General features: G+C 60.0%; 93 protein-coding genes and 3 pseudogenes (1 of these 96 running past the window's edge). 32 read left to right on the forward strand and 64 right to left on the reverse strand.

Features of this window, described 5'->3' with window-relative positions; translation table 11 throughout:
• Positions 1–54 precede the first annotated feature (54 nt).
• The 7 genes from BOP96_RS15680 to BOP96_RS15710 all read right to left on the reverse strand — a co-directional run bounded on the left by BOP96_RS15680 (position 55) and on the right by BOP96_RS15710 (position 7,517).
• Positions 55–1,695 (reverse strand): BatD family protein, encoded by a 1,641-nt coding sequence (locus BOP96_RS15680; protein ID WP_038450009.1) that lies wholly within the window; start codon positions 1,693–1,695, stop codon positions 55–57.
• The gene (locus BOP96_RS15685; protein WP_058410354.1) at positions 1,692–3,431 is read right to left on the reverse strand and encodes a tetratricopeptide repeat protein; all 1,740 of its coding nucleotides are present in this window, start codon (positions 3,429–3,431) and stop codon (positions 1,692–1,694) included. Before BOP96_RS15685 ends, BOP96_RS15680 begins: the two co-directional genes overlap by 4 nt.
• Positions 3,428–4,516, reverse strand: a complete 1,089-nt coding sequence (locus tag BOP96_RS15690) for a vWA domain-containing protein (RefSeq protein ID WP_073453265.1) — start codon at positions 4,514–4,516, stop codon at positions 3,428–3,430. The genes BOP96_RS15685 and BOP96_RS15690 overlap by 4 nt, the downstream gene beginning before the upstream one ends.
• The gene (locus BOP96_RS15695; protein ID WP_003190798.1) at positions 4,509–5,003 is read right to left on the reverse strand and encodes a DUF4381 domain-containing protein; all 495 of its coding nucleotides are present in this window, start codon (positions 5,001–5,003) and stop codon (positions 4,509–4,511) included. Before BOP96_RS15695 ends, BOP96_RS15690 begins: the two co-directional genes overlap by 8 nt.
• The gene (locus tag BOP96_RS15700; protein ID WP_014718313.1) at positions 5,000–5,932 is read right to left on the reverse strand and encodes a DUF58 domain-containing protein; all 933 of its coding nucleotides are present in this window, start codon (positions 5,930–5,932) and stop codon (positions 5,000–5,002) included. Before BOP96_RS15700 ends, BOP96_RS15695 begins: the two co-directional genes overlap by 4 nt.
• 5 nt (positions 5,933–5,937) lie before the next feature.
• Positions 5,938–6,897, reverse strand: coding sequence for an AAA family ATPase (locus tag BOP96_RS15705; RefSeq protein ID WP_020301524.1), 960 nt, complete (start codon positions 6,895–6,897; stop codon positions 5,938–5,940).
• Positions 6,898–7,163: 266 nt separating this feature from the next.
• Entirely contained in the window at positions 7,164–7,517 is a 354-nt protein-coding gene (locus BOP96_RS15710) for a hypothetical protein (RefSeq protein WP_003190803.1), read from the reverse strand.
• Between the two features lie 482 nt (positions 7,518–7,999).
• Between BOP96_RS15710 and BOP96_RS15715 the strand changes: the two genes are divergently transcribed.
• Positions 8,000–12,868 (forward strand): NAD-glutamate dehydrogenase, encoded by a 4,869-nt coding sequence (locus tag BOP96_RS15715; RefSeq protein WP_073453267.1) that lies wholly within the window; start codon positions 8,000–8,002, stop codon positions 12,866–12,868.
• A 184-nt stretch (positions 12,869–13,052) separates the two neighbouring features.
• Here the strand turns inward: BOP96_RS15715 and BOP96_RS15720 are convergent, their stop codons facing one another.
• The 3 genes from BOP96_RS15720 to BOP96_RS15730 all read right to left on the reverse strand — a co-directional run bounded on the left by BOP96_RS15720 (position 13,053) and on the right by BOP96_RS15730 (position 15,941).
• The gene (locus BOP96_RS15720; protein WP_014718316.1) at positions 13,053–13,739 is read right to left on the reverse strand and encodes a GntR family transcriptional regulator; all 687 of its coding nucleotides are present in this window, start codon (positions 13,737–13,739) and stop codon (positions 13,053–13,055) included.
• A gap of 16 nt (positions 13,740–13,755) precedes the next feature.
• Positions 13,756–14,457: a FadR/GntR family transcriptional regulator gene (locus tag BOP96_RS15725; RefSeq protein ID WP_014718317.1), complete on the reverse strand. Its 702-nt coding sequence runs from the start codon at positions 14,455–14,457 to the stop codon at positions 13,756–13,758.
• Between the two features lie 158 nt (positions 14,458–14,615).
• Positions 14,616–15,941, reverse strand: coding sequence for a C4-dicarboxylate transporter DctA (locus tag BOP96_RS15730; protein WP_172832684.1), 1,326 nt, complete (start codon positions 15,939–15,941; stop codon positions 14,616–14,618).
• A 215-nt stretch (positions 15,942–16,156) separates the two neighbouring features.
• Between BOP96_RS15730 and BOP96_RS15735 the strand changes: the two genes are divergently transcribed.
• Complete coding sequence (locus BOP96_RS15735; protein ID WP_073453269.1) at positions 16,157–16,786, forward strand: DNA-3-methyladenine glycosylase I; 630 nt, start codon at positions 16,157–16,159, stop codon at positions 16,784–16,786.
• A 127-nt stretch (positions 16,787–16,913) separates the two neighbouring features.
• Here the strand turns inward: BOP96_RS15735 and BOP96_RS15740 are convergent, their stop codons facing one another.
• Complete coding sequence (locus tag BOP96_RS15740; protein ID WP_019820196.1) at positions 16,914–17,315, reverse strand: cupin domain-containing protein; 402 nt, start codon at positions 17,313–17,315, stop codon at positions 16,914–16,916.
• Positions 17,316–17,399: 84 nt separating this feature from the next.
• Positions 17,400–18,833 carry a MocR-like pyridoxine biosynthesis transcription factor PdxR gene (pdxR, locus tag BOP96_RS15745; RefSeq protein WP_073453271.1) on the reverse strand — a complete coding sequence of 478 codons (1,434 nt, stop codon included), beginning with the start codon at positions 18,831–18,833 and terminating at the stop codon, positions 17,400–17,402.
• 161 nt (positions 18,834–18,994) lie between these two features.
• Here pdxR and BOP96_RS15750 point away from each other — a divergent pair, with 161 nt between their 5' ends.
• Positions 18,995–22,363 carry a calcium-binding protein gene (locus BOP96_RS15750; RefSeq protein WP_073453273.1) on the forward strand — a complete coding sequence of 1,123 codons (3,369 nt, stop codon included), beginning with the start codon at positions 18,995–18,997 and terminating at the stop codon, positions 22,361–22,363.
• A gap of 24 nt (positions 22,364–22,387) precedes the next feature.
• A complete protein-coding gene (locus BOP96_RS15760) occupies positions 22,388–24,118 on the forward strand; it encodes a hypothetical protein (RefSeq protein ID WP_175562990.1) in 1,731 nt (576 codons plus the stop codon).
• A gap of 51 nt (positions 24,119–24,169) precedes the next feature.
• Here the strand turns inward: BOP96_RS15760 and BOP96_RS15765 are convergent, their stop codons facing one another.
• The 5 genes from BOP96_RS15765 to BOP96_RS15785 form a co-directional block, all read right to left on the reverse strand.
• A complete protein-coding gene (locus BOP96_RS15765; RefSeq protein ID WP_014718324.1) occupies positions 24,170–24,937 on the reverse strand; it encodes an SDR family oxidoreductase in 768 nt (255 codons plus the stop codon).
• Positions 24,938–24,958: 21 nt separating this feature from the next.
• Positions 24,959–26,026: a phosphotransferase family protein gene (locus BOP96_RS15770; protein WP_020301516.1), complete on the reverse strand. Its 1,068-nt coding sequence runs from the start codon at positions 26,024–26,026 to the stop codon at positions 24,959–24,961.
• Between the two features lie 129 nt (positions 26,027–26,155).
• A complete protein-coding gene (locus BOP96_RS15775; protein ID WP_058410358.1) occupies positions 26,156–27,109 on the reverse strand; it encodes a 2-hydroxyacid dehydrogenase in 954 nt (317 codons plus the stop codon).
• A 148-nt stretch (positions 27,110–27,257) separates the two neighbouring features.
• Positions 27,258–27,671 (reverse strand): hypothetical protein, encoded by a 414-nt coding sequence (locus BOP96_RS15780; protein ID WP_020301515.1) that lies wholly within the window; start codon positions 27,669–27,671, stop codon positions 27,258–27,260.
• Between the two features lie 90 nt (positions 27,672–27,761).
• Positions 27,762–28,256 carry a DUF4822 domain-containing protein gene (locus tag BOP96_RS15785; RefSeq protein ID WP_014718328.1) on the reverse strand — a complete coding sequence of 165 codons (495 nt, stop codon included), beginning with the start codon at positions 28,254–28,256 and terminating at the stop codon, positions 27,762–27,764.
• 415 nt (positions 28,257–28,671) lie between these two features.
• Here BOP96_RS15785 and BOP96_RS15790 point away from each other — a divergent pair, with 415 nt between their 5' ends.
• Entirely contained in the window at positions 28,672–29,949 is a 1,278-nt protein-coding gene (locus BOP96_RS15790) for a serine/threonine transporter (RefSeq protein WP_014718329.1), read from the forward strand.
• 52 nt (positions 29,950–30,001) lie between these two features.
• Here the strand turns inward: BOP96_RS15790 and BOP96_RS15795 are convergent, their stop codons facing one another.
• The 5 genes from BOP96_RS15795 to acnB all read right to left on the reverse strand — a co-directional run bounded on the left by BOP96_RS15795 (position 30,002) and on the right by acnB (position 36,616).
• Positions 30,002–30,580: an acyl-homoserine-lactone synthase gene (locus BOP96_RS15795; protein WP_014718330.1), complete on the reverse strand. Its 579-nt coding sequence runs from the start codon at positions 30,578–30,580 to the stop codon at positions 30,002–30,004.
• 28 nt (positions 30,581–30,608) lie between these two features.
• Positions 30,609–31,334, reverse strand: coding sequence for an autoinducer binding domain-containing protein (locus BOP96_RS15800; protein WP_073453277.1), 726 nt, complete (start codon positions 31,332–31,334; stop codon positions 30,609–30,611).
• A gap of 117 nt (positions 31,335–31,451) precedes the next feature.
• Positions 31,452–32,723: a glycosyltransferase gene (locus BOP96_RS15805; RefSeq protein WP_073453279.1), complete on the reverse strand. Its 1,272-nt coding sequence runs from the start codon at positions 32,721–32,723 to the stop codon at positions 31,452–31,454.
• 25 nt (positions 32,724–32,748) lie between these two features.
• Positions 32,749–33,642: an alpha/beta fold hydrolase gene (locus BOP96_RS15810; protein WP_073453281.1), complete on the reverse strand. Its 894-nt coding sequence runs from the start codon at positions 33,640–33,642 to the stop codon at positions 32,749–32,751.
• A gap of 364 nt (positions 33,643–34,006) precedes the next feature.
• Positions 34,007–36,616, reverse strand: coding sequence for a bifunctional aconitate hydratase 2/2-methylisocitrate dehydratase (acnB, locus tag BOP96_RS15815; RefSeq protein ID WP_003190828.1), 2,610 nt, complete (start codon positions 36,614–36,616; stop codon positions 34,007–34,009).
• Positions 36,617–37,011: 395 nt separating this feature from the next.
• On the opposite strand from acnB, the gene BOP96_RS15820 reads away from it, so the two are divergent.
• Complete coding sequence (locus tag BOP96_RS15820; RefSeq protein ID WP_003190830.1) at positions 37,012–37,479, forward strand: DUF1289 domain-containing protein; 468 nt, start codon at positions 37,012–37,014, stop codon at positions 37,477–37,479.
• A gap of 134 nt (positions 37,480–37,613) precedes the next feature.
• Here the strand turns inward: BOP96_RS15820 and BOP96_RS15825 are convergent, their stop codons facing one another.
• Complete coding sequence (locus tag BOP96_RS15825; RefSeq protein WP_014718336.1) at positions 37,614–38,477, reverse strand: universal stress protein; 864 nt, start codon at positions 38,475–38,477, stop codon at positions 37,614–37,616.
• A gap of 149 nt (positions 38,478–38,626) precedes the next feature.
• Between BOP96_RS15825 and BOP96_RS15830 the strand changes: the two genes are divergently transcribed.
• A complete protein-coding gene (locus BOP96_RS15830) occupies positions 38,627–39,229 on the forward strand; it encodes a tRNA-(ms[2]io[6]A)-hydroxylase (RefSeq protein ID WP_014718337.1) in 603 nt (200 codons plus the stop codon).
• Here BOP96_RS15830 and BOP96_RS15835 read toward each other — a convergent pair.
• Positions 39,185–40,384, reverse strand: a complete 1,200-nt coding sequence (locus tag BOP96_RS15835; RefSeq protein ID WP_019820166.1) for an MFS transporter — start codon at positions 40,382–40,384, stop codon at positions 39,185–39,187. The two genes, BOP96_RS15830 and BOP96_RS15835, sit on opposite strands and share 45 nt — an antisense overlap.
• 157 nt (positions 40,385–40,541) lie before the next feature.
• Between BOP96_RS15835 and BOP96_RS15840 the strand changes: the two genes are divergently transcribed.
• A complete protein-coding gene (locus BOP96_RS15840) occupies positions 40,542–41,249 on the forward strand; it encodes a response regulator (protein WP_014718339.1) in 708 nt (235 codons plus the stop codon).
• Positions 41,250–42,527 (forward strand): ATP-binding protein, encoded by a 1,278-nt coding sequence (locus tag BOP96_RS15845; protein WP_014718340.1) that lies wholly within the window; start codon positions 41,250–41,252, stop codon positions 42,525–42,527.
• 137 nt (positions 42,528–42,664) lie between these two features.
• Here the strand turns inward: BOP96_RS15845 and BOP96_RS15850 are convergent, their stop codons facing one another.
• The 3 genes from BOP96_RS15850 to BOP96_RS15860 form a co-directional block, all read right to left on the reverse strand.
• Entirely contained in the window at positions 42,665–43,456 is a 792-nt protein-coding gene (locus tag BOP96_RS15850) for a MipA/OmpV family protein (RefSeq protein ID WP_032902151.1), read from the reverse strand.
• 16 nt (positions 43,457–43,472) lie between these two features.
• Complete coding sequence (locus tag BOP96_RS15855; RefSeq protein WP_073453283.1) at positions 43,473–45,296, reverse strand: serine hydrolase domain-containing protein; 1,824 nt, start codon at positions 45,294–45,296, stop codon at positions 43,473–43,475.
• A gap of 116 nt (positions 45,297–45,412) precedes the next feature.
• Positions 45,413–46,312: a LysR family transcriptional regulator gene (locus BOP96_RS15860; RefSeq protein WP_014718343.1), complete on the reverse strand. Its 900-nt coding sequence runs from the start codon at positions 46,310–46,312 to the stop codon at positions 45,413–45,415.
• A 273-nt stretch (positions 46,313–46,585) separates the two neighbouring features.
• Here BOP96_RS15860 and BOP96_RS15865 point away from each other — a divergent pair, with 273 nt between their 5' ends.
• The 8 genes from BOP96_RS15865 (at position 46,586) to dctM (ending at position 55,304) form a co-directional block, all read left to right on the forward strand.
• Positions 46,586–47,404: an FAS1-like dehydratase domain-containing protein gene (locus tag BOP96_RS15865; RefSeq protein ID WP_020301505.1), complete on the forward strand. Its 819-nt coding sequence runs from the start codon at positions 46,586–46,588 to the stop codon at positions 47,402–47,404.
• Positions 47,405–47,432: 28 nt separating this feature from the next.
• Complete coding sequence (locus BOP96_RS15870; protein WP_060767458.1) at positions 47,433–48,596, forward strand: acyl-CoA dehydrogenase family protein; 1,164 nt, start codon at positions 47,433–47,435, stop codon at positions 48,594–48,596.
• Between the two features lie 10 nt (positions 48,597–48,606).
• Positions 48,607–49,956 carry an MmgE/PrpD family protein gene (locus BOP96_RS15875; protein ID WP_019820158.1) on the forward strand — a complete coding sequence of 450 codons (1,350 nt, stop codon included), beginning with the start codon at positions 48,607–48,609 and terminating at the stop codon, positions 49,954–49,956.
• 10 nt (positions 49,957–49,966) lie between these two features.
• Positions 49,967–51,160, forward strand: a complete 1,194-nt coding sequence (locus tag BOP96_RS15880; protein WP_073453285.1) for a CaiB/BaiF CoA transferase family protein — start codon at positions 49,967–49,969, stop codon at positions 51,158–51,160.
• 14 nt (positions 51,161–51,174) lie between these two features.
• Complete coding sequence (locus BOP96_RS15885; protein WP_073453287.1) at positions 51,175–51,990, forward strand: HpcH/HpaI aldolase/citrate lyase family protein; 816 nt, start codon at positions 51,175–51,177, stop codon at positions 51,988–51,990.
• A 218-nt stretch (positions 51,991–52,208) separates the two neighbouring features.
• On the forward strand, positions 52,209–53,192 hold the full coding sequence (gene dctP, locus BOP96_RS15890) for a C4-dicarboxylate TRAP substrate-binding protein DctP (protein ID WP_014718349.1): 984 nt from the start codon (positions 52,209–52,211) through the stop codon (positions 53,190–53,192).
• 199 nt (positions 53,193–53,391) lie between these two features.
• Positions 53,392–54,024: a TRAP transporter small permease gene (locus BOP96_RS15895; RefSeq protein WP_019820154.1), complete on the forward strand. Its 633-nt coding sequence runs from the start codon at positions 53,392–53,394 to the stop codon at positions 54,022–54,024.
• Positions 54,024–55,304, forward strand: a complete 1,281-nt coding sequence (gene dctM / locus BOP96_RS15900; RefSeq protein WP_014718351.1) for a C4-dicarboxylate TRAP transporter large permease protein DctM — start codon at positions 54,024–54,026, stop codon at positions 55,302–55,304. Before BOP96_RS15895 ends, dctM begins: the two co-directional genes overlap by 1 nt.
• Before the next feature lie 47 nt (positions 55,305–55,351).
• Here the strand turns inward: dctM and BOP96_RS15905 are convergent, their stop codons facing one another.
• Positions 55,352–56,986: a methyl-accepting chemotaxis protein gene (locus BOP96_RS15905; RefSeq protein ID WP_019820153.1), complete on the reverse strand. Its 1,635-nt coding sequence runs from the start codon at positions 56,984–56,986 to the stop codon at positions 55,352–55,354.
• Positions 56,987–57,212: 226 nt separating this feature from the next.
• Here BOP96_RS15905 and BOP96_RS15910 point away from each other — a divergent pair, with 226 nt between their 5' ends.
• Together BOP96_RS15910 and BOP96_RS15915 are read left to right on the forward strand one after the other, a co-directional pair.
• Positions 57,213–58,043 (forward strand): undecaprenyl-diphosphate phosphatase, encoded by an 831-nt coding sequence (locus tag BOP96_RS15910; protein WP_073453289.1) that lies wholly within the window; start codon positions 57,213–57,215, stop codon positions 58,041–58,043.
• Positions 58,040–58,423 (forward strand): DUF1294 domain-containing protein, encoded by a 384-nt coding sequence (locus BOP96_RS15915; RefSeq protein WP_060767460.1) that lies wholly within the window; start codon positions 58,040–58,042, stop codon positions 58,421–58,423. Before BOP96_RS15910 ends, BOP96_RS15915 begins: the two co-directional genes overlap by 4 nt.
• On the opposite strand, the gene BOP96_RS15920 is transcribed toward BOP96_RS15915, so the two are convergent.
• Positions 58,412–58,768 carry an MmcQ/YjbR family DNA-binding protein gene (locus tag BOP96_RS15920; RefSeq protein ID WP_073453291.1) on the reverse strand — a complete coding sequence of 119 codons (357 nt, stop codon included), beginning with the start codon at positions 58,766–58,768 and terminating at the stop codon, positions 58,412–58,414. The genes BOP96_RS15915 and BOP96_RS15920 overlap by 12 nt on opposite strands.
• Positions 58,765–59,673, reverse strand: coding sequence for a LysR substrate-binding domain-containing protein (locus BOP96_RS15925; RefSeq protein WP_014718355.1), 909 nt, complete (start codon positions 59,671–59,673; stop codon positions 58,765–58,767). Before BOP96_RS15925 ends, BOP96_RS15920 begins: the two co-directional genes overlap by 4 nt.
• A 125-nt stretch (positions 59,674–59,798) precedes the next feature.
• Between BOP96_RS15925 and BOP96_RS15930 the strand changes: the two genes are divergently transcribed.
• Together BOP96_RS15930 and BOP96_RS15935 are read left to right on the forward strand one after the other, a co-directional pair.
• Positions 59,799–60,410, forward strand: coding sequence for an FMN-dependent NADH-azoreductase (locus tag BOP96_RS15930; protein WP_003191051.1), 612 nt, complete (start codon positions 59,799–59,801; stop codon positions 60,408–60,410).
• A gap of 191 nt (positions 60,411–60,601) precedes the next feature.
• Entirely contained in the window at positions 60,602–61,639 is a 1,038-nt protein-coding gene (locus BOP96_RS15935; protein WP_032874017.1) for an alpha/beta hydrolase family protein, read from the forward strand.
• Here the strand turns inward: BOP96_RS15935 and BOP96_RS15940 are convergent.
• From BOP96_RS15940 to BOP96_RS15955, 4 genes are all read right to left on the reverse strand, one after another.
• On the reverse strand, positions 61,633–62,805 hold the full coding sequence (locus BOP96_RS15940) for an MFS transporter (RefSeq protein WP_019820141.1): 1,173 nt from the start codon (positions 62,803–62,805) through the stop codon (positions 61,633–61,635). The two genes, BOP96_RS15935 and BOP96_RS15940, sit on opposite strands and share 7 nt — an antisense overlap.
• A 419-nt stretch (positions 62,806–63,224) precedes the next feature.
• Positions 63,225–64,811, reverse strand: a complete 1,587-nt coding sequence (locus tag BOP96_RS15945) for an ABC-F family ATPase (RefSeq protein WP_003191057.1) — start codon at positions 64,809–64,811, stop codon at positions 63,225–63,227.
• Between the two features lie 142 nt (positions 64,812–64,953).
• Positions 64,954–66,192 carry an MFS transporter gene (locus tag BOP96_RS15950; protein WP_014718358.1) on the reverse strand — a complete coding sequence of 413 codons (1,239 nt, stop codon included), beginning with the start codon at positions 66,190–66,192 and terminating at the stop codon, positions 64,954–64,956.
• Positions 66,193–66,482: 290 nt separating this feature from the next.
• Positions 66,483–66,869 (reverse strand): TIGR03067 domain-containing protein, encoded by a 387-nt coding sequence (locus BOP96_RS15955; RefSeq protein ID WP_019820134.1) that lies wholly within the window; start codon positions 66,867–66,869, stop codon positions 66,483–66,485.
• 340 nt (positions 66,870–67,209) lie between these two features.
• Here BOP96_RS15955 and BOP96_RS15960 point away from each other — a divergent pair, with 340 nt between their 5' ends.
• Together BOP96_RS15960 and lpxO are read left to right on the forward strand one after the other, a co-directional pair.
• Positions 67,210–68,535: a Wzz/FepE/Etk N-terminal domain-containing protein gene (locus BOP96_RS15960; protein ID WP_014718361.1), complete on the forward strand. Its 1,326-nt coding sequence runs from the start codon at positions 67,210–67,212 to the stop codon at positions 68,533–68,535.
• Positions 68,536–68,798: 263 nt separating this feature from the next.
• Positions 68,799–69,698 carry a lipid A hydroxylase LpxO gene (gene lpxO, locus BOP96_RS15965; protein WP_073453293.1) on the forward strand — a complete coding sequence of 300 codons (900 nt, stop codon included), beginning with the start codon at positions 68,799–68,801 and terminating at the stop codon, positions 69,696–69,698.
• 18 nt (positions 69,699–69,716) lie between these two features.
• Here the strand turns inward: lpxO and ligD are convergent, their stop codons facing one another.
• Complete coding sequence (gene ligD, locus BOP96_RS15970; protein ID WP_073453295.1) at positions 69,717–72,242, reverse strand: DNA ligase D; 2,526 nt, start codon at positions 72,240–72,242, stop codon at positions 69,717–69,719.
• A gap of 24 nt (positions 72,243–72,266) precedes the next feature.
• On the reverse strand, positions 72,267–73,106 hold the full coding sequence (gene ku / locus BOP96_RS15975; protein WP_014718364.1) for a non-homologous end joining protein Ku: 840 nt from the start codon (positions 73,104–73,106) through the stop codon (positions 72,267–72,269).
• 185 nt (positions 73,107–73,291) lie between these two features.
• Here ku and BOP96_RS15980 point away from each other — a divergent pair, with 185 nt between their 5' ends.
• Together BOP96_RS15980 and BOP96_RS15985 are read left to right on the forward strand one after the other, a co-directional pair.
• Entirely contained in the window at positions 73,292–73,600 is a 309-nt protein-coding gene (locus BOP96_RS15980) for a hypothetical protein (RefSeq protein WP_014718365.1), read from the forward strand.
• 12 nt (positions 73,601–73,612) lie between these two features.
• Positions 73,613–74,770: a PQQ-dependent sugar dehydrogenase gene (locus BOP96_RS15985; RefSeq protein ID WP_073453297.1), complete on the forward strand. Its 1,158-nt coding sequence runs from the start codon at positions 73,613–73,615 to the stop codon at positions 74,768–74,770.
• 176 nt (positions 74,771–74,946) lie between these two features.
• Here the strand turns inward: BOP96_RS15985 and BOP96_RS15990 are convergent, their stop codons facing one another.
• Both BOP96_RS15990 and BOP96_RS15995 read right to left on the reverse strand, forming a co-directional pair.
• Positions 74,947–75,426, reverse strand: a complete 480-nt coding sequence (locus BOP96_RS15990; protein ID WP_019820128.1) for a nuclear transport factor 2 family protein — start codon at positions 75,424–75,426, stop codon at positions 74,947–74,949.
• A 54-nt stretch (positions 75,427–75,480) separates the two neighbouring features.
• Complete coding sequence (locus tag BOP96_RS15995; RefSeq protein ID WP_014718368.1) at positions 75,481–76,044, reverse strand: TetR/AcrR family transcriptional regulator; 564 nt, start codon at positions 76,042–76,044, stop codon at positions 75,481–75,483.
• Positions 76,045–76,167: 123 nt separating this feature from the next.
• On the opposite strand from BOP96_RS15995, the gene pssA reads away from it, so the two are divergent.
• Positions 76,168–77,511, forward strand: a complete 1,344-nt coding sequence (gene pssA / locus BOP96_RS16000) for a CDP-diacylglycerol--serine O-phosphatidyltransferase (RefSeq protein WP_073453299.1) — start codon at positions 76,168–76,170, stop codon at positions 77,509–77,511.
• 71 nt (positions 77,512–77,582) lie between these two features.
• Here the strand turns inward: pssA and efeO (BOP96_RS16005) are convergent, their stop codons facing one another.
• From efeO (BOP96_RS16005) to efeU, 4 genes are read right to left on the reverse strand one after another with little or no spacing between them, the layout of a single operon-like run.
• Positions 77,583–78,398 (reverse strand): iron uptake system protein EfeO, encoded by an 816-nt coding sequence (gene efeO, locus BOP96_RS16005; protein ID WP_073453301.1) that lies wholly within the window; start codon positions 78,396–78,398, stop codon positions 77,583–77,585.
• Between the two features lie 25 nt (positions 78,399–78,423).
• A complete protein-coding gene (gene efeB / locus BOP96_RS16010; protein ID WP_073453335.1) occupies positions 78,424–79,728 on the reverse strand; it encodes an iron uptake transporter deferrochelatase/peroxidase subunit in 1,305 nt (434 codons plus the stop codon).
• Positions 79,729–79,742: 14 nt separating this feature from the next.
• Entirely contained in the window at positions 79,743–80,945 is a 1,203-nt protein-coding gene (gene efeO, locus BOP96_RS16015; RefSeq protein WP_073453303.1) for an iron uptake system protein EfeO, read from the reverse strand.
• A 10-nt stretch (positions 80,946–80,955) separates the two neighbouring features.
• A complete protein-coding gene (gene efeU / locus BOP96_RS16020) occupies positions 80,956–81,801 on the reverse strand; it encodes an iron uptake transporter permease EfeU (protein WP_073453305.1) in 846 nt (281 codons plus the stop codon).
• A 168-nt stretch (positions 81,802–81,969) separates the two neighbouring features.
• Here efeU and BOP96_RS16025 point away from each other — a divergent pair, with 168 nt between their 5' ends.
• Complete coding sequence (locus BOP96_RS16025) at positions 81,970–82,986, forward strand: AraC family transcriptional regulator (protein WP_014718374.1); 1,017 nt, start codon at positions 81,970–81,972, stop codon at positions 82,984–82,986.
• An 86-nt stretch (positions 82,987–83,072) separates the two neighbouring features.
• Here the strand turns inward: BOP96_RS16025 and BOP96_RS16030 are convergent, their stop codons facing one another.
• From BOP96_RS16030 to mexE, 3 genes are read right to left on the reverse strand one after another with little or no spacing between them, the layout of a single operon-like run.
• A complete protein-coding gene (locus BOP96_RS16030) occupies positions 83,073–84,488 on the reverse strand; it encodes an efflux transporter outer membrane subunit (RefSeq protein WP_014718375.1) in 1,416 nt (471 codons plus the stop codon).
• Positions 84,485–87,664 (reverse strand): efflux RND transporter permease subunit, encoded by a 3,180-nt coding sequence (locus tag BOP96_RS16035; protein WP_003191086.1) that lies wholly within the window; start codon positions 87,662–87,664, stop codon positions 84,485–84,487. The genes BOP96_RS16030 and BOP96_RS16035 overlap by 4 nt, the downstream gene beginning before the upstream one ends.
• 15 nt (positions 87,665–87,679) lie before the next feature.
• The gene (mexE, locus tag BOP96_RS16040; RefSeq protein WP_019820113.1) at positions 87,680–88,921 is read right to left on the reverse strand and encodes a multidrug efflux RND transporter periplasmic adaptor subunit MexE; all 1,242 of its coding nucleotides are present in this window, start codon (positions 88,919–88,921) and stop codon (positions 87,680–87,682) included.
• A gap of 388 nt (positions 88,922–89,309) precedes the next feature.
• Here mexE and BOP96_RS16045 point away from each other — a divergent pair, with 388 nt between their 5' ends.
• A complete protein-coding gene (locus BOP96_RS16045; protein ID WP_019820112.1) occupies positions 89,310–89,765 on the forward strand; it encodes a hypothetical protein in 456 nt (151 codons plus the stop codon).
• Between the two features lie 2 nt (positions 89,766–89,767).
• On the opposite strand, the gene BOP96_RS16050 is transcribed toward BOP96_RS16045, so the two are convergent.
• The 14 genes and pseudogenes from BOP96_RS16050 to BOP96_RS30555 form a co-directional block, all read right to left on the reverse strand.
• Positions 89,768–90,664 carry a LysR substrate-binding domain-containing protein gene (locus BOP96_RS16050; protein ID WP_073453307.1) on the reverse strand — a complete coding sequence of 299 codons (897 nt, stop codon included), beginning with the start codon at positions 90,662–90,664 and terminating at the stop codon, positions 89,768–89,770.
• A gap of 87 nt (positions 90,665–90,751) precedes the next feature.
• A complete protein-coding gene (locus tag BOP96_RS16055) occupies positions 90,752–92,095 on the reverse strand; it encodes a TolC family outer membrane protein (protein ID WP_014718378.1) in 1,344 nt (447 codons plus the stop codon).
• Between the two features lie 22 nt (positions 92,096–92,117).
• The gene (locus BOP96_RS16060) at positions 92,118–93,635 is read right to left on the reverse strand and encodes a DHA2 family efflux MFS transporter permease subunit (RefSeq protein WP_014718379.1); all 1,518 of its coding nucleotides are present in this window, start codon (positions 93,633–93,635) and stop codon (positions 92,118–92,120) included.
• Positions 93,632–94,699, reverse strand: a complete 1,068-nt coding sequence (locus tag BOP96_RS16065) for an HlyD family secretion protein (RefSeq protein WP_014718380.1) — start codon at positions 94,697–94,699, stop codon at positions 93,632–93,634. The genes BOP96_RS16060 and BOP96_RS16065 overlap by 4 nt, the downstream gene beginning before the upstream one ends.
• Before the next feature lie 29 nt (positions 94,700–94,728).
• Complete coding sequence (locus BOP96_RS16070; RefSeq protein ID WP_073453309.1) at positions 94,729–95,544, reverse strand: DUF3050 domain-containing protein; 816 nt, start codon at positions 95,542–95,544, stop codon at positions 94,729–94,731.
• 46 nt (positions 95,545–95,590) lie between these two features.
• Positions 95,591–96,550: a fatty acid desaturase family protein gene (locus BOP96_RS16075; protein WP_073453311.1), complete on the reverse strand. Its 960-nt coding sequence runs from the start codon at positions 96,548–96,550 to the stop codon at positions 95,591–95,593.
• A gap of 10 nt (positions 96,551–96,560) precedes the next feature.
• Positions 96,561–97,388 (reverse strand): SDR family NAD(P)-dependent oxidoreductase, encoded by an 828-nt coding sequence (locus BOP96_RS16080; protein ID WP_073453313.1) that lies wholly within the window; start codon positions 97,386–97,388, stop codon positions 96,561–96,563.
• Positions 97,385–98,527 (reverse strand): acyl-CoA/acyl-ACP dehydrogenase, encoded by a 1,143-nt coding sequence (locus BOP96_RS16085; protein ID WP_083609841.1) that lies wholly within the window; start codon positions 98,525–98,527, stop codon positions 97,385–97,387. Before BOP96_RS16085 ends, BOP96_RS16080 begins: the two co-directional genes overlap by 4 nt.
• A 3-nt stretch (positions 98,528–98,530) precedes the next feature.
• Positions 98,531–98,974 carry a type II toxin-antitoxin system RatA family toxin gene (locus BOP96_RS16090; protein ID WP_019820107.1) on the reverse strand — a complete coding sequence of 148 codons (444 nt, stop codon included), beginning with the start codon at positions 98,972–98,974 and terminating at the stop codon, positions 98,531–98,533.
• A 15-nt stretch (positions 98,975–98,989) separates the two neighbouring features.
• Positions 98,990–100,249: an aspartate aminotransferase family protein gene (locus BOP96_RS16095; protein ID WP_014718386.1), complete on the reverse strand. Its 1,260-nt coding sequence runs from the start codon at positions 100,247–100,249 to the stop codon at positions 98,990–98,992.
• A complete protein-coding gene (locus BOP96_RS16100; RefSeq protein WP_238346847.1) occupies positions 100,246–101,088 on the reverse strand; it encodes an SDR family oxidoreductase in 843 nt (280 codons plus the stop codon). The genes BOP96_RS16095 and BOP96_RS16100 overlap by 4 nt, the downstream gene beginning before the upstream one ends.
• 12 nt (positions 101,089–101,100) lie before the next feature.
• On the reverse strand, positions 101,101–101,262 hold the full coding sequence (locus BOP96_RS30550; protein WP_238346848.1) for a hypothetical protein: 162 nt from the start codon (positions 101,260–101,262) through the stop codon (positions 101,101–101,103).
• Positions 101,263–101,492: 230 nt separating this feature from the next.
• Positions 101,493–102,221, reverse strand: coding sequence for an AraC family transcriptional regulator (locus BOP96_RS16105; protein ID WP_073453315.1), 729 nt, complete (start codon positions 102,219–102,221; stop codon positions 101,493–101,495).
• Between the two features lie 613 nt (positions 102,222–102,834).
• Positions 102,835–103,072 (reverse strand): annotated as a pseudogene (locus BOP96_RS30555) (integrase); the annotation flags it as partial.
• Positions 103,073–103,418: 346 nt separating this feature from the next.
• Between BOP96_RS30555 and BOP96_RS29685 the strand changes: the two are divergent.
• Positions 103,419–103,574, forward strand: a pseudogene (locus BOP96_RS29685) (IS5/IS1182 family transposase); the annotation flags it as partial.
• 281 nt (positions 103,575–103,855) lie between these two features.
• Here the strand turns inward: BOP96_RS29685 and BOP96_RS16120 are convergent.
• Both BOP96_RS16120 and BOP96_RS16125 read right to left on the reverse strand, forming a co-directional pair.
• On the reverse strand, positions 103,856–106,261 hold the full coding sequence (locus tag BOP96_RS16120) for a DUF262 domain-containing protein (protein WP_073453317.1): 2,406 nt from the start codon (positions 106,259–106,261) through the stop codon (positions 103,856–103,858).
• Positions 106,258–108,054: a DUF262 domain-containing protein gene (locus tag BOP96_RS16125; protein ID WP_073453319.1), complete on the reverse strand. Its 1,797-nt coding sequence runs from the start codon at positions 108,052–108,054 to the stop codon at positions 106,258–106,260. Before BOP96_RS16125 ends, BOP96_RS16120 begins: the two co-directional genes overlap by 4 nt.
• A gap of 389 nt (positions 108,055–108,443) precedes the next feature.
• Here BOP96_RS16125 and BOP96_RS16130 point away from each other — a divergent pair, with 389 nt between their 5' ends.
• From BOP96_RS16130 to BOP96_RS16140, 3 genes are all read left to right on the forward strand, one after another.
• A complete protein-coding gene (locus BOP96_RS16130) occupies positions 108,444–109,793 on the forward strand; it encodes a hypothetical protein (protein ID WP_138726224.1) in 1,350 nt (449 codons plus the stop codon).
• A 98-nt stretch (positions 109,794–109,891) separates the two neighbouring features.
• Positions 109,892–110,170 carry a hypothetical protein gene (locus tag BOP96_RS30890; protein WP_175562989.1) on the forward strand — a complete coding sequence of 93 codons (279 nt, stop codon included), beginning with the start codon at positions 109,892–109,894 and terminating at the stop codon, positions 110,168–110,170.
• A gap of 184 nt (positions 110,171–110,354) precedes the next feature.
• Positions 110,355–112,931 carry an AAA family ATPase gene (locus tag BOP96_RS16140; protein WP_073453323.1) on the forward strand — a complete coding sequence of 859 codons (2,577 nt, stop codon included), beginning with the start codon at positions 110,355–110,357 and terminating at the stop codon, positions 112,929–112,931.
• A 250-nt stretch (positions 112,932–113,181) separates the two neighbouring features.
• Here the strand turns inward: BOP96_RS16140 and BOP96_RS16145 are convergent, their stop codons facing one another.
• The 3 genes and pseudogenes from BOP96_RS16145 to BOP96_RS16155 all read right to left on the reverse strand — a co-directional run.
• Positions 113,182–113,589, reverse strand: a complete 408-nt coding sequence (locus BOP96_RS16145; protein WP_073453325.1) for a GNAT family N-acetyltransferase — start codon at positions 113,587–113,589, stop codon at positions 113,182–113,184.
• Positions 113,565–113,711, reverse strand: a pseudogene (locus BOP96_RS16150) (IS481 family transposase); the annotation flags it as partial. The gene BOP96_RS16145 and the pseudogene BOP96_RS16150, both read right to left, overlap by 25 nt.
• A 337-nt stretch (positions 113,712–114,048) precedes the next feature.
• Positions 114,049–115,343 carry the 3' portion of a hypothetical protein gene (locus BOP96_RS16155; protein WP_073453329.1) on the reverse strand. The gene runs 2,518 nt beyond the window's last position, so only the last 1,295 of its 3,813 coding nucleotides appear in the window; its start codon lies off the right edge, out of view; its stop codon occupies positions 114,049–114,051.

Raw genomic sequence — 115,343 nt, forward strand, 5'->3', positions numbered from 1 at the left:
GAGCGTCCGGGGCGGCATTCCCACGCAGAGCGTGGGAACGAGCAGGCTCGGGGGTTACTTGGGGTAGAGCGGCGGCAAGCTGGTGGTGTCGGTGGCCGGGTCTTGCTCGCGTTCGGCCACGGGGATGGCTTTGATCGCTCGCCACAGGTCATCACCCAACCAGTATTGACCGCTTTCGCTGTACAGCGCGCCATTCAGGCCATCCAGGGCATCTGACAGCGGCACAAACCGTGCGGCCATGTCGGCCAGGGTTTCGGGTTGTTGCCGCGCCCAGGCGTCGAGGGCCTGGCGGGTGGCGTGGGGGTCGTTGGCCTGGGTGGCGCGCTTGAGGTCGTCGAGCAGGGTGCGTGGGCTGGGACCGGTTTGCGCGGCGCGTTGTACCGCCGGTTGCCGGCGTGCGCGCCACCACAGGCCAAAGCCCAGCAGGGTGGTGCAGGCCAGTATCAGTGTGCTCAGTTGCCACAGCCACAGGCGGTCATCGTCGGGGGCGGTGATGATCGTCGGTGTCGCCGGTGTGTCCACCACCAGGCTGGGGTTCACCGCCACGTGCACGGTGCGCGCCGGCAGGCTGGTGCGTTCCAGATGATCTTCGTGAGTGTTCCACCACACCACTTCCACGGCGGGCAGTTCCAGTTCGCCGGCGCGGGTCGGCACCAGGGCTTCGCGGTCTTCACGGCTGCCGGTCAGGCCGCGGTCGCTGGTACGGTTAGCCATCACTGGTTGGTCGGGGTAGCGGCGCAGGCCGTTGACCTCGGTGCCGGGCAGCGCCGGCAGTTGTGCGCTGGACAGGCCTTCGACCTCCACGGTAAGGCTGCGGGTCAGAGAGTCGCCGACTTGCACGTGGTCCGGCGTGGGGTTCCAGCCTTCGCTCAAGGTCAGGCTGCGCGCGGGCAACCAGGGGGTGTCGGCGGGGTAGGCGTCCGGTTTGGGTTTGACCGTCAAGGGCAGGGGCGCTGAGCTAACGTGAATCATCTTGCCCGGCTTGGTGCCCTGCAGGGTGTTTTCCTGGGGCGGTCGCGATTCCACCAGGGTAGCGCTGAAGGTCTGCGCCGGAATCACCACAGCGCCGCTGTGTTGCGGGTAGAGGGCGTAGCGGGTTTCGATCACGCCATGGCGAATGCTGTTGATGACCTTTTCATAGGTGCGTGATTCGCCCAGTTGTTCGACACGTGCATCCGGTATCTGCAAGGGCGTGAGGCTGCTGTCGTCATACAGCGACACCGAGTGGTAGACGCGCACGGTCAACAGGGCCTGGGCCTGCACGTACACGCTGGTCTGGTCGAGGCTGGCTTCGATGAACACCGGGGCCAGTTCGGCGCTGGTGTTCTGGCTGGCGCTTTCCACCACTTGCAGGGTGATCGGCTGGGTCTTGAGTGCGCCCACCTGCAGCGGCGGGATCACCACGTTGCCGTTTACCTTGGGCAACAGGGTGATGATCCAGCGGGTGGTGGCGTGGTTGTCGCCGTCCAGCGTGGTGAGTTGGTTGATCTGGCGGGTGCCGCTGACTTCGAACTGCGCGTCCAGGGGCGACAGGTCCGGTTTGCCAAACTGGGTTACATCACTGGATTGCACCGTCAGCTCCACCGTTTCCCCGGAGTTGAGGCGGCTGCGGTCTACGCTGGCGACCAGGTCCGCCGCCTGGGCGTGGCCTGCCGACAACGCGAGCAGGAGCAAAAGGGTAGTGCGGCGGCTCATCGAGTGGTGTCCTGATGTTGTTGCTGTTCGTACCAGAATTTGCGGCGCAACAGCTCGCCGGGGTTGTCCGGGATTTCCTGCAACCATTGCTCCAGCGCTTGGCGGCGCTCGCCTTCCAGGCGCGTGTCGGCAGGGCGTAGTGGCGGCGTGGTGGTTTGCTCGTCACCCAGTTCGCTGCCTGGCACTTCATTGCCACCGGCCTGTGGCGGGGCGTTGGCCTGGGTCTCACCCGTGCCGGCTTCGCCCTGGCCGTGGGACGATTGCTCGCCGCCCTGGGCCGTTTGCGCGCTGGTGCCCGGTTGCGCAGTTTGGCCGGGTTGGGCGGTTTCGTCATCTGCGTTTTTTGCGGGCGGGTCCGGCTCGGGCTGCGCTTGCTCCTGCATCAGCGCTTCAACCAGGGCTTTGTTTTTCAGCGCGGGCTGCAAATCGGGCTGGGCTTCCAGGGCTTGTTCATACGCATCAAGGGCCGCCTCAAGTTCACCGGCCTTGGCCAGGGCATTGCCGCGGTTGTAGTGAGAATAGGCGTCGCTGCCTTGGGCAAACCGCTTGATGGCCTCGGCGTAATTGCCGGCTTCATACAACGCAACGCCTTGCCATTGCGGGTCCTGGAAGTGTTCGGCGGCTTCGGCTGGGCGTTTGTGCTTGAGCAGGTACTGGCCTTGTTGGTCGGGGCGCAGCCACAGGTCCTGCAGCCCAAAGGCGTAGCTGGGTTGCGGCGCGCCCATCAGCAACAAGGGCAGGCAGAACAGCCAGCCGCGACGCCCGGCGCACGCGGCCAGCAGCAACAACGGCAAGAGCAGCCAGTAACCCTGGTCGGCCCAGCTGTCCAGGCGCAGCCGTTGGCCGTCGTCGCGCAGGGCTTGAGCGCTGTCGAGCATGCCGAGTTGGCGCAGGTCCTTGTCATCCAGGCGTGCCGCACGGTAGCGGCCGCCCATTTCGCTGGCGAACGCCTTGAGGGTCGGGCTGTCGAGACGCGGCACCAGGATCGCGCCCTGGTCGTCCTTGAGGAATTCGCCGCTCTCCTGCGTCACCGGCGTGCCTTCGCGACTGCCGATGCCGAGGATCGACAACGTTGGAGCCTGGGCACTTTGCAGTTGCAGGCGGATGCCTTGGCGCTCTTGTTTGGACAGTGAGGAACCGACCAGCAGTAGGCGCCCCTGGCCGAGACCGCCTTGCTTGAGCAGGCCCAGGGCTTTTTCCACGGCCAGATCGGCACGATGGCCGGGCTCGGGCATGATCGATGGGCGCAGGGCTTCCAACAGGTTGCGGCTGGTAGCCAGGTCATCGGACAGCGGTACCAAAGTATGGGCGCTGCCGGCATACACGATGATGGCTGTTTGCGCATCGGTGCGTGCTTGCAGCAAGTCATACAGCTTGCGCCGCGCCTGTTCCAGGCGGTTGGGCGGGCTGTCGGTGGCGAGCATTTCCGGGGTCAGTTCCAGCAGCACCACCAGGGGGTCGGAAGGTTTCTGGCTGGCCTGTTCAACCCGTTGCCAACTGGGGCCCAGCAACGCGAGCACGGCCAACAGCCAGGCGATGCCGAGCACCACCCATGGCGATTTACTCTCGCGGCCATTGCCACCACTGAGCAACTCGGCATGGAACGCCGGCGGCAGAATCATCTGCCAGCGCCCGGCGCGCTTTTGCCGATGCCATAGCTGCCACAGCAACCAGCCAAGCAGGGGCAGCAGCAATAGCCACCAGGGGCGCAACCAGTGCGGCCACAGCGCGATCATCGACGCCTCCGCAAGCGCAGGCGCTGTAGGCGCTGGCGCCATTCAGGGTGTTGCTGCAAAAAGATGCCCCTGCTCGATAGCCTATTGAAGGCTCGTTGCAAAGCGTTGTTCGGCCAGCGTTCCTGGATCACCAGCAACAGGCTCAACACCAACGCCAAGGCCAATGGGCCGCTGTATAGCGCCTGAGCCGGGCGGGCCTGGGTGGGTTGTTGCTCCACGGGTTCAAGGGTGTCGAGGGTGTCCTTGATCTTCAGCAGTTCCTCGCCGTCCCGGGCGCGGAAATACTGGCCGCCGGTGGCCTCGGCCAGTGCCTTGAGCGCCGGTTCGTCGAGGTCCAGGCTCGGGTTTACGCCAAGGATGCCCAGGGAGCCGGTTTGCTCGGGGTCGGCACCGATGCCGATGGGGTAGATTTTTACGCTTTCCTCGGCCGCCAGGCGCGCGGCGGTCAACGGGTCGATCTGCCCGGCGTTGTTGGCGCCGTCGGTGACCAGGATCAGCACACGGCTTTGCGCCGGGCGTTGGCGCAGACGCTTGAGGGCCAGGCCGATGGCGTCGCCGATGGCGGTGTTCTTGCCGGCAATGCCGATGCGCGCTTCATCCAGCCAGGTGCGCACGGTGCGGCGGTCAAAGGTCAGGGGCGCTTGCAGGTAGGCTTGGCTGCCGAACAGGATCAGGCCCACGCGGTCACCTTCACGCTCCTCCAGAAAGTCTCCCAGCAGGTGCTTGACCAGGGCCAGGCGGCTGACGTCTTCGTCCTGCCAATGCATGTCGGGAAAGTCCATGGAGCCGGAGACATCCACCGCCACCAGCAAATCCCGGCCGCTGGCAGCAATCGGCAAGGGTTCGCCCAGCCATTGCGGGCGGGCGGCGGCGGTCAACAGCAGCAGCCACAGCACCACGAATGGGGCTTGCTGGCGCCAGCCGGGCAGGTTGACCCGGGCACGACGGCGGGCCAAGCCTTCCAGGTCACTGAGGTAACTGACTTTGAGCGCCGGTTCGCCGCTGTCGGCCACGGGCAGCACCAGGCGCATGATCCAGGGCAGTGGCAACAGGACGAAGATCCACGGCCAGGCGAACTCAAACATGTTTGCGAATCCAGGTGTCGACGGCTTGGGTGAGACCGGCGATGGCTTTGTCGTCGAGCTTGCATTCGGGCTTGTAGGCGCCTTCCACCAACACCATCCAGCGCGTCAGGCCGGCGGCGGGGCAGCGGTTATCCAGGAAGGCCAGCCATTTGCGCCCGTTGAGGGTGTGGCTCTGGCTATAAGGGTAGTCATTACGGCAAAGGCGCTTGAGCAGGCCGTTGAGTTGCTGCAACCAGGCGCCCGCTGGCGCTCCGTCGTAGGGCTTGGGCATCAACGCCAACTCGGCCAGGGCGGCGATACGCAACGGGTCCAGCGGTTGTTCGGCACGGGCCACGGGGCGGCGGGCCGGCAGGAAACGACGCAGCCACCACAAGCCCCAACCGAGCAGTGGGATCACCAGCAGCAACAGCCACCAGCCCGGCGCAGGTGGCCAGAAGCCAATGGCGGGCGGGGCAATCAGCGGTTGCAGTTGGTCCAGGCTGCTCATGGTTTTTTAACCGGGCGTTGCGGGTTGAGGTATTCGCGCAGTTGCTCGACCATTTCACTCTGGGTGCTCAAGGGCATCAACAACAGCCGCAGTTTCTGCGCGAGCAGTTCCCAGCGGGCGATACGCGCTTCGGCTTGGGCCTTGTAGGCCTGGCGCAGGTCGATGTTCAGTGTGTCCAGTTCCAGTTGCGCACCTCTTTGTGCGAAACGCAGCAGCCCGGCGGCGGGCAGGGCGTGGTCCAACGGGTCGGAGATTGGCAACAACAGCAGGTCGCAATGGCGCGCCAGCAGGCTCAGCTGTTGCTCGGCGCCTTCGGTGAGGGCGCGTTCATCACAGATCACCACCACCAGGCTGCCCGGGCGCAGTACCTCGCGGCCACGGCGCAAGGCCATGCCCAGGGCATCCGCTTCCGGCTGACGCTCGGTATCCAGGCTCTGGTTGACCCGCACCAGCCGGTTAAGCAGTTGCAATAGGCTTTGCTTGCTGCGCCGTGGCTTGATCTCGTAGTGCTCATTGTCGCCGAACACCAGCCCGCCCACCCGGTCGTTATGGCCTAGGGCGGCCCAGCCGATCAGGCTGGCGGCCTGGGCGGCGAGCACCGACTTGAACATTTGCCCCGAGCCGAAAAACAGCCGGCAACTTTGCTCGACCATGATGAAAATCGGCCGTTCGCGCTCTTCGTGGAACAGCTTGGTGTGCGGCTCCTGGGTACGCGCCGTCACGCGCCAGTCGATGGTGCGCACGTCGTCGCCGGCCTGGTACACGCGCACCTGGTCGAAATCGACGCCACGCCCGCGCAGCTTGGAGTGATGCAGGCCCACCAGCGGGCTACGCTGGCCAGGCGTGGAGAACAACTGCACTTCACGCACGCGGTGGCGCATCTCAATCAATTCACTGAGGGTTACGCGGATGCCATCGCTTGCGTTCATCGACTTCAAGCGACGGCAACGACGTCGAGAATGCGTTGCACCACGCGGTCCTGGTCGACACCGGCGGCTTCGGCCTCGAACGACAGGATGATGCGGTGACGCAGCACGTCGAACAGCACCGCCTGGATATCTTCCGGGCTGACAAAATCGCGACCGGCCAACCAGGCATGGGCTCGGGCACAACGGTCCAGGGCGATGGAACCACGGGGGCTGGCGCCATAGGCGATCCACTCGGCCATTTCCGGGTCGAACTTGGCAGGGGTGCGCGTGGCCATCACCAGTTGCACCAGGTATTCCTCCACGGCATCGGCCATGTACAGGCCGAGGATTTCCTTACGCGCAGCAAAGATGGCCTGCTGACTGACCCGGCGCTCGGGCTTGGTTTCGCCATTGAGTGCTTCGCCGCGGGCTTGCTGCAGGATGCGGCGCTCGACAGCGGCGTCCGGGAAGCCGATCTTGACGTGCATCAGGAACCGGTCGAGCTGCGCTTCGGGCAGCGGGTAGGTGCCTTCCTGTTCGATGGGGTTCTGCGTGGCCATCACCAAAAACAGCGGCGACAGCTCATAGGTGCTGCGGCCTACGCTGACCTGACGCTCAGCCATCGCTTCAAGCAAGGCCGACTGGACCTTGGCCGGGGCACGGTTGATTTCGTCGGCCAGTACCAGATTGTGGAAGATCGGCCCCTGCTGGAACACGAAACTGCCGGTTTCCGGGCGATAGATCTCAGTGCCGGTGATGTCGGCGGGCAGCAGGTCGGGGGTGAACTGAATACGATGGAACTGCGCTTCGATCCCTTCGGCCAACTCCTTGATCGCCTTGGTCTTGGCCAGCCCCGGTGCGCCTTCGACCAGCATATGGCCGTCGGCGAGCAGGGCGATCAGCAGGCGATCGATGAGTTTTTCCTGGCCGAGAATCTGCGTAGAAAGAAAGGTTCGCAGCGCAAGCAGCGCTTCACGATGTTCCATCGATGACGGTTCCTGGAAAGATGAGCCTGGGTGTTGTGACAGAACACCGGGCCTGGGGCGTTTACTTTAATGCATCGCGGGGTGCGGCGACTAACGGCTTGATGGGTATTTTTAGCAAAACCCATGGGATAGCAAGCGTCTGGGCTGGTAAAGCACGGTCACTGTGGGAGCTGGCTTGCCTGCGATGGCCTCAACTCGGTCTGGCTGAAAGACCCCACCGCCTGCATTGCAGGCAAGCCAGCTCCCACATGGGGTCTTCGGTGCATTCAGATCCGAATGAAAGTGCCGGTGCCTGTGAGGATGTTCTGCAGCGTTTCCTGCACTTCGGCCATGTCTGCCGCAGCGGTGCTGTGGGTGATCTCCAACTGGTCCTTGCCGCCCAAGGCATCTGCATCGCCGGCCGCCAGTTCGATCAATAAGGTGGTGTCGCCCAGCGTCACTTTCAGCCCATCGAGGGTCGAAGGCTCGTAATCCCAGGTCAGCTCCACTTCGTCTTCATCCGGGTAACGGGTGAGCATGAACATTTCGCCGTTCTTGCCGTGACAGCAAAGCATGGCCATGTTGTCTTCTTCGTCGTCGCACGGAGTGGCCATCAGGGCGTCGGTTTTCAGCTGCAGCATGGGGCAATCCTGTGTTGGGGAGGGCAATTGTGCCACTGCGGCGAATTTTGTGCTTCATCCTGTGTCGGAACTTGTGCATGACCTGACGGGCCGGATCGGTCATTTCTGGTACTGATGGTGTGCAAAGTAGCAAGATTTTCTACCGAAAATCCTAGGTTGCCCAAGTTGCAACCGACACCCTGCTTACCGATGACCGAATATGTCGCAGCGTCGCAAGCAGCGTTCTTCCTACACTCGTTAAGCTGCGCAACGGATGTGCCCTGTGCCAGGCGCCTGACCTGCCCGTCGTATCGTCATCTGGCCAATGGCATGCCGTATGGAAGTTGTATGTGACCTGACTGTCCTGTCCAGCTTCACCCACCTGTCACCCTGATTCGTTTAAGGTGCTTGTCAGCACACCAGCGAACAGAGCTGACGGTCTCCCCGCAAGGGGATAACACGCGACGCTTTCATCAATAACAAGCCCAAGCGGAGTACCACAGATGGCGTTCTTCACCGCAGCCAGCAAGGCCGACTTCCAGCACCAACTGCAAGCGGCACTGGCGCAGCACATCAGCGAACAGGCACTGCCACAAGTGGCGCTGTTCGCTGAGCAATTCTTCGGCATCATTTCTCTGGACGAACTGACCCAGCGTCGCCTTTCCGACCTGGCCGGTTGCACCCTGTCTGCCTGGCGCCTGCTTGAGCGCTTTGATCACACCCAACCGCAAGTGCGGGTCTACAACCCCGATTATGAGCGTCATGGCTGGCAATCGACTCATACTGCGGTCGAAGTGCTGCACCATGACCTGCCCTTTCTGGTCGACTCGGTACGCACCGAGCTGAATCGCCGTGGCTACAGCATCCATACCTTGCAAACCACCGTGCTCAGCGTGCGTCGTGGCAACAAGGGCGAGCTGCTGGAAATCCTGCCCAAGGGCACCCAGGGCGACGGCATCCTGCAAGAATCGCTGATGTACCTGGAGATCGACCGCTGCGCCAACGCCGCCGAACTGAACGTGCTGAGCAAAGAGCTTGAGCAGGTACTGGGCGAAGTGCGCGTAGCCGTGGCCGATTTCGAACCGATGAAAGCCAAGGTTCAGGACCTGCTCGCCGGTATCGACGCCAGCGCGTTCGCCATTGACGGCGAAGAAAAAGCCGAGATCAAGAACTTCCTCGAATGGCTGGTGGGCAACCACTTCACCTTCCTGGGCTACGAAGAGTTCGTGGTACGTGACGAGGCGGACGGCGGTCATATCGAATATGACGCCAGCTCCTTCCTCGGTCTGACCAAGCTGCTGCGCGCCGGCCTCACCGCCGAAGACCTGCGCATCGAGGACTACGCGGTGGCCTACCTGCGCGAGCCGACCGTACTGTCGTTCGCCAAGGCCGCCCACCCAAGCCGCGTGCACCGTCCGGCCTACCCGGACTACGTGTCGATCCGCGAGATCAGCGCCGACGGCAAGGTCATCAAGGAACACCGTTTCATGGGCCTGTACACCTCCTCGGTGTACGGCGAAAGCGTGCGGGTGATCCCTTACATCCGCCGCAAGGTCGCGGAAATCGAACGTCGTTCGGGCTTCCAGGCCAAGGCGCACCTGGGTAAAGAACTTGCCCAGGTGGTGGAAGTATTGCCCCGTGACGACCTGTTCCAGACTCCAGTCGACGAGCTGTTCAGCACCGTGATGTCAATCGTGCAGATCCAGGAGCGCAACAAGATCCGCGTGTTCCTGCGCAAAGACCCCTACGGTCGTTTCTGCTACTGCCTGGCGTACGTGCCACGCGACATCTACTCCACCGAAGTGCGCCAGAAGATCCAGCAAGTGCTGATGGACCGTCTGAAAGCCTCGGACTGCGAGTTCTGGACCTTCTTCTCCGAGTCCGTCCTTGCCCGTGTGCAACTGATTCTGCGAGTTGACCCGAAGAACCGCCTGGACATCGACCCGCTGCAACTGGAAAAAGAAGTGGTGCAGGCCTGCCGCAGCTGGCAGGACGACTACGCCAGTCTGGTCGTGGAAAGCTTCGGCGAAGCCCAGGGCACCAACGTGCTGGCGGATTTCCCTAAGGGCTTCCCGGCCGGCTACCGCGAGCGTTTCGCTGCGCATTCGGCTGTGGTCGACATGCAGCACCTCAACAGCCTGACCGAAGCCAACCCGCTGGTGATGAGCTTCTATCAGCCGCTGGGCCAGGTCTCCGGTCAGCGTGAGCTGCATTGCAAGCTCTACCACGCTGACACCCCGCTGGCGCTGTCCGACGTACTGCCGATCCTGGAAAACCTCGGCCTGCGCGTGCTGGGCGAGTTTCCGTATCGCCTGCGCCATGCCAATGGCCGTGAGTTCTGGATTCATGATTTTGCGTTCATCGCCGCCGAAGGCGTGAACCTGGATATCCAGCAGCTCAACGACACCCTGCAGGATGCGTTCGTGCACATCGTGCATGGCGATGCCGAGAACGATGCGTTCAACCGCCTGGTCCTCACCGCCGGCCTGCCATGGCGCGACGTGGCGCTGCTGCGTGCCTATGCCCGTTACCTGAAGCAGATTCGCCTGGGCTTCGACCTGGGTTACATCGCCAGCACCCTGAACAACCACACCGACATCGCCCGCGAGTTGACCCGGCTGTTCAAGACCCGCTTCTACCTGGCGCGCAAGCTCACTGCCGACGACCTGGAAGACAAGCAGCAACGCCTGGAACAAGCGATTCTCACGGCTCTGGACGACGTTCAGGTGCTCAACGAAGACCGCATCCTGCGTCGCTACCTGGACCTGATCAAGGCCACCCTGCGCACCAACTTCTACCAGACCGATGCCAACGGCCAGAACAAGTCGTACTTCAGCTTCAAGTTCGACCCGCGTGCCATCCCCGAGCTGCCCAAGCCAGTGCCGAAGTTTGAAATCTTCGTGTACTCGCCACGGGTCGAGGGCGTGCACCTGCGCTTCGGCAACGTCGCTCGTGGCGGCCTGCGCTGGTCTGACCGTGAAGAAGACTTCCGCACCGAAGTGCTTGGCCTGGTAAAAGCCCAGCAAGTGAAGAACTCGGTAATCGTGCCGGTGGGCGCCAAGGGCGGCTTCCTGCCGCGTCGCCTGCCATTGGGCGGCAGCCGGGACGAGATCGCGGCCGAAGGCATCGCCTGCTACCGCATCTTCATCTCCGGCCTGTTGGACATCACCGACAACCTGAAAGACGGCGCCCTGGTGCCGCCGGCCAACGTCGTGCGTCATGACGACGATGACCCGTACCTGGTGGTAGCGGCGGACAAGGGCACTGCAACCTTCTCCGACATCGCCAACGGCATTGCCATCGACTACGGCTTCTGGCTGGGCGATGCGTTCGCCTCCGGTGGTTCGGCTGGTTACGACCACAAGAAAATGGGCATCACCGCCAAGGGCGCATGGGTAGGTGTACAGCGTCACTTCCGTGAGCGCGGCATCAACGTGCAGGAAGACAGCATCACTGTGGTAGGCGTCGGCGATATGGCCGGTGACGTGTTCGGTAACGGCTTGTTGATGTCGGACAAACTGCAACTGGTCGCAGCCTTCAACCATCTGCATATCTTCGTCGACCCGAACCCGAACCCGGCCACCAGCTTCGTCGAGCGCAAGCGTTTGTTCGAACTGCCGCGTTCGGCCTGGACCGACTACGACACCAGCATCATGTCCGAAGGTGGCGGTATCTTCTCGCGCAGCGCGAAAAGCATTGCCATCTCGCCACAGATGAAAGAACGCTTCGACATCCAGGCCGATAAGCTGACCCCGACCGAACTGCTCAACGCCTTGCTCAAGGCGCCGGTGGACCTGTTGTGGAACGGCGGTATCGGTACCTACGTCAAGGCCAGCACCGAAAGCCATGCCGACGTGGGCGACAAGGCCAACGACGCGCTGCGCGTGAACGGCAACGAACTGCGCTGCAAGGTGGTGGGCGAGGGCGGCAACCTGGGCATGACCCAACTGGGCCGTGTGGAATTCGGTCTCAATGGCGGCGGTTCCAACACCGACTTCATCGACAACGCCGGTGGCGTGGATTGCTCCGACCACGAAGTGAACATCAAGATCCTGCTCAACGAAGTGGTGCAGGCCGGTGACATGACCGACAAGCAGCGCAACCAGTTGCTGGCGAGCATGACCGACGAAGTTGGCAACCTGGTGTTGGGCAACAACTACAAGCAGACCCAGGCCCTGTCCCTGGCTGCGCGCAAGGCTTACGAGCGTGCTGCCGAGTACAAGCGCCTGATGAGCGACCTGGAAGGCCGTGGCAAGCTGGACCGTGCCATCGAGTACCTGCCGACCGAGGAACAGCTTACTGAACGCGCCTCTTCCGGCAAGGGGCTGACCCGTCCGGAGCTGTCGGTGCTGATCTCGTACAGCAAGATCGACCTCAAGGAAGCGTTGCTCAAGTCGCTGGTACCGGATGACGAGTACCTGACCCGTGACATGGAGACCGCGTTCCCACCGAGCCTGGTGGCCAAGTTCGGCGAAGCCATGCGTCGCCATCGTCTGAAGCGCGAGATCGTCAGCACCCAGATCGCCAACGACCTGGTCAACCACATGGGCATCACCTTCGTGCAGCGACTCAAAGAGTCGACCGGTATGAGCCCAGCGAACGTGGCGGGCGCGTATGTGATCGTGCGGGACATCTTCCATCTCCCGCACTGGTTCCGTCAGATTGAAGCCCTGGACCACCAGGTTTCCGCTGACGTGCAACTGGAGCTCATGGATGAACTGATGCGCCTGGGCCGTCGTGCTACGCGCTGGTTCTTGCGCAGCCGTCGCAACGAGCAAGACGCCGGGCGCGACACCGCGCACTTCGGTCCGCACCTGGCGGCGCTGGGCCTCAAGCTCGACGAACTGCTGGAAGGCCCGACCCGCGAAGGCTGGCAGAACCGCTACCAGGCCTACACCCAGGCCGGCGTACCAGAGTTGTTGGCGCGCATGGTTGCAGGCACTACCCACCTGTACACCTTGCTGCCGATCATCGAAGCCGCCGACGTGACCGGGCATGACGCCGCCGAAGTGGCCAAGGCCTACTTCGCCGTCGGCAGCGCCCTGGACCTGCCTTGGTACCTGCAGCAGATCAGCGATCTGCCAGTGGCCAACAACTGGCAAGCCCAGGCCCGCGAAGCCTTCCGCGACGACGTGGACTGGCAGCAACGGGCGATCACCATTTCGGTCCTGCAAATGGCCGATGCGCCACAAGACATGGAAGCCCGCGTGGCCCTGTGGCTTGAGCAGCATCAGGACATGGCGGATCGCTGGCGTGCCATGATGGTGGAAATTCGTGCCGCAGTGGGCACGGACTACGCCATGTACGCGGTGGCCAACCGTGAGTTGCTGGACCTGGCGTTGAGCGGTCAGTCGGTGGTGCAACCGGCTTGATGCCTCGCTAAACCAAAAGCCCCCGCATCCTGAGATGCGGGGGCTTTTTTATTTGATCTGGAATGCGATCAATGTGGGAGCTGGCTTGCCTGCGATAGCGGCGGGTCAGTTAATAATTTGGTCACTGATACACCGCTATCGCAGGCAAGCCAGCTCCCACAGTTTTAACTTTACTCACTTGGCGTCAGTGGTGTTTGAGTAGTCGGGTTTCCAGGTGATCCAGGTGCTGGGTCATCAGGGCGACGGCCGTGTGAGCGTCGCGCTGTTCCACGGCATCCACAATCGCCACATGCTCCTGCCACGCGCAATAGGTGCAGGCTTTTACTTCAAATTGCGCAATGATCAACGACGTCAACGGCACCAGGCTGTTGAGAAACTGCGCCAACGGCGCATTGCCTGCCATGTGCGCCAGTTGCAGATGAAACTCTCCCGAAAACCGGATCGCCGGCCCCCGTTGGTCACGCTCAATGGCGTCGCGCTCCTGTGCAATCAGCTCGCGCAGTTGGCGAATCTGCATCGCTGTGGCCTGAGCGCAGGCCAGTTGCACCACGGTCATTTCGGTGAGGCGCCGTGCTTCCAGAATCTGCCGTGTGTGCTGGGCATCCGGCGCGGCGACCTGGGCGCGCTGGTTGGGGCGCAGGATGACCACTTGCTGATGGGACAGCTTGGCGAGCACTCGGCGAATCACGCTGCGGCTCACGCCAAAGAGTTCGCCCAGGCCTTCTTCGGTGAAGCGGCTGGCGGGCGCAATGCGTTGCTCAAGGATGGCGTCGAACAAGCGTGGGTAGATATCGTCCACCGAGGGCTTTTTTTCGGGCGTCCAGCGTAGGGACGTGAGGGTGGAGTCGCGTTGCAGGGCGTGAGCGTTCATGGCCGGTCTCCGAAAATCAACTGCCCAGATGGTCGTCCGGGATATTCAAGCGAATGCCCATGCGCAGGCCTTCCTGCAGGATATGCCGACGCATTTCGGCACTGGCCAGGGCGCTGTTCTTGTTGCGGATGGCGCGTACCACGGCCTCGTTCTCTTGCAGGCGTTCGGCCAGGTGTTCAGGCGAGTTGCGCAGTACCTGGGCGCTTTGTTTGAGCGCGGTGCTGGTTTGCTGCACCACGTTCTGGAAGATCGGGTTGGAGGTCAGGGCGAACAATTCTTCATGGAAGTCGATATAGGCGTTCATGCCGGCTTCGGCATCGCCGGCATCGAGGGCCTCGCGCATGTCCATCAGGGTCAGGCGCAGTTGGCCGATTTCCTTGCTGCTGATGGACTGGGCCACCAGGCCGACGATGAAGGGTTCGAGGGTGTAGCGCAGTTGCAGGATGTCCTCGAGGCTGGCATCGGCCACGGCGTCGCTCGATTGCGGCTCGCTGACGCTGGTTTCCAGCACGACTACGCCTTTGCCGGGCATGGAGCGCACCAGGCCGAGGGTCTCCAGCACGATTACCGCTTCGCGCAGGCTCGGGCGGCTGATGCCCAGCTGTTCGGCCAGTTCGCGTTGACCGGGCAGCATTTCACCGCGGCGCCACTGGCCTCGCGCCAAGGCGGCGCGCAGTTTTTCTACCACTGAATTGACGACGGTTGAAGTGCTGATCACGTCGAAGGCTCCTTGATGTTGCTCATACAGTATTCAGTCTGGCGAAGGTCCAAAGTGGGAGCTGGCTTGCCTGCGATGACTGAGTGTCAGGCACTACAGTTGACGCTGACCCACCGCTATCGCAGGCAAGCCAGCTCCCACATTGGATGGGTGTTGTCCTAGAACTCCTGATGCGCCGGCAGTACCGGCTTCTTGGCCTGGAAGGCATAGCCTTGCTGGCCGTCGAGCACCTTGTTGGCGCGCTGGATATCAATGTCTTTTTCCCAGCGTGCAATCGCCACGGTGGCCACGCAGTTGCCGATCAGGTTGGTCAGCGCACGGCCGATGCCCATGAACCAGTCCACGGCCAGCACCAACACCAGGCCGACCACCGGAATCGCCGGAATCGCTGTGAGCGTTGCCGCCAGAATCACCAATGCCGAGCCTGGAATGCCATGGGCGCCCTTGGAGGTGATCAACGATACCAGGAGGATGGTCAGCAAGTCGGTCATCGACAGCGGTGTGCCGGTGGCGTTGGCGATAAACACGATAGCCAGGGTCAGGTAGATGGAAAAACCGTCGAGGTTGAACGAATAGCCGGTGGGAATCACCAGGCCCACGGTGGAGCTGCCGATGCCCAGGTGTTCCAGTTTACGCATGATCTGCGGCAACACCGCGTCGGACGACGCGGTGCCCATCACGATCAGCAGTTCTTCGCGCAGGTACTTGAGCAGCGGCAACATGCGCAGGCCCGACAGGCGCATCACCAGCCCGAGGATCACCGCCACAAAGGCAAAACAGGTCAGGTAGAAAAGCCCCACCAGGCTGCCCAGGTGTTGCAGTGAATCGAGGCCATAGGTGCTGGTGGTGAACGCGATGGCACCGAATACGCCAATCGGCGCCAGGCGCACGATCATGCCCATGATGCGGAAGATCACATGGCTCAATTCGTTGATCAGTCGCGAAATCCCGCTGGCCGCTTCGCCCACCAGGTTCAGCGCGCTGCCGAACAACACCGAAAACAACAGCACTTGCAGCACGTTATTATCGGCAAAGGCGCCGACTACCGAGTTGGGGATCAACTCCATCAGAAACTGGCTGGTGCCGCGGATGTGCTGGCCCTTGTCCGCCAGTTCATTCAAACCGGCGGAAGAGAGTTGCTCCAGGTGAATATTGGCGCCGCTGCCGATGCCGGTGCTGAAGGCCATGATCAGGCCGAGCACCAGGGCGACGGTGGTCAGCATCTCAAAATAGATCACCGACTTGAGGCCGATGCGTCCGACCTTCTTCAAGTCGCCCGCGCCGGAAATACCGCTGACCACTACGCAGAACACGATCAGGCCGATCAGCATTTTGATCAGCTTGATAAAGCCGTCACCCAAAGGTTTGAGTTGCGAGGAGAATTCGGGAAGGGCCAGGCCGCAGACGATGCCGAGTATCAGGCCAATCACGACTTGCAGGAAAATCGAACGCGAGCACCATCTGAGCATGGGAGGGATCTCTATTCGGTGCCCTGGTGGTTCCAGGGCTTAATTGTTGTGGTCTTACCGGTAAGTCCAGTGCGGGGCCAGTCTACGCTCGGGTTTTTTCAAATCACAAGTAAATATTTGGCGGTTGGCAGGTCCCGGTCTGACCAGTTGGTCGGTAAGTACGATGCTTGAGCGGTTGGCGGGGATTAATTTTTTTTGCGTATCATCGCCTTGGGCATACGAGGTGATGGATGGATCAATCAGGGCTGACAACCGACGAAGCAGGGCGCATGTATTGCGCCTGGCGCACTGCAGCGCCTGCGTACCTGCATTACCACGACCACGAGTGGGGTGTGCCGGTGGCGGATGACATCGCGCTGTACGAGAAGATCTGCCTGGAGGGGTTTCAGGCGGGGATGGCGTGGATCACCATCCTGCGCAAGCGCGAAAACTTTCGGCAGGCGTTCGAGGGTTTTGATTTTCGCCGGGTGGCGCAGTACGGCGAGACGGACATCGAGCGGTTGATGAGCGAGCCGGGCATCGTGCGCAATCGGGCGAAAATCATCTCGGCCATCAACAACGCACGCCGGGCCTGTGAGCTGGTGGAGGAGACCGGTTCGCTGGCGCGCTGGCTGTGGGCGTTCGAACCCGGCGCGCAAGAGCGGCCGGCAGTGGTGGACATTGCTTACTGGACGGCCAATCCGACCTCAGCGGCTTCGGTGCGCTTGTCCAAGGCCCTGAAGAAACGCGGCTGGACCTTCGTCGGCCCGACCACGATGTATGCGTTGATGCAGGCGATGGGAATGGTCAATGATCATCTGGAGGGTTGTGAGTGCCGCCAGCGCATTGAACTCCAGCGCAACCTGTTCAAACGTCCCTGACCAGATACGGTTAAAACTGTGGGAGCTGGCTTGCCTGCGATAACGGTGGGCCAGTAAAAGATGAGCTGGCGGGTCCACCGCTATCGCAGGCAAGCCAGCTCCCACATGGGTTTTGTGGTGTTGCTGATTACTTGGGAAGCGGGGTGAGTACCTCAGCTTTGTCATCCAGCACCATCACCACCAGCAGCTTGGCCGGTTGGGTCTGGCTGGCATTGCTTGACTCAAAATGCCGCGAGCCGGCCGGTTCGTAGAACGATTGCCCGGCTTTGTAGGTGATCGCCTTTTCATCATTGACCCGCGAGGTGATCTCGCCTTCGAGCACATAAGCCACGGCGGTGCCGGTGTGGCTGTGGGGCACGGTGGCCTGGCCGGGGGCGTAGTCCACGGTGAGCATGATGGTTTTCTTGCCCGGCACGTTGGTCAAGGCGTGCTCTTGCAGCACCTTGAGCGTTTCCTTGTTGTAGACCGGGTCGTGGGCAAATGCACTGAGGGAGGCGAGCATCAGGGTGGCAGCGAATAAGCGTTTCATGATGAGGGTTCCATCGGGTGAAAGACCGCTTCACCCTACGCCGCCGACGGCTTGCCACCAATGACCAATGCGCCGGAAAACTGCCTAGCCAATCTGCAGGAGAATATCGCGGACCTTGTCCAGCGCCGGGTCGATGTCCAGGGTCTCGATGGCGCCGAACCCCAGAATCAGCCCCGAGCGCACCGGCTTGTCGTGAAAAAACACGTCCAAGGGATATAAACCCACCTCAACCTGGCGCGCCCGTTCCATCAGCAATGGAATATTCACCGGCACCTTGCACAGGGCCGCCAGGTGAAAGCCCGCCACCGTCGGTACTGCCTCGAACCACGGCGACAGATCGCCCGCCAGACGCTGCAGGATGCGTTCGCGACGCCCCGCATAGACCCCGTGACAGCGGCGAATATGCTTGAGCAGGTAGCCTTCGCTGATGAACTTGGCCAGTGCCCACTGCGGCAAGGTAGCGCTGTGCTGGTCGGTCAATTGCTTGGCCTTGAGCACCGCACCATAAATGGCCGGCGGCAGCACCGCGTAGCCCAGGCGCAACTCCGGCGACAGGGTTTTGGAAAAGGTGCCGACGTAGGTGACCACGCCTCGGGTATCCATGCTTTGCAGGGAGTCGGTGGGGCGGCCTTCGTAGCGGAATTCGCTGTCGTAATCGTCTTCGATGATGATCGCGCCGAGCGCAATGGCGCGGTCCAGCAGGGCCTCGCGCCGCGCCTGGCTCATGGGCATGCCGAGGGGGAACTGGTGGGACGGCGTCACATAGATCAGGCGCGTGCCATCCGGGATCTGGTCGACCTGCAGGCCCTGTTCGTCGACGGCAACACTGGCGACGCGGGCGCCCATCGCGACGAACAATTGGCGTGCGGGGCTGTAGCCGGGGTCTTCCATCGCGACCAGGCTGCCGGGTTCAAGCACCACGCGGGCAAGCAGGTCCAGCGCCTGCTGTGCCCCGTTGGTGACCACGATATCGCGGGCGCCGCATTTGACCCCGCGGGAAAACGCGATATGCCCGGCGATGGCATCGCGCAGGGCGGGCACGCCTTCTGGCTGGCTGTAAAAACCACTGTTCTGGGCGATGCGACGCAACGCATCCTGGGTGCAACGCCGCCATTCATCCTGTGGGAATTGGTGGCGTGTCGTCGCGCCACCGATAAATTCGTAGCGCAGGATCTCCTCGCGGGCGGGGTGGCCCATAAGTGAGGGCAGTGCCGCCCATTTGCCCAGGTTGGCGGCACACGCCAGGTCGGTGGCGGTTTGCACGCGGTCGGGCTGTGGCGCCCAGGCATTGACGAAAGTACCGCGGCCGATCTTGCCAATCAGCAGGCCCTCGTAGGTCAAGGTGGCGTAGGTGTCCGACACGGTCTTGCGCGAGATGCCCAGTTGTTCGGCGAGCAGTCGGCTGGGGGGCAGCTGTGCGCCTGCCGACAGCCGCCCGGTGGCGATGGCTTCGCGCAACTGCTGGTAGAGCTGTTCGGCCAGGTCCTTGCGGCCATTGATTACCACGTGCAGTTCCATGTTTCATCCCAAGGCTTCACTCCGCGCCAAGATTACTCGCTTGCGCTATGGGCTCAAACTATCTGTGCGTCAATTGCCGGTACGCATAAGCATCTACCGTTGCCTGGGTCCTGTTGGCCGCCACTATCCCTGTTTACGTCGTGGCATAGGGAGGCGGACGCATGGCGACAATCGAAACACCTGCGAAAAAAAGGCAAGCAGCATTGCTTGCCCTGGATCAGAGCCTGGGGCCATTGGTTGTGGGCGAGCTGACTGTCCAGCGTAGAGACCTTGCCGCCATGGGGGCCTATATGGCGGGAAAACCGGTAAAGGCCCATCACCTGGCGGTACGCGAAGCAGACCAGACGCTGCTTGATGCGATCCGATTCTCGGCATCCAGACTGCATCGGTGTCTGCGCAGGAATGACTCGGTCAGTGACAACAGTGCCGCACTGTTATTCGAGTTCGCGGCATTGCGTTCGGTACAGGCACCACCTCTGCTGTTGGCGAAGCCGGGAGACGAACATCCTGGTGCAGTCGGCAAGCTCGATAACCTGTTGCGTTCAGTACAGAAAACCAATCTCAACCAAGCGGCGCAGTTGGGGGGAATGCCTCGCTGGGTCGAGCCGAAGAAAAGCCGAAGCCTGGCGGTCATGGGCGCGGGGCTTGCAGCTTACGGGTATTACAGCGCAATCAGCGCCTTGGCCGAGGCGATCAAAACTGGCGACATCAATAGGTCGGTGGTCACCGGCGCTGAGTTATTGGCCAACCTCACAGGGGCTGCACTGGAGCTGGCGCTGGAAAAACTCGGCAGACGGCTGCTGGAAAACGGTCGCAAGGTATTTGCAGGTTTCAGCACCAGTTGCCTTGGCCAGGCCCTGCGACGGGGGGCCAGCCTGTTTGCGTTGGTGCTGACGTTGCCCTTTGATTATCTCAATGCCAAGGAGTCGTTCGCCAAGGCAGCCAAGAGTACCGGCAAGGAAGCCATGGACCATTACGTCAATGCCGGCTTCAGTATTGTGAGCGCCAGCGTGGCTGTGGCCCTGAGTGCCGCTGCGTTGGCCGGGTTCAGCGTGGCCGGCCCGCTGGGCATTGCCGCCGCTGCCGTACTGATCTTTGGCACGCAACTCTATGCTGCGGTTCGTCAGGTGGATGACATTGATGATTACATCGAACTGAGTATCTTCGAGCGCCTGCACGCGGGCTGGTTGGCCTTTCAAGGCAAGGAGCAGGAGAGGGCCATACGCGATCGGTACGTCGTGGCCCGGATGGAACAACAGTATGCGCAGCAACTGGAGGAGCAGGCCGATGCCTGGCTTAAAGGCGCGCTCAAAGGCACCGTGCAGGCGGTGGTCAATGGCGGGTTTGAGGTGCGGTTGAGGCCAGTCCGCCATTGGAAGCGCCGCTGGAACGAGGCCGAGGGTGAAGATCCGTACATCGATACCACAGAGCCCACGGTGATTGACCAAGATGATGAAGTCGATGCGTCCAATACCCCGGTTGACCGTCTGCCGGGTGCGGTGTTTGACAGTACTGCCGTGGATGCGGCTGTGCTCTGGCAACTGGGGGGAGGTAATGACAAGGTCAAAGGTTCGACTGGCAACCCGAACATTTTCCGCTTCGGTGAAGGCCACAAGCAGCTCACCGGGGGCGCCAAGAACGACCTGTTCAGGTATGACATGCCGACGGCCATACTGGACGAAACCGATGCGAATAGCCCGGCCAGCGAGCTGCGTGGCGAGGAGGGCAGCGATACGCTTTACCTGGCCAACTCGACAATTTATGAGGACGGGACGGCAGGGTATGCCATCGACCTGCAGGCGGGCACTGTGGTGCGGCGCAAGGATATCGACAAGTCGCCGCCTTATCCTTCGATCAGCCTGGACTCGATAGAAAATATCTACACCCCAACCGGGCTAGCCAGCCACGTCAAGGGTTCAGCACAGGCCAATACCCTGGTCGCCGCCGGTCACAACGATCGGATCGAAGCCGCAGAGGGCAACGATACAGTGATTGTGCTGGGCGCTGGCGCCTGGGTGGACGGTGGGGCGGGCAAGGATCGTTATGTGATTGCCAGCAACCCTGGCGCGGTGACATTGCATGAGCAGGACTGGGCCGAGGGCTCTGTGATTGAGATGCGCTGGCCGTTGGCGTCTATCAGCAGTTGGCGTATCCAGGGCTGTGCGCTGGTCATCGTGGCGTGGAGGGGCGTGGACGGCGAACTGCCGGAGCAAGTCATCAAGCTTGAGCGGCTCTATACGTCCAGTGATGAGCTGCGCCGCTTGAACAAGCACAACCTGCTGTTTCTCACGGAGGACGGCTATACGCTTGAGCCGATCCTTGAACCGGTGTTGATGGGCAGCGAGGACACTAACGTCACCGTTGCCGTGAGAGCGGGCGGCCAGGACGTCAGCCTGGACAAGGTGTTGGGCGCTGGCACGTTCGTGGTGCCCCATGGGCGTTCTACGCGTGGGTTCGTCGAACGCGGGCCAGGTGCAAAGGTGCTCGATGTTCGCCTCAAGGGCGACACCACCGCGTGCGTGCTGTACGTGGACTATTCGTCGCGGGAGATTCTCCAGGCCTTGGCCCATTACCGCGTGACCCTGCGCAGGAGGGGACACTTCGATTCGCTGACCTACAGCGACGTGAGATTGACCATCAGGTTCATCGACGGCAGCCAATTGGTCCTCGCCCACTATGCCAGCGATCGTTCTTCGGCGCGCACCAACGTGACCTCAAACATCATCGCGGTGGCCTTGACGCTGGACTGCCGATTCGTGCTGGTCATGAATGACGGCGTCTCATACCGCGTGCAGGCGGCCCAGCAATCCTATATCCAAGACCGTGCCTCGCCCGGGTTCAAGACCTTCGACGGCAGCTCTGCCTTGATAGAAAAGCCCGGCGTGCACGGGTTTTTTCGACCGCACAGCGCCAAGGGCATCTGGTTGCAATCGGTGCAACAGAAAGTCGTTATTCCTGTACCGCCCCATTACCAGAGGCCTTATGCGCTGATGGGGCGCTCATCGACCTACGAGGTCGTGCCCAGCGCAGGCTCAACGATTGCCCTGTCCACGCCGGGGGCGTTGGCCAAAACGGCGGACGCGTCGTTCTGGCGGATCAATACCGCCGGTCTTGGCGAGTTGATTGAGCGGGCGCATATCGCCCTGATCAACGACACGCTGACCGTTGGCAGCGTGACAGTGTTGCTGCCTCCCGTGACAGACCCTTCGATACCGCTGGAACAGGTCAGCGTACACACCCTGCAGGGCGAGCAGTACGACATTCGCCAGGACCTGGGCGCGATCTGCCTCGTGCAACTGGATGCTTGCCGTTATTCGAACATCGATGAGGTACTGGGTGCGCTGCGCCGTTCTCGCCAGTGGACGACCGTGATGGTGCGTCAGTTGCGTATCGTCGGCCTTGAGCTGGAGGACGGTACGGTGTCAGGTATTCATTACGATGCAGGTCGCGATTGCTGGGGAGCGGACGCTGATCCCCAGCGCACTGTGACGTCTGCGCAACTGCGGTTTATCGGTGCCGATTCAGTTTGATAGATCATTGAAAAGGGATTTTTTATGCAGCAAAAACCTCAATCACCCAGGACCGCGCATGTATCACCCTCACGTATCGGCTTGGGTGCCGACACCGTCATGGTCAGGGACTATGGCCGTCTGGTTCCTTCCCTTCAACCTGTGAATCAAGGCGTGCAGCGCGCCGGGCACGGCGACGCGCTTGGGGGCGCGCACATAAGTGCGCTGGATCTGCCTGGGCCGCTGCCGCCGCAGGCAGTGTGGGTAACGGGCGATGCGCTTGGGCCCGCAAATGCCGAGGGTGTTCGTCAGGCTGCCGGCCGCAGTTACATTGATCTGGATACCGGGCAGACAGTGCAAGTGGACTATCACCCGGCCAGCGGCACTTATCACCCGCGCTTGGCTCATCAACTGGCGGCCAGCCCATCTGCTGTCAGCAGAGTGGGTGGCACTTGGACCTGGACCGGCGTGACGACGGCGGCTCATGCCAGTGCACCGGTGTCGATGCCGATGGCCGCCCCCGTGCCGCGGGATCCACGGTTGGATCTGCAGCTTTACGATGCACGAGGTGGGGGCGCAACGACGGGGCCGGCTATCCAGGGGAAAAGACAGTACGTCATGGGCGGGCAGAGCTACTACGGCGATGCCCGGTTCTCGTTGGCGTCCTTCAAAGCGGGCGATAACAAACTTTACGTACCTGACGCGCGTGGGGTGTGGCAGCAAAGCGGGGCCATCACCGAAGACGGCATCATTCAGATCTCTGGTGACTCAATCGCCAGCTATCTGGAGGTGGGGGGCGTAGTGGTTCGCGTCGATCTTGATAGCACGAGAAATAAATACCAGATGATTCCCAATGCACACAGCCATGCGCCGGGTGTTTACCTGGATACCGGTGGCAGCCGTGCTTCGTGGGTGCCCGAGATGCGCTTGGGCAGCATCGGCGCCATCATTCGCGCGGCCCGCAAGGTTCTGGGCTACACCACTGTTATCAGTGATATGAGCCAGGGGGTGATGTCGACGCAGGACAGGCAAACGTACTGCTACATGCGCCAGTATGCGCGGCAGATGATTGCATTCGATAACCCGGCTATCCGCAATGCACCCGCGCACCTGCAAGATCGCAAGATTGATACGCACATCTGGACCCATGGTTATCCCTATGGTCGGCTGTTACAGGGGATACAGGCCAAGGCCGACGGCCTCGCCCTACCCATGGGCATTGTGCAGTTTGATCCGTTTCAAGGCATGGCCACCGTTGCGGTACGCCGTGAGGGCTCGTTCAATGTCGACGCAGTGGCCGCCAACGACCAGTTTCATTATCCCCATCGGCAAAGGCGCGCGGATGAAATAGCGTTGTTTGATCATTGGAAGACGCTGAGTATTCAGGATGCAAAGGGCCGTGGGCTTGCCAATGAGAAGATGTACCGCGCACTACTGGTCAATGATGGCTATCAAATCATCCCTGGTGGAACCTACGGTGGCGGTCAAAACGGTTTCGATCTGGTGTTCAAAGGGCCCGCGGGCGATGTCTACGTGCTTGAGGTCAAGCATGCCAAACCGCGCAATGTCAGCATGCAGAGGGTCTATGAGCATTTCCAGATGGAGGATGGCTGGGTTAGACGCGTGTTGAAGAAGTTGGACCGCAGTGATCCAGGGGCCAGGCAACAGGTAGCGGATGCGCTGGACCGTCAGCGGCTGTTCAAGGTGATTGGCGCGACCCTGCCAGACGGCAAACTGGTGCTATTCAAGATCGATATGAGCGGCGTGCGAGTCTGAGTCTGATGGCAGACGGCTCAGCCCCGTCTGCCACCGATGGCGCCTGGGGCGTCAGGACAAGAAACCACCGTCCACATTCAGCGAAACCCCAGTGGTATAGCTCGACGCATCACTGGCCAGGTACAGCACCGCGCCAGCCATTTCGCTGGGGTCGGCCACGCGCTTGAGCGGGATCTGGGCCAGGGCCATTTTCAGGATGGAATCATTCTTGACCAGCGCCGAGGCAAACTTGGTATCGGTCAGGCCCGGCAGCAGCGCGTTGCAACGGATTCCAAAGGCCGCACATTCCTTGGCAAACACCTTGGTCATGTTGATCACGGCGGCCTTGGTCACCGAGTAGATGCCCTGGAACACGCCCGGCGAGATGCCGTTGATCGAGGCCACGTTGATGATGCTGCCGCCGCCGTTCTCGCGCATCAGCTTGCCGGCTTCCACCGACATGAAGAAGTAACCACGGATATTCACGTCAACGGTCTTCTGGAATGCGCCCAGGTCGGTGTCCAGTACATTACAGAACTGCGGGTTGGTGGCGGCGTTGTTGACCAGGATATCCAGGCGGCCGAACTGTTCACGAATGCCGGCGAACACCTGGGTGATCTGCTCCATTTCACCAATATGGCAGGCAATGGCCGTGGCTTTGCCGCCCTCGGCGATGATCGCATCGGCCACGTGCTGGCAACCCTCCAGCTTACGGCTGGAGACAATCACATGGGCGCCTTGCTGGGCCAGCAACTTGGCGATGGCTTCACCGATGCCACGGCTGGCGCCGGAAACAAACGCAATCTTGCCATCGAGGTCGAACAGGTTGGTCTTGGACATGAGGGTTCCTTGTAGTTGCACTCAGAGCGCTGATTTGCCGATGACATTCAGGCTCATCTGCTCCAGCAGTTTGTTCATGTGGATGAACTGCGCGAAGCGTTTGTCCTGGGTCTGGCCATGGAAGAAGCGGTAGTAGATCTGCTGCACAATCCCGGCCAGGCGGAACAGGCCGTAGGTGTAATAGAAATCGAAATTGTCGATCTGGATGCCGGAGCGCTCGGCGTAGTAGTCGACAAACTGGCGGCGGGTGAGCATACCGGGGGCGTTGCTCGGCTGGCGGCGCATCAGTTGCACCGGTGCCGGGTCCGCGGCCTCGATCCAGTAGGCGAGGGTGTTGCCCAGGTCCATCAACGGGTCGCCCAGGGTGGTCAGCTCCCAGTCCAGCACACCGATGATCTGCATCGGGTTGTGCGGGTCGAGGATCACGTTGTCGAAGCGGTAGTCGTTGTGCACGATGCTGGAGGTGGAGTGATCGGCAGGCATCTTGTCGTTGAGCCAGGCGCGTACCGCCTCCCATTTTGGCGCATCGGGCGTCAGGGCTTTTTCATAGCGCTCGCCCCAGCCGCGAATCTGCCGCGCCACGTAGCCTTCGGGCTTGCCCAGGTCGGCCAGGCCGCAGGCGTGGTAGTCGACCTGGTGCAGTTCGACGAATTTGTCGATAAAGCTCTTGCACAAGGCCTCGGTGCGGGTGGCGTCCAGGCCCAGCTCAGCCGGCAGGTCGGAGCGCAGGATGATGCCGTTGACGCGCTCCATCACATAGAACTCGGCGCCGATCACCGATTCATCGGTGCAGTGCACATAAGCCTTGGGGCAGTACGGAAAGCCATCTTTGAGCTGGTTGAGAATGCGGTATTCGCGGCCCATGTCGTGGGCAGACTTGGCCTTGTGACCAAACGGCGGGCGACGCAGAACAAATTCCTGGTCGGGGTATTCCAGCAGGTAAGTCAGGTTCGACGCGCCACCAGGGAACTGGCTGATTTTGACGGTACCGCTCAGGCCCGGAATATGAGCTTTGAGGTAGGGATCGATCAGGCTGGCATCAAGTTCTTCGCCTGGGCGAATCTGGGTCGATTGGTCGTTCAGCGCCATGCTTATCCCTTCTGCTTATTCTAAAGGCCTTGGACTATTTCCTAATCTAATGCGCACAGCCGCCCAGCGACAAGGCCGGGGCGGCTTAATAGGTTAGCGTGTTGAAGGGTGATCAGCGTGCCTGATCGGTCATTTTGCAGGCGCTGGCAAGGTCACCGGTGTAAGCACGGGGCGGCCGGCAAAGTATTCCACCAGGTTATCAGCGACGCGCTGCACCGTGTCATGGGCCGCTTCCGGGGACAGGCCGGCCACGTGGGACGTCAGCACGGTATTGCTCAGGCGCTTGAGGGCATCGGGCACTGCAGGCTCATCGTCAAACACGTCCAGCGCGGCGCCGCCGATGCGGCGCTGCTCCAGCGCGGCGACCAGGTCGGCGGTCACCACTACGCTGCCGCGGCCAATGTTCACCAGATAGCCATTGGGCCCCAACGCATCCAGCGCATGTTTATCGATCAGATGGCGAGTGCCGGCCCCACCGGGCGTGGCCAGGATCAGGAAGTCCGAAGTGCGCGCCAGTTCGACGGCCGTTGAGCAGTAGGTGTAATCCACGTCATCGCGAGGTTGGCGGTTGTGATAGCTCACTTCCATGCCAAACCCGAGGGCGGCGCGCTTGGCGATTTCCATGCCCACGGCCCCCAGCCCGAGAATGCCCAGTTGTTTGCCGGCCAGGGAAGGGCGCATGACCTTCGGCCACTCGCTGCGGCGAACAGCGGCGTCGGTCTGAGGAATCCCGCGCACCAGTGACAACAGCAACGCCATGGCGTGATCAGCCACCGAGGGTGCGTTCACGCCGGCACCGTTAGTCACCACTATCCCGCGGTTGCTTGCCGCTTGCAGGTCCACATGTTCGTAGCCGGCGCCAATCACGCAGATGATCTCCAGTAATGGCAACGCGGCGATCTCTTCGGCATACAACCCAAGCGGCCCGCGGGTCAGCACGGCCTGAATCTGCCCCCCATGGGTCTTGATCGCTTGGGCGCGTTCAGTAGGCGTCGGCGCCAGGATCACATGAAAGTCGTTGCTCTCGATGATTTGCAGGTATTCGTTGATGGTTTCAACCAGGACCAGAACAGTGGTGGGCATCGCAAGGCTCTTCCTGAAGGGTTTGAGAGCATGAGTATGCGCCGAACCTACCCGTTATTGCGCTGACCTCCTGCAAGATTTCCGGATACGTCAAACCTGGCTGCGCAACCCAAACCCGCGCACCCAGGCTCCTTCGCTGTCGCGCCAGCTACTGAGTAGTCCCCGGTTGCCGTGCCTGGGCCCGCTCTCTTTGTGCGATCGGCATGAAATCGTAGGTCGGGAAGAATTCCGTCTTGTAGACACCCCACGCCGTGTTCTCGATGGCCAGGTTGACTTGAGCCAGGCGAGACGCCGGTAAACGCAGCACGATGACTTGCCCGATGCCCATGGTGATATTCCAACTGACGACTTCGACACCTTCCGGCGGGAAGACCTTGTGAAATTCTTGCTTGGCCAGTTGGGCTTTCAATTCGCCCAGCGGGCGTGATTGATCGTGTTTAAGAAACACGGTCAACATGACGGTGTTATCGGACGTGGCGGCGATGCTTTTGGTGGGCAGTGTCGTGTTGGCCTGTACCGTGGTTGCGCTGGGCAACAGTACGGCTACCAGCAGTGCAGGCATGAGTAGATATCTGAATGAAGCGTATGGATTCATCACAAGTGCCTCGTTTGTTATTGGTTCTTTATGGCTGGATATAAATTGGGTGTTTAACTAGTTTGACATCTGAGTCTTTATTGGTCCCGTGTAAGGCGCATGTACCACATAGATTCTAACGGGAGGGTTGGTCGCTACCATGTCGCGAGGGACTTCACGAGAATAGGTGAATTCGGTGTTGTCCAATTTTTCCAGCCTTCTGACGATGGTGCGATGCGGGCCAAGGTCGGGCACCAGGATGTGGGTCTGCTTGTCGCCAGTGACCAGGAAATAACCGCCCCCGCCATCAGGGTGTTTCGAGCGCCCTGTATCGGTGTAGAAAAATTCGTAACGATTGCGTTGCGGGTCCCACATTGAGATTCCGACCACGCCGGGGTATTTGGCCTTGACGTCGTTTTCTGGCTCGCCCTCTATATAAACCTTGGTGGTCAACCATTGAGGCGAAGAGGCCAGGGCACGAACATCAGCCTCAACCGGTTTCGCGTAACTTGACGGCGCGCCTAATAAACCCGCGAAAAACAGGCCGGTAAAAGCAAGGGTGAATCTTCGCATTATCAAACTCCTTACTGGTTGGTTAAGTGTTGTTATCGTCTTTGTCGGTCAGTGCGCGAAGATATTAGTGTGTGAATTTACGCGTGCTCAATAGCTATGTATGGTCCTGTAACAGTTGAGGGGTTGTATGACTAAGAATATGATTTTGAAGCGGGCTGCTTCTGAACTTGTTGTCGGACTCTTCTCGCAATAGGTGGCCTATTAAAACTTAGACGTAATGTTTGTACGACGTTTCAGCCATCCAAAACCTTCACGGGGGCGGCCACTTGACCAGCTGCTCCGCCTAACCATTCCTCAGCTAAGTCTTTGCTTCTCCAAGAGAATCCCGGACAATCCGGCCCTTGTTTCGGCCAGGGCGCTGCCTGTCAGGTTTTTCTGACTCGTGCTGGCCGTGTGAATGCGGAGATCCCACCGGATGAATGATCAGGCCAATAGCGTCGACGAACGCTATGCAACGACACCTGCAACGCTCACAAGCTGGAGCCGCCAGGACACTACCTGGATGCTCGGGCTATTCGGTACCGCCATTGGCGCCGGTACTTTGTTCCTGCCTATCAACGCGGGCCTGGGGGGCTTCTGGCCGCTGGTGATCCTGGCGTTGCTGGCCTTCCCGATGACGTTCTTTGCCCACCGTGGGCTGACCCGTTTCGTGCTGTCCGGCCGTGAAGGTTCCGACATTACCGATGTGGTTGAAGAGCATTTCGGTATCAAGGCCGGTGCACTGATCACCTTGCTGTACTTCTTTGCGATCTTCCCGATCCTGCTGATCTACAGCGTGGCGCTGACCAATACCGTCAGCAGCTTCATGGAGCACCAGCTGCATATCCTGCCGCCGCCCCGGGCCATCCTGGCGTTTGTGTTGATCTTGGGTCTGCTGGCCGTGGTGCGTTGCGGTGAGCAAGTGATCGTCAAGGCCATGAGCTTGATGGTGTACCCGTTTATTGTGGCCTTGCTGTTCCTGGCGGTGTACCTGGTACCGCACTGGAATGGCGGCATTCTCAGCACCGCCAGCGAAGTGCCGGCACCCTCGGCGCTGCTCAACACGCTGTGGCTGGCGATTCCGGTGATGGTGTTCTCGTTCAACCATTCACCGATCATCTCGGCCTTCGCGGTGGACCAGAAGCGCCAGTACGGCGCACACGCCGACGAGCGCAGCTCGCAGATCCTGTCCCGCGCGCACTTGCTGATGGTGGCGATGGTGCTGTTCTTCGTGTTCAGTTGCGTGCTGACCCTGTCGCCCGCGCAGTTGGCCGAAGCGAAAGCGCAGAACCTGTCGATCCTGTCGTACCTGGCCAACCACTTCGATAACCCGACGATTGCCTTTGCCGCGCCGTTGATTGCGTTCGTGGCGATTGCCAAGTCGTTCCTGGGCCACTACATCGGCGCCAGCGAGGGCCTCAAGGGCCTGGTGGTCAAGACTGGCCGCCGCCCGGCACCCAAGACCCTGGACCGCATGACCGCCGCCTTCATGTTGGTGGTGTGCTGGATCGTCGCCACGCTCAACCCGAGCATCCTTGGCATGATCGAGACCCTGGGCGGGCCGATCATCGCGTCGATACTGTTCCTGATGCCGATGTACGCGATCCGCAAGGTCCCGGCCATGGCCAAGTACCGGGGGCAGGCCTCGAATGTGTTCGTGACGCTGGTCGGTCTGGTGGCCATTTCCTCACTGATTTACTCGCTGATTCCCTGAGGCGTTCGCAGCCGATGCCCCGGCTTTAAGCACAGGTGGGGATCACCCATCGCTAGGCAACGGCCGACTCTGCGTGTAACGCGATTTGGCCGTTTTTCTGCCAGGCCGGAAAACTCAGCGCTACCACATGGTCTTTATTCACGCGTTGCGGAGAACCGAGGCGGCTCAACTGCACGCCATGCCTGAGAAAATAACGTTCCAGCGCGGGTGTGGTCACCGCCACTACCCGATTGGCGCCCTGGCTCCAGGCATGGTTCAGGCTGTTCCACCAGACGCGCATCGGTAAGGTGCCTTCCTCCAGGGCGCGCGCGGCAAAACGCGACACCTCCCAGGTGTCGCTGCTTCGCGGGGTTGGCTGGTCGCACAGAAAACCGAACACTTGCGCCAGCAGATAAGGTTGCGTGGTCGGCAAGAGCCGCGCGCAACCGCAGACTTGGTGCTCGGCATCCAGGGCGAGGATATGACGAGCATCCGCGTGGTCGAACTGGTCGAATTCGCGTTGGGGCCGGGCGTGCGTGGAATCCAGTTGCCAGCCCAATTGCTGGATGAAAACTTCGTGTCGGTAGCGGCCCAGGTCGTCCTCAAGCGTTGCAGACAGTTCATGGTGACGACGGGTGATGATGCTGATCATTGGATGTCCTTATCGCAATTGTCGGGCCCTAGATAAGGCCCTGTGCAGCGGCGTAGGCTGCCGCCAGTGTTTTGTTGCCAGCGCCGAATTTCTTCTGAATGGCTTTGAGGTGAAAGTTTACGGTGTTGACGGAAATAGTGAGGATCAGCGCAATTTCTCCTGAACTCTTGCCGTCGGCGGTCCACTGCAGGATCTCCCGCTCACGCCGGCTCAGGCAGACCGATTGGTGGGCGCGTTCGCTATCACCCAGGTCTGTCAGGCGCAGTGTCACCCGTTCAAGGATGCAGCGCAGGCGCACTTGAATCTCGTTGTTTTCAGCCTGCGAAATAATGTCTTGGCGCCGAGCCACGGACAGTACCCGCAGTGAACGGTCGTGGCTTCGAAGCGGCAGTGTGGCGCCGATGCACAAGCCCCAGTCCCGAGCTTCCTGCCACAGCGTGCGGCTGTTATCAAACAGTGCGTCGTTCCATACCACCATCTCGGTAGAGCGCAAGCCACTAAGGATTGACGGATCGACAGCCGCGTAGTTTTGCTTCTCGTAATGTGCCAGCCAGCTTGCGGGGTAGGACCCGCATATCTCGGTTCTGGGGCGTGTAAAAGGGGTCAGGTGACGTACGCCATAGGCGTAGTACTCGAACCCCAGTTGCAACACTTCACGCTCCAGAAGCGCTAACACTTGAGTCTCATCCTGTTGCTTGCACATCTCGATGCGTAAGCAATCCCACCAACGAATGAGGTCGTTTTCCTTCTCCATGGACAGTCGCCTCGATTACTGCATTCTTGGCAATCTAGCCCACAAGCTATTTCTGTCAAACTTTGCCGAGGCTTCCCGACCGCTCTGGCACGGTGCTTACACTTGGACGTTCGTGGTTTATGAGGCCTGGCGCAGGCGAGGCATTGAATGCCGCGCGTGGCACTGCTCAATGGCGTTGACCGCTGTTTCACAAGAGGCAGCGTCGCAGGGCATCAGGCTGCTCGCTCGACGACAGGCCGTTTGCAGCCGGCTGTCGTGCAAGAGCGTTGTGATCGCATCGTCCAGGTCCTGTTTGTTTAACGGTAGGGCAAGGCGTATGCCGCATCCCATGCGCACCAGGCGTTCGGCGTTATCGAACTGGTCATGAGCGATAGGCAGCACAATCTGCGCAATGCCGGCCGCCAGCGCCTGGCTCATGGCGCCAATGCCGCCGGGGTGGACCAGACCGGCCGCGTGGGGCAACAGCGAACTCATCGGCGAAAACGGGCGCTGTATCACGGTGGGCGGCAGGTCCGTGAAGAGCGGTCGATCACCGGTCAGAAAAATGCCGCGGGCACCGACCCTGTGCAGCGCTGCCAGGGCGAAACGATAAAACTGCTGGTCAAAGTGCTCAGTGGAGCCTTGAGTGAAGACAATAGGGGGCGCTCCGGCAACCAGAAAGGCTCGTGTGGGCTCATCGAGCCCAGGGGCGCCACCGTCGAACAGAGGGAAACCGGCCATGTGCAAAGGCTGTGGCCAGTCTTTCTGTGCGGGGGCGAACCATTCGGGGAACAGGCATATCACCCCTTGGGGCGCATGCATCCATTGACTGAAGATGTTCTTCACCACGCCTGGTAGCCCATGTTTGTGGCGTAGTGCGTTGATTTGGGGAGCACAGGTACGGTCCAGGCTCAGGTATTCGATCCCGCGCCAGAGCAGCTTGCGCAGAGTCAATGGCAAGCGCCGCGACACATTGAAGGTGGGGTGCACGGGCGGCAAATGTGCAGAAAGCAACGTGGATGGCGACACTTGGACGGACAGATAAGGGATGCCGTATTTTTCATGGGCGATACGTGCCCCCAAGGCCCATAGTGAGCCGACAACCACCGTATCGTCGGTATTGTGAGTGGTTACATAGTCGTAGACGGGTTCCAGCAGGCCGGCGATGGCTTGCCACAATACGGCGAATGAGGTCTTCGGGTCCCACAATAGGGGATCGCCCATGGCGGCGCTGTAGGTCGCCTCATCGCATAACGGCACGAAGTTCAGCCCCTGCGCCTCAATGGCGCGCTGAAACGTCGGCATGCTGCACAAGGTGACCTGATGACCGCGCACAGTCAGGGCAGCCCCCAGGCCGATAAAGGGAAAAACGTCACCGGCCGAGCCGATGGCAACCATGATTACTCGCATCATCCACGTCCTTGTTGAAAAGTATTTAGGCAAAGCTCAGCCGCGCTCGTTGAGCCGACTGCTCGCAAAACGCCCCTGGCTGGGCATCGCATGCCCTCAGCAAATGCCCGAGCAACGCGCGGTGCACGCCGTTGGCCGCGGCCTTGGACTCCAGGTCCAGAAAATGTCCGCTGCTCTGGGCAATGGAGAAGCTGCAATCGCGGATGTACTGCTTGAAGGACTGCACGTCCATGGCGCTGGTGTATTCGTCCCAGGCGCCATTCAGGAAGTGCACATGACTGTCAATGTTCGAGAGTTGCGGCAAGTAGGCCCCTTCATTGAGCTTGAGTGCCTGTTCGATATGGAAGCGCGCTTGATGCTGCTCGGCGTTGATCAACTGCGCCATATGCTGTTGATTGGCGGTCTTGAGTCGAGCCGGGAGATGCTTGCCCAGCGTCTGGTTGAGCAAATGGCCGATCCCTGCGTTGTCATCCCGGGCCATGAGTGCCTGCGCCCCGCTGACGTAATCGAGCATCGGCGCGTTGAGGCCAGGCGCAAACGACATCACCACTGAGCTTTCAACGCTGTCTGGATTTTTGGCAAGTGCCAGCAGGGTGGACAGGCCACCCCAGGACACGGAAACCAAGTGGTGAATGTTGAAGCGCTCGATCAATGCCAGCAGGATCTGGACTTCGTCGTCCTTGGTCACCAGGCACCGGTCAGGGTTGTGAGCGCGGGAGTTTCCAGCGAACGGCAAGTCAAACAGCACCACGTTGAAGTGTTCGGCCAGGCATTTACTGGTACGGGCAAAGGCCGACGTCGTGGCCATGGCGCCGTTGACCAACAGGACGTTCTTTCTATCAGGCGCATCGCCGATGTGTTCCACCGACACCGAATAATGCTTGAAGATTTTCTTGATCACATATTGGCTACGCGACATAACACACCTCCAGTCAGCACAAAAAACAGGCGAGAGCGCCCCTGGCACCGGGCTTGGGTGTCGAGGGCAGGGTTTGTTTTTTTTATTAAGGGGTACGGCTTACAGCGCGAAGTACATCCAGAGCTGGTGGGTTCCGTGATACAGGCGTCAGGGTGTAGAGAGTTTTAGCCTTCAAGGCGTAGAGGGACAACTACCTGATCTGGTAGGTCGTCGTGCAAAGGCTGTCGGCGGCCAGTACTTTTCAGTCTGATACAACTCTTTAAGGGGGAGCGGGAGCCTGGATTGACATCCGTTACCCTTTTGGCGCACGCAAAAAAACGCCGCGTACCTTGCGATACGCGGCGCCTTTCACATCAACACACCGTTAGGCTTGAATCACCGGGATGTTGGCGCTTGCTGCGATCTTGCGGAACTCAGCGATCTGGTCGAAGTTCAGGTAGCGGTAGACGTCACTGGCCATGGTGTCCAGTTTCGCTGCGTAGCCCATGTACTCTTCGACGGTTGGCAGGCGGCCCAGGGTAGAGGCCACGGCAGCCAGCTCAGCCGATGCCAGGTAGACGTTTGCACCATCACCCAGGCGGTTCGGGAAGTTACGGGTCGAGGTCGACACGACGGTGGAGTTCGGCTCAACGCGTGCCTGGTTGCCCATGCACAGCGAGCAGCCTGGCATTTCCATACGTGCGCCAGCCTTGCCGTAGATGCCGTAGTAGCCTTCTTCGGTCAGTTGGTGAGCGTCCATCTTGGTCGGCGGCGACAGCCACAGACGAGTCGGCAACTGGCCCTTGACCTGCTCCAGCAGCTTACCGGCAGCGCGGAAGTGGCCGATGTTGGTCATGCACGAACCGATGAACACTTCGTCGATCTTCTCGCCAGCGACGCTGGACAGCAGACGGGCGTCGTCCGGGTCGTTTGGCGCGCAGAGGATCGGCTCGTTGATTTCCGACAGATCGATTTCGATGATTTCGGCGTATTCGGCGTCGGCATCGGCTTCCATCAACTCCGGGTTGGCAACCCAGGCTTCCATCGCTTGGGCGCGACGTTCCAGGGTGCGTGCATCGCCGTAGCCTTCGCCGATCATCCAGCGCAGCAGGGTGATGTTGGAGTTCAGGTACTCGGTGACGGACTCTTTGGACAGCTTGATGGTGCAACCGGCAGCCGAACGTTCAGCCGAGGCGTCGGACAGCTCGAAAGCCTGTTCCAGCGTCAGGTCGTTCAGGCCTTCGATTTCCAGGATGCGGCCAGAGAAGGCGTTCTTCTTGCCTTTCTTCTCTACGGTCAGCAGGCCAGCCTGGATCGCGTAGTAAGGAATGGCATGCACCAGGTCACGCAGGGTGATGCCAGGTTTCATCTTGCCTTTGAAGCGCACCAGAATCGATTCCGGCATGTCCAGTGGCATTACGCCAGTGGCTGCGGCGAACGCGACCAGGCCAGAACCGGCCGGGAACGAGATGCCCATCGGGAAACGGGTGTGGGAGTCGCCACCGGTACCGACGGTGTCCGGCAGCAGCATGCGGTTCAGCCAGCTGTGGATGATGCCGTCGCCTGGACGCAGCGATACACCGCCACGGGTCATGATGAAGTCAGGCAGGGTGTGGTGGGTGGTCACGTCGATCGGCTTGGGGTAAGCCGCGGTGTGGCAGAAGGACTGCATCACCAGGTCGGTCGAGAAGCCCAGGCACGCCAGGTCTTTGAGTTCATCACGGGTCATTGGGCCGGTGGTGTCCTGGGACCCCACGGTGGTCATCTTCGGCTCGCAGTAGGTGCCTGGACGAACGCCTTTGCCTTCTGGCAGGCCACAGGCCTTGCCGACCATTTTCTGCGCCAGGGTGAAGCCCTTGCCGGTGTCGACAGGCGCTTCAGGCAGCTTGAACAGGTCGGTAGGGCCCAGGCCCAGCTCAGCGCGTGCCTTGTCGGTCAGGCCACGGCCGATGATCAGCGGGATACGGCCGCCGGCGCGAACTTCGTCCAACAGCACCGGGGTCTTCATTTCGAAGGTGGTCAGGACTTCGTCGGTGCCGTGCTTGCAGACTTTGCCAGCATGCGGGTACAGGTCGATCACGTCGCCCATGTTCATGTTGGTAACGTCGAATTCGATTGGCAGTGCGCCAGCATCTTCCATGGTGTTGTAGAAGATCGGAGCGATCTTGCTGCCGAAGCAGAAACCGCCAGCACGCTTGTTCGGCACGTAAGGCACGTCGTCACCGAAGAACCACAATACCGAGTTGGTTGCCGATTTACGCGACGAACCGGTACCGACCACGTCACCGACGTAGGCGATCGGGAAGCCTTGGCCGCGCATCTCTTCGATCTGCTTCATCGGGCCGGTCTTGCCTTGCTCGTCCGGCACGATGCCTTCACGCGCCATTTTCAGCATGGCCAGGGCGTGCAGCGGGATGTCAGGACGGGACCAGGCATCAGGCGCAGGCGACAGGTCGTCGGTGTTGGTTTCGCCGGTGACCTTGAAGACGCGCAGGCTGATCTTGTCGGCCAGGGTAGGGCGGTTGCGGAACCACTCGCCGTCAGCCCAGGACTGGATCACGCCTTTGGCGTGCTCGTTGCCGTTGCGGGCTTTTTCGGCGACGTCGTGGAACGCATCGAACATCAGCAGGGTGTGCTTGAGTTGGGCGGCCGCGACGGGCGCCAGTTCGGCGTCGTCCAGCAGCTCGACCAATGTCACGATGTTGTAGCCGCCTTGCATGGTGCCGAGCAGTTCAACAGCGCGTTTCTTGTCGATCAGGGGGGAAGTGGCTTCGCCCTTGGCCAGGGCAGACAGGAAACCGGCCTTGACGTAAGCGGCTTCGTCAACGCCTGGTGGAATGCGGTTGGTGATCAGGTCAACGAGGAATTCTTCTTCGCCAGCCGGAGGATTTTTCAGCAGCTCGACCAGGCCTGCGGTTTGTTCGGCGTTAAGCGGCTGGGGAACGATACCCAGTGCGGCACGCTCTTCGATATGTTTGCGGTAGGCTTCAAGCACAGTTATTACCCTCATCAGTGGTCCCACGGGACGCTCATCCAGAAATGAACGGCACGCATGCGCTCGGGGGCTTTTTGGGCCGCAAAGCCAGCGCTGCCGCCATTTCTTACAGAAGCTGCTTTCAAAGTTTTACGCCTGCAGAACGGAGCTGATGAGGGTTGGCGCGGGCTCTGACCTACCGGGTCGAACCTGCGCCAACACCGTTCTGAAGGAACGACTGTGCTCGTGACGCTTTGAAAACAGCTTCCAGCGGATTATTGGCGCCTTACAAGGCCGGGTGATTCTACGGCAAAAAAAATCTAAAGGTAAGTTGCCTACTCAAGTTTGCTGGGTGATCAACCTTAGACAAAGGGCTAACATGGCGCACTGTTTCGCTGATTTGCGTGTTGCTGCCCATGCCCAACCAAACCATCAAGACCCCCTGCGTCGGCCTGTGCTCTACGGTCTACGGCGATCTCGTGTGCCGTGGATGCAAGCGCTTTCACCATGAAGTGATCCAGTGGAACGGCTATAACGAAGAAGAAAAGCGTGCGGTCTGGCTCAGGCTTGAGCAGCTGTTGGTGCAGGTCATGGCCGGCAAAGTGGAGGTTTTCGACCCCAAGACACTGCGCGGGCAGTTGGAGCAACGCAAGATTCGCTTTGTGCCACACCAGTCCGAGTATTGTTGGGCCTACCAGTTGATCGCCCGTGGGGCCCGGGTGATCAATAACCTGGAGGCGTACGGCATGGTGCTGTTGCCGGAGTTTCGCGACTGGGCGCTGCCTGAACTGCGCGATGCCATTGATCGCGAGTTCTTTATCTTGTCCGAGGCGCATTACCAGCGCTATATCGCGCCTGGGTTCTTGAAAGATGCGCTGGGTTAATTGACTGGCGAGGTCAATGTGGGAGCTGGCTTGCCTGCGATAGCGGTGTATCAGGAGCAAATGCGCCAGCTGACCCACCGCAATCGCAGGCAAGCCAGCTCCCACATTTGATCCACATTGCCTGAAGGTCGGTGTCAGGGCTTGGTCGCCAGCTCTTGCAGATGGTCCATGAGCGTCTGCGGTTTAAGCACCAGCACATCGCTTTGCACCGCATCCAGCACCACCTCCGCCGTATTGCCGATCAACGCGCCGGAAATCCCCGTGCGTGCCACCGTGCCGATAATGGTCACCGCCGCCTGCAAGCGATGGGCAATATGGGGGATCAGCACATCGGCGGGGCCTTCCTCGATATGCAGGTGCCTGTCGTCCACGTCGAACTCGGCCTGGAAGGCCTTGCATTGCTCGCGATAGCGCGCCTCGATGGTTTCCTTGAGCTGAAAGGTCGGGTCTGCCGCCGACAGCATGGGCGAGGGGTGAGCACTGATCACATGCAACTGCGCTTTGGCGAGGCTGGCGATATCAAAGCCATGGTCGATGATCGAATTATGCAGCGAGCGGTGTTCGCCGTCGGCGTTGCCCACATCGATGGCCGCCAGGATCACGCCGCCTGCCCAAGGGGTGGCGGTCTTGACCAGCAACACCGGCGTCGGGCAATAGCGCAGCAACTTCCAGTCCGCCGGGGTCAGCAGGGCTTTTTTCAGAGGGTTGTCGGGGAAGTGCTGTTTGATCACCAGGCCACAGCCTTCGGCTTGCTGCACATCGATGATGGTTTCATGCAGGCTGTCGTTCCAGGCCTGCTCGGTGGTGACGCTGTAGCCGTCTTCTTTCAAGCCTTCCTTGAGCAGGCTCAGCAGCGCCGAATGCTCGTGCTTCTTGTCACAGACCAGCAAGTGCAGGTGCGCGTCGGTCACTTTGGCAATCAGCTTGGCACGCTTGAGGGCCAGGCTTTCCGAATGCTCGGGTTCGATGACCACCAGGATGCTGCGGATGGCTTGCATGGTCGGGATCTCCAAAAGGGCGGGCGTTGGATAACTATAGTTGCTGGCCGGCAGCCGTCATGTTGATACATATCAAGGCCGGTGGCTGGTGGTCTGCGACGGGGTCGGTATAATCGGCGCCCTTTTGTGATCCTTTGCCCGTGAGCCCGATGAACCTGCCCGAAATCCATGAATTCCTCGGCTGCCGCACCCCCGATGCCTGGGTCCAGGCCGCGTTGGCCGATCAGGAAACCCTGCTGATCGACCACAAGAACTGCGAATTCAAAGCCGCCAGCACCGCCTTGAGCCTGATGGCCAAGTACTACGGCCACGTTGACCTGATCAACATGATGTCGCGCCTGGCCCGCGAAGAGTTGGTGCACCACGAGCAGGTCATGCGCCTGATGAAAAAGCGCAAGGTCGAACTGCGTCAACTGCACGCCGGCCGTTATGCCTCGGGTTTGCGCAAGGTGGTGCGCAGCCATGAGCCGGTCAAGCTGGTAGACACCCTGGTGGTGGGCGCCTTTATCGAAGCACGCAGTTGCGAGCGTTTCGAAGCGCTGGTGCCGCATTTGGACGAAGAACTCGGCAAGTTCTACTTCGGCTTGCTCAAAAGCGAGGCGCGGCACTTCCAGGGTTACTTGAAGCTGGCTTACCAGTACGGCGACGCCAAGGACATCGCCCAGGTGATCGACCGGGTGCGAGCCACCGAGCAGGACCTGATCGAATCACCCGACGTCGAGTTCCGCTTTCACAGTGGCGTGCCAGCCTGAGGCCACGGCCACACCGATCAACGCGGTGATCCCCGCCAGCAGCAGGATCACCGTTGGCGTGCCCAAGGGTGCTGCCAGCACGGCAATCATCAAGCCCGCCAAGGGCTGGGCCAGGTTGTTGAGCAAGGTCATCACGCCGACTGTCTTGCCGAAGTCCTGCACCGGAATCACCCGTTGTCGGGTGCTGCGCAGGTACACGTTGAACATCTTGTCAAAGCCGGTCAGCAGCAGGAACCCCACCGCGTAGGCCCACACGCCGGGGCTGAGCGCTGTGATCAGCGCGCCGACGGTGATCATCGAGTACGACAACCCGCCCAGTACCTTCAGCTTCAGTGATGAATGCGCCAGGTAGAACAGAATCGCGATGGTCACCAGCGCCCCGGCGGCTTGCAGCAGGGCATAGGTGTCTTTGCCCGCTGCGTAGTGGCCGGTGACCATGGCAGCCGAGGTGGCCAGCGTCACGCCGACCATCAGGTTCACACCGACCGCCAGGACGATGATGCGTTTCAACTCCACCCGGTTGAGGATGTGGCCAAAAGCGGTGCGCAGGGGTTGCAGCCAGTTACCCGGCTGTTGTTCATGGATGTGCAGGTCCACCGTGGTGTGGCGCTGCCAGATCAGCATCGCCAGGTCCGCCAGCACAAACAGCACGGCGACCCCCAGCACCACCCAAGGCCACGCCCAGACTTCCAGCATCAGCGCCGCCACCAATGGCCCGAGCACCAGCCCGCTCTGGTCGGCGATCTGCGAATAGGACAAGGTCTTGGCGTAGGTGTAATGCTCGAAGATATGCGGCATCACCACTTCCCGCGCCATGATGCCCTGGGTGGTCAACACGCCGCATACCGCGGACAGCATGACCAGCCAATGGATACCGTCGAACAGCCCATACAGCGCCATCGCCACCACGCAGGCCACGGCCCGATACACTTGGCTGATATGCAGGATACGCACCGGTGAAAACCTGTCGCACAATGCCCCGCACACCGGAAAAGCCAGGTAGCGCGGCAGTGACTCGACAAAAAACGCCAGCCCCGCCCACGACACGCTTTGAGTGGTCTGGAATACGATCAGGGGCACGATAAACAGCAAAACCTGGTCGGCCAGCCGTGAAAGGAACAGCGAAATGAAGAACGCCAGGTAATCCTTGCGCATAGAACTCCCTGTCAATGGCGTTAAAAAGTGCAGGCTATTTGTTAAAAACTCTTAAAAGCATGAAGCTTCTTCGCTGTGGACTGGTCAGCCACATCTGTCGGCCAGCTTGCCACCTATAATGGCCCCATTTCAATCCGCGCATCCACACTGAGAACTTATGGAAAACCTGGGTCTGGGCAAGGTCTTGCTCGTTGAGGACGATGAAAAGCTGGCAGGGCTGGTCTCGCATTTTCTGTCGCAGCATGGTTTCGAGGTACGGGTGGTGTACCGGGGTGATGAAGCCTTGGCGGCGTTCCTGGATTTCAAGCCGAAGATCGTCGTGCTCGATCTGATGCTGCCGGGTCAGAGCGGGCTGCATGTCTGCCGCGAGATTCGCAACGTGTCGGACACGCCCATCGTGATCCTCACCGCCAAGGAAGATGACCTGGACCATATCCTTGGCCTTGAGTCCGGTGCTGACGACTACGTGATCAAGCCGATCAAACCGCCGGTGTTGTTGGCGCGCCTGCGTGCGCTGCAGCGCCGTCAAGTGCCCGAGCCCACCGTGCGCGGTGCCCTGGAATTTGGCCGCTTGTCGATTGATCGCAGTTGCCGGGTGGTCCGCCTGGGCGGCGAGACCATTGACCTCACCACCATGGAATTCGAGTTGCTGTGGTTGCTGGCCAGCAGCGCGGGCAAGATTCTCTCTCGCGACGACATCCTCAACCGCATGCGCGGCATCGCTTTTGACGGCCTGAACCGCAGCGTAGACGTGTACATCAGCAAACTGCGCGGCAAGCTCAATGACAACCCCCGCGAGCCGGTGTGCATCAAGACCATCTGGGGCAAGGGCTACCTGTTCAATCCGTTCGCGTGGGAGGTGTAGATGCTGCGCTTGTATCTGCGCCTCTATTTGATTCTCGCGCTCGGTCTGGCCGGGTCGATCTGGTTGGTCAACTACGGCCTGGACGCCTACATGCCCGAGTCCAACGAAACCTATAACCGTGAAGCCCTGCGCGGCCCGGCCTGGGCCCTGGTGGAGCAACTGCGCCCCGTGCAGGCAGAGGCACGCCAGGCACGCCTGGACGAGCTGCAACCGCATTACGGCTTGCGGCTCAAATTGGTGCAGCGCGACACCCAGGATTTGAGCGAACGGGAACAGAAACTCCTGGCGGCTGACCAGGTGGTGGTGCGCGAAGACTTCATGAAATTTCTCGCGCCTATCGACGACGGCCCGCAACTGCTCGAAATCAGATTGCCGGAAGAACCCAAGTGGTTATACCTGTGGGCCTATGGCTTCCTGGGCGTGAGCCTGGCCATCGTCCTGTATTTCTGGGTGCGTCCACACTGGCGCGACCTGGAGCACATCCGCCTGGCAGCGCAACGTTTCGGTGACAATGACCTGGGCTCGCGCATCTTGCTGCCGAGTCGCTCCACCGTGCGCTCACTGGCCGGGCACTTCAACCAGATGGCCGAGCGCATCGAAGGTTTGATCGCCAACCAGCGCGAACTCACCAACGCGGTCTCCCACGAATTGCGCACGCCGATTGCGCGGCTGTCATTCGAGCTGGACCAGCTCAGGCAGCAGAGTGACCCACGGCAAAGCCGAGCGTTGATCAACGACATGTACGCCGACCTCGGTGAACTGGAAGAAATGGTCTCCGAGCTGTTGACCTATGCCAGCCTTGAGCCAGGCGCTACCCAGGTCACCCGCGAGCAAATCGAGGCCCACAGTTGGCTCGACAGTGTGATCGGCAGCGTGGCCCTGGAGGCCGAAGCAGAAGGGGTGCAGTTGTCGTTGCGCACCTGCGAGGTGGACGTTATCCAGATCGAGCCACGCTTTATGGCGCGGGCCGTGATCAACCTGCTGCGCAACGCGATTCGTTATGCCGATCGTCGCGTGGAAGTGTCGCTGGTCAAGTTTGGCAGCGGTTACGAAGTGCGGGTCAACGACGATGGGCCGGGGGTACCGCTGGAGGGTCGCACCAAGATATTCGAACCCTTCCTGCGCCTTGACGCCAGCCGCGACCGCCGCACAGGCGGATTTGGCCTGGGTCTGGCGCTGGTCAAGCGTGTCAGCCAGTGGCATGGCGGGCAGGTGGAAGTGCAGGATTCGGAGTGGGGCGGGGCGTCGTTTCGAATGACGTGGGCCTATGCAGAGTAAGGCGGTTTGCCCCCATGCCATCCTGTAGGAGCGAGCTTGCTCGCGAAGAACCTCAACGATAACGCGTGTTTTCTGGATAAACGCGGCGCCTGCGAGTTTTTCGCGAGCAAGCTCGCTCCTACAGAGGGCAAGTCAGATCAGAAGGTGTACTGCAGCTCCCCCAACACCGACGCCTGCAGCCGCTGCTCCACAATCGGGCTCTTGCCTGCTTCATTCGCCAGGTATTGCACATCGAGCAAGGTCGAGAACTGCGTGTGTTCGTTGATCGGCACGCTCCATGAGAGGTTCATGCCATTGCTGATATTGCCGGCACTTGCCTTGTATTCCTTGAAGCGGCTGCGGGTGGCCTGGTCGGCAGTCACGCCGTACCAGGTTTGCAGGTAGTTGCGGTCACCGAAGTGGCTGTTGATGGCGGCATCGACGGAGCCGTAGCGGCCTTCATAGAGATGGGTACCCAGGCTCAACTCCAGGTGGGTAAAAGCCTTGCCGGTTTCCTTGTGTTTATCTTCTTCAAGCGCATGTTCCAGGGTGGCGCCGATGATCACACCGCCGAGGTTGTAGGCGGTACTTACCCCCAATTGCGGACGTGACTTGATCTCGCCCATGCCTTTGAGGCGTTTGGAGCCGGCATGCATGCTTTCATTTTTATCCTTGCGCGAATCGCTTGCGCCAACGTATGCGCTGAAGCTCAGGGCATCACCTTCGTAACCCCAGCCCAAGCCCGTATCAGTGTCGAGAAAGACGCCCCAGGGGCTGATGATTTTGCCGCCGAGCACAGGCGCCGTCATACGTTCGTCGCTGCCACTGTAGCGGGGTGCGTTGGCCATGCCGGCCTTGAGGCTGTATTGCCAGTCTTCGGCAAGCGCCGTATCGGCGGCGGCGAGCAGGCACAGTGAGGTCAATGACAGGCACAGGTTTTTTGAGTGCATCAGGGTGTTTTCCTGGTTAGAGGTTCAAGGGTGTGTGGGGTGAATGGGTGCGTTTGAACGAGTAGCCCGAAGCACTCAGGCCGTTGACCTGGCGGCTGACGGTATCGCCCAGGCCGTAGCCGTTGCCGGCCAGCACCGCATGGGCGTTGTCGATGGGCAGCAGGATGTAGTCGGTCAGCGGCTCGCCGTTTAATTGGCCGCGAATCACCAGGAAACCGTCCTCCTGGCGCACGCTGATGCCACTCAATGGCGCGTCGGGTTCATGGCTGCTGAGCACCTGGTAGGTGCCGACCGTGTTGGCCCACGCGGCGGACAAGGGCGGCGGCTCGATGCGCTCGCCGATGGCAATGCGTTGGCCGTGGCTGCGGGCGGTGAGCATTTGGCGGCCTTGTACCGTGAGCACATCCAGCTGCACGCGGCGCAAATCGCCGAGGTCCTTGCGCCAGAACCCCAGTATCTTTTTCTGCGCCCGCAGCCAGCCTTGCTCATCACGCAATAGCTGGAAATCGTAGCCGGCCAGTTCACCGCTCAAACGGGCATGCTCATCCCTGATGCGGAACACGCCCCAGGCGGTCGCGTAGAAGCCGGCCAGGCGCTTGCGATCCACCGCCGCCGGTACATGGCGCAGCTTGAGGCCGTGGCTGGGGGCCTGGCAGTCGTCGGCGCATACGGGCTTGCCGGTCTGAGCCTGGAGCATCAGGCGCAGGCTGTCGGTGGTCAGCGACACCACCATGTCTTCGGCGTTGCTGTCGTTGGCCATGATGACCACGGCCAGTTGCTGATCCGGCAGCAGGGTCAACTGGGCCACGAAGTCGTCGCCGCCACCGCTGTGCTGGTAGGTGCGCACACCGGGGCCGATGGGCTCGTCACCACAGGGCGCCAAGAACCAGCCCAAGCCCATCTGGCAGTCGAAATCCAAGGCGTTGCCGGTGTTTTGCTGGGTAAACATGGCATCGATAGAAGCGCTGCCGAGGATCTGACGGCCCTTGTAGGTGCCCTTGGCAAACAGCATGCGCACGTAGCGGCTGAGGTCTTTGGGGCTGGTCCACAGGCCACCGGCGGCGAGGTCACGCACCTGGGGGTCGGTGCTGGCCTTGCCATCCTCGTAGCCGTGGGCGCGATAGCTCATTTGCGCACCGGTACCCAGGAAACTGGACTGGTTCATTCGCAAGGGTGTGAGCAGGCTGCTTTGTAACTGGGCTTCGAAGCTTTTGCCGCTGCTACGCTCAATGGCGGCGCCCACCAAGGCATAGCCAAGGTTGGAATACGCCACCTGGGAACCCGGCAGGCTGCTCAGCCACACACCCGACACACGCATCGGCATCTGCCCCATGGCATAGGTGCTGCGCAGGTCGCGCAGGTGCTCGCTGGGCAAGCCGGATTGATGGCTGAGCAAGCGCCGCAAGGTGATCGCTCGATCCGCCTCGGCCTGGTCGCTGTGAAAGCGGGAGCGTACGTAGAACTCACGCAGGGTCTGCTGGATCGGCGCATCCAGCGCCAGGTGTTGCTGCTCCACCAGTTGCAGCGCCGCCGTGGCGGTCAGCAGCTTGGAGATGCCACCGGCGCGAAACGCGGTATTGGGCGTGACCGGCACCCCCAGGTCTTTGTCAGCCAAGCCAAAGCCGCGGGCCCAGATCAGCTCCTGGCCATTGACCAGGGCAATCGACAATCCCGCCACATTGTCCCGCGCCATCTCCTGGGGAATGCGGGTTTGCAGGTAGCGGATGATTGCGCCGTAATCACCTTTTTGAATCGGCGGCGGGGCAGGCGGTTGCGAGTGGCAACCGATACTGCCCAACAGGCAACCCAATAGCGGAATACCGCGCAGTCTGCGAAACATCAAGAGCACCCGAATGATGATTTGGATGCTGGAATGCTAGGGCGGCGGGTGCTGAGAATCTTTGAGTGCTTTGTCGGGAAACTGTCAAAGACTGTTAACGGCCGCTTATAAAAACATCAGGATTTGCCCAGGGGGGCAGGCATCAACGTGGCGATCAGGGCGCGTATGGTCCCCGGCAGCGCTTCCAGCTCGCGTACCAGGATGCTGCGCTCGCGAATCGCCCAGGGCTCGTCCAGTTTCACCGTCACCAGCTGCATGGTGCGGCTGTGACGCAGGGCGGCGGACTCTGGAATGATGCCAATGCCCACGCCGGCCTCGACCATCCGGCAGATCGCCTCGAAGCTCGAGACCTGGATACGCAGCGACAATTGCTTGCCCAGACGCTCGACGTGTTCACGCAGGAAACTCAACAGCGTGCTGCCTTCATGCAGGCCGATATGCTGATACGCCAGGGTCTGCTCGAGGGTGACCGAAGGCAGTTCGGCCAAGGCATGCCCGACGGGCACCATCAGCACCAGTTCATCGGTGCTGAAATGCAACACTTGCAGGCCGGAGGCTTCCACGGGGCCGGCGATGATACCCATGTCACTGGTGCCATCGAGCACCCCGCGCACGATGTCTCGTGACAGGCGTTCCTGCAGGTCGACGGTGACGCCCGGGCGCTGTGACAGAAAGCCTGCCAGGACTTCCGGCAAAAACTCGGTGACCGCCGTGGTGTTGGCGAAGATACGGATATGCCCGGCCGAATCCACGCCGTATTGGGTGAACTCGCTTTTGAGGTAATCCACCTGGCGCATGATCAACCGCGCATGGTGTAACAGGCGCTCGCCTGCCGGAGTGATTTCCACGCCCCGGCTGTCGCGGTACAACAGGCGCGTGTCGAGCTGTCCTTCCAGGGCCTTGATCCGCGCACTGGCGGCAGCCGGCGACAGGAAGGCGCGCTTGGCACCCTGAGTGAGGCTGGGGGATTCGGCGATATGGATAAACAGGCGCAGGTCGGCGAGATCGAAGTGCATGCAAGGCTCCCGGTATAAACACCAAACCTCATCACAATGAAGACCCAAATGTGGGAGCGGGCTTGCTCGCGAAAGCGGTGTATCAGCAATGTATTCAGTGACTGACACTGCGCTTTCGCGAGCAAGCCCGCTCCCACAGGGATGTGCGGTGTTTTCCAATTAAATTGGCATTCAGCATAACCGAACGCTGGTTTATTGAAATGCAAATTCTCAGAACGGGCTGGCCCTTGCATGATCCTCGGCAGACACCCACTGCCTGAGGACCTGCACCCGATGAGCGCCACTGATTGGATCGGCCGAAGTGAGACCGCCTACGACCACCTGAGCCATAACCTGCTCAAGCGCATCGCCGCCACATTAGGTGAAGAGGTGCCTGCCGACGGCGACGCTGTGCCTGCGTTGTGGCAATGGTGCTTTTTCCAGGACCCGCTGCCGGAGGTGGCGTTGGGCAGCGACGGCCACCCGGCACGCGGCGGGTTCCTGCCGCCGGCCGATAACCGCAATCGCATGTGGGCCGGTGGGCGTCTTGAATTTCTGCACCCACTGCGGGCTGGCGAGGCGGCTACGCGCGTGTCGACCATCACCCAGGTCGAAGAAAAGACCGGGCGCACCGGCTCACTGCTATTTGTCACCGTGCGTCATGACTACTCCCAGGAAGGGCGCCTGGCCATCCGCGAGGAGCAGGACATCGTCTACCGCGAACCCACGCCACCCAAGCCTGGCAGCGGCGACGCGCTGGCCCGGGGCGAATGGACAGAGGCCGTCGAGCCGACGCCGACCCTGTTGTTCCGCTACAGCGCCGTCACGTTCAACGGCCACCGCATCCACTACGACTACCCCTATGTCACCGGCACCGAAGGCTATGCCGGCCTGGTGGTGCATGGCCCGCTGATCGCCACCTTGAACCTGCGTGCGTTTTGCCGAGCGCACCCTGAGGCGACCTTGCGCCGCTTTGCCTATCGCGGCGTGCGCCCACTGATTGCGCCACAGCCTTTTGAGGTCGGCGGGCGCATCACCGCCACCGGCGTCGCAGAACTCTGGGCTGGCGACACTGAAGGCCTGGCGCAGACCGCCCAAGTGCATTTCGAATAACCCGATAACAACAGGCGGAGAGCCGTAAATGAATGCCCATGACAACGAAGAACTCAATGCGATCCGCGACGGCGTGCGCGCCTTGTGCGCCGAGTTCGATGCCGCTTACTGGCGCAAGATCGATGAAGAAAAAGGCTTCCCCGAAGCCTTCGTCAAGGCCCTGACCGATGCTGGCTGGCTGTCGGCAATGATCCCCGAGGAATACGGCGGTTCCGGCCTGGGCCTGGCCGAAGCCTCGGTGATCCTTGAGGAAGTCAACCGCTGCGGCGGCAACTCGGGCACCGTGCACGGCCAGATGTACAACATGTTCACCCTGCTGCGTCATGGCAGCGAGGCGCAAAAACGTTACTACCTGCCCAAGCTGGCCAGCGGTGAATTGCGCTTGCAGTCGATGGCCGTCACCGAACCCACTACCGGCACCGACACCACCAAGATCAAGACCACGGCGATCAAGCGCGGCGACAAGTACGTGATCAACGGCCAGAAAGTCTGGATCTCACGGGTACAGCATTCCGACCTGATGATTCTGCTGGCACGCACCACGTCCTTGGCCGACGTAAAGAAAAAATCCGAAGGCATGTCGATCTTCCTGGTGGACCTGCGCCAGGCCATTGGCAACGGCCTGACCGTGCAGCCCATCGCCAATATGGTCAACCACGAGACCAACGAGCTGTTCTTCGACAACCTGGAGCTGCCCCTGGACAGCCTGATTGGCGAGGAGGGCAAGGGCTTCAAATACATCCTTGATGGCCTGAATGCCGAGCGCACGCTGATTGCCGCCGAGTGCATCGGTGACGGCCGCTGGTTCATCGAAAAGGCCAGCGCCTATGCCCGCGACCGTGTGGTGTTTGGCCGGCCCATCGGGCAGAACCAGGGCGTGCAGTTCCCGATTGCCGAGGCGCATATCGAGATCGAAGCGGCCGACCTGATGCGCTGGCGTGCCTGCGAGGAATACGACAGCGGCAAGAACGCCGGGGCCAGTGCCAACATGGCCAAGTACCTGGCGGCCAAGGCGTCCTGGGAAGCGGCCAATGCCTGCCTGCAAACCCACGGCGGCTTCGGCTTTGCCTGCGAGTACGACGTGGAGCGCAAGTTCCGCGAAACCCGCCTGTACCAGGTGGCGCCGATCTCCACCAACCTGATCCTGTCCTACGTGGCCGAGCATTTGCTCGAATTGCCACGTAGCTTCTGAGGGCCTGAGCATGAGCCCTACCCAAGCCCTGTGCCGATTCCTGGCCGAGCTGACGTACTCACAATTGCCCGAGCCCGTGCTGGCGCGCACCGAAGAACTGTACCTGGATTGGCTCGCGTCCGCCTTGGCCAGCCAAGGCGCGCACCCGATCCCGCTGTTTGAACGCTACGCGCAGAAGATGGGCCCGAGCAGCGGCCCGGCCCAGGTGATCGTCAACGGCACCGGCACCAGCGCGTATTTTGCCGCACTGGTCAACGCCGCTTCCTCACATCTGGTGGAGCAGGATGACCTGCACAACAGCTCCGTGCTGCACCCGGCCACCGTGGTGTTTCCCGCTGCATTGGCGGCTGCCCAGGACCTCGGCAAGTCTGGCCGTGAGCTGTTGCTGGCTTCTGTAGCCGGCTATGAGGCCGGGATTCGCATCGGTGAGTTCATGGGCCGCTCCCACTACCGCATCTTCCACACCACGGCCACGGTCGGCACCCTGGCGGCGGCGGTCGCGGTGGGCAAGTTGCTCGACTTCAACGAAGAACAATTCATCAACCTGCTCGGCAGCGCCGGCACCCAGGCTGCCGGGCTGTGGGAGTTTCTGCGCGATGCCGCGGACTCCAAGCAACTGCACACGGCCAAGGCGGCGGCGGACGGCTTGCTGGCGGCTTACCTTACGGCCGATGGGCTGACCGGCGCGCGCAATATCCTTGAAGGTGAGCAAGGCTTGGCGGCCGGTATGTCCAGTGATGCCCAACCGGGCAAATTGTCTTCCGAGCTGGGCAGCCGTTGGGCGCTGGTGGAAACCTCGTTCAAATTCCACGCCTCCTGTCGCCACACCCATCCTGCTGCCGATGCGCTGCTGGACGTGATGCAGCGTGAAGGCCTGAGCGCTGCGCAGATCTCCCAGGTGCAAACCCACGTGCACCAAGGCGCCATTGACGTACTCGGCCGAGTGACGGTGCCGACCACCGTGCACCAGGCCAAATTTTCCATGGGCACGGTGCTTGGGCTGATCGCTGTGCATGGCAAAGCCGGTTTGCCTGAATTCCATGAGCTGGCGTTGACCGATCCTGCGGTCGCGGCGTTTCGCGACAAGGTCTGCATGAGCCTGGACCCCGAAGTCGACAACGCCTACCCGCAACGCTGGCTGGGCCGCGTTACCGTCACCACCACCGATGGCCGCACGCTGCACGGTGCCATTGATGAACCCAAGGGCGACCCGGGCAACACCCTGAGCCGTGCCGAGCTGGCGGACAAGTTCCAGCGCCTGGCCGACTTCAGCGGCGCCCGCACCCCGGCCCAGGCCAACCGCCTGATCGAGCAGGTGTGGAACCTGCGAACTACCGCGTCCATGGCCCATTGGCTTTGAGGGATTTGTCATGACTGAACAACGACCGCTGGACGGCATCACCGTCGTCAGCCTGGAACACGCGATTGCCGCGCCGTTCTGTACGCGCCAACTGGCCGACCTCGGTGCCCGGGTCATCAAGGTAGAGCGCCCCGGCACCGGCGATTTCGCCCGTGGCTATGACGAGCGGGTGCGTGGCCTGGCGTCACATTTCGTCTGGACCAACCGCTCCAAGGAGAGCCTGACCCTGGACCTTAAGCAGGACGAGGCGGGCGCCATTCTGGATGCGCTGCTGGCCGATGCCGATGTGCTGGTGCAGAACCTTGCCCCCGGCGCGGCGGCGCGCATGGGCTTATCGTTCGAGGCGCTGCACGTACGTTTTCCACGCCTGATCGTCTGCGATATTTCCGGCTATGGCGAAGGCGGGCCCTACGAGAAAAAGAAAGCCTACGACCTGCTGATCCAGAGCGAGGGCGGCTTCCTCTCGGTGACCGGAGGCCCAGAAGAAGAACAGATGGCCAAGGCCGGTTGCTCCATCGCGGATATCTCCGCCGGCATGTACGCCTACAGCGGCATTCTGTCGGCGCTGCTGCTACGCGGCAAAACCGGCCAGGGCAGCCGCATCGATGTAAGCATGCTCGAAAGCCTGGTGGAGTGGATGGGCTACCCGATGTATTACGCCTTCGACGGCGCGGCGCCGCCACCGCGTGCGGGTGCCGCGCATTCGACGATTTACCCCTACGGGCCGTTTCCCACCGGGGGCGGCGGCACCGTGATGCTCGGCTTGCAGAACGAGCGCGAATGGGCGGCGTTCTGCGACAAAGTGCTGCTCACCCCGGCGCTGGCCATGGATGAACGCTTCAGCGCCAATTTCAAGCGCTCGGCCAACCGCGAGGTGCTGCGCCAGATCATCGTGGAGCGCTTTGCCCAACTGGGCGTCGAGGCGGTGATCCAGCGCCTGGAAGACGCGCAAATTGCCAGCGCCCGGGTCAACGATATGCAAGGCGTGTGGGACCACCCGCAACTCAAGGCCCGCGACAGCTGGCGCGACGTCGACAGCCCGGCGGGGCCGTTGCCGTCGCTGCTGCCACCGGCCCGTAACGCCGCGTTTACCCCGCGCATGGACGGCGTGCCAGCGCTGGGGCAACACAGCCAAGGCATCCTCGATCAGCTGGGTTACTCCGTTGAGGCCATTAACAGCCTGCGCGAGCGCGGCGTTATCTAATCAGGAATCAAGTGATGCCAAAGCCTTTAGTACGTTCTGCGCTGTTTGTGCCGGGCAGCCGCCCGGAGCGGTTTGCCAAGGCCCTGGCCAGCGGCGCCGACGCAGTGATTGTGGATTTTGAAGACGCGGTGGAAGAACCGCTCAAGCGTCAGGCCCGGGATAATCTGGGGGCATTCCTGTGCGCCCATCCCGAGGCCCAGGTGTGGGTGCGCATCAACGCGCCGCAACATGCCGAACATTTTGAGGACGTGGCCTTCTGCAAGGCCCATGCAAATGTCGCCGGGGTATTGCTGCCCAAGGTCGAAAGCGCGGCCCAGGTGGCTGTGGTGGCCGCTACCGGCAAGGCTATCTGGCCGATTATCGAAAGCGCACGCGGTTTGCTGGCACTGGCGCAGATTGCCCAGGCGCCCCAGGTAGAGCGCCTGTCGTTCGGTGGCCTGGACCTGGCGCTGGACCTGAACCTGAGCAGTCACTCCCGTGCCGCCGAATTGGCCCTCGACCAGGCGCGCCTGGCGTTGATCGTGCATTCGCGCGCCGCGGGCCTGGCGGCGCCGCTGGACGGCGTGCACCCGGCCATCGACGACCCAGAAGGCCTGCACCGTTCGATCCGGCACGCCTATGAGATGGGTTTTGCCGGGGCGTTGTGCATTCATCCCAAGCAAGTCGCGGTGATCCATGCCGCGCTGGCGCCGAGCGCCGAAGAGCTGGCCTGGGCCAGGCGGGTGGTGGAGGCGGGCGCCCATGGGGCAGGGGCTTATCAGATTGATGGGCAGATGGTGGATGCGCCGGTGTTGCTGCGCGCTCAAAGGCTGCTGGCCGCGCAACTGTAACTGACAAAACCGGGAACAAAGTGTGGGAGCTGGCTTGCCTGCGATAGCGGCAGAACAGTCAATGTCTGTGTTGCCTGACACACCGCTATCGCAGGCAAGCCAGCTCCCACACTGGGCGCGTTCGGCCAGGCCGAACGCAGGTATCTAAAATTCGAAATTCACGACACGCGTTACATCAGGCACCTTGCCTTAAACACAACAATAAGAAGGTGATTCCCATGCTCAAGCTTTCCCGGGCGCTGCTGTGCGCCGCCACCTTGTTTACCGCTGGCCTGGCCCAGGCGGCAGACCCGATTGTGATCAAGTTCGCCCATGTGGTGGCCGAAAACACCCCCAAAGGCCAGGGCGCGCTGCTGTTCAAAAAACTTGCTGAAGAGCGCCTGCCCGGCAAGGTCAAGGTCGAGGTGTACCCGAACTCGTCGCTGTTTGGCGATGGCAAGGAAATGGAAGCATTGCTGTTGGGTGACGTGCAAATGCTGGCGCCGTCCCTGGCCAAATTCGAGCACTACACCAAGCAAGTGCAGATCTACGACCTGCCGTTCCTGTTCAACGACCTGGCCGCCGTCGACCGTTTCCAGGCCGCTCAGGGCAAGCAACTGCTGACCTCGATGCAGGATAAGAACATCCTCGGCCTGGCCTATTGGCACAACGGCCTCAAGCAACTCTCCGCCAACAAGGCCCTGCATGAACCCAAGGACGCCCGTGGCCTGAAGTTCCGCGTGCAGGCTTCCAGTGTGCTCGAAGAACAGTTCAAGGCGATCCGCGCCAACCCGCGCAAGATGAGCTTTGCCGAGGTTTACCAGGGCCTGCAGACCGGTACCGTGAATGGCACCGAGAATACCTGGTCGAACTATGAAAGCCAGAAGGTCAATGAAGTGCAGAAGTACTTCACCGAGTCCAACCATGGCCTGATCGACTACATGGTGATCACCAACGCGAAGTTCTGGAATGGCCTGGCGCCGGATGTGCGCAGCACCCTGGAGCAGATCATGGCCGAGGTCACCGTGGAGGTGAACAAGCAGGCCGAAGCGCTGAACCAGTCGGCCAAGCAGAAGATCGTCGACGCCAAGACCAGTGAAATCATCGAACTGACCCCCGAGCAACGTGCGCTGTGGCGCGAAGCCATGCGCCCGGTGTGGCAGAAGTTCGAGGGCGAGATTGGGGCTGACCTGATCAAGGCGGCGGACGCTTCCAACCAGTAAACCTCTGTGGGAGCGGGCTTGCCCGCGACTGATCGTTCCCAAGCTCCGCGTGGTAATGCATCCCGTGACGCTCCGCGTCGCCTTACGCACGGCGTGATACAGGACGTGGAACGTCCGGGGCGGCATTACCACGCGGAGCGTGAGAACGATCTACAGGTTGACCTGGTTTTTACCTATCTCTGCCTCGTGAGGTTTTGCCATGCAAACGCTAAGGCGCGTCTGGGAGCACCTGGAGGAAGGCTTCATTGCTTTCCTGCTGGCCGCCATGACCCTGGTGACATTCGTCTACGTCATGCTCAACAACGTCTACACCCTGTTTTTTGCCCTGGCCGACAAATGGGCCTGGAGCAGCGCCTTCTTCAATGCCCTGGGCGACGGCACCATGGCCTGGGCCCAAGAGATGACCTGGAGTGTGGCGCTGACCAAGGCCATGTTCGGCTGGTTGATTTTCTTCGGCATTTCCTACGGCGTGCGCACCGCTGGCCACCTGGGCGTGGACGCGCTGGTGCGGCTGACCCGGCGCCCGGTGCAACGCCTGCTCGGCATGCTCGCCTGCCTGTGCTGCCTGGCCTATGCCGGGCTGTTCATGGTGGCCAGCTACAAGTGGGTGAGTGCGGTGATGACCGCGCATATCGGCGCCGAAGACCTCGACCAGTTCGGCATCGATGTCGGCGACATCGTGGTGATCGTGCCCATTGGCTTTGCCTTGGTCTTGATCCGCTACCTGGAAATTTTCTACCGCATCTTTACCCACCGCCAGGTCGGGTTGGGCCTGGCCGACGAGGCCGGCGAGGCCAGCAAGTTGGCCGGCAGCCATGAGGAGCGTCACTGATGGCCGTGCTCTGTCTGTTTCTCCTGTTGTTCGTGTTCATGTTTCTGGGCGTGCCAATTGCGATTGCCCTGGGGTTGTCCGGTGCGGTGTCGATCCTGATGTTCAGCCAGGACTCTGTGAGTTCCCTGGCGATCAAACTGTTTGAAACCAGCGACGCCTATACCTTTCTGGCGATTCCGTTTTTCCTGTTATCCGGCGCCTTCATGACCACCGGCGGCGTGGCCCAGCGGCTGATCGACTTTGCCAACGCCTGTGTCGGGCATATCCGCGGTGGCCTGGCGATTGCGGCGGTGCTGGCGTGCATGCTGTTTGCGGCGCTGTCCGGCTCATCACCGGCCACGGTGGCAGCGGTGGGCTCGATTGCCGTGGCGGGCATGGTGCGTTCCGGTTACCCCAAGGAGTTTGGGGCGGGCATCATCTGCAACGCCGGGACCTTGGGCATTCTGATTCCGCCGTCGATCGTGATGGTGGTGTATTCGGCGGCGACCGAAACCTCAGTAGGCAAATTGTTCATGGCCGGGGTGATTCCGGGCTTGCTGCTGGGCCTGATGTTGATGGTCGCGATCTACATCGTCGCCCGTATCAAGAAGCTGCCGGCGCAACCCCGGGCGACATTCCGTGAGTGGCTGAGTTGTGCACGCCGAGCGTTCTGGGGGCTGTTGCTGCTGGTGATCATCCTCGGCGGCATTTACAGCGGCATGTTCACCCCGACCGAAGCGGCGGCAGTGGCAGCCGTGTATTCAGCATTCGTCGCGCTGTTCGTCTACAAGGACATGAAGCTGCGCGACTGCCCCAAGGTGCTGCTGGAGTCGGGGCGCTTGTCGATCATGCTGATGTTCATCATCGCCAACGCCATGCTGTTTGCCCACGTGCTGACCACCGAACAGATCCCCCAGCAAATTACCGCGTGGGTAATCTCGGAAGGGCTCACGCCGATTGGCTTTTTGATCATGGTCAACGTGGTGCTGCTGATTGCCGGCAGCTTTATGGAGCCTTCGGCCATTGTGCTGATCCTGGCGCCGATCTTTTTCCCGATTGCGATGAAGCTCGGGATTGACCCGATTCATCTGGGGATTGTGATGGTGGTGAACATGGAAATCGGCCTGGTGCACCCGCCGGTGGGGCTGAACCTGTTCGTGACCTCGGCGGTGACGGGGCTGACTCTAGGGCAGACCATTCGCGCCGCGATGCCGTGGCTGATGATTCTGTTGGTGTTCCTGATCATGGTCACCTACCTGCCGTTCATTTCCCTCGCGCTGCCGCAGTGGCTGGGGATGTGAGGCCGCTAGACGGTGGGAGAGGGCAGCCCTCCCACCGCTGAGGGATGTCAAACCTTGAACTGACGCAAAAGCCCATCAAGCTGTTCACTCAAGCCACGCAACTGTGCACTCGCCACGCTCGATTGCTCCGCTGCCAGCGCGGTGCTGTGGGACAGCCCGGCCGCTTGGGTGACGTTCTGGTTGATGTCTTCCACCACGTGGGCCTGTTGCAGGGTGGCGCTGGCAATCGAGGCGTTCAGGCCGTTGAGGTTGTGCAGCGCCTGGCCGATGGCGGTGAGGCTTGCGCCCGCCTGGCCGGCTTGTTCAATGGTCAGTTGCGAGGCGCTGTGGCTGTCGCTGATGACCTTGACCGCCGCTTCGGAGTGGCCTTGCAGGCGCTCGATCATCACCTGGATCTCGGCGGTGGATTTCTGCGTGCGCTGGGCTAGCAGGCGCACCTCATCGGCGACCACCGCAAACCCGCGGCCTTGCTCGCCCGCACGGGCGGCTTCGATGGCGGCGTTGAGGGCGAGCAGGTTGGTCTGGTCGGCGATGGAGCGGATCACCTCCAGTACCCCGCCGATCTGCGTGCTCTCGCTGGAGAGCGTGCGGATCACCTCCACGGCCTGGCTGATAGTGGTGGAGAGCTGGTCGATCTGCTGCAAGCTGCCGTCGATATTGACCTGGCCCTGCTGTGCCTGGGCCTGTGCATCGCGCATTTCGCTGGCGGCGTGCTCGGCATTCTTGGCCACGTCCTGCACGCCGTAGGTGACTTCGTTGATGGCGGTGGCCACCAGTTCCATCTGCTGGGACTGCTGCTGGCTGCGGTCGTGGGCCTGGCTGGCGTTGTGGCCCAGCTCGCTGGACGACTGGCCCAGGGCGTTCGCGCACACCTGCAACTGGCCGACCACCTGGCGCAGCTTGGCGGTGAAGCTATTGAAGTGCTGGGCCAGTTGCGTCAATTCGTCACGGCCGTGGGTATCGAGGCTGTGGGTCAGGTCACTTTCGCCACTGGCAATATTGCCCATGGCATTCACCGCGGCCTGCAACGGCTGCACGATGCTGCGGGCAATCAGCACCACCAGCACGGCCATCATCAGCGCAATGCCCAGGCCAATGGCCGAGGCTTTCCACACCTGGCCCCTGAATTCGGCCTGCACATCGTCCACGTAGACCCCGGAGCCGATAATCCAGCCCCAGGGTTCGAACAGTTGGATGTACGAGGTTTTCTCTACCGGCGCTTCGGCGCCGGGCTTCGGCCAGCGGTAGTTGACGATGCCGGCGCCCTTGGCCTTGGCCAGGCTCACGAATTCGTTAAACACGGCGAAACCGTCCGGGTCGCGAATCGCCGAAAGGTTCTGGCCGTCGAGCTTGGGGTTGGCCGCGTGCATGATCATCACGGGGGTGAGGTCGTTGATCCAGAAGTAGTCATCGTGGTCATAACGCAGCCCGCGCACCGCGCTCAGGGCCTGTTGTTGCGCGGCGTCGCGAGTCAGTACGCCGGTTTTTTCCAGGCTCTGGTAATAGCTGAGTACGCCACTGGCGGTCTGCACCACGTGCTGGGTCTGCTGGCGCTTGGCCTGGTAGAGGTCGCCGTGGATCTGGTTGAGCATTAACAGCCCCAAGGCCAGCAGCATCAACACGGCGACTATCAGGATCAGCCAAAGGCGGCGGCTGATCGACATGCTGCGCAAACTGTTCATCGTCCTGTCACTCCCTGCTCTTTATAATTGTGGTGCTGCTTCGAGATTTCCGGCGTGTCTGATAGGCTTTCGGCCCGGAATCGAAAAACCTGAGTACTGCCTGATTTTTCACGGAATTTTTGCAGACCGGCGTTGAGAATCAACTGCGGGCGCTTGTGTGCGCTCGTCGTCAGTGAACTTAAAAAAGACTAAGAGGCATGCCACGCGCATGGCCTTTGGAGACAGCATGGATTTTTGGACCGCCATACAGGCATTGATTCTCGGCATCGTCGAGGGGCTTACGGAGTTCTTGCCGATCTCCAGCACTGGCCACCAGATCATCGTCGCCGACCTGATCAATTTTGGCGGCGAGCGTTTCGAAGCCTTCAACATCATCATCCAGCTGGGCGCGATCCTGGCGGTAGTCTGGGAGTTTCGGCGCAAGATCTTTAACGTGGTCATCGGCCTGCCGACCCAGCCCAAGGCCCGGCGCTTTACCGTCAACCTGATCATCGCCGTGTTGCCGGCGGTGGTATTGGGGGTGATTTTTGCCGACCTGATCAAGCACTACCTGTTTAACCCGATCACTGTAGCGACTGCCCTGGTAGTGGGTGGCGTGATCATGTTGTGGGCCGAGCGCCGCCAACATGCAGTGCGGGCTGAAACCGTCGACGACATCACCTGGAAAGACGCCCTCAAGGTCGGCCTGGCCCAGTGCCTGGCGATGATCCCGGGCACTTCGCGCTCCGGTGCGACGATCATCGGCGGCCTGTTGTTCGGCCTGTCGCGCAAGACGGCCACCGAATTTTCATTCTTCCTGGCCATGCCGACCATGGTTGGGGCGGCGGTGTACTCGGGTTACAAGTACCGCGATCTGTTCCAGCCGGCGGATTTTCCAGTGTTCGCCATTGGTTTCGTCACCTCGTTCATCTTCGCGATGATTGCGGTCAAGGGCTTGCTCAAATTCATCGCCAGCCACAGCTACGCGGTGTTTGCCTGGTACCGGATTGCCTTTGGCCTGGTCATCCTGGCGACCTGGCAGTTCGGCTGGATCGACTGGACTGCGGTCAAGCCATGACTATCCAGCACCCACGCCTGAAGGCGCTGATCTTTGTACTGCTGTGTGTCGCGCCGCTGCTGGGCTCGGCCTTGCTGTGGTATCGCGGCGAAACGGCGATTCCGTTGATGGCCTACGGCGTGGTCAGTGTGGTGGCGTTCTTTCTTTATTGGAGCGACAAGCGCAAGGCGCAGACCGAAGGCTGGCGCACCCCGGAAAACATCCTGCATGCGGTGGAGCTGGCGGGCGGTTGGCCGGGGGCGTTGATTGCCCAGCAGGTGTTCCGGCACAAGACGCGCAAGGTGTCTTACCAGGTGCTGTTCTGGGTGATTGTGCTGTTGCACCAGGTGTTCTGGCTGGACCAGCTGTTTCTTGGCGGCACCTTGCTGTCAATCCTCTAGCCACAAGCCAATCTGTGTGCGCTTGGGCAGCTTGCTCACCACCAACTGGTGGGAGCGCTGCAACAAGCCACGCAGTTCCTCTGCGCCCAAAGGGTAGGGCGTGTTCATGATGACCCACTGCGCCCTCGCCAGGTAAGGCGCCGGGTGAATGCCCGGGCGGTCGACGTGACCCAGGAACAGTTCTTTGTCGACCTTGAAGGCCAGCGACTCACCGCGCAGGTTCTGCAAGGCGAACATCTTGTTGCCAGCAATCGAGAACACCCGCACGCCGCCCCATTTATAGTCTTCCCGTGCGCCTGGCAGGCTCAGGCAAAAACGTGCGACTTGTTCTTCCGTCATGCTCATAACAGCCGATCTCCACAGCCTTTGAAGCCTTCTTCCAGGTAGTCGATCCAGGCCCGGATGGCCGGCAGCACGCCGCGCCGGTGCGGGTAGACCGCTTGCAGCCAGCCGCCTGGTAATGACCATTGCGGCAGCAGTTGCACCAGGCGGCCGCTGGCCAGTTCTTCTTCGCAGTACATCATTGGCAGCACCGTAAAGCCCACGCCCATCATTGCGCTGGCCTTGCGCACGATAAAGTCTTCGATGCCCAGGCGCGCCTCCATCACTAGCTCGTGCATGTTGCCCTGGGGGTCGATGATGCGTTGGTGCACCATTCGGTCCGCCTCGAGTGCGCCAAGGATTGGCAACTGCTTGAGGTCTTCCAGGGTTTCGACCCGCCGCTCACGCATGAAAACGGGGCTGGCCACCAGCACGGTATGCGCCTGGCGCAGGCGTTTGGTGACCAGTAACGGGTCTTCGTCGCCCAGTTCGCGTACGCGCAGCGCTACATCAATGCCTTCGGCTACCAGGTCGACGCGGCGATTCACCAGGGTCATGTCCAACTGCACCAACGGGTGCGCGGCCAGAAAACCGGCTACCAGCTCCGGCAGGATCTGCTGGGCCAGGCCCACTGGGCAACTGACTCGCAGCCGCCCACGCGGCTCGCTGGACATGCTGGCTACGGCCTCGTCGGCCATTTCCGCCTCCAACAGCATGGCTTGGCAGTGGCGCAAGTAGCGCTCGCCCACGGCGGTGAGGGTCAGTTGTCGGGTGGTGCGTTGCAGCAGGCGTGCACCCAGGCGGTCTTCCAGCTCGGCAATGCGCCGTGAAAGCCTGGATTTGGGAATGCCGAGTAGCCGGCCAGCCGCAGCAAAACCGCCGGCTTCGACGACTTTGGCGAAATAGTAGAGGTCATTGAGGTCTTGCATGGTGGGCCTATTGTCCTGTCAGTGGGACAAACTATCGCATTTCAGGCGGCTTATCGACCATTGGTTTCATGCGTAGCATCACCACCATCTGATCGCCACTGTCGATCCCACCTCGGAGATCCATCATGAAACTGTTGCACATCGATTCCAGCATCCTCGGCGACAACTCGGCCTCCCGCCAGCTCAGCGCGGGTGTGGTCAAGGCATGGCAAGCCGCCCAACCGGGCGTGGAAGTGACTTACCGTGACCTCGCCAGCGAAGGCATCAACCATTTCTCCGGCGCTACCCTTGGCGCATTGGGCACTGCCGCTGAACTGCGTGATGCGGCGCAAAAGCACGAGGCTGAACTGAGTGCATCGTCCCTGGCTGAGTTCCTCGCCGCCGATGCCGTGGTAGTCGGTGCGCCGATGTACAATTTCACCATCCCCACCCAGTTGAAAGCCTGGATCGACCGCATCGCGGTAGCCGGCCAGACCTTCCGCTACACCGAAGCCGGCCCTGAAGGCCTGTGCGGCAACAAGAAAGTCATTATTGTTTCCACCGCCGGTGGCCTGCATGCCGACCAGGCCTCGGGCGCTGCCCACGAAGGCTACTTGAAGCTGCTGTTCGGTTTCCTGGGCATCACCGACATCGAGATCGTGCGCGCTGAAGGCCTGGCCTACGGTGACGAAGTGCGCAGCAAAGCCATGAGCGACGCCAACGTGCGCATCAACGAGCAACTGTTCGCCGCTGCGTAAGGCTTATGTAAATGTGCCCTGTCCTCGGTTTCATTCTGAAACCGAGCGCCTAAACTCTGTATTCTGATCGCCTGAACGCGAGCGGAGTACGGAGTTTTTTCGTTGTGGCCCAGGTTATGCAGACATCCATTCGATACCCTGGACTTTTTCTTCGACAGGCCGGTTCTTGTGAAGCAAAGGTGGACATCCCCATGATGCGTCTTTGTGCTGTTTTGGTTCTTTCGCTGTTGGGCGGCGTGGTTTCAGTGCACGCCGCGCCGGCACCGCACCCCCATTGGAGTGTGGGGTTTCATCGCATGAGTTTTCTCGACCCGCTGGATGCGCAGCCGATGAAAGCCATCGCCTTCTATCCCTCTACCGATGCCGAGCGCACTACCGCGCTGGGCGCCTACCATGTGGCGGCCAGCGAAGATGCCAAGGTGGCGATCGGGCGTTTTCCGATGTTGATGTTGTCCCACGGCAATACCGGCACGCCGCTGGCCCTGCATGACCTGGCCACCGCCTTGGCGCGCAAGGGGTTTGTGGTGGTGGCGGTGCTGCATCCTGGCGACAACTATAAGGACCACAGCCGCCTGGGCACCGTGAGTAATCTGTATGGCCGGCCGATCCAGATCTCCCAGGCGATCACCGCCGCCTTGGCCGAGCCGATGCTGTCGCCCTTTGTGGATATTGATCAGATCGGCGTCATCGGTTATTCAGCCGGTGGCGAAACGGCATTGATCCTGGCCGGCGCCAAGCCTGATTTCGAACGTCTGCGTCGCTACTGCCAAGAGCGCCCCGAAGACCGCGACGCGTGCACCACCAAGGGCGAGTTGGTGGTCGATCGCGACGACTTGCAACCCCAGGCTGACCCGCGTATCCATGCTTTGATGCTGATGGCGCCGCTGAGCTTGATGTTCGGCCGCCACACTCTGGCGGATGTGCATGTGCCGGTGCTGCTCTACAGTGGCGATGGCGACCAGTTGGTGGCAGTGGACAAAAACGCCGCCGCCCTGGCGCGCAAACTGCCAGAGCCGCCGGACTTCAAGCTGTTGGCCGGGGCAGGGCACTTTGTATTCATGGCCCCGTGCGACAGTGATCAGCTGGCGACAATGCCAGGCATCTGCACCGATGCCGATGGTGTCGACCGTGAAGGGATTCACCGTGATATGGTCTCCGAGGCCGGGCGCTTTTTCAGTCGCACCCTCGGTGAGGCAACGCGTGCCGGCCTGCAGACGGCTGATCAGTAGGCGCGGCGCCTGAGCAGTACGGTCAGGCCGAGCGCGCTGACCGACAGCAACGCGGCGCAGAAGAATATCCAGCCGTAGCCAAGATTCAACGCCACGGCGCCCATCAACGGTCCGGCGATCGCCAGGGCCAGGTCGAAAAACACCGCATACGCACTCAGCCCCGCGCCGCGGCTGCTGTCCGGCACTTGCTTGATAGCTTCCACGCCGAGCGCCGGGTAAACCAGCGATAAACCAAAACCGGTCAACCCGGCGCCGATCAAGGCCACGCCGGTAGACGGTGCCAGCCACAACAGCGTCAGGCCCAGGGTTTCAATGAGCATGCAGGCGATGGCGGCGGTGAACCCGCCAAACCGGCTGATGGCTGAGATAAACACCAGGCGCGAGAGAATAAAGCACACACCAAATACCGTCAGGCAATACGCCGCACCGGCCCAGCCACGATTCAGGTAATACAGGGTGATAAAGGTCGTCAGCGTGCCGTAGCCAATCGAGGCCAGGCACAGGCTGGCGCCGAACGGCGCGATACGTCCAAACACAGCCCAGAACGGCAGCCGTTCGCCGCGTACCACCGGCACCGAGGGTTTATTGCGGATCAGCACCAGGCCCAACGCCGCCAGCACCGCCAGTGCAAGGCCGAGGCTGGCGTAGCCATAATCAGCCACCATCACCACGCCAAGTGGCGCACCAATGGCAATGGCGCCATAGGAGGCGATGCCATTCCAGGAAATCGAGCGTGCGGTGTGTTCGGCGCCCACTGCGCCCATGCACCAACTGATGGTCCCCACGCCAATCAGGCCCTGGGCCACGCCGAGCAACAGGCGACCGGCGATCAGAATACCCAGGCTCAAGCTCGGCAGGCTGTCCAGCAGCGTGGCGATAAAGGTCAGCACACCGCTGATCAGAATACCGGCCAGGCCCAGCACGATCGCGCGTTTGGTGCCGACGTTATCCGACATTCGCCCGGCCATCGGGCGGCTGAGCAGCGTGGCGAGGTACTGCGAACCGATGGTCACCCCGGCCACCACGGCGCTGAAGCCCAGTTGCTCGTGCACATAGCCTGGAATCACCGCTATCGGCAGGCCGATGCAGATAAAGGCTATGAAGGTGTAGAACACGATGGAAACGATCTGCAGGGTGATCGACAGGGAGGAGGGGGCGGCAGGCATGAATACTCAATCGCTGGCGGGCGGTGAAGCATCATGGCATATCCCGCACGACTGTAGGAGCGAGGAGACGCCTACAGAGGCCCCTGTGGGAGCGCGCTTGCCCGCGAAGGTGGTGTGTCAGTCACTGAATCTGTAGCTGAACTACCGCTATCGCAGGCAAGCCAGCTCCCACACGGGTTATGTATTGCCTATAAAATCAGCGCCTGGCACCGATTCCCTGTGGGAGCGGGCTTGCCCGCGAAGGCTGCCTGTCAGTCACTGCATCTTTAACTGAACCACCGCTATCGCAGGCAAGCCAGCTCCCACACTGGTTATGCATGGCCCATAAAATCAGCGCCCGGCACAGTGCGGATGCAAAAAGCCCTGTCACAGGGACAGGGCTTTTTTTGCAGCTTGTAGCTTGCAGCTCAGTGCTGCTCTTAGAACACCACACCCTGGCTGCGCAGGTAGTCGTCATAGGTGCCGCTGAAGTCGATCACGCCGCTAGGGCTCAACTCGATAATGCGGGTGGCCAGGGACGATACGAACTCACGGTCGTGGCTGACGAAGATCAGCGTGCCCGGGTAGTTCTCCAGCGCCAGGTTCAGCGCTTCGATGGATTCCATGTCCAGGTGGTTGGTCGGTTCGTCCATGATCAACACGTTCGGCTTTTGCAGGATCAGCTTGCCGAACAGCATGCGACCTTGTTCACCACCGGAGATCACTTTGACCGACTTCTGGATTTCGTCGTTGGAGAACAACATGCGGCCCAGGGTGCCGCGAATCATTTGCTCGCCTTGGGTCCATTGGCCCATCCAGTCGAACAGGCTCACGTCGTCTTCGAAGTCGTGGGCGTGGTCCTGGGCGTAGTAGCCCAGCTCGGCGGCGTCGGTCCACTTGATGCTACCGGCGTCCGGGGTCAGTTCGTTGACCAGGGTGCGCAGCAGGGTGGTCTTGCCGATACCGTTGGGGCCGATGATCGCCACACGCTCGCCCGCTTCAACCTGGAAGCTGAAGTCCTTGAACAACGGCTTGCCGTCGAAACCTTTGGCCATTTTTTCGACCATGACCGCCTGGCGGTGCAGCTTTTTGTTCTGCTCGAAACGGATGAACGGGCTCACACGGCTCGACGGCTTGACTTCGGCCAGCTGGATTTTGTCGATCGCCTTGGCACGGGAGGTCGCCTGCTTGGCTTTCGAGGCGTTGGCCGAGAAGCGGCTGACGAAGGATTGCAGTTCGGAAATCTGCGCTTTCTTCTTGGCGTTGTCCGACAGCAATTGCTCGCGGGACTGGGTCGCCACGGTCATGTACTCGTCGTAGTTGCCCGGGAACAGGCGCAGCTCGCCGTAGTCCAGGTCAGCCATGTGGGTGCACACGCTGTTCAGGAAGTGACGGTCGTGAGAGATGATGATCATCAGGCTGGAGCGCTGGGTCAGGATGTTTTCCAGCCAGCGGATGGTGTTGATGTCCAAGTGGTTGGTCGGTTCGTCGAGCAACAGCACTTCCGGGTCGGAGAACAGCGCCTGGGCCAACAATACGCGCAGCTTCCAGCCGGGGGACACTTCACTCATCGGGCCGAAGTGCTGTTCCAGGGGAATACCCAGGCCCAGCAGCAGCTCGCCGGCGCGGGATTCGGCGGTGTAGCCGTCCATCTCGGCGAACTCGGTTTCCAGCTCGGCCACGGCCATGCCATCTTCTTCGCTCATTTCCGGCAGCGAGTAGATGCGGTCGCGCTCGGCCTTGACCTTCCACAGCTCCTCGTGGCCCATGATCACGGTGTCGAGCACGGTGAATTCTTCGTAGGCGAACTGGTCCTGGCGCAGTTTACCCAGGCGCACATTCGGCTCGAGCATGACCTGCCCGCCGGACGGGTCGAGGTCGCCACCGAGGATTTTCATGAAGGTCGACTTGCCGCAACCGTTGGCACCGATCAAACCATAGCGGTTGCCGGCGCCGAACTTGACCGAGACGTTCTCGAAGAGCGGCTTGGCGCCGAACTGCATGGTGATGTTAGCTGTGGAGATCAATTACTTTACCTATCAATGGGTTGCGAGCGTGACGGCAGGTGCCTTCAGGCATGCGTCAACAGCGACATCAAGGCGCGAAACCCGGTCGCTGAACACAAAATTTGGGATGTGTGTTGGAATTTGGCGCGCATTGTCGCATATGTCAGGCGACAGTTGTATGGCGAGCGAAGGATGGTTTTGCCAAGGTCTCCGGCATCGCCAGCCACAACAGCATCAAGGCAGCGGCTGCAACTGCCGCCAACGTCAGGAACGCCGCGTTGTAGCCAGCCTGCTGCACCACGAAACCGGCCAGGCTGCTACTGAGCGCCGCGCCGAGGCCAAATACGGTGGAGAGGGCGCCCAGGCTGACGTTGAAGCGCCCGGTGCCTTGGGTCAGGTCTTTGACGATCACCGGGAACAGGGCGCCGAAAATGCCGGCACCGATACCGTCGAGCATCTGCACCGCCACCAGCCAGTAGGGGTCGCTGGATAAGGTATAGAGCACGCCACGCAACGGCAGTATCAGGAAACCTACAAGCAACAGCGGCTTGCGTCCCCAGACATCGGCCTTGAGCCCGACCAGCCAGGCCATCGGCACCATCACCAATTGGGCGGCGACGATGCAGGCTGAAGTCAGCGGGGTGGCCATCTGCAAATTGATCTGCGCCAGTTTCTGGCTGACCAGCGGCAGCATTGCGGCGTTGGCCAAGTGAAACAGTGCGCAGCAGATGGCGAACAGGAGTAGCGGTTGGTTGGTCAGCAACGCTTTCAGGCCCGAGGGTTGTTCGTGGTCGGTGTGATGGGCCGGATCGAAACCACGGGCGACCTCATGATCAATCGCCTTGGCCGGCACGCAACTGACCGCAATGACACTGGCAACCGCCATAAAGGCCATCAGGTAGAACACCACCACCGGTCCGAACAAGTAGGCCAGCCCGCCGGCCAGCAACGCGGCCACGGCATTGCCAGCGTGGTTGAAGGTCTCGTTGCGCCCGGTACGCCGGGTGAAGGCGCGCGGCCCGGTGATCCCCAGCGAAATGGCGGAAATTGCCGGGGCAAAGACAGAGGCGGCTACGGCGCTGGCAGCCTGGGTCAACGCTACCCAGCCAAACGAACTGACGAAGGGCAGCATCAGGCAACTGCCCGTCACCAATAGCGCAGCAATGGCAACCACCGCGCGTTTGTTGCGAGTGCGGTCGATCAACGCACCCGCGGGGCCTTGGGTCAGCAAGGCAGCGATGCCTGCAAGGGTCATGACCACACCAATACTGGCCGGCTCCCATTGATGCACGGCCAGCAGGTAGATCGCCAGGTACGGTCCGAGACCGTCGCGCACATCGGCGAGAAAGAAGTTCAGGCTGTCCAGGGATAAAGCGATACGCAGGTCTGAATGACGGGCCACGATGCGACCTTCAAGAGCGGCGTTCAGGGGCTGAACACGCGTTGGGTTAATGACCTGTGGGCTGGGCGATAAGTTTCGCGGTGAACGAGGGTTTCAGCACGCAAAAAAAAGCCCGCGAGGAGAGGGCGGGCCAAGGGATTCACTGGAGTAGGTAGGCTTCACCCTATAGGTGGAAAAGTGAAGGCCTTGTGAAAATGCCGTGATCAAATCGGATGGTCACGTCACCGCCTATCTCCCTGAAGCCCCGCGTTCCAACATGTGGGAGCAGGCAAGCCAGCTCCCACATTTGATCAAGACCGCCGCACAAAGGTGCGCATGGTTTGCCCAGGGCCGGTGCTGAACACGGTGGGCCTGGGCATGCCTTCATCCGCTGCGATAAATACGAAATCATCGCCGTCGAGCCGGTAACTGGCGGGGAGTTGCTTGCCTGCATCATCGCCCATGTCGTCCGTCCAGGTAATGCTTTTGGGCGTGGTACTGGCGTCCAGTACGAAGCGTCCTGCCAATAATACTTCGCCACTGACCGTGGTCACTTCGAAGCGATCCCCCGCAATTGTCGTCGTTGCTCCCGGCGCGCTGTGGGCATCCACGGGGTTAAGCACGCCACTGTCTTCAAGGGCTGTTTGTTCCCAAGTGCCTTGCAGTGCGCGAAAGTCCGAAGCGGAAAGGGGTGACATGCAAACTCCTTATTGCTGTTCAAAAAAATGTTCAATTGTATTGAGGCTGACACTGTTCCGCCTGTAGGCGAAATTTTTTTCTTTATAAGACAGCTATTTGACAGCTTTTTCATGTTGTATTGACTACGCTTGCAACCAGATCAGTCTGACATGGCTGTGTCATTTGGCTTACTCACCGAAATGAAACCGAAATAATCCCTAAGTTTGTGGGATATTTCAGGGGACTGAGTGGTCACATCGCCATTGGTCTGCCGTATCCAGGGCGTTGTCCCTGATTTTTGAAGTCTTTTAGACTTCTGAGAATGATGGCCTTTTAGTATTATTTTAAGGTGTTCTTATTTTGAATCGTACTTCCCCGCTTCCGCCTTCCGCAGCGTCTGATGAAATTGATTTATTTGAATTGTTTCACGCCATCTGGCGACAAAAAAAGCTGGTGATCGGGTGTACGCTTCTGGCCGGGGTATTAGGCGCAGGTTATGCCTTCCTGGCACCCAAGACCTATGAAGTCAGCAGTGTGTTGCGGCCTGCTGCAATCAACGAGCTAGACGCCTTGAACCGTTCGGAAGTGTATAAGTTGCCGCCTGCCGATGCGCTGCTCAAAGTGGGCGCGCAGTTGGACTCTTATGATGCACGCCTGGGGTTCTTCAAGGATCATGAGGAGTTGTTCAAGGCGTTCAAGAAACCGGGGCAAACCCTTGAGCAGAGCTTTGAGGCGTTCAACCGCAATTCGGTCAATCTGATTTTGCCTGACCCCAAGAAATCCGATTCGTTGAGCAGCTATATCCGTCTGGAACTGCAATACCCGACCGACGTCGATGGTGTTGCGATCCTCAACGGTTTTGTGGACTACGCCATTGCCGCCGAGCGCCAGCAAGTGGGGGCCGACCTCAAGGTGATCGTCAATAACCGCTTGAGCGAGCTCAAGGGCAAGATCGACGCCGCCCGCGCCAACTACGATACCGATAAAGAATCGAAAATCGCCAAGCTGCTGGAAGCGGACCGGCTCAAGCGTGCCCAACTGCAGGATGAACTCAGCGCCCTGCGCCTGCAGATGAAGATGGAACGCACCAACCGCCTCGCCGAGTTGGCCGAAGCCATCAGCATTGCCAAGTCCATGGGCATTCGTACACCAACAACGCCGTCCTCAATGGCCGACTCCACCCGCACGGGTTCGAGCCAGGTCATGCGGACCGAGGTGAACAACCAGAAGATCCCGCTGTATTTCATGGGGACCGAGGCGTTGGAAGCCGAACGCGCTGCATTGCAGCAGCGTACCAGCGACGATTTCACCAACCCGCGCATTGCCGAGATCGGCAAAGAGCTGCAACTGCTGGAAAGCAACCGCGAGGTTGAGGTGCTGCGCAAGCGTGGCAATGAAGACATCTTCTTGCAGGACGTCGAGCCGCTTCGCGCTGAAGTCGCCAGGTTGCGTGGTTTGAATATCGATATGAGCAACCTCAAGCTGGTGACGATTGACCGTCGAGCCCAGGAGCCTCTGTCGCCGATCAAGCCGAAAAAACCGCTGGTTATCGCGTTGAGCCTTGTTGGCGGCCTGTTGCTGGGCCTGATGATTGCGCTGATCCGCTACTTCGTTCGCAGCCGCACTCAGGCCGTGCCCTATACGGCATTAGGGGATCGCCGCGAGGGTAACGACTCGCCGCTGTAACCCTTCCAGCGCCCTCAAACAGGCAGGCTCAAGGGCCTGCCTGCTCCTACCCCCAGCACACTCAGTAGACAGCTTTTCACAATTCTTAGTTAACCTTTGGTTACAAAGTGTGGCTAAATAACTGCCAATGGTCGCACGCAGGCGGTTATCCGCCGGCCGTGTCGCCTGTATGTGAATTGTGATTTCAGGTGCTGCTTATCCATCCTCGGCCGTTGTGGGCCCGCAGGAGCAGCCTGTTCTCTCCCTGACGTGTGACGAATCCCTTGAAACTCATCATTGTTGCTCTCTACGTTGCTTCCATTGCGTATGTACACCTGCGCGGTCGGGTGCGACACAAGCTGGGTCGCCAGCTTAGCGATCACTCGACGTTCCTGGCGCCGATCAACTGTTTCCTGTACCTGTTCTCCAAGCAGCCCAGCCGTCCCTACCTCTCGCCCAGCGACTTTCCAGACCTGAGCCCATTGCAGGAGCACTGGGAAGAGATCCGCGAAGAAGGCCAGAATCTGATGCGGGCGGGTGAGATCAAACGCTCGGAGCAATACAACGACGTAGGGTTCAACTCGTTTTTCAAGACCGGCTGGAAGCGGTTCTACCTCAAGTGGTACGGCGACAGTCACCCCTCGGCGATGAAGCTGTGCCCACGCACCACCGAGCTGGTGCAAAGCATCGGCTCGATCAAGGCGGCCATGTTCGCCGAGCTGCCACCGGGCTCCAAGCTGGTACGTCACCGTGACCCGTATGCGGGCTCTTACCGCTATCACCTGGGGCTGGATACCCCTAACGATCCAGGTTGCTACATCAATGTGGATGGCGAAAGCTATTACTGGCGCGATGGCGAGCCGGTGATGTTCGACGAGACCTACATTCACTACGCGGAAAACACCACCCAACAGAACCGCATCATTCTGTTCTGTGATATCGAACGGCCGATGAAGTACCGCTGGGCAGCTGCGTTCAACCGCTGGTTCAGCCGCAATGTGATGGCGGCCGCGGGTTCGCCCAACGATGAGGGCGACAAGACCGGCGGCCTCAACCGTGCCTTTACCCGTCTGTATAAGATTCGCATGCGTGGCAAAGAGCTCAAGAAGCGCAATCGCACGCGCTACTACCTGGAAAAGTGGGCGATCTTTGCCGGTCTGGCGCTGATCTTCATTCTTATCTGACCTGGCTCAAGGCGCGGATCACCCAGGGGGTTGCGCGCCCAGCTTGTCCCACATCTTTTTGCTGATCTTCTGTCGATTGGCATACCCCGCCCAGGGGTCATCCTTCAACGTTTGCAGCCGCTGATGCAGGTTCGCCACTGTCCACTGCTGGGCGCCACGCAATCCTTTCAACTCCTCTCGACCCACCGGCACCGACACTGGCAGGCCCGGGCGGGCCCGCACGGAATACGCCGCTACGGTACTGGCGCCACGGGCGTTGCGCAGGTAATCGATAAATATCTTGCCGACGCGGTTCTTGGGGCCACTGGTGGCGGTAAAGCGTTCGGGCAGTTGCCGGGTCATGAATTGGGCAATGGCTTTGGCGAACGCCTTCACGGTGTCCCAGCCGTCGCGCCGGGCCAACGGCACGATCAAGTGCAGGCCCTTGCCGCCGCTGGTTTTGACGAAAGCTTGCAAGCCCAGCTCATCGAGTACCGACAGGGTCAGTTGGGCCGCTTCCAGCATGGCTTTCCAGGGCAGGGCCGGGTCCGGGTCGAGATCGAGAACAAACAGGTCAGGCGTTTCAATCTTGTCTGCAGTGGCGCCCCAGGTGTGAAATTCGACGGTCCCCATTTGCACGGCGCCGACCAGGGCCTCCACGCTGTCTATTTCCATCAGGCGCGCATGGCCTGGGTCCAGCGCCTGGTCCAATTGCATGATGTGGGGGATGGCCATACGCTCTGAGTGCTTCTGGAAGAACTGCTCACCTTCGATCCCTTCCGGCGCCCGCAGCAATGACACGGCACGTGCGCGCAGGAAGGGCAGGATCCATTCGCTGATATCGGTGTAGAACTGCGCCAGTTGCTGTTTTTGCGTGCCGCTGTGCTTGTCGATAATGCGCTCGGGGTGAGTGATTTTCACGCTCTTCACCGTTGCCTGCGCTTTACCGGCTTTCAATGTCTCGGGTGCCTTGACGGACTTGGCCGCGCGCGGCTGTTCATGAATGATCTGCGAGGCTGGCTTGTCGGTGCGCAGGCCCACAAACGCGGCTTGGCGCACCACGCCTTCGCGGGTCCATTCGGCAAATTGCACCTCGCCGACCAGGCTCGGCTCAACCCAATGCACGCCACGGGCCTGGGCACTGGTCAATGGTTTTTGCAGGGGCGAGTCCTTGCGCTCAAGCGGGGTGAGCTTGGCATAGATACTTTTCAGCGCCGCCTGGTCAAAGCCTGTGCCCACGCGCCCGGCATATACCAGGCCGGTGTCATCGTTGACCGCCAACAGCAGCGCCCCAAAGCCGCTGCGCGAACCTTGGGGGCGGGTGTAGCCGACAATCACGAACTCTTGGCGCAGGCGGCATTTGAGCTTGATCCAGTCGGCACTGCGCCGCGACACGTAGGGGCTGCCGGCGCGCTTGCCGATCACGCCTTCGAGCGCCAGGTCACAGGCGCTCTCGAAAATATCGCGCTGGCTGGCGGCAAAGGCTTCGGAGAAGCGCAGCAGTTTGCTTCGGCTGGCGGACAGCGCAGATTTAAGCGCAGCCCGACGCTCTTCGACCGGGTCTTCACGCTGGTCGCGGCCGTTCAAAAACGGTGCGTCGAACAGGTAATAGACAATGTCCAGGCTGCGGCCGATATCGAACGCGTTTTGCAGCGCCTGGAAATCCGGCAGCCCGTCGCCATTGAGGCTGACCACTTCGCCATCCAGCCAACTGTCCTTGAGCTTGAGGGCTTGCAAGGCTTTGCACTGACGTGGCAGACGTTCGGTCCAGTCGTGGCCGTTACGGGTGAACAGGCGCACTTCGCCGTCGCGAATGCGCGCCATGATGCGGTAGCCGTCGAACTTGATCTCGTAGCGCCAATCACCTTCGGGCGCCCGGTCCACCAAGGTTGCCAATTGGGGGGCAAACTCATCCGGCAGGGCAGCGATGCGCTTGGGCGTTTTGGCTTTTGGCGCGGCCTTGGGTTTGGCCTTGGCCTTTGCCTTTGCCTTTGGCTTACCCACCACCGCATCGCTGAGCACGCTGGCGGGCTCGGCCTGGACGATATCGAACTCAGAGGCCGGGCGCGCCTGCTGATCGTTTTCCTTGATCAACAGCCATTGCTCCTTGTCGCCGCTGCCCTTGAGCCGGGTGCGTACCAGCGCCCAGTCACCGGAGAGTTTTTCACCGACCAGGGTGAATTTGAGCTTGCCCGCCGCGTAGGCTTTGCGCGGATCATCGTGGGGATGCCAAATGCCTCGGTCCCATACGATCACATCCCCCGCACCGTATTGGCCGGCGGGAATGCTGCCCTCGAAACTGCCATAGCTCAGTGGGTGGTCTTCAACATGCACCGCCAGGCGTTTCTGGCTCGGGTCCAGGCTTGGGCCCTTGGGCACCGCCCAGCTCAGCAGCACGCCATCGAGTTCCAGGCGAAAGTCGTAGTGCAGGTTGCGCGCATCGTGCTTTTGAATCACGAAGCTGAGGGCCGAGACGTTGCGTTTGCTGGCGGGTGAGCTGCCGGCGGGTTCGGCGGTGATCTTGAAATCGCGCTTGCGATTGTACTCACTCAGGGGCTTTGCCATGTCATTCTCCCGTCAATGGCAGGCTCAAGAGGCCTTGTTATTGGACTTTTTCGCGGTGCTTTTTTTCGCCGCAGGTTTACCCGCCAGGCTGCGTTTGAGCAGTTCGGTCAGGTCGATGACATCCGCGGATTTTCGCTCTTCGCCGCCTTCGACCGTTTCCACATCTTCGATCTTGCCGGCCTTGGCCTTCTTCGCCACCAGCGCCCTAATCTTGTCCTGGAAGCTGTCACGGTATTCATCGGGCTGCCAATCGGCGCTCATGTCTTCCACCAGGCGCTTGGCCATGTCCAACTCACCTTTGGCCAGGGTCGGCTTTGTCACATCGCTGCCCAGTTCCAACTCATCCAGGCTGCGCACTTCAGCGGGCCAGCGCAGCATGACCAGCACCAGAGCCGATTCCAGCGGCATCAACGCGGCCAGGTGTTGCTTGGTGTGCAGTACCACATTGGCCAGGGCCACCTTGCCGGTTTTTTTCAGCGCTTCGCGCAGCAGTGCATAGACCTTGCCGCCGCGTTTATCCGGAGCGAGGAAGTAGGGCGTGTCGATGTTTTGCAGGGGGATCTGGTCGCTGGCGACGAAGGCGATGATTTCGATGGTCTGGGTGGACTTGGGGTGGGCCGAGCGAATTTCGTCTTCGCTGAGCACCACGTAGCGTCCTTTTTCAAAGGCCACGCCCTTGACGATATTTTCCTTGGTGACTTCCTTGCCGGTGGTTTTGTTGATGCGCTTATAGCCCACCGGGTCCATGCTGCGCTTGTCCAGCCAGTCAAAGTCGACGCCTTGTGAAGAGGTCGCCGAGACCAGCGATACCGGGATGTGAACCAAGCCGAAACTGATGGCGCCTTTCCAGATTGCCCGTGGCATAGGTGTGATTCCTCAACGAAGAGCCTGTGTGCTGGTGACTCACAGGGCAGGGCAAAAGTTTCGGCGGATAGATGCTCGGACAGATCGTGTTACACCTGATGAGAAACTATTTAGTGTCACAACGCGAACCCGCGGCGTAGCGTGTTATCGAAAGCACGTAGTACTTGGCATAGAGAGGTTTGGCCATGAACCGTTGTGTACGTCATCTCGCAGCACTGGCGCTGGGCCTGGCCCTTGCGCCATTGGCCCAGGCGCAAAACCTGCCGGGGCGTAGCGACCACGGCCCTATTCACCGGGCCAACCCCAATAGCATGCAGGGCACCCAGCCCAATGCACCGGCTGTTCGCAGTATCCAGCCCGTCCCGGCCAACCCGCGGCCAACGCTGGAAAACGGTGGCATCGGCAACCGCTACCCCAAGCAGGAGGCGGCCCCCAGCCGCCCGGCCACCGCACCCAAAGCGCCCACCTATGATGCCAACGGCAATCGCCGCTGAGGATTTCGCCTTATGTTTGTACGTAAAACCCTGCTAGCCGCCCTGTGCGCCACCGCGTTGCTGCCGTTGAGCGCGGCGTATGCCGTCGTTAGCCAACAGTTCCCCACTGAGCAAGGCAGCATCACCGCCACGCCGGTCGCCAAGGGCCTGGACCATCCATGGGCGCTGGCGTTTTTGCCGGACCAGCAAGGTTTCCTGGTGACCGAGTTACCTGGGCACCTGCGGTTTGTCAGCCCGGACGGCAAGCTGTCTGCGCCCTTGAAGGGCGTGCCGCAGGTATGGGCCAAAGGGCAGGGCGGGTTGCTGGATGTGGTGCTGTCGCCAGACTTCAAGCAGGACCGCCTGGTGTACCTGTCGTACGCCGAAGGCGGTGGCGAGGGTGGCAAGGCCGGCACAGCCGTAGGGCGTGGTCGCTTGGCCGCTGACTTGAGCGGCTTGGAGGACTTCAAGGTGATCCTGCGCCAGGAGCCCAAGCTGTCTACCGGCAACCACTTCGGCTCGCGCCTGGCCTTCGACCGTGATGGCTACCTGTTCGTGACTCTTGGAGAGAACAACGACCGCCCCACGGCCCAGGATTTGGACAAGTTGCAAGGCAAAGTGGTGCGCATCTACCCGGATGGACGCGCGCCGGATGACAACCCTTTTGTCGGTCAACCCGGCGTGCGTCCCGAGATCTGGTCCTATGGGCAGCGTAACCCGCAAGGGCTGGCCTTGAATCCCTGGAGCGGCACGATCTGGGAAAATGAACACGGGCCCCGTGGCGGTGATGAAGTCAATATCATCGAGCGCGGCAAGAACTACGGCTGGCCGTTGGCAACCCATGGCATCAACTATTCCCTGCTGCCGATTCCCGAAGCCAAGGGCAAAACGGCAGAGGGCACAGTGGCGCCCCACCATGTGTGGGAGAAGTCGCCGGGTGTCAGTGGCATGGCGTTCTATGACGGCGACCGGTTCAAGGCATGGCAGCACAACCTGTTTGTCGGTGCGCTGGTGAGTCAGGAGCTGATTCGGTTGCAGTTCGAGGGTGACAAAGTGGTCCACGAGGAACGCTTGTTGGGCGAATTGAAAGCGCGGATCCGCGATGTGCGACAGGGGCCGGATGGGTTTCTGTATGTGCTGACCGATGAGGATGATGGTGTGTTGTATCGCGTTGGGCTGAATCAGGACTAAACGTGTGGGAGGGGGCTGGCAGCAGACGCAGATCCAATTGATGCCCCGCGATCCAAGTGTGGGAGCTGGCTTGCCTGCGAAGGCGGTGTGTCAGGCGCTGAATCTGTTACTGCACGACCGCTTTCGCAGGCAAGCCAGCTCCCACATTGGATCTCATTCGGTCTGCAGAGTCGGGGTTATAGCCCCAGCTCTGACAGGCCGGGATGCGCATCCGGGCGCCGCCCCAGCGGCCAATGGAACTTGCGCTCGCTCTCCTTGATTGGCATATCGTTGATGCAGGCAAAGCGGTTGGCCATCAAGCCGTTCTCGTCGAACTCCCAGTTTTCGTTGCCGTACGAGCGAAACCAGTTACCCGAATCATCGTGCCATTCATAGGCATAGCGCACGGCGATGCGGTTATCAGTAAAGGCCCACAATTCCTTGATCAGACGATAATCCAGCTCCTTGGCCCATTTGCGGGTCAGGAACTGCTTGGCTTCTTCGCGGTTATGGGCAAATTCGGCGCGGTTACGCCAGTTCGTGTCCAGGGTGTAGGCCAGGGATACACGTTGCGGGTCGCGGGAGTTCCAGCCATCTTCGGCCAGGCGGACTTTTTCGATGGCAGAGGTGCGGGTAAACGGCGGCAGGGGCGGGCGGACTTCTTCTTGGGCTGACATGGGCGACTCCTCAATGCAATAAAGGTTGGGTCGAAAGTTGCCTGGGCTGTGGGTTCAAAGTTGCAGTAAGGTCCGCGCCATGCATTGCGCATTATCGGCAGCTGTTGAATCACCCATGACCAGGGCAACGGTAATGGCGCCATCGATCAGGATCAGCAGTTGCGCGGCCTGCTGCTCCGGGTCGGGGGTGCCATGTGCTTGGCACAGTTCAAGTGCGTACTCGAACAGTTTGCGTTTATGGGCCTTGGCCAGCAGGCGCACCGGGTTTTGGGCATCGCCGGTTTCACCGCTGGTGTTGATAAAGGCGCAACCGCGAAAGTCTGCCGAGCCGAACCAGCGCTTGAGCGCGCTGAACAGCCCCAGCAGGCGTTCGCCGCTGTCGTCGCTGCGTTCCACTTCGCTGCGCAGCCATTGCATCCAGCGCTCGTCGCGGCGTTGCAAGGCGGCCACCACCAACTCATCTTTGTTGGCGAAGTAGCGATAGATACTTTTTCTCGACACGCCAGCGGTTTTTACCAGTAAGTCCATACCGGTGGCAGCGATGCCGTGGCGATAGATCAACTTCTCGGTGACGTCGAGAATAATGTCGCGGGTTTCATTCTGGGTTATATCGTTCATGTCGAGTACAGTAGAACGACCGTTCTTCATGGTCAACAGTCTTTTTCGATTGCCCGTTGCGAGACCTGAGCAGCCTCATGGTGTAAGCTTTGAACCTCTTCGGATTCGACCATTGCGAGCCCTATGCCGTCGTTCTTCAAACGCTCCCTGTTGCCCAAGCTGCGCGGTTTTCCGTTGTCCAACGAGGCCCTTGAGGTGCTGCCAAGCGCCGACGCCTACCGTCGCTGCCTGCTGGAGAAAATCGCCCAGGCCACGCGGCGTATCTACATCGTTGCCTTGTACTTGCAGCAGGACGAGGCGGGGCAGGAAATCTACGACGCGCTACACGTCGCCAAGGCCGCACGGCCCGAACTGGACATCGTGGTGATGGTGGATTGGCTGCGCGCCCAGCGCGGGCTGATCGGCGCAGGCAAGCAACCGGGCAACAGCGCCTGGTACCAGGCCATGACCCAGCGCCACGCCACCGAAGTGCCGGTGTACGGCGTGCCGGTGCAAACCCGCGAGCTGTTCGGCGTGTTGCACCTCAAGGGTTTCGTGATCGATGACAGCGTGCTGTACAGCGGCGCCAGCCTGAACAATGTGTACCTGCACAAGTTCGACAAATACCGCTTCGACCGTTATCACCTGATCCATAGCCAACCCTTGGCCGATTCGATGCAGCACCTGGTGGAACACGGCCTGGTGGCGTCCAAGGCCGTGCATCGCCTGGACCTGCCAAACCCGCCCACCACTCGCAGCCTGCGCAACGACATCGGCGACCTGCGCAGCCGTCTCAAGCATGCGACCTACGACACCACAGCCGGGCAGTTGCCCAATGGCCATCTGTCGGTCAGCCCCTTGCTGGGCGTCGGCAAGAACAACCCGTTGAGCCGGGTGATCCTCGAACTCATCGCCAGCGCCCAGCAGCAACTGACCATCTGCACGCCGTATTTCAACCTGCCATTGCCGGTAACCCGCGAGATCAACCGTGCCCTGGCACGCGGTGTGAAGATCGACATCGTGGTGGGCGACAAGACCGCCAACGACTTCTATATTCCGCCCACTGAACCCTTCAAGGTGATTGCGGCGTTGCCGTACCTGTACGAGATCAGCCTGCGGCGCTTTGCCAAACGGCACCAGCCGATGATCAACAGCGGCCAGTTGAACCTGCACCTATGGCGCGACGGCGATAACACCTATCACCTCAAGGGCATGTGGGTGGATGAGCGCTACACCTTGCTCACCGGCAACAACCTCAACCCGCGGGCGTTTCGCCTCGACCTGGAAAACGGCTTGCTGATCGACGACCCTCAAGGCCAATGGCTGGGGCCGCGAAGCGCCGAGCTTGCGAATATTTTCCAACACACCACGCGTATCCAGGGTTACCAGCAATTGCAGACGCTGGTGGATTACCCGCCCGCTGTCGGCAAGTTCCTGCGGCGTGTCAGCCGGGTGCGGATCGAGCGCTTGCTGTACCGCATTCTCTAACTGAGCAACGTGCCGGCAAAAAAACACCCAGGCCCCTCGACAGGGACTGGGTGTTTTTTTGTGCGCGGCAGTTAGTTCAAACCCAGCTTGCCGCGCAGGGTCGAGAGGTCTTCGGCCAGGGTGTTGACCGGGCCGACCAGGGCCTTGCGGTCGTTGTCCTTGACCTTGTCATAGGTCTCGAAGCCGCCATCCTTGGTTTTGTACTTGGCCAGGATCTTGTCGACGCTGGCAAAGTTCTTGTCGACTTTTGCCAGGAAGGCCTGGTCCTGCTGCCCGATCTGGCCACGGAACAGGTCAACGATTTTCTTCGCGCCGTCGATGTTGCCCTGGAAGTCGTACATGTCGGTGTGGCTGTAGCGGTCTTCTTCACCGGAGATCTTGGTGGCCGCGACTTCTTCAAGCAACGCAGCGGCACCACCGACGACTTTTTCCGGCGGGAAGGTCAGGCCGTCGACGCGGGTCTTGAGGTCATTCACGTCCGCGTTGAGCTTGGCCGTCAGTGCTTGCAGGCCCTGGGTCGAGTTCTGCGAGAACAGCGCGTATTCGATCCGGTGAAAGCCCGTGAAGTCTTCGGCCGTCACGCCTTTTTCATGGTCGTCGACACGCGAATCGATGGACGCGTCGAGGTCGCTGAACAGCTCGGCGATCGGCTCAATGGACTCATAGTGCACGCGGGTTGGCGCATAGAGTTTCTTGGCCGTGGCCAGGTCGCCTTTATTGATAGCGTCGGTGAACGCCTGGGTCTGGGTGACCAGTTCGCCGATTTCTTCGGTGACGTAGATCTTGTAATCCGACACCGGGCCCACCAAGTCCAACGGCGCAGTAGCGGCGAAGCTTGCCAGTGGCGAAAGGCTGAGTAACAACAACGCGATAGACGACTTCTTCATGGGAGACATTCCGCTCTGGTGTGTTTTAGGTCTTGGCAGGAGTTTGAGAGTGCGTTGCCGCGAGCAGCGTGCGCCCGATGAAATCCTTGGGGCCGGTGACCCCTGGCAAGGTGAAGAAATACCCGCCACCCACGGGCTTGAGGTACTCCTCCAATGGTTCGCCGTTGAGTCGGGTTTGCACGCTGATAAAGCCTTTCTCCAGGTCAGCCTGGTAGCAGATGAACAACAAGCCCATGTCCAGTTGACCATTTTTGTTGACGCCGTTGGAGTAGTTGAACGGCCGCCGCAGGATCAGGTTGGCCTGGGTCTGCGGGGTGCGCGGGTTGGCCAGGCGGATGTGGGCATCGAGCTTGGTCAACTTGCCTTCAGGGTCCTTGCTGTAGTCCGGGACCTGGGTTTCATGCTGGCCGTCCATGGGCGCGCCCGTGGGTTTGACACGGCCGATGATGCTTTCCTGTTCTTGCAACGGGGTGCGATCCCAGCGCTCGACAAAGTTACGGATGATGCGCACAGCCTGGTAACTGCCATGGGCGGCCCAGGCCGGTTCGTCGCTGGTGGGCTGTACCCAGACGATCTGGTCCATGGCCTTGTCATCGTTGGAGTCGGGGTTGGCCGAGCCATCGCGAAAGCCCAGGAAATTGCGCGCACTCTGCGCCGGCTCACCGGGTTTGGTCGGTGCCTGGGGCGGCACGCTGCCTTCTTGCTTCCAGCGCACCAGCAGCAGGTCGGGCAGGTTTTTGACGATGTCGCGCAGCGCGTGGATATTGGTGTCTGGCGTATTGGAGCTGAACTGCAGGCTCAGGTCGCCGTGGCACTGCGCCGGTTCCAGCGCATCGTTGGGAAAACCGACCATGCGGCTCAGGCGCTTGGGTTTGGCCGCCGCGAGACCGAAGCGTTCGTCGAACAACGACTCGCCGACCGATACGGTAATGGTCAGGTTATCCGGCGTGACCACCGGGCCAAGGATGCCGGAATCGGTAGGCGGCAATTTCGGGTCGACCTGGGGCACGGTGCCGCCGGTCATCAGGAACGCGATGCGCTCGTTGAGGGTGCGGAACAGGCGTTCCAGGTCTTCGCGGTCGCTGGCCAGTACATCGAACGCCACGACCATGCCGCAGGCCGGGCGCGGGGTGACGATGCCGCTTTGGTGCTTGCCGAAAAACGCTTGGTGGTCCTGGGTCTTGTCGCTACGCGGGGCCGTGGTGACTTGCTCGGCCGCTGCCGCCATCGCCGGGCAGCTCAGGCTGCTGCCGGCAATCGCAGCGCCGGTGGCCGCCATGCCCAACAGGACGCGGCGACGTTGGAGGTCAAACTGTTCTGTCTCACTCATGTATGCGGTCGTCTTCACTGCAGGCCGGAAAGGCCAAGGGCGGGGTCGATTCCATCGAGTGCAACGGCCAGTGCCTTGGCCTTATCGGCGATCTGCTTGCGCTGATCGGCTGTAACCTTGTCGTAGGTTGGGTAGCGGTCATTCACCTTGAGCCCCTCGAGTTCGGTGTCGAAGGCGTTGAGCGCGCTGTCGATAGTGGGCAACAGGTCGGCGGCGGACTTGCCCAGCAACGGGCGCATCAGGTCGACCACTTTGCGGGCCACCTCAAGATTGGCGGCAAAGCCGTTCAAGTCGATGTGGCTGTAGCGTTCCTCTTCACCGCTCGCCGCGCGAACGTCTGCCAGGCTGTCGAGGTTGCGTACCACAATGCTCACCAGTTGCTCTGGTGGCAGGGACTGGGCCAGTAACTGTTGCTTGAGCGTGGTGACGTCGGTAACCAGGCGTTGGGCGACCGGCGCCAGGCCATCAAGGCTGTGTTGCTGGAACAGGCTGTATTCCAGGCGATGGAAGCCGCTGAAGGCGGGGTCTTGCTCGCGCTTTTCAAAGTAATCGGCGCGGGCGTTGATCGCGTTATCCAATTCGGCCAGGCGCTGGGACGCCGGCGCCAGGCGCTGGTACGCCTCACGGGCCGGCACATACATGGCCTGCGCCTGGGCCAGATCACCGGCGGCGATGGCCTGTTGCAGGGCCGTCACGGCCTTGACCAGCGCACCGCCTTGGCCGCTCAGGTACACGCGAAACTCCGACAACGGGCCAATAAAGGCCACCATCGACGGCTTGGCCTTGGCCTGGGCGTCAGACTCTGCCGTGGGCGTGACATGCAAGGTGCCGCGCGGGTTGCTCAACAGGCCACAGGTAATGGCGTAGTCACCGGGCAACAGGTTGGCATTGATCACCTGGCTCAGGCCCGGGGCAATATTCTCCCGTTCTTCGACCACCAGCACGCCGTCGAGGATTTCCCACTCCACCGCACGGTCGGAGCGGTTGATGATACGAAAGCTTGCGCGCCCGGCCGGCACGGTGAGAGCGTTAGGCTCGCAGGCGTGACTGTGAATCGTGACCGCGATTTCATTGTGGTTGGTCTGGCGCTTGGTCGCGGCCAATTGCGAGGCGTAGTAGAACAGGCCACCGGCGGCGATCATCACCACCACCGAGCCGGCCACGCCCCAGCGCAAGGCGCGGGATGGCGGGGCCGATTGAGGGGTTGGGTTGGACAAGAGACGGTCCTTACTGGCTGGAAACGGAAGAGGTATTGGCAACGGGCTGGGTAGGGGCCGAGGGCAGGAAGAACATCACCAGGGCCACCACCAGGTAAATCAGATAGGCGCCCAGGGTGCTGACGGTCAACGCCTCCTGGTAACCGAACATGCCGGCCAGTACCGAGCCGAGCGGGCTGTCCATGGGTAATGCAGCGCTGAAATCGAACAGCACGGTCTGCCAGTGGTTCCACACGCCGGCCTCGTGCAGGGCCTGCACCGAGTTGGCGAGAATGCCGGCCGCGACCACCAGGATGAATAGGCCGGTCCAGCGGAAAAACGCGCCGAGGTTCAGGCGCATGCTGCCGGAATAAATCAGCAAGCCGACGACAATGGCCAGGACCAGGCCGAGCAGGGCGCCTATCGGAGCGCCTGGGCCTTCACTCTGCTGAAACACGGCCAACAGGAAGAACACCGTCTCCAGTCCTTCGCGGGCCACGGCAAAAAACACCATGGCGATCAGGGCAAACACCTGGTGCCTGGAGCCGGCCAACGCATGGTCGAGAGATTCATGCAGCGAGTGTTTAATCGAGCGCGCCACTTTGCGCATCCAGAACACCATGGAACTGAGAATACCCACGGCGACCAGGCCGACGACACCTTCAAACAATTCCTGCTGCTTTTGTGGGAACTCCGCACTGACCAATTCCAGGCCGCCGCCCACCAGCAGCGCCAGCGCGGCCGCCAGGAACACGCCGATCCACACCGCAGGCATCCACTGGCCACGCCCGGTCTGTTGCAGGTAACTGGCGATAATGCCAACGATCAATGCCGCTTCAATGCCTTCGCGCAGCATGATTAAAAAAGGAACGAGCATCGGGCACCCGGGCGCAACTAGTTAGGGAGCTAAGTTGTAACATAATGATACTCATTGCTAAACAAGAAATATTGACCTTTGCTGAACGTGGGCTGAACAGTGGTGGCGAAGCGCAACCGCCTTTATGATGCGGGGCAATCAGACCGCAGCCGGATAGCTCAACGCCCCATGTCGGAAAAAGACACCATCTCCATCCACCTCGTGCGCGAAGCGCTGTTGCAGAGTTGCGCGCCGGGAGCGGCCACCGTTGAGGCATTGAGCAAAGTCGGGATTGATCCGGCGTTGCTTGAGCAGCCCGACGCTCGCGTGGCGGCCACGGCCTATGCACGCCTGTGGCGCTTGCTGGCGCGGCGCAGGGACGATGAGTTTTTTGGCATGGACCCGCGCAAGCTCAAGTCCGGCAGCTTGGCGTTCCTGTGTCGCGCCGCCGTGGCGCAACCCAGCCTGGCAGCGGGCCTGGAAACTGGCCTGGGGTTTCTGTCGTTGATGCTGGAGCACATGCCAGCCCAGCTGGTGCGTCAACAGAGCCTGGCGGAGATCGTCCTGCTCGAACCTGAGCATGAACCCAAGCGTGCGTTTACCTACTTCACCTATTGGATGATCGTCCACGGCGTCGCCTGCTGGCTGGCAGGGCGGCGCATTCCGATCCTCGCCATCGAGTTGCGTTGCGCGCAGCCGGACTTCTGTGACGATTATCAGGTGATGTTTTCTGACAACCTGCGCTTTGATCGGCCACGCACCCGCATGATTTTTTCTGCCGACTGCCTGGACCTGCCGATCAAGCGCAGCCCGCAGGAGCTCCAACGTTTCCTGGCTCATGCACCGGCTAACATCCTGGTGAAATACCGCGACCCGGAAAGCCTCGCCACGCGCATCAAGCACGACTTGCGGCAGATGCCCCCCGACACCTGGCCGGAAACCGAGGGGCTTGCCGCCAGGTTGTGTATTTCTGCGTCCACACTACGCCGCCGCCTGGCGGAAGAAGGGCAGACCTATCAGGGCCTCAAGGACAGCGTGCGCAAGGAACTGGCGATTGTGTGGTTGGCCGAGCCGCAGATCAGTTTTGCCGAGATCGCCACGCGGCTGGGGTTTGCCGATGCGAGTTCGTTCTACAAGGCCTTTCGTAAGTGGGTGGGATCGAATCCGGGGCATTACCGTAGCCTGATTCTGGGTGAGGCCAGCTAAATCCCACACGAAAAAAAGCCCCGCGACCGAATGGACCGCAGGGCTAAAAATTGGCTGGATGCGACCAACCAAAGGAGCTCTTTACCTCACCGGTTGCTGGCGACCACCGTATCCGGCTGCCAGCCACCACCCAAGGCCTTGTAGATCGCCACGATGCCGCGATACAGATCCACTTCGGCCTGGGCCTGGGCGTCTTCGGCGGCCAGGCGTTCGCGCTGGGCGTCGAGCAGTACCAGGAAGTCCACGGTGCCTTCGCGATAGCGGATCGCCGCGAGGTCGGCGGCGGCGCGGCTGGATTCGCTTTGGCGGATCAGCGAGACCAGGCGTTGCTGGCGCTTGCCGTAATCGCTGAAGGCGTTCTCGGACTCTTCCAATGCCAGCAACACTTGCTGTTCATAGGTCGCCAACGCGCCATCGGCTTCGGCATTCGCGCCACGCAGACGCGCACGCACGCTGCCCAGGTCAAACGCGGCCCACGTGATGCTCGGGCCCAGGGACCAAGCATTCGCCGCGGCGGAGCCGATCTGCGAACCGCGCCCGGCGGTGAACCCGAGGAAACCGCTGAGGCTCACCCGTGGGAACAGGTCGGCCTTGGCCACGCCGATACGTGCGGTGGCGGCGGCCAGTTTGCGTTCGGCGCTGAGGATGTCCGGGCGTCGTTGCAGCAGTTGCCCCGGGTCGCCAATCGGCAACGCCTTGGCAATCGCTGGCAGGTCTTTCGGGCTCAGGTCCACGCTCAGTTTGTCGGGGCGCTGGCCGAGGAGGGTGGCGATGCGGTTGCGCTCGCGCACTTGTTCGGCCTGCAGTTGCGGCACGCTGGCTTCAACTGCTGCCAGGCGCGCGTCGGCACGTTCCACGTCGAGCTGATCACCGACGCCGGCATCACGCAGGCTGACGGTGATGGTGCGCGATTCCTGCTGGTTCTTCAGGTTGTCCAGGGCAATGCGTTCACGCAGTTGCGCTCCACGCAGTTGACCGTAGGCATCCACCAGTTCGGCAATCATGGTGACTTGCAGTTGGTACAGGTCGGCTTCGGCCACCTGTTGGTCGGCGTCGCTGGCTTCCAGGTTGCGGCGGATGCGCCCGAATAAATCCACTTCCCAGGCCATGTCCAGGCCCAGGTCGTAGCGCTCGCTGTTGACACGCTTGGTGGTCTGCCCGGGAATCTGGCCCTTGCCCACATCGCTGCTGGCGCGAGAGGTGACCACCGGCATGATGTCGTTGGCCGCGTCATCACGGATAGCCCGTGCCGCCCGCAGGCGGGCAAAGGCTACGCGCAAATCACGGTTGCCGCTCAGCGACTGGGTTACCAGCTGGTTGAGCGTGGGGTCTTCGAACTGCTGCCACCAGATGCCTTCGTACTTGGCATGGTCGTAGCTTTTGCTGTCGGCGGCGGCCGTGATATTGGCCGCCTCCAGTGGCTGGGTCTTGTAGTCCGGGCCTACGGCACAGGCGGCGAGCGCCAGCACCAACAGGCTCGGCAGGAATACTTTCACACTCATTGCTGTGTCTCCAGCTTCAAGGCCTTGGCCGCTTTGCGCGCTTCACTGCGCTCGACATAGCGACGGATCAGTACGTAGAACACTGGTGTCAGCAACAGACCGAAGAAGGTCACACCGATCATCCCGGAGAACACCGCCACGCCCATGGCATGGCGCATCTCGGCGCCGGCACCGCTGGAGAGCACCAACGGCACCACACCCATGATGAACGCGAACGAGGTCATCAGGATCGGCCGCAGACGCAGGCGGCAGGCTTCCAGTACTGCGGCGAGCGGGTCGAGGCCTTCCTGCTGTTTATCCTTGGCGAACTCGACGATCAGAATCGCGTTCTTGCACGCCAGGCCCACCAGTACGATCAGGCCGATCTGGGTGAAGATGTTGTTGTCGCCGCCCGAGATGATCACCCCGGTAATGGCCGACAGCAGTGTCATCGGTACGATCAGGATCACCGCCAGCGGCAGGCTCCAGCTTTCGTATTGGGCGGCGAGCACCAGGAACGCCAGCAGTACGCAGAGCGGGAATACGAACAGTGCGGTATTGCCCGAGAGGATTTGCTGATAGGTCAGGTCGGTCCACTCGTAGGTCATGCCGTTGGGCAGTTCATCTTTGAGCAGCTTTTCAATCGCGGCCTGGGCCTGGCCAGAGCTGTAGCCCGGCGCGGCGTTGCCGTTGATTTCGGCGGTGATGAAGCCGTTGTAGTGCATCACACGGTCCGGGCCCGAGGTGTCGCTGACCTTGATAAAGGTCGCCAGCGGGATCATCTCGCCTCTGTTATTGCGCACTTTCAATTGGCCGATCTGGTCGGAGTCCTGGCGGAACTGCTGCTCGGCCTGCACGTTGACCTGATAGGTACGCCCGAAACGGTTGAAGTCGTTGGCATACAACGAACCCAGGTAGACCTGCAGGGTGTCGAAGATGTCGCTGATCGCCACGCCGTGAGTCTTGGCCTTTTCGCGGTCGATGGCCGCGTCCACTTGCGGCACGTTCACCGTGTAGCTGGTGAACAGGCCGAACAGTTCAGGCACGCTGTGACTCTTGGCAATCACGTTCTGCACTTCTTTGTACAGCTCGTCATAGCCGAGGTTGCCACGGTCTTCGATCTGCAGGCGGAAGCCCCCGATGGTGCCCAGGCCTTGTACCGGCGGCGGCGGGAAGATCGCCATGTAGGCCTCTTCGATATTGGCGTATTGGCCGTTCAGTGCACCAGCAATCGCACCGGCGGACATGCTCGGGTCTTTACGCTCATCGAACGGCTTCAAGGTCACGAACACGATGCCGCTGTTCGGGCTGTTGGTGAACCCGTTGATCGACAGGCCCGGGAAGGCAATCGCAGCTTCCACGCCGGGTTGTTTCAGGGCGATCTCCGACATGCGCTTCATCACGTTTTCGGTGCGGTCCAGGCTTGCGGCGTCGGGCAGTTGGGCGAAGGCCACCAGGTATTGCTTGTCCTGGGCCGGTACGAAACCGGTCGGCGTGTGGGCAAACCCGAAGAACGTCAGCACCATCAAACCTGCGTAGACGAACAAGGCGATACCGCTGCCGCGAATCACTCGGCGCACGGTGCCTACATAGCCATGGCTGGCCTTTTCGAAAAAGCGGTTGAAGGGACGGAACAGCCAGCCCCCGAAGACCTTGTCGAGGAACTTGGAGAAACGGTCCTTTGGCGCGTCGTGGCCGCGCAGCAGCACAGCGGCCAGGGCAGGGGACAGGGTCAGGGAGTTGAACGCCGAGATCACGGTTGAGATCGCGATGGTCAAGGCGAACTGCTTGTAGAACTGCCCGGTCAAGCCACTGATAAAGGCGGCCGGAATGAACACCGCACACAGCACCAGCGCCGTGGCGATGATGGGGCCGGTCACTTCACTCATGGCTTTTTCGGTCGCCGGGAACGGCTCAAGCCCCAACTCGATATTACGCTCGACGTTTTCCACCACCACGATGGCGTCGTCCACCACAATACCGATCGCCAGCACCAGGCCAAACAATGACAGGGCATTGAGTGAGAACCCGAACAGGTGCATCACCGCAAAGGTACCGATCAATGAAACCGGCACCGCCACCAACGGGATGATCGAGGCGCGCCAGGTCTGCAGGAACAGGATCACCACCAGCACCACAAGGATCAGTGCTTCAAACAGGGTATGCACCACCGCTTCGATGGAGCCGCGTACAAAGATGGTCGGGTCATAGGCGATGCGATAATCCATGCCCGCCGGAAAGCTCTTTTTCAGCTCGGCCATCTTGCTGCGCACATCGTTGGAGATGTCGATGGCATTGGAGCCGGGACGCTGGAAAATCGGAATCGCAACGGCCGGCTGGTTATCGATCAGCGAGCGCAGCGCGTATTGGCTGGAGCCCAGTTCGACCCTGGCGATGTCCTTGAGGCGCGTGATTTCACCGTTGGCGCCGGCGCGAATCACGATGTTCTCGAACTCTTCTTCAGTGACCAGGCGGCCCTGGGTATTGACCGACAACTGGAAGCTGGTGTCACTCGGCGCAGGCTGGGCGCCCAGGGCACCGGCTGCCACCTGGCGGTTCTGCTCGCGGATCGCCGTGACCACATCGGTGGCGGTCAGGTTGCGCGAAGCGGTTTTGTTCGGGTCCAGCCAGACGCGCAGGGAGTAGTCGCCCATGCCGAACAACTGCACGTCACCGACGCCGCCCAGGCGGGCCAGTTCATCCTTGATATTGAGGATCGCGTAGTTGGACAGGTACAGCATGTCATAACGCTGATCCGGGGAGGTCAAGTGCACCACCATGGTCAGGTCGGGAGAGGCCTTGTCCACGGTAATACCGATGCGTGTCACTTCCTCCGGCAGCTTGGGCTGGGTACGCGTCACACGGTTTTGCACCTGCACCTGCGCGTTGTCCAGGTCGGTGCCCAGGGCGAAGGTGATGGTCAGGGTCAGCTTGCCGTCGGCGGTAGATTGCGAGGACATGTACAGCATGTTCTCAACGCCAGTGATGGCTTGCTCCAACGGCGCGGCCACGGTTTCACCGATGACTTTGGGGTTGGCGCCCGGGAAGTTGGCGCGCACCACCACGGTCGGCGGTACCACTTCCGGGTATTCGCTGATCGGCAGTTGGAACAGCGAGATTGCACCGGCAATCAGGATCAACAGCGACAGCACCGCTGCGAAGATCGGCCGTGAAATGAAGAACTTGGAAAAATTCATCTTGAGTCGTATCCCTTAACCGCGTGGAGTCGCGACGCTGGCGAGCTTGGGCGCGGGTTTTTCCGGCGCCACTTGCTCCAGGTTGCTGGCTTCAAGCGCTTGTCGTTGTTGGGCCAAGGCGGCGAGGGTTTCCTTGCTGGCCATCGGAATGGTTTCCGGTGCGACCGGCGAGCCAGGGCGCACGCGTTGCAGGCCCTTGACGATCACGGTGTCATCCTTGGTCAGGCCGCTGCGCACGATGCGCAAGCCTTCGATTTTCGGCCCCAGTTCCACCGCGCGATAAGCCGGCTTGTCGCCGTCCATCACCAGCACGAATTTTTTGCCCAGGTCAGTACCGACGGCTTCGTCGTTAATCAATACCGCCGAATAGGTACCGCTGCCGACCAGCTTCAAACGCGCATACAGGCCAGGGGTGTATTCGCCCTTGCTGTTGTCGAACACCGCGCGGCCACGGATGGTGCCGGTGGCCGGGTTGACCTGGTTGTCGACGAAGTTCATCTGGCCCAGGTGCGGGTTGCCGGTTTCGTTGGACAGGCCCAGATACACCGGGGTGGTGGCGCCACGCCGGCCTTCACGGGCCAGTTCGGTGTACTTGAGGAATACACGCTCATCGGCGTCGAAGTAGGCGTAAACCTTGTCGGTGGAGACCACGCTGGTCAGCGCGGTGGTATCGGCGGTCACCAGGTTGCCGGCGGTGATTTCGGCACGGCTGACGCGGCCACTGATAGGCGAAGTGACACGGGTAAAGCTCAAGTTCAGTCGTGCCAGGTCCAACTGCGCCTGGATCCCGGCCATGGCGGCGCGGGCTTCCTGGGCGGCGGTGGTGCGCGAGTCGGCCAGTTCAGCGGAGATCGCGTTGCTCTGACGCAGGCGTTCGCCACGTTGCGCTTCGTTTTCGCTGCGGGTGGCGGCGGCTTTGGTCTGAGCCAGTTGAGCCTCCAGGCGGCGCACTTCGGCCTGGAACGGGCGCGGGTCGATCTGGAACAGCAGGTCGCCTTTCTTGACCAAAGCGCCTTCAGTAAAAGCGACTTGGTCAATCTGGCCGGACACCCGCGGACGAATCTGCACGGTTTCCGGCGCTTCAAGGCGCCCGGTGAACTCGTCCCACTCGTTGACCGGCTGTTCCAGCACCTTGGCCACGCTGACCTTGGCTGGGGGCATGGCGGCCGCTTGTTCGGGAGACTTGCCGCACGCGCTCATCACCACCACGGCCAAGATCGCCAAGGGGAAGCGCAAAAGTTTGAGTGACTGTTCCATGAGGTGCATCCGCCAATGTATTTGAGATGGGCGGATCATGCGCGGGGAGGTGCTAGGTCACGAATCGAATGAAGCAAAGGTAACTATCATTCGGAATGATATAAGCGCGGAGTCAGCCCTCTAGCATGGGGCTTTTGTTAGGGAGCTATCAATGTGATTGATGACAAAAGACTGTTGCAGCGAATGCATGGATGCAGCCCGAGTAGGTATCGATGGGCAGTGGTGTCGCTGATTCGGCCAGAAGCTAATGCGCATCACATGGCACAGATGTCAACTGAGAAGTCTGACAGTAGGTTGATTAATGGCGTTTGCGTAGGCTGATATTCATGCCCGGAGGGCTCTCGAAATGCCGAGCGTAGATTAATCAATCAGTTCAAGGAATTGAGCCATGAATAACACTAAACCCAGCGAGTCTTCTGGCGCAGCGAAGAATTCAAAGGTCGGCGCTGATTATTTTAACTTCATGTTTGCTCCTCCCTTTCCTATGGTAGAGGAATTTTGGAGGGCATTAGAGTTCCGCTATTATGAGTCGGACGATGGCGTTCTTATTCTTCGTGGGAGCCTTAATGAAGAGGAGACGGGGCGATTTGAGCTGCTCACCTTCAAGATGCCGCCACCTATAAAAGATGGCGAGCATGACGTAAGCAGGGATGAGGCAGGTGTTAATGCTACTTTTGCTTTACCGTCGCTCATCAAGGCGGACAGTGGGAAATTGAATATAAAAAGATTCAAGGACGGTGACAAAGATACCATCCAGGCTCAATTTTACCTGGCATTTGAATATGACAGTGTGGTCTATGATGTAGCCGGCCTAGCTTTGGTTCATGCAACGGCGGCTAGTTAAGATCACGGCGCCTCGAACGCATCGCCCAGAAAGTCGATCAAGGACCGCACCGACGGCATCAGCCCGCGCCTGGAGGGGAACACGGCGGTGATCACGCCTTCAGCGGGTTGCCATTCAGGCAATACGGCAATCAGGCGGCCATCGGCCAACTCGTCTTTCACGACGACTTGGGGCAGGTTGGCGATGCCCACGCCCGCCAGTGCTGCATTTTTCAGGGTCGACATGTCATCACTGACCAGGCGCGGCGTGTGCGGGACCTGGGCCGTCGCGCCGTCCGGCCCGGTCAGGTCCCACAGGTATTGAAGCAACGGGTTGCCCCAATGGATAGTCGCCAGCCCGGCAAGGTCAGCCGGTAGCGAGGGCAGGGGCGCGTCCTGCAAAAAAGTCGCGCTCGCCACCAGTACCTGAGGACTTTTAGCCAGTACCTTCATGACCAGCTCACTGCTTTCCAGCGGTGGGAAACACAGGTTCAAGGCCATGTCATAGCCTTCGCTGATGATGTCGACCTTGCGGTTGAAGCTCTTCACGTTCAGTTCGACGCTGGCGCATTGCGCCATGAATTGGGCGAGCATCGGCGCCACCCAGTAGTTGAGCAATGCGGTGGTGCAGCTCAAGCGGATCACGCCCCGCGGCTCTGATTTGTTGAAGGCAATCACATCTTCTGCTGACTCGGCTTCGGCAATCATCGCCACGCAATGGCGGTAATAGGCATGGCCGATATCGGTCACCTGGAATTGGCGCGTCGAACGCTGTATCAGCCGTGCCCCCAGCCTGGCTTCAAGCTGGCTGACCCTGCGGCTCAAGGTCGATTTGGGCAGGTTCAACGCTCGACCCGCCGCCGCAAACCCGCCGTGCTCGACCACCTTGGCGTAGAGGAAGAGTTCGTTGAGGTCGAACATGGGCAGTGTTCCATTTTTGAGATGCCCAAGCTTAATCCAAATCAGCCCTCACGTTGAGCGAATGTCAGCGCACTACTGATCAGTGCGTCAGTTCAGCGTATGACTGATATCCCGCAGGCGCGCGTCGCTCAGGTTGCCGGTGGATGCCAACAGGTGCAACTGGGCCATCAGGATCGCATAACGTTGTTGGGCCAGGCGTTGCTGGGTATCGGTGACTTTTTGTTGGGCATCCAGCACGTCGGTGTTGATGCGGGAACCGGCTTCGAACCCGTGGGTCACGGCGGCAAGGTTGATCTGGCTAGAGTTCAAGGCCTGCTTGAGTGCCTGGTATTGGCTCATGCCGTTGGTGACTTGCAGGTAAGCCTGGCGCGCCTTCAGCCCGGCGTTGCGACGTGCATCTTCGACTTCGTCCGCCGCCTTGCTTTGCAGTGCATGGGCTTCGCGCACGCGACTGCTGGTGCGGCCACCGCTGTAGAGAGGAACGCTCAGTTTGACCCCGACCACGGTCTGGTTATAGCGGTTTTCCGGCAACGTCACATCGTAGACATCACCGCCGACAGAGGCGAAGCGGCCATGGGCGGCGATCAGATCCAGGGTCGGCAAATGGCCGGCCCGTTCCTTGTCGATGTCCATTTCGGCCAGGCGCTGGGCAATCTGCGCCGCCTGTACGGCAAGGTTGCCTTGTTGCGCGGTCGTGGCCCAATCATCGATGGCAGCGGGCACCGGGGCACTGAACTGCGGCTCTTTGCCTGACCACGGGCCTGCCTGTGCGGCAGTTAATTGGGTGAGCGTTTCGTTGGCAATGTCCAGTGCGCCACGGGCGGCCACCTGTTCGGCGAATGCCTGGTCGTACTTGGCCTGCACCTGGGCGAGCGCATTAGCGGTGGTGGCGCCGTCGGCCAGCAGTCGCTGGCTGCGCGTCTGGCTCTCGCGCAAGGTTTGTAGCTGTTGCGTGCGGGTGTTCAACAGTTCCTGATTGAGCAGTACGTCGAAATAAGCGCGGGCGACGCGCAGCATCAGCGCTTGGCGCGCCTGTTCGGTGTGCAGTTCACTGGCGCTGATCAACAGTTTGCTTTGGTCGTGTGCGATCACATTCTGCCAACGCAGCAGCGGCTGTGTGAGGACCACGGCGTAGGCGTTGGTGTTATTGCGATTGCGATGATAGTCGGAGGAATCCTCGGCATCGACCCAGGCCGCGCCGCCGGTGACAGACAGGTCCGGCAGCAGGTTGGCACGGCTTTGCGGTTCCTTTTCTGCCGTGGCCAATTGCTGGGCCTGGGCGGCGGCGAACTGCATGTCGTGGGTCAACGCCTTCTGGTACAGCTGGTACAAGTCATCTGCCAACACCTGAGTGGGCGCGCAGGCGAGTGCCAGCCAATACAGCGGCATGAGCAGCGGGGTGGTGTTCAGATGCAGGCCTGGAATACGCAAGGGGTGTGCTCCACTGAAAGATTTATCGACTGATGTGGCTTCTGCGCATCATCAGCACCATGGGAATCCCGATGGCCATCACCGCTCCCAAGGTGCCGAACAGCATGCTGAACGCCAGCATTTGCCCTTGTTCGCGCGCTTGCAGGTAAGGCATCAGGGCCAGGGCTTGTTGATGGCTCGCCAAGCCCAGGGAAAGAAACAACGGGTCGGTTTCCACACCTCCCCAACCACTGGCCACCAGGCTCGATTCGGTGACATGCTCGGAGAGCAGGCGATAGCGTTCCCAGGAGAACCGTGTGAGCAAGGTGGCTGCGATGGCGATGCCCACGCTGCCCCCCAACTGGCGCATCAGGTTGAGTACGCCTGAGGCGCCGGAGATTAATGTCAGCGGCAGGCGACGCATCGCCAGGTTGGTCAGCGGCACGAAGATCATGCCCAGCCCCAGGCCGCGGATCACCAAGGGCCAGTACAGCGAGTCGGGGTTACTGTCGAGAGTGAACTGGGTGTGCAGGAACATCGCATAGCAGTACATGACAATGCCCAGGGTGACGAACACACGCTCGTCGATCTTGTTTTCCTGGGACAGCTTGCCGATCACCAAGGTGCTGATGGCGCTGGCCACCGCCCCTGGGAAAATCACCAACCCGCTCTGGTAAGCGCTCTGCGCCAGCAGGGTCTGCAAGAACAGCGGCACCATGAACAACGTGCTGTACAGCCCGAAGCCCACGCAGAACGCGCAGATGCACCCCATCAGGAACTCGCGGTTCTGGAACAGCGCGACGTTGACGATCGGGTTGGCCACACGCCGCTCCCACCAGAAGAAACCCACCAGGCTGAAGCTGCTGAGCAACAGGCAGGCCACGGTCCAGTTGGACGCCATCCAGTCCCAGTGCTCGCCGCGCTCCAGCAGGATCTGCAGGCTGCCCACGCCCAGCGCCAGCAAACAAAAGCCGCTGTAGTCGACACTGGAAGGTTTTTGTTCGTTGGGCGAGTCGTTGATGCACAGCCAGCACAACAACAAGGCCACGGCACCGATCGGCAAGTTGATCAGGAAGATCCAATGCCACGACAACGTGTCGATCAGGTAGCCGCCGACGGTCGGACCCAAGGTGGGCCCCATCATCACGCCCACGCCGTAAAGCGCCATGCCGCTGCTGACCTTTTCCTTGGGGAACACGTCGTAGATGATTGCCTGGGAAATCCCCAGCAACCCGCCGCCCGCCAGGCCTTGCAGCACCCGGAACGCGACCAGTTGCCAAAGTTCGGCAGACATCGCGCAACCCAACGATGCCAGCACGAACAGCGCGGTAGAGACCAGGTAATAAGTCCGCCGGCCGAACCACGCCGACAGCCAGCCACTGACCGGCAGAATCACCACGTTGGCCACCACATAACCGGTGGAGACCCAGGAGATTTCATCCACCGACGCCCCGTAGGTGCCCATCAGGCTGGGAATCGCTACGTTGACGATGGTGACATCGAGCAGCTCCATCATCGACACCAGCGTGACGGTCAGCGCAATCAGATAAGGCGACTTCATAGCGTGTGGCCGGCGTCGTCAGGTGCGGCCACTTCGACAAACGCGCTCATGCCCGGGCTCAACAGCGGCTTGTAGTCATCCGGCACATCGTGGAGCGCGATGCGCACCTGCACGCGCTGCACCACCTTGGTGAAGTTGCCCGTGGCATTCTCCTGGGGCAACAATGAGAACTTGGCTCCGGTGGCCGGTGCCAGGCTTTCGACGACGCCGTCGAAGGCGTGCCCGGGGAAGGCGTCCACGGTGACACGGGCAGTCTGGCCCACGCGCACGCGGCCCACCTGGGTCTCCTTGAAGTTGGCGGTAATCCACAGTGCGTCGGTGGCGATCAGGCTCATGAGCTTTTGGCCAGCGACCACAAACTGGCCGGGTTCCACCTCTTTTTTCGAGACAATGCTGCGCATCGGCGCGGTCTGGCGGGTGTCGTTGAGCTGGATCCTGGATTGTTCCAGCTCAGCTTGCGCGGCCGCGATCCGATAGTCCTGCACCTTGAGTTCGGCTTTGTTGGCCAAGGTACTTTGAGCGGCGGCCTGGGCGTTGCTGCGCGCCACTCCCTGGGCGTGGCTGAGGGCGTCGAAACGCGCCTTGGCCACTTCCAGGTCCTGGGTGCTCAGCACGCCTTGGGCGCCGAGGCGACGGGCACGCTGGTAGTCGTTGCGCGCTTGCTCAAGGTTGGCGCTTGCTTGAGCCAGGGCCGCCTGCGCGGCCTCGCGCATGGCCACCGCGCCGAGCACCTGACTGTCCAGCGCGCCGGGCACGCCTGCGCGCCCGGCGGCGGCGAGCAATGCTTGCCACTGTGCTTCGCGCTGCTGCAACTGATAGCGGTACTCGCTGTCGCGGATCTGAAACAGCAGGTCGCCGCTTTGTACCCTGACGTTGTCCACCACCGGCACACTGATCACCACGCCCGAAAGCTTGGCTCGTACCGGGATGATCACCCCGTCGAGCTCGGCGTTGTCGGTACTCACGTAGGTGCTGGAATACTGCCAGCGCTGCCAGCCCAGTATCAGCAACCCGCCGACCACGACGCCGCACAGCGTCAGTTTTATCAACTTGCCTTTGGTCATGTGGTACTCCCTGTCGATGCGCGTTGAGGTCAAGCAGGCTCAGAAACGGTGTGGACCTCCCGCGCAGGACGGCTCACCGTCGGCTGAGCCTTGTCCAGCAGGAACTGATGCACGCCATTCCACAGGTCAATCCGTGAGTTGATTGCGGTTTTCGCACTCTCGACCATGTGCAGGTGTTGCGCGGGGCTGGTGACGATTTCGGCGATGATGCGTTTGGCCGCCGGGCCGTGATCGTCACCATCCATCTCGATGTGGCGCTTCAAGTAATACGTGAGCATCGGTACATCGCGTTCACTGACCGACCATTGCGACAGCAGGCGACCAAACATGTCGGGGATAATGTCTTCACGCCCGAAGAAGAAGTACGCCAGGACCGCTTCGGTGCTGCCGTGTTGTGCAACATCGAGGGTCTGGCACATGAACACTTTGGCGGCCGTCGGAATCTGCGCGTCGTTGAGCGCCTTAGCCAGAGGCACCTTGGCCTGGATGGCGGCCAGGAAGCAGCGGAATACGCTGCTGTCGGCGCCGATTTCATCCATGGCGGCGAGGTACAGGTCCAGGTGGCTGATAAAACCGCCCTCGGGGTGCTCGTCGGTCTCTTCACCCACCACGATTTCGTTGATCAGGCGCGCGGCGGTGATGTGTACCGGCGGTACCCAGGGCAACTCCACGCACGTGAGGTCGCGCTGGATACGCTTGAGCAAGGTCATGAAGTCCCAGACGGCGAACACGTGAAACTCCATCAGGGTGCGTACATCTTCTACGCTGCGGATACTGCCGAACAGTGGGTGACTGAACAGCTGTTCGCGCTCGGTTTCAATGTGGCTGTCGATATCAAAAGGCATGCGTGCTCCTGCGGCCTGAAGGGTCAGGCCCAAAATCCATCGGAAATTAAGGGTGTGTGTCGTTTACCGTGTTTGTACGATAAGGATGGCGACCGGTGGCGTACCGGAAGGAGTGCACAAAGTGCTTTTCCAGCAGGTATTGCCGGCTTTCGTACCATCCCGCTTCCAGCAGTTGACGGTGTACCTTGGGCAGTCGCCAGCAAGGCACCGCGGGGTAAAAATGATGTTCCAGGTGAAAGTTCGAGCCCGCGTGCAGCCAGGTGTTGAGGCGCGAAGTGCGTGAACGCGCTGGCGGCAACAGATGGCCTGTGTCGAAAGCATGTTCCTGATAAGCGTTGACCGCCGACAGCAGGAACGCCACCGCCAGGCTCAAGGAAAACCCCAACAACAGGCCGTCGACTAGCCAGATAGCCAGCCCATACAGGCTGAGCCATACAACCTGGCAGGCGATATTGCAGCGGGCCAGCCATTGCACTTGCGCCGAACTCAACGGCAGCGCCGAAGGATTGACCAATGGCCCGAACGCCAGGCGCCAGGTGGTCTGCAGATAACGCAGGGTGGCAATCAAGCGCGACAGGGTGATGCGGCTCGCCAGTGTGTGATAACGCGAAAAGAGCTGGTAGTCCGGGTCTTTCGCGCTGTTGCTGTACCGGTGGTGTTGCCAATGGTCGACGAAGTAACCGGTCACACAGAACCCCGGCAGCAGCGAACTGGTAGCAATGCCCAGGTAGCAACTGCGCATGGGGTTCGCGCTCAGGTTGACGTGGAAGCCTTCATGCCCAAGGATCGCTTGCAGAAATAACCCATATCCCGCCAATACCACCAATGGCAAACACACCAGCGTCCACAGGGTGGAGGCTGTGTTGGCCACCCACACAAACAGCGCGAGTGGCAGCAGGTACAGGCTCAAGGCGTAGGCGATGATCAGCAAGGATTCCCTCGATCGGGCCTTGAACAAGGCACGGTCGAGACGGACCTGGGGCTTGGGGTGTAGATGGCTGGCCATTGGCGAGGGCTTACTCGATCAGTTCAGGGTTGAGCACCAGATGACCGCCACGCGTGAGCGTACGCAGGCGCATGGCGATAAAGGCATCGACCACGCTCGGCACGCTGCGCGCGGTGTACATGGCCAGCGTGCCCATGAACGTCAGCCCCCGGTTGCGCAGGCCATTTTTCTGGCAGGCGCGCACCAGGCCGTTCGCGGCGGCATCCAGTTTTTCTTCCAGGGACAGCAGGGTCTTGTCACCCCACTTGAAGGTCACCAGGCGTTTGACCGACAGGCCCACACGCTGCGCGGGCAAGTGGATCGCCGTGTCGATGAACCCCGGGTACACCGTGACCACGTCAAGCTTCCCGCGATACTGCATGCGCAGCACATCCGAATAAGCGCTCAGCGCCCGTTTGCTCGCAGCATAGGCGGCCACGTAGGGCGCATTCACCAGCGCGAACAATGAGGACACGTTGACCACTTTGCCGCGCTTTCGCAGTAGCCCCGGCAGGAACCCCGAAGTCAGTTGCCAAGGCGCGAACAGGTTGACGTCCACTGCGCGGGTCACCTCATCGGTGACCCCGGTTTCGCCGCGTTCCAGTGTCAGGGTGCCGGCGTTATTGACCAGAATGTCGATGTCGCCGAAATCGGTGCTGATAGCGCTGATCACGTTGGCCACGGCGTGGCGGTCACACAGGTCGACTTGATAAAACGCGTCCAGTAGGCCGCTGTCTTGCGGTACGAGGATATCGAGGCCAATCACGGTGGCGCCCAGTCGCTTGAGCTTGCTGGCCGCGGCGAAACCCAGGCCGCGCGCGGTACCGGTGATAACAATGGTTTTTCCGAGCAGGTTCATGAGTGCGCTCCGGTCATGCTGAAGGTTGATGCGGACAGGTAGGTGTCAAGGTTGGTCGCCATCGAGATCCTGGCCGGTGGATGAAATTGCAAGCCGCGGCAGGCCATCAGTCCGTTGGAACTCAGGTTGCTGGTGATGAACGCCATCCCGCCCAACATGGCGTGGGCCTGGTCGGAGAGCTGGGCAAGCCGTTGCTCGATGCCATAACGCACCAGCAGCAGACGGGCCAACACGTTAGGCAAGTCCTGTGGGTTACGCTCGATATCCAGGACCGCGCCTTCCAGGGCACTGATCGCCAATTGCAGGTCGGCTGCCAGGTCCACGCGGTGATGCGCGGTCCAGCGAGTGGCGTCTGTGACCGACTCGATCAGGCTGGCGCAGGCACCCACATAAGATGCGCAGATCAACAGTTCGAACCAGATGAAACCCACGGTTTGCACGTCTCCCAGTTGGTGCGTGTAACCGGCGGAAAACACCATGCGCTCGGGCACCAGCACTTCGTTGAGGCGTACTTCGATGCTTTCTGCGCCGGCCAGGGCGCTGTTCTGCCAGAAAGGATTACGGCTGATGCCCGCTGCAGTGGCCGGAATCAATGCGACCATCAGCTCTTCGCCACCAGGGGTTTGGCGGATATAGCTGGCGGTGAGCAAGTCCATCGACTGCCCAAGGCAGCAGGGCTTCTTGCTGCCGCTGAGTAACACCCCGTCTGGGGTGTGCACTGCCTGCATGGCCGAGTCGAGAATCCCCGCTCCGGAGGTGCCCTCGGCAAACCCCGAAGACAGCAGCAAGCGGTTTTGCGCGACGGCGGCCAGCAACAGGCCTTCGGCGCCGCCGCCGTTTTGCGTGAGTGCCAATAGGCTCGCCACGGAAAACTGGTGCATGGTGCTGGCCACCGCCAGCGAGGGCGAGCGGGCGCCCAGGGCGATCTGCACATGCACTGCGTCAAGGATGTTCGCGCCCAGCCCGCCGGCTTCACGGTTGACCAGCAGACCTACCGGGCCATGTTGCTTGAACAGGGCGATGACCTCGCTCTGTGGCGCTTCGCGCTGGGCACTCGGAATGGCCGCCAAACGCTCGTCAAAACCCGGGGCGTAGCGTTCAAGCAAATCGCGTGAGCGATTGAGTAACGACAGTGACATGGTTCAGGCCTTCAAGTAGCTCGCCGGAAACAGGCCGGTGATGATCGAGTGGATGTTGTCCCGGATAGCTTGTTTAGCCACAGGGTCGAGCATGTCCGCGAGCATCGGCAGGCCCAGGTCGAAGCGTGATTTGAAGGTGATGATCGCGTCTTTGCCATCCGGCAAGACGTGCCAGGTGCCGGAGAAGTGATCGACGTCGCCGGCCATCTGCTCGAAATGAATCTCTCGGGTGTCGGCATTGAAGGTGTCACGCTCCTGCCACTTGAGAATGCCGCTGTGGAAGTTGACCTCCCAGGACGTGAACGACACCTGGTCGCTGACCTTGTTGATGCTGATATTGCGCACCGATTCGCAGAGCTCGACGTAGTTGCTGAAATCGCTGATCACCGCAAATACTTCATCAGCGCAGGCATGGGGGATATGGGCCTGCACGTTGACTTCTTGCATGGGGGAAAACTCCATTTAAAGGGATGGCATCGAAGTGGTCAGCGCCTGGGCGAAGCCTTCGATCAGCCAGTTGCAATCCTGGGCCGTCAGCAGTGGCGACGGCGTGAGCCTTAGCACCCGGTGGTCATTGAGCGAGTGGCACACAATGATGCGTTGCTCGATCAGCGCCATGACCATGTTGGCGGCGATTGAGGCCTCGGCGAATTCAAAGCCCAGCAGCAAGCCCGCGCTGCGCAGTTGCACGCGTTCGGCCAAGCCCTGTTGCTGCAACAGCGCGCTGAAGCGGGCGTGCAGGTCCTGGCCGAGCAGGCGGGCACGCGTGACCAGGTCTTCTTGCACCATCACTTGCAGCGTGGCCTGCACAGCCGCCATGGCCAGCGGGTTGGCGCCGAAGGTCGAGGTATGGACCGTAGGGTTGCGATTGAACGGCGCATAGATCTCGGCGCGGGCCACCATGGCGCTCACCGGTACGCAGCCGCCGGACAGGCTTTTACCCACCAGCATGATGTCGGGCACCACCTGTTCCTGATCGCAGCCCCACCAATAGCCGGTGCGACCCAGGCCAGACTGGATTTCGTCGATAATCAGCACGGCGCCATATTGATCGCACAGTTGGCGCACGCGCCTGAGGTAGCCGGATGGCGGCAGGATCACCCCCGCTTCGGCCTGGATCGGTTCGAGGATCACACAGGCCTTATCCGGCGATGCGCGCAGTTGCTGCTCCAGCGCGACGCTGTCGCCAAACGGCACGAACTCGCTGTTGCTGAGCAACCCGCTGAAAGGCTCTCGGTAGCTCTCGCGGCCAGTGACCGCGAGGGCGCCGAGGGTCTTGCCGTGGAAGCCTCCGAGCGTCGACAGCGTGCGGCGGCAACCGTTGAGGCGGGCGAGTTTCAAGCCGGCTTCGGTGGCCTCGGCGCCCGAGTTGCAAAAGAACACATAGTCCAGGTCACCCGGGCACAGTGCCGCCAGAGCGTGGGCAGCAAAGGCCTGTTGTGGGTTGAGCAACAACTTGCTGGCCAAAGCGTTTTGCTGCAGTTGCCGAGTAACCGCTTCCACGACGACCGGGTGGCCGTGCCCGAGGAAAAACACGCCATAGCCGCCTGCATCCAGGTATTGGCGGCCTTGCTCGTCGTAGATGTAGACGCCACGGCTGGACTGCTCGATTGGCAGGTTCATCAGCGACGCGAGGCGTGCGTAGCCTGAGTTGACGTGCTGGCGCAGGTATTGGTCGACCTGTGCGGCGTCGAGAGTAGGTTCGATAACAGTGTGGTTCATGCCACGCTCGCTTCTGTGGGCGTTGTCACCGGCTGCTTGAGCATGCGCGTCAGAGCCCCCAGCTTGGGCGCCAGGTGGTTGAGCGAGAGCAGCAACTCACGGCTGACATCGCGTTGGCTGAATGCCGGCTCGCCGAGTAACTGCGGCAATGAAGTGGGCAGTGGCGTGCGCAGGCAGGCATAGCGGCACAACTGGGTGGCACGGGTCAGGGCGGCCTGGATATTGCCGCTCAGCGCCGGTAGAAATACCGGGCGGATCAACCGTTCATAAATGTCCGGCGCCATGCAGCGTGGCCGTGTGAAGGGTTGTTTCTGGGTGTCCATGGACTGGCACATCAGGTCCAGCAGACCCGTCAGATCCAGGGCCTGCGGGCCGCTGGTGAGAAAATAATCGTCGCCGATCAAACGCTGGTGCAGCGCGTTGGCGATCGCTCGCGCCGCGACGTCACGGGCGATCAGGTCGACATAGCCAGCAGGCGGGCAGGGCACGATGGGCAGCACGCCAGACATCATCAGCCCCATGGTCATATGGAAACCCTGGAAGTTGGGCATATGCCCGGTGCTGGCGTCGCCAATAATGATGGACGGACGAAAGATCGACACGTCGATGCCGGCCGAGCGCACCAGGGTTTCGGCCTGGCGCTTGGCGACTTCGTAAGGCGTTTCTGCTTGTACGCCTTCGTAATAGTCGCAGGGGTGAGTAAAGGCGGTGCTGATGTGATACAGCGGCACCTTGGCGTGCTGCACAAAGGCCACGACGTTTTCGGTGCCGAGGTAGTTAACCGAAAAAATCTGGTCGATATCACCGTCCAGTCGCGTCACCGCCGCGGCGTGGATCACCCAGTCGACACGCTAAACCAGCGCCGCATAAACGTCGCTGGCCAGGCCCAGGTCAGCGCTGCAAATATCACCCTTGAGCACTTCCACTCGGGGATCGCGGATACGGCTTTTGCGCGCCAGGCAGACCAAGTGAAAGTCCTCTGCCAGGCAGTCGATCAGTGACTCACCGAGCACCCCTGAGCCTCCAGTGAGAAGGACGGTTAATTTTTGCTGTGCTGACATGTAGGGCGCATCCTGCGGATTCATCGAAAGAATTCATGGTGCGTTTCGCCGAATCGCAGGCACAGGTGCCCCGGGCGAACACTCTTCTATTCACTTTCGGTGGCGCTGAGGTGCTCTGGGAGCCGGTGCTCAGCGCTTAACGTGGTCGCGAATAAGATGCGATTGATATTGGCGTTTTGATATCAGCGCGTCTTGAACGAAACGCTTGTCTTACGCAAAACCTCGGCGGCGGTGCGCGGCGTCATGCCAATCATGCGGCGCATCATGCGAGCCAGATGCGCCTGGTCGGAGAAGCCGCCGTCGGCAGCGGCGTCCGACAACGTCGACCCACAGGCGAGGGATTTGGAGGCGCGCTCCAATTTGTTCCAGATGATCCATTGGGAGAGGGAAACACCCATCTGGTGGGTGGCGACGCAGCGCAAGCGCGGGCTGGACAACCCCACCGCTTGGGCTGCGCGACTGACGCAACCAGGGCCGTCGCGGTCAAGGCGCAAAATATTCAGCGCTTTGTAGAGCCTGTGGTCGATCGGCGGGGTAATTGCCAGCAGCCGCGAGAGGGCGTCGACAAAGTGCGACAGGGACGTGCTACGGCGAAAACACTCCAGCAGTTCGTCACTGGCCAGGGCGATGCCATCGTCTTGCAGCAACGCATTGAGCGCACGGCCCAACGCCGTGTCCGGGCTGACATACAAAAATGCCACCGGATGACTTTCGGCCACGGCACGGTGTTCGACGTTGGGACCGATGATCACGCCTGCCGCACGGATCACCTTTCCCGGCAGCTCCAGGGTGGCGGGTTGGCCTACGCCGATGCACAGTTGGATGGCGACATGGGAGTGAGCAGTGTTTTGATCCGCACGGCCAATGTAACCGGCCCATGAGTCGCCAAAAGTAACGCTGCCATCCCACATTTGAAGTCTTCCTTGACGTGTTGGGTGATTGTTCGACGCGTGCAGGGTAGGCCTGTGCAGGTCTGGATTCAAGCGTGGGTTACCGGCATAACGCCGCACGCATGCCGGACTTTCGACGCTTAGAGGCTATCGGGTCGCCAAAGGAGCCCCCTTTGCTCTGCAAAAACGCTTTGACCTGGGGGAGCTGCGAATTGGGCATGGGATCAATCGCCGGCATAATGCCTGTTTTTACCGCAAGGACGCACGGACGCCATGTTAAAACCAGGCCTGCCTTCTTTTGTTTTTCTTCACCCTCACGGGCTGTCAGAGCCTGCTTCGACCTGCTGATTACGATTCCCTCCACGTTGGCTTTCGCTGCATGGGGCTTGCCGGTATAGAGCCCTTCAACCGAGACAACTTGCCCGTGGTGATTGTGCCAATTGAACCGCTCCCTGAGGGCCCTCCTGAATGCGTACCTGCGGGTGCACAAGTGCGTAAGCGCACCCTGTTCTGGTGGCTGCTGGGAGTAGGCGCGGTCATTGCCCTGACGTGTGGGGGCTGGTGGTGGGTATAGCCGGTATCCACCGTTCTTCTTTTCGTGTTTGAACCCCGTAATAAACAAGTACACCGTCAAGAGCAATTGAGCCCGTGCGTACACTGCTCCGAGCGCAGCCGGCATTCGGTGGGATAAAGACAGTTCAAGCACGATAGGATCTATACCCCAATGCTCGTGTGCAATGGTCCTGTAGGGCACGAAAGCCATGGGCCGTCATGTTGTACTCCGGCCAGATGCGCTGAAAAGACTTGAGCATAGAGGTCGGGTTTATGGGACGTCCCGGATAGACCGGAGAGACGAACACCCAGCCTTTGCCTACTGACTGCGCAATCGTTGGATTTAGACAGACGACGATGGACTGAAATAACCAATAAATTATTGTTATAAAACGGGTTTATGGAATTTAGTGGAATTCTATTACAGGCTATCGGGGTCCCCAAAAAACATTTTGACTAGGCTCTAGGGCAGTAGTTACAGCCTGAAAAAATAGAATTGTGCCCCCAGTTTTGCCCCCATTCGCACGGAGTGTGCGAGCGATCGCGAATGGAGATTTCTGACGCGGACCCCGGTGGCTGTGGCTGGTATTCAGTGTGCCCCCGCATACTGAATGACCAGCCCGAATCTGGCAAATTCGTGATTGATCGATAAGTCGATAACCTTAATTGTTGTTTGCCCACCTCAAGCGCATCCTGAAATTGGATCGCTTGCGACTGCGTGGCATGAGTGGTGCGACCGATGAGTTCACGCTGGCCGCCGCAGTACAGAACCTCCGACGGCTGGCCAAACTGACATCTCAAGGACCACTAACCACGGGATAGGTACGCCCGCAATCAACAAAAACCCTCAAATTAACCCACTGACACTGTAGCAACGGTCAATGAAGTACCGAAAAGCCACTTAACAGTGGTGAGTAGGTTCTTTGATGAGGCCAAGCTCAGCGCCGCGCTTCCTGAAAAATCGACTTTTTCAACAGAATCGGCCGATAGCTACCTGTCTCCCTCGGCAGGATGCGGACGCTTAACCGATGCCCATCCGTGGACATTGGGCTATGTCGGAAGTATCAGTTCCTACCTATTAACAGACATTACCTCATAAAGTATCATCCATCCTGGGCTTCCAAAGCCTTGATCGCCCGGGCCATGGCCCGCAACATGATGTGAATGCGCTCTCGTGAAACATTTAGTTTGAGGTCTTCCTTTCGCACGTCAAACTTTAGGGTGTCGGATAGCAGTTTTTCCAGATCAGGTATTGGCTTGAGCTGTTTTCTAATAGCTTGAATCGTGAAGTGTCCAGAGTCTGAATAGATCCAGAAGTAGAGGTCGCAGCTACGAAATGTGAGGGCAAGGCACACAGTAGGCTCGAATTCTGAGCCACTGACAGGCTGGTAATTAATTTGCCGCAGCGGCAAAAGCCCTTTTTTGAATTGCTCTGCATCAAGCTCAACAGACAGGTGATAGCTAAACAACTCGGCATGCATCCCGCTCATGCGGCTTTTCTTGAGCAGATAGATGCAATCGTCCTCCCAGCGCAATGCATGCTCACCGCAATATTGGAACACAGCTGGTGTATTCACCATGATCTGGCGCCAGGGCTCGAGGCCTTCGGCACTGGCAATCACCTCATCCAGTTGGTCTTCAAGAGGCGCGTCAAGATCAATTTGTTCCAATAGCAACTGCAAAAGCGCGCGTGCTTCCTGCGCATTTTCTTCAGCGCCACCACGTAACAGCCGCTTCCAACTAGCTTGCTCCGACGTGGAATTGACCAAGAACGAGTAGTTATAGCCGCTGCGTAGCAAGTAATCGCCCAATGAGAGTAGGGCACGCTCCCAGCGGTAGTCCGGCAGACTGTTCAGACCGCGCGCACTGAACATCTTTTCCGCTTTGCTCAGGTAGCTCGAAAAAATTTGTTGAAGCGCGAGATGTTCGCTTGGTTTCCACTGCGCCCGCTCAGTGTTACGTCGTTTGGCGACCGCACCACTGAACTCCAGTAGGAATTCGATCTGGCCTTTAAAGTAGCCATGTTTTTCCGCACATTCGATCGGCTTGCGCCAGCCCCTATGGGCAAGCAAGAGTTCAGCCTTGAACTGCTCTTCGCTGATTTGTTGCAGGGAGAAACCGGTTGTTGGTTTTTCGGCGTTCGCAAAGTAGCCAAGGATATCGTCGGCATGGGGCAGCAGTGCCCGGACTGCCAGAAGGCTACGTTGCATGTCTGCTGGGCGGTCGTAGCTCGTATTGACCGACAGATTGAAAACTACCCGCATCCACTCCAGAAGAGCCTGTGGTTCGAGCTTGTCACCTGCCGCTCGAATAAAGGTGACGTAGGCGAAAAGCTGAACGAGGTCGGTATAGGCTAAAGCTGCCGGGTCACTAACCAACTGCTGGAAAAGGACTTCTTCATTGAAGTACGGGTTTTCTGGCAATAATGGCGTGAACTGATTCTCCTGAGCGCTCCATGTGTCGAGAAGCAACATAAGAGTGGCGGAGAAGTCGCGCTCCAGCCATCCAGCCTTGTGGTATAGGGGGTAAGCTGACTTCAGTGGCTTGCTTCTGAAGGTACTAATTACCTCGAGGTAGCTCGACGGTTCCGGGTCGCGGCAGATAAACGCCACGGCGTGGAAGAAGTTCATCATTGCATCGTCGTAAAGGTGGGTTTCCTTGTCGCGATACGCCCAAAAGAAGTCGGCCCAGCGGGTATCCATACGTCGTGCAAAGTAATCGGCGACCGTGAATGTTTGGTCGCCGATGTCCCTGGTCTCTTCGGCGAATTGGCTCTTGAGCTCGTGCTCGTAGCGGGCTTTGAATGTCTCGAAAGCCGTCAGCGGTTTGCCCCGAGCGTTCATCTTGATGTACAGATCATCGGATAGCCCGAAATGGTCTAGATCAAGCAACTGAAAGGTGATCACCGGTTGCTGTACGTCCATCAAGCGTGTGTAGGCTCCTCTGACGTTGGCAAAGTGCTGGTGGATAGCGTCGAGCATGGTCAGGCAAGACTGGATCGTCAGGTCCATGCGCCAATATCGGAAAAACCAGGCCTGATTGGTGATCAGGCTGGACAATGAAGATCCGTCAGCGGCATCGTGCGCAGGCCAGAATTTCACTAACGCATCGAAAAACTCGGCGCTGCTCGGGCGTACTTTGTAGGAGAAACGTGAGTCTTCGCCTTCGCAAAATGCCTGGCAAAACTCGTCCTTACTGCCGTCTCGCCAAGCCAGATACCAGTGCAATAGAAACAGTGTGGTCAGCCGCTGCTGGCCATCAAGTGGCAAGAAGCGGATCGACTCTCCGTCTTTCTCTACGCTCCCATAGATGAAGTCCAGGTTCAGGGGTAGGGTGTTGTCATTCGGTACCAGAGCAAATGCCTGCTTCAGCGTGCCTAGAAACTCTTCACGTACATCCTCGGCTGTCGGGCGGCCCTGAGCATAATCGCGTTGGACCATCGGGATCTGAATGCGCTGATGGCGGCTCAGCAGCTGTTTCAGGGTGATCTGACTGCTGGAGTCGCTCATTGGGTAATCTCCTTGGGGGTACTAAAGAAGCGTACGAGGACTTGGGTGATTTCTGCCTGGTAAGCTTCGCGGTCTTCCTTACTCCAGAACATCACATTGTCAGCTTGTGGGCTGTAGCACTTAAGGAACACATTGCGGGTGCACAGCGGTACAAAAATCCCTGATTGATCTAGGGCCAGCAGAGCTTTGCGCTTGACGGCGAACACAGCGTTCTTGTAACTACGGTTCGTGCCTTTATCCAGCAGGGCCAAGTTGGAAATACCCTGGTCGGTCGGCGCTTCGTCGTTTTCTTGGAAGAAGGCCAACAGCTTTTTGTACAACACCTCGAATGCTTCGTCCGAGTGGGCTTTCTTAGATTGCTTGATAAAGGCATGAATGCTGTTCAGCAGTTGCTTCGTCTGCGCCACTTGGTCACTGATATTCTGGGCTTCCAAGTAGCCAGCACACAGATTTAGCCAGTTCAATTGGTCATGCGGACGTATAGGGCGACTAGAGGCAATCGAGCGTACGTGCTCGATGTCCCACTCGCCATTTTTGAAACTGTCGAACTGGAAGCGCAAGTTGGAGCGTGGGCTGTCCAGCAGGGTCGCCACGTTGAATAACAATAGCAGCGAGCGAATACTCGACGAATGACGGCCGTACTCCAGCTCTCCAAGACGTTCGCTGATACATGTGTTCAGCGATCCGGGCGTCAGGATGTCGAGGTCTTCGTCACCGATGGTGCGAGCAAACACAGCTTTGCGCAGCTTACGTTCGAATGCGCTTTTTGTGGTCTGTAGTGACAGTTCGCAGATGCGCGCGACGTCCATACCCTGATAAATCAGAAACCCGACAATGTGGTATAGCGTGCGGTCTTCAAACCATTCCTCAAGCATCATGAAAGTTTGCTTGATGCGCAGCCATTCTTTCGATGTAGCACCGGATATCTTTAGCCTCTTGCTGTAGGCATGAAAGATGCTGTGCTCGTCATGGTCCGTACCATCGCCAAAGCCATCCGACTTGGCTACCAGTTCGAAAAGTAGGCCGATGCGATTCTGAGATTGGCTCTGCTGGTTACTAAGGAAGTACCAGAAATCATCCGCCTGTAAGGTTTTTTCCAACTGATCCCATTCGTGAGCGATCCTCATTTGCCGGCCAGCGGCATCTGGATCGTTATCATCAACACGCTTGAGAAAAAGGGCGCGGATCAGTTCGTCATCTGTCAGGGCAATCTTGCCCACGTTCAAGCGAGTGAAGGCATCTACGGCATTGTCCTGAGCAGCTAGTTCAAACCAAATGACCCGGGTTTTGTTCAGCAGCGCAGACTTGATCTCGTCGACTTCGTGACCACGAGTGCTGAACCACACCTCAATGGTGCTGATGGCATTGAACAGGTAGAAGTAATCGACGTTCGTGTTTGCGTCGGTCTCATTGGGCTTATCAAGGAACGCCGAAAGGTACGGCCGTGTTTCGTAGTCGAGGGTGAACAGCTTCTGCCGGTATTTTTCCGCCAGTCGCTCATTGAAGTGACGCAGAATCAATAGAAGCGTGGTCAACCGTTGCTGACCATCGACCACCTCGAATGGGCCTTGCTCCGTGGCTTTGATCACCAATGGTTGCAGGCAATAAAACTCTTCCGGCTGGGGGTTGCGGCGCTGGCTGAACTCGCGGATGTCTTCTAGTAACTGGGTAACCTGCAGAGGCTTCCAACGGTAACCTCGCTGGTATGCAGGAATCCAGAATTGTGTCGGCTTGCCATCTTCGTCGGCGAGTAGTTCATGTATCGGTTTCAGGCATAAATCGGAATGGTTCATTCGAATCCTTTCGGGGCGGCACAACGCGGTGCTGCAAAACGGTAGAGGCTGTTTGCCATCATTATGCATGTCCTATGCTGGGGAAGCAGCAGAAGGTTCGATATTCATACAGTTGCACTGCATGGGGCGGGATCTCAGGCGTTTACAATTCCCCAGTGGGACCAGCTATCTGGTCGCTTCCCATTGACCACCGATGCGGGGATTGAGGCTGTTCCTACTCAAGTGGAAAGATCAGATCAGGTATCCATGTCGAGCAGGTATCTCGGTTAACGCCATAAGCTTTCTCCCTCTGTGTCAGTGCTGCTCGGTTGAGAGGGGGCGGGACGGTTTTGCACTGAGCTTGGATGAGCTAAGCTTCATAGCTTTTAGCTTGCTTACAGAGTGTCAAAATGGAACGTCAGTCTGAGATTTCTCATCTTTCCGATGAACAGGTTGAGGAGCTGTATCGGCGATATGTAGCTGGTGAGCGAAATTCAGACCTTGTTGCTGAATATAAGATTGAGGTCTCTCCAAACAGCTTGATCAAAGTGTTTCCGCCGATGCAATTGAGTGGTGTTTCTTGTCCTCATTGTGATCTGCAAATGTATGAGCGGAGAAAGAGCAAAGGTGATATTGCGTCGGGAGATACAGTAGGTTTTTGCAAGGAGTGCGATCACAAGTACTACGTGGTCCGTTCTCGAGGCAGGCAGAGGCACTGTACGTGTGGTCCGTGTGTGATAGCTCAAGCACAAGAGCAAGCGGAAAGAGAAAGATTACTTCGTGAAAAAATTTGTCAATACTGGCAACCCCGTGTTGGCGATGCTATTCCGTATGAGCAGTTGGATATTCAAGAGAAAGTCTATCTCTTGGCATTGGTGAATGCGCAAGCGGACCTCAATCTCTCAATCGTCAAATCTGTCGCTGAACGCAGGAGAGACGTTTGGTTTGCTCCGTCTGAAAGCCTCGAAAATGAAATTCTGGTTCTGCTTTATAGGCGTCGCATGATCGCTGTTGACCCCGAGTCACCTATTACAGCGTTCGACTCCAAAAACGTCGAATCGGCAAGTGTCATAGGCGTGAGGTGGATCATAAACGTCACGCTTGGTGACGCGCGAAGGTCTTCCATAGAGGATGTGCAGAGGAGAATTGGTAAAGACCTCTCACTCCCGCCAGTAGACTTTGACGCGCATCAGCTGAATACGGTGGCAACGAGCATCCTGACTGAGCAGGCCATACGGCAGATTCACTATCAATGTGATCGTTATTCTCTGCCATTCACCGCTGAAAAGAAGGGTAGGGATGTTATTGGCACTCTTCTGCTCAGCCATAGTTTGGCTGTGGTGTGTTATTTTGCGTATTTGGCTGTCCGTAGAGCCAATGACTATTATTTGGATGCCAACATTAGCAAGACTCAGGCGTCAAACATAATACCTGGAAGAATGCAGGAGTACGGTATTAAGGCAGAGGGCGAGGCTTGGGATCTGGCATCAAAACGGTATCTTACGGGTGATCCTAGGTCCGAGCTTAACAAAGTGGTCTTCGATCTGGTTCTGCGAGCTCTGGACGGAGGTTCGTACAAGAAAGTGGATGAATATTTCTCGTTTGTTTCTAAGGTCGGGACTCCAACAATTACATCCGTTTTTAGTTGTCCTGTCTGTGGTTCCAGTGCGGTGCATGCGAGCGTTAAAGAAAATTGCATATTTGTCGATTGTAAAGATTGTATATCGAGATCCCCGGTTAGCCTAACAGCGCAGAGTTGAGCGTCCCTTTGAATGAGCGATTCGAGAGGCAAAAGCCCCAGGATGTCAGAGGTACTTCTTGAATGTCGTGGCAGTAATACCGACCATACAACCGAGCAATGTTGCGCACGGTAGCATCTGCCGCCGCCGGGCTTGGGGTAGAACGGCTCGATCAGGCCCAGCAGACCCGTCCAAGGCACGACCTGATCCATCTCGGCGTCATCGCATTCAAACCTGAACCCGCCATTGTCGTCTGTGAATCCCAGAAGTCGCACAATGAAGAACCCTATGATCTGTTCATCGGTGAAGTCGAACAGGCCTGGGCAGATACGCGGGTCTTCAGGGATGGCCATTGGCATTTTGAGCGCGCGCCGTCAGAGCTGCGTTGCCTTCATTAAATTGCCGGTGGACAGTTCTATGCGATCGGAGAATCTTTGGAGGCTCAGACTTAGAACTTGAGTGTCTACAAAAACCGTCAGCCGCTCACACAAATATTCACAAGTCCGGTCCGGTGGAACCTGGCTAGGTCCATGGTCCTTTGCTAGCGTTTTGCTATGACCAACTGTCCAGGAGTGGATGAGCATGCAGGCGCAGGTGGATATTCGTTCATGGCTTCATAAGCAAAACGATTGGTTGCAAGAAGCCGTGGATCGACTCTTGAAAAAAGGGCAGCTGGATGGCGCTGATATTGCGGCTTTAGTTGCCCTGATCAAGACGCCAGATGGACGCAAGGCCTCGAAACACAGGGCTTTTGCGGAGCTCAGTCAGGGCAATGCTGAGCACCGTGAGCTTCGACTAGTAAAGATTAGCGAGATTTCTGGAATCGAGAGTTTGGCACCTCGCATGCCATTGGAATTCGGATCTGAGAACCTCTCCGTCATCTATGGTCACAACGGATCAGGGAAGTCCAGCTATACCCGGATCCTGAAAAAGCTCTCGGGCAAGCCGCGAGCCAGCGAGCTGAAAACCAACGTGTTCAAAGCTGCTCCGGCAACTAGCAAATGCCACATTACCTCCCAGCTTAATGGTCAGGAAACGGTTCATGAATGGCATGTCGGTCATCCTACGATTGAAGCACTTCGCGACATAGATATCTTCGACAGCGACGAGGCTAGCCATTATCTGACCGCAGAGAGTGCCGCGACTTACATTCCGCCCATCGTAAGCCTTTTTGAAAAGCTCGCTGGCGTTGTCGAACAGGTTCGCGATGCCTTGACCGCAGAGCAGTCAAGGTTAGTCACCTCGCTGCCGCAATTGCCCGCCATTTACGACGGTACTCCAAGTAAACGCCTCTACCTGAGTATTGGGACAGCCGTCGCGGCCGTGTTGGACGAAGCCTTGGTGTGGAAGGCGGATGAGGAAAAGCAGCTCCTCGCGCTCACAGAACGGCTGAAGGCTGAGGATCCGGCTGCATTGGCCGTGCACAAGCGACGGACGAAAGCCGAGCTGCAAAAGATCATTGCAGCGTTGACCGATGCTGATCGAGCCTATGCAGGCTCCTGTTTCCAGTCCCTGCGCGACCTCAGGCAAGCCGCAGCGCAAAAGCGACAGGCTGCCGTCGAGAGTGCCAAAGTCAACATGGCAGAATTGGATGGAGTCGGAATTCCCACCTGGCGAGCCATGTGGGAGGCTGCCCGGGCTTTTTCGTCCACCCCATATCCGCAGCACCCTTTCCCAGTCACTCATGCCCAGGCGCGCTGCCCTCTCTGCCAACAGACCTTGGATGAGCAGGCTCAACGCAGGCTTGAGGATTTTGAAAAGAACGTTCAGGGCAAACTCGAAGCCGACGCCAGGAAAGCAGAGGGGCTTTACACCCAAGCGTTAGAGGCGCTTCCCAGAATCCCTGGCGATGAGGAAATCGCGACCCAATGCGAAGCTGCTGGACTGGGCGCACAGGAGTGGCCAGAGTTTCTGAAAGGCTTCTGGAAGAGCGCTGCGCTGACCCGTGAAGCTCTCCTCAATAATGAAGCTGCTGCACCCGTACTACCTGTTGCACCCCAAGCTACAAACATCACGGCGCTCGCTGAATATGGTGAGGAGCTGGCGCAGACTGCCTCCCAGTACGAGGCCGACGCGGTGCAGTTTGATCGTGCGCATGCCACGAAGGAGAAACTTGCGCTGGAAGCGCGCAAATGGATCACCCAACAGGCCGCCGCAGTGCGAGCTGAGGTGGAGCGGCTCAAGAAGATCAAAGAGTATGAGGACTGGAAGGCACTGACTAATTCTCGACCGATCTCCACGAAAGCAGCCGAGGTGACGTTAGCAGTAGTCACCGATGCTTACGTAGCTCGATTCAACCAAGAGCTCAAAGCGCTTGGGGCTCATCGTATCCAGGTCGAACTCGTAAAGGCCCGTACCCGCAACGCGGTTGTCCTTCACCAAATTCGACTGAAGGGTGCCCAGGATGCGAAATCCCAGCCAAACGGCATTTTGAGTGAAGGGGAGCGGCGGATTATCTCGTTGGCGGCTTTCATCGCTGACGTATGTGAGAGACCAGGTTCAGCTCCGTTCATCTTTGATGACCCGATTTCCTCCCTGGATCATGATTTTGAATGGGCAGTCGCTTGCCGCTTGATCGCTCTGGCTAAGACGCGCCAGGTGATAATCTTGACCCACAGACTCTCCCTGTACGGCGTTCTGGACGAGCTGGCCAAGAAGGTCGGCGATGATTGGAAAAAGCAGCATTATCGAGCAATGCGGATCGAATCTTATGGGGGGGCTGCGGGTCATCCAGCTGATCAGGAGGTGTGGAATGCGACCACCAAGAAAGCCAATAATCTGTTGCTCAATCGCTTGGCCGTCGCCAAGAAAGCAGGAGAGTCCGATGGTGCGGAAGCTTATCAGCGGCTGGCACAGACCATTTGCAGCGAGTTTCGGAAGCTTCTAGAGCGCACTATCGAAGAAGACTTACTCAACAAGGTAGTGCTGAGGCATAGGCGGGGCATCCAAACCGATGGCCGCCTCCGAGATATTCAGGGCATTCTGCTCGAAGACTGCAAGCTGCTCGATGATTTCATGACCAAGTACAGCTGTTACGAGCACAGCCAGTCCAGTGAGATGCCAGTCGTAATACCAGAAGAGCCCGAATTGCGCCAAGATTTAGAGGCGCTGGGGATATGGCGCGACCAACTAATCAAGCGCCGTGCTGCTGTGGCTTAGCTAGCCAGCGTCAGGTGCCTTCTATGGGAGGCACCTGTTTGTCGCTAGGAGTTTAAATGTACTATGGCGTGCTGCCATCTCCGCATTAGCATGACCGTACTGTGAGCAGAGCGGGAAATCTCTCCCCGTTGACGTGGCTTAATGATTTCGAACGCCCCTAAAGGAGAAGTAAAGAGTAAGCGTCCGCCAAACACACCTTGCGCAATTGGCCGGGCGCCCATCTAACCGTCTCGATACCTTTATTCTCGCTTTACTTCAGTTGCTTCTCAAAACGAATGTCACCTTCCGGTAGGTTCTTCACGGGCTGCCAGCCAAGGTTTCCATAGAATCCGCTCGCACGGCTTGCTTCAGCGGTTTCTAACCATATCTTCTGATGGCGTTGAAATAGAAAAGACTCTGCTTTGTGCATCAGATTGCGCCCCAACCCGTACCCTTCGAATTCCGGCAAGACGAAGACCGCGAATACGCAACCATCTTCAATATCGACCATCGAAAAACCGACTGGAACACCATTGACCTCCGCGACCCAAGCGCACGAAGTCTCTGAAATTGCCTGACTTATCGCTTCAGGCGTTATGCCTATCTCCGTTAACTGATCTTGGATGAAAGCATCCTTACATATCCGGGCTATCAGATCCCCTTGAAGTGAGAGCGCCATCGCAAGGCCTTGAGGTGTCTGGCGGGATTGTAAGCCATTACGAAGGCCAGTACGTGTGCCTTCAGCGCAGCGAAGTCGGGATAGTGGAAGGCATTGATCGTGGTGCGCTCGTTCTCTTCGGCATCCTCGTATTTGTCTTTGACCGAGCGGCCGTCCACGATCACCCGTATTACCTGGCGACACTCACTGCGCAGGTGCCGGCCATGACTCTACCTTCCGGACGCCGGTGGTGTGATGTTGCACGATGAGGGCGGAAAGTTCGTCTGCCCCTGGAATAACTCACGCCGGGGATTACGAATACGGAAGAATTTATCGAGTTCTCACGGCTTCGCTTCCCTATAAGCTTGCGCAGCGGAGCCTTCAGGACTAGAGGGGTCAGAGATCGGGCGATGGTGCGGCAGGGCGGCGTTGCAGGCGGGGGAGGATTCCGTCCCTGCCTGCAGGGCCGCGTATTACGGTCTATACGTCACGGCCTCGCTTAGAGACATCGATGACGACCACCTCGATCTTGTCGAGGCCCTGGTTCAGCACCATCTGCTTGAGCTGCCCTGAAAGCTCGGCAGCACTGCTGGCTTTTTCCCCAGGGCAAGCCTTGAGGTTTTTCCCGAACCAATATACCAAGTAAATAGCATAACCCTCCGCGCCTTTCGTGCGGGAATAGAATTCGAGTTGATCGAGCGGTGCGGTTCGCAGGTCTTTATGGTCATGACGCTTTACTTCGATTGGCAAAACGTGACCTTTGTCATCGCGAACAATTACATCCACCCTGACTTGTGCGTTCAACTGCGCTTCGCTGGTCGTCTTGAAATTCCCGAATGCCTTTAGCCAGTCATCGAGCCGAATGCTGAGGTGATTCCTGCAATGATTTTCTATTTTAGGTGAGCCCGTTCTTTTCTTGGTGTCCTCATCCTTTGGGTAGTCCCAGTATTGCTGCCACGTAGAGTGCTCGCTCGAATCCATCTCCTCATTGTGTTGAACCAGTAACTCGACCAGCAGCGCCTGGAGATCTCTCACACTGCTGGGGCCACGGCCGCCCAGCACATCGTGGACGGATTGAACGTCAACGTGCTTGTACTGCATCGCTCGCATGCCGCGCTGACTGTTTGCAGTTTCATGTTGAAGCAGAGGCCACCACGCCTTCAGAGATTCCACTGCACACAGTTCATGCAGTGCCTCGAGCGCAGTCTCGTTGCAAGGGATACCCAGATCGGCGATGAGCGCGGAGACTACGGAGCTTCCTTCATCCATGGCCGCAGGGTGGTGCTGGGGATGGCGGCCCAGCCCCTCGATTAGGCATTTGACCAACGATACTTCCACCTGCTGGGCAGCGCTGAAAAAGCCCCGGAAAAGATCCGCTCGTGTCACGCACTCAACGAGAGCTTCCCTGTCTGTCGCTCCCATGCTGGAGACGATAAGGGCGTGGAATCGTCCCGGCGCGGCTAGCATACCGAAGCATGCCCAGAGAAATGTGGCAGTGGGTCCCATGCCTGGGGATGAAAGGTGTGTTTCAGTGATCTCGACACACTCTTCCTGAAGCAGATGTCTGGCCATGGCACGCAGCAGCGGTACCAAGGCGTAGGGGCGCAGGTGAGGGCAGGAGAGGGCGTGACGGCGAATCGTTTCCGTCATCGAGGTAGATGGACGATCTTGCTTGGCCATGCTGTCGAAGACGAAGTTGGCAGCACTATCAGAACTGTTCACAAGCTGATCCAACAGGGCTGCACCTGCATCGCCAGCGATGAACAATTGATCGA

This window comes from Pseudomonas sp. FSL W5-0203 (genome assembly GCF_001896155.1).
GTDB lineage: Bacteria > Pseudomonadota > Gammaproteobacteria > Pseudomonadales > Pseudomonadaceae > Aquipseudomonas > Aquipseudomonas paracarnis.

Excerpts from the sequence above, each read along its gene's own strand:
- BOP96_RS16085 (WP_083609841.1), bottom strand. The coding sequence starts at position 98,527 with ATGTCACTGTCGTTACTCAATCGCTCACGCGATTTGCTTGAACGCTAC.
- BOP96_RS16035 (WP_003191086.1), bottom strand. The coding sequence starts at position 87,664 with ATGAATTTTTCCAAGTTCTTCATTTCACGGCCGATCTTCGCAGCGGTG.
- BOP96_RS15905 (WP_019820153.1), bottom strand. The coding sequence starts at position 56,986 with ATGAACAGTTTGCGCAGCATGTCGATCAGCCGCCGCCTTTGGCTGATC.
- BOP96_RS15915 (WP_060767460.1), top strand. The coding sequence starts at position 58,040 with ATGACTATCCAGCACCCACGCCTGAAGGCGCTGATCTTTGTACTGCTG.
- BOP96_RS16050 (WP_073453307.1), bottom strand. The coding sequence starts at position 90,664 with ATGTTCGACCTCAACGAACTCTTCCTCTACGCCAAGGTGGTCGAGCAC.
- BOP96_RS15710 (WP_003190803.1), bottom strand. The coding sequence starts at position 7,517 with ATGCTGCAGCTGAAAACCGACGCCCTGATGGCCACTCCGTGCGACGAC.
- BOP96_RS16140 (WP_073453323.1), top strand. The coding sequence starts at position 110,355 with ATGCAGGCGCAGGTGGATATTCGTTCATGGCTTCATAAGCAAAACGAT.
- BOP96_RS16025 (WP_014718374.1), top strand. The coding sequence starts at position 81,970 with ATGTCGGAAAAAGACACCATCTCCATCCACCTCGTGCGCGAAGCGCTG.
- BOP96_RS15690 (WP_073453265.1), bottom strand. The coding sequence starts at position 4,516 with ATGTTTGAGTTCGCCTGGCCGTGGATCTTCGTCCTGTTGCCACTGCCC.
- BOP96_RS30890 (WP_175562989.1), top strand. The coding sequence starts at position 109,892 with ATGTTGCGCACGGTAGCATCTGCCGCCGCCGGGCTTGGGGTAGAACGG.
- BOP96_RS15855 (WP_073453283.1), bottom strand. The coding sequence starts at position 45,296 with ATGTTTCGCAGACTGCGCGGTATTCCGCTATTGGGTTGCCTGTTGGGC.
- BOP96_RS15695 (WP_003190798.1), bottom strand. The coding sequence starts at position 5,003 with ATGAGCAGCCTGGACCAACTGCAACCGCTGATTGCCCCGCCCGCCATT.
- BOP96_RS16080 (WP_073453313.1), bottom strand. The coding sequence starts at position 97,388 with ATGAACCTGCTCGGAAAAACCATTGTTATCACCGGTACCGCGCGCGGC.
- BOP96_RS15995 (WP_014718368.1), bottom strand. The coding sequence starts at position 76,044 with ATGAACGATATAACCCAGAATGAAACCCGCGACATTATTCTCGACGTC.
- BOP96_RS16075 (WP_073453311.1), bottom strand. The coding sequence starts at position 96,550 with ATGGCCAGCCATCTACACCCCAAGCCCCAGGTCCGTCTCGACCGTGCC.
- BOP96_RS15885 (WP_073453287.1), top strand. The coding sequence starts at position 51,175 with ATGCCAAAGCCTTTAGTACGTTCTGCGCTGTTTGTGCCGGGCAGCCGC.
- BOP96_RS15765 (WP_014718324.1), bottom strand. The coding sequence starts at position 24,937 with ATGTCCAAGACCAACCTGTTCGACCTCGATGGCAAGATTGCGTTTGTT.
- BOP96_RS15825 (WP_014718336.1), bottom strand. The coding sequence starts at position 38,477 with ATGCAAGCCATCCGCAGCATCCTGGTGGTCATCGAACCCGAGCATTCG.
- efeB (WP_073453335.1), bottom strand. The coding sequence starts at position 79,728 with ATGAGTGAGACAGAACAGTTTGACCTCCAACGTCGCCGCGTCCTGTTG.
- BOP96_RS15760 (WP_175562990.1), top strand. The coding sequence starts at position 22,388 with ATGCAGCAAAAACCTCAATCACCCAGGACCGCGCATGTATCACCCTCA.
- mexE (WP_019820113.1), bottom strand. The coding sequence starts at position 88,921 with ATGGAACAGTCACTCAAACTTTTGCGCTTCCCCTTGGCGATCTTGGCC.
- BOP96_RS15875 (WP_019820158.1), top strand. The coding sequence starts at position 48,607 with ATGAGCCCTACCCAAGCCCTGTGCCGATTCCTGGCCGAGCTGACGTAC.
- BOP96_RS15780 (WP_020301515.1), bottom strand. The coding sequence starts at position 27,671 with ATGCCTGCACTGCTGGTAGCCGTACTGTTGCCCAGCGCAACCACGGTA.
- BOP96_RS16130 (WP_138726224.1), top strand. The coding sequence starts at position 108,444 with ATGGAACGTCAGTCTGAGATTTCTCATCTTTCCGATGAACAGGTTGAG.
- BOP96_RS15805 (WP_073453279.1), bottom strand. The coding sequence starts at position 32,723 with ATGCGAGTAATCATGGTTGCCATCGGCTCGGCCGGTGACGTTTTTCCC.
- BOP96_RS15980 (WP_014718365.1), top strand. The coding sequence starts at position 73,292 with ATGAACCGTTGTGTACGTCATCTCGCAGCACTGGCGCTGGGCCTGGCC.
- BOP96_RS16060 (WP_014718379.1), bottom strand. The coding sequence starts at position 93,635 with ATGAAGTCGCCTTATCTGATTGCGCTGACCGTCACGCTGGTGTCGATG.
- BOP96_RS15920 (WP_073453291.1), bottom strand. The coding sequence starts at position 58,768 with ATGAGCATGACGGAAGAACAAGTCGCACGTTTTTGCCTGAGCCTGCCA.
- BOP96_RS15985 (WP_073453297.1), top strand. The coding sequence starts at position 73,613 with ATGTTTGTACGTAAAACCCTGCTAGCCGCCCTGTGCGCCACCGCGTTG.
- BOP96_RS15865 (WP_020301505.1), top strand. The coding sequence starts at position 46,586 with ATGAGCGCCACTGATTGGATCGGCCGAAGTGAGACCGCCTACGACCAC.
- BOP96_RS16145 (WP_073453325.1), bottom strand. The coding sequence starts at position 113,589 with ATGGCGCTCTCACTTCAAGGGGATCTGATAGCCCGGATATGTAAGGAT.
- BOP96_RS15935 (WP_032874017.1), top strand. The coding sequence starts at position 60,602 with ATGATGCGTCTTTGTGCTGTTTTGGTTCTTTCGCTGTTGGGCGGCGTG.
- ku (WP_014718364.1), bottom strand. The coding sequence starts at position 73,106 with ATGCCACGGGCAATCTGGAAAGGCGCCATCAGTTTCGGCTTGGTTCAC.
- BOP96_RS16105 (WP_073453315.1), bottom strand. The coding sequence starts at position 102,221 with ATGTGGGATGGCAGCGTTACTTTTGGCGACTCATGGGCCGGTTACATT.
- BOP96_RS15925 (WP_014718355.1), bottom strand. The coding sequence starts at position 59,673 with ATGCAAGACCTCAATGACCTCTACTATTTCGCCAAAGTCGTCGAAGCC.
- BOP96_RS15715 (WP_073453267.1), top strand. The coding sequence starts at position 8,000 with ATGGCGTTCTTCACCGCAGCCAGCAAGGCCGACTTCCAGCACCAACTG.
- BOP96_RS15895 (WP_019820154.1), top strand. The coding sequence starts at position 53,392 with ATGCAAACGCTAAGGCGCGTCTGGGAGCACCTGGAGGAAGGCTTCATT.
- BOP96_RS15845 (WP_014718340.1), top strand. The coding sequence starts at position 41,250 with ATGCTGCGCTTGTATCTGCGCCTCTATTTGATTCTCGCGCTCGGTCTG.
- BOP96_RS15685 (WP_058410354.1), bottom strand. The coding sequence starts at position 3,431 with ATGATCGCGCTGTGGCCGCACTGGTTGCGCCCCTGGTGGCTATTGCTG.
- BOP96_RS16070 (WP_073453309.1), bottom strand. The coding sequence starts at position 95,544 with ATGCCTTTTGATATCGACAGCCACATTGAAACCGAGCGCGAACAGCTG.
- BOP96_RS15740 (WP_019820196.1), bottom strand. The coding sequence starts at position 17,315 with ATGAAACGCTTATTCGCTGCCACCCTGATGCTCGCCTCCCTCAGTGCA.
- BOP96_RS16065 (WP_014718380.1), bottom strand. The coding sequence starts at position 94,699 with ATGACCAAAGGCAAGTTGATAAAACTGACGCTGTGCGGCGTCGTGGTC.
- dctM (WP_014718351.1), top strand. The coding sequence starts at position 54,024 with ATGGCCGTGCTCTGTCTGTTTCTCCTGTTGTTCGTGTTCATGTTTCTG.
- pssA (WP_073453299.1), top strand. The coding sequence starts at position 76,168 with ATGCCGTCGTTCTTCAAACGCTCCCTGTTGCCCAAGCTGCGCGGTTTT.
- BOP96_RS15800 (WP_073453277.1), bottom strand. The coding sequence starts at position 31,334 with ATGGAGAAGGAAAACGACCTCATTCGTTGGTGGGATTGCTTACGCATC.
- BOP96_RS15820 (WP_003190830.1), top strand. The coding sequence starts at position 37,012 with ATGCCCAACCAAACCATCAAGACCCCCTGCGTCGGCCTGTGCTCTACG.
- BOP96_RS15795 (WP_014718330.1), bottom strand. The coding sequence starts at position 30,580 with ATGATCAGCATCATCACCCGTCGTCACCATGAACTGTCTGCAACGCTT.
- BOP96_RS15680 (WP_038450009.1), bottom strand. The coding sequence starts at position 1,695 with ATGAGCCGCCGCACTACCCTTTTGCTCCTGCTCGCGTTGTCGGCAGGC.
- BOP96_RS15840 (WP_014718339.1), top strand. The coding sequence starts at position 40,542 with ATGGAAAACCTGGGTCTGGGCAAGGTCTTGCTCGTTGAGGACGATGAA.
- BOP96_RS15830 (WP_014718337.1), top strand. The coding sequence starts at position 38,627 with ATGAACCTGCCCGAAATCCATGAATTCCTCGGCTGCCGCACCCCCGAT.
- efeU (WP_073453305.1), bottom strand. The coding sequence starts at position 81,801 with ATGCTCGTTCCTTTTTTAATCATGCTGCGCGAAGGCATTGAAGCGGCA.
- BOP96_RS15720 (WP_014718316.1), bottom strand. The coding sequence starts at position 13,739 with ATGAACGCTCACGCCCTGCAACGCGACTCCACCCTCACGTCCCTACGC.
- BOP96_RS15955 (WP_019820134.1), bottom strand. The coding sequence starts at position 66,869 with ATGTCACCCCTTTCCGCTTCGGACTTTCGCGCACTGCAAGGCACTTGG.
- BOP96_RS15810 (WP_073453281.1), bottom strand. The coding sequence starts at position 33,642 with ATGTCGCGTAGCCAATATGTGATCAAGAAAATCTTCAAGCATTATTCG.
- BOP96_RS16090 (WP_019820107.1), bottom strand. The coding sequence starts at position 98,974 with ATGCAAGAAGTCAACGTGCAGGCCCATATCCCCCATGCCTGCGCTGAT.
- BOP96_RS15785 (WP_014718328.1), bottom strand. The coding sequence starts at position 28,256 with ATGCGAAGATTCACCCTTGCTTTTACCGGCCTGTTTTTCGCGGGTTTA.
- BOP96_RS15880 (WP_073453285.1), top strand. The coding sequence starts at position 49,967 with ATGACTGAACAACGACCGCTGGACGGCATCACCGTCGTCAGCCTGGAA.
- BOP96_RS16095 (WP_014718386.1), bottom strand. The coding sequence starts at position 100,249 with ATGAACCACACTGTTATCGAACCTACTCTCGACGCCGCACAGGTCGAC.
- BOP96_RS15735 (WP_073453269.1), top strand. The coding sequence starts at position 16,157 with ATGGATCAATCAGGGCTGACAACCGACGAAGCAGGGCGCATGTATTGC.
- ligD (WP_073453295.1), bottom strand. The coding sequence starts at position 72,242 with ATGGCAAAGCCCCTGAGTGAGTACAATCGCAAGCGCGATTTCAAGATC.
- BOP96_RS16120 (WP_073453317.1), bottom strand. The coding sequence starts at position 106,261 with ATGAGCGACTCCAGCAGTCAGATCACCCTGAAACAGCTGCTGAGCCGC.
- BOP96_RS16125 (WP_073453319.1), bottom strand. The coding sequence starts at position 108,054 with ATGAACCATTCCGATTTATGCCTGAAACCGATACATGAACTACTCGCC.
- BOP96_RS15990 (WP_019820128.1), bottom strand. The coding sequence starts at position 75,426 with ATGTCAGCCCAAGAAGAAGTCCGCCCGCCCCTGCCGCCGTTTACCCGC.
- BOP96_RS15700 (WP_014718313.1), bottom strand. The coding sequence starts at position 5,932 with ATGAACGCAAGCGATGGCATCCGCGTAACCCTCAGTGAATTGATTGAG.
- BOP96_RS15790 (WP_014718329.1), top strand. The coding sequence starts at position 28,672 with ATGAATGATCAGGCCAATAGCGTCGACGAACGCTATGCAACGACACCT.
- pdxR (WP_073453271.1), bottom strand. The coding sequence starts at position 18,833 with ATGGAACTGCACGTGGTAATCAATGGCCGCAAGGACCTGGCCGAACAG.
- BOP96_RS15705 (WP_020301524.1), bottom strand. The coding sequence starts at position 6,897 with ATGGAACATCGTGAAGCGCTGCTTGCGCTGCGAACCTTTCTTTCTACG.
- BOP96_RS15750 (WP_073453273.1), top strand. The coding sequence starts at position 18,995 with ATGGCGACAATCGAAACACCTGCGAAAAAAAGGCAAGCAGCATTGCTT.
- BOP96_RS16030 (WP_014718375.1), bottom strand. The coding sequence starts at position 84,488 with ATGAGTGTGAAAGTATTCCTGCCGAGCCTGTTGGTGCTGGCGCTCGCC.
- BOP96_RS15870 (WP_060767458.1), top strand. The coding sequence starts at position 47,433 with ATGAATGCCCATGACAACGAAGAACTCAATGCGATCCGCGACGGCGTG.
- efeO (WP_073453301.1), bottom strand. The coding sequence starts at position 78,398 with ATGAAGAAGTCGTCTATCGCGTTGTTGTTACTCAGCCTTTCGCCACTG.
- BOP96_RS15850 (WP_032902151.1), bottom strand. The coding sequence starts at position 43,456 with ATGCACTCAAAAAACCTGTGCCTGTCATTGACCTCACTGTGCCTGCTC.
- BOP96_RS16045 (WP_019820112.1), top strand. The coding sequence starts at position 89,310 with ATGAATAACACTAAACCCAGCGAGTCTTCTGGCGCAGCGAAGAATTCA.
- BOP96_RS15940 (WP_019820141.1), bottom strand. The coding sequence starts at position 62,805 with ATGCCTGCCGCCCCCTCCTCCCTGTCGATCACCCTGCAGATCGTTTCC.
- BOP96_RS15770 (WP_020301516.1), bottom strand. The coding sequence starts at position 26,026 with ATGGCGCTGAACGACCAATCGACCCAGATTCGCCCAGGCGAAGAACTT.
- BOP96_RS15860 (WP_014718343.1), bottom strand. The coding sequence starts at position 46,312 with ATGCACTTCGATCTCGCCGACCTGCGCCTGTTTATCCATATCGCCGAA.
- BOP96_RS15775 (WP_058410358.1), bottom strand. The coding sequence starts at position 27,109 with ATGCCCACCACTGTTCTGGTCCTGGTTGAAACCATCAACGAATACCTG.
- BOP96_RS15835 (WP_019820166.1), bottom strand. The coding sequence starts at position 40,384 with ATGCGCAAGGATTACCTGGCGTTCTTCATTTCGCTGTTCCTTTCACGG.
- BOP96_RS15910 (WP_073453289.1), top strand. The coding sequence starts at position 57,213 with ATGGATTTTTGGACCGCCATACAGGCATTGATTCTCGGCATCGTCGAG.
- dctP (WP_014718349.1), top strand. The coding sequence starts at position 52,209 with ATGCTCAAGCTTTCCCGGGCGCTGCTGTGCGCCGCCACCTTGTTTACC.
- BOP96_RS15930 (WP_003191051.1), top strand. The coding sequence starts at position 59,799 with ATGAAACTGTTGCACATCGATTCCAGCATCCTCGGCGACAACTCGGCC.